The organism is Candidatus Moraniibacteriota bacterium (assembly GCA_016699795.1).
GTDB lineage: Bacteria > Patescibacteriota > Minisyncoccia > Moranbacterales.
On sequence record CP065011.1, the window covers coordinates 344815 to 460157 of the forward strand.

Consider the following 115343-nt stretch of genomic DNA (forward strand, 5'->3'; position numbering starts at 1 on the left):
AGGATGTGTATCAATAAGAATTGGTGATCCAGTTTTTTTGTGCCACGGGTGTGGCTTAATATCATTCAATCCCGCTTCTTCGATCACTTCTCGCTTCGCTGAATTTTCGAGATCCCGGTCTTCATTTTCGATATGTCCTCCAGGCTGAAGATACCTTTGTAATTTTTTGTGAAAAAGAGCTAAGACCTTTCTCTCTGGAGAAATAACCAATCCACTTGCAGTAATGTGCCCTCGAAAATTCTTTCTGCTGAATATATCTTCGTCAGACTGCATCTGTTCTAAAAGAAGAGAGAATTTCTTTTTTTCTTCAGGAAATAATGAAAGGTAATTATCAAATAAAATTTTTGCATCTTCTTTTACAATCATATTTCTTATCTTAAACAATTACTCCGAGAAACTTTTTCAACCAAGCATCAGCGATTCTTGAACGAATACTTTCTGGTCCTTCTTGGATACCATTAGGCAGATTCTCGCTTTGTAAATACGTGATAGTATCCAACATTTCTTTCTGTACAAGCAAAATAAAATCATCCACTACCGCACCATGAAGAAAATTAACGGCATTTCCTTTATTAAGAAGATAGAAATAATGCCCGTTTTTTTCATAAAGTGAAATGTATTTTGCTATCTTTTTCTCAGTGTAATTCATTTCAATCCACGAGATATCCATTTCATCATCCGAAGAAGTAACCGACGCCACAAAAGAACCGTTTTTCAACAGCTTGAACTCTTCACCTTTAAGAGCAAGTTTTCCTGTGGCACAGAAAACTATATCGGATTCTTCAATAATTTTTATCTTTTTTACAATCTTATTTCCTTTTGAATAAGCTAATACCATAATAACTGGATCAGTATCATAAATAGAGACGTCACAACCCTTATCATGTAAAGATGATAAGATTCCATTACCTATTTTTCCAAATCCGATAATGCCGACCTTTTTATTGTTTATAAGAATTCCTTGTTCTCTCAGGAGAGATTCAGTTGAAAATACAACAGCCTGTCCCACAAGATGATCTTCATTACTTTTAAGAGGACTTTGTGCCACAGAAACAACTGGACAATCAAGAGAAAGCTGGGATAAATATTTTTGATGTCCATTTTCTGTGTCTTCTATAATTCCGAGAAATCTTTTTCCTAGAATTTTCTTTATATCACTGGCTATTGTAGAAAAGTATCCGCCTATATCAAGAATAACTAATGAATTTTCAGAAGGGATTTTTTCAAGGACATTTCTAATAGCGTTTATAGATCTCAAATCATCTTTTGTTATAGAAAGAATTTTCTCTCTTGGATAAAATTCTATTATACTTTCGTTGATCGAATTTCTTTTTGGGATAATTCCTTCTAATAAAAAATATTTCTCAAGTATTTTTGCAAATGGTATACCCGTATCTAGTATGTGCATTACAGCTATAACACTTATCCTTTTTGTGTCGCAAATTGATCTTAAATAATTATCATCAAAAAAAATTTCTCTTTGAGCAATTTTTTTCTCAAGAATTATAGTATTTTCCATAAGTATTATTTTATACAATAGAACTTCTTCGTATGCCCATCACCAAATTTTATAGATATCCAAAATTAAAATATTTCTTTTAAATATTGTTCGTTATTTCTTCAACAACAATTTCTGGTTTTCTTATTTGCTTCTCCCCTATTAACTGATAAATTCTTCTTTTAGAAATAAATAAATTATTTCTTTTTAGCTTAGGATCCCTTCCGAGAGTTACCAAATTAAACGAATAAAACTTATCTTTTTCTAAATAAAACTTTCCAAAAATATCATTTTCAGTTATTACATCTGAGATACACTCAATAAAACTCTTTTTTCTCTTTTGGATTATTTTGAAAGAACCATGGATTTCAAATTGAGAAATATCTTCTTTTTCTGGATATAATCCTGTTTCTATTTCTAAGTCCATCATCCCATCAAAATCTTTATATTCTTTAACATCTAATACATCTTTTCTCATTCCATCTTTAGAATAAAATGACTTGGATTTTTTTTCTTCAAATAAATTTGTTTCATACATATTCATTCCACGTTCAAAAGGATAAGCAAATTTTTCTAAATCATTTGATGAAATAATAAATTCAATCTTGCATTCAGCATTCAAGTTTGCAAATTTTTGAAATATCTCACTTTTACTTTTATCCTCTATTTCTTTCAAAAACATTCCTGTTAAATCTGTTGTTTTTGGATTATTATTTATTGTTTGTGATCGAATAGACGCATAGATCATATATACTCGTTTACTTCCCGCACTTCTTTTTATTGTATTAAATTGTTCTTCTGTAAGACCAATCCAGCGATCATTTTCAGACGTATTTTTAATTTCTACAAATAAATTTGGGTTTCTTAGATCTCCATTTTCCTTAATATGTAAAATATCAGGCTCGTCCATTACTTGCGTATTACTTTTAATATCAAAGTCGAGAATATAAAGCTTGTTTTCATTAAATTCAGTAAAAATCTTCTCTATGCCAATTTCAGTGAGTTTTCCTAATGTAAAAGCATCTAGTATAGCTCCTAATCCCCTTGGCTCACCAGTTGTTCTTCCTGTGGTATTTTTTAAAGGGTCGATATAATAATTTGTTCCAAATTCAAAAACTCTTTTAAAATCTTCTAATATAAGTTTATAATATTTCATAATATTTATTAAAAATTACTCTAAAGCTTTTTTTATATTTTTAGCAATTCTCCTAACAACTGGTATTACCACAGAATTACCAAACTGTTTATAAAGAGCTGAATCTGCAATTTTTGGAAGTTTATAATTTTTTGGAAATCCCTGAAAGTTTGCACATTCTCTAGGTGTGAGCTTTCTTATTCCCTGATCAGTAAATATAATTGGCACATTATGACCACCCATCCCCATATTTGCTGTTAATGTTGGGCAAACTTTACTTTTATTTTCTCTCACATACTGCCTTCTCCATTGATAAATAGTATCTTTTTTTGTGACATCTTTTTTTATCCTTTCAAATAATGGCTTGTCATTATAAAAATATTTTTTATCTACTACTATCTCTAAACAATCATTAATCGTTTTTGTTAAAGTGATTTTTTTAGGAAATTTAAATTTCTCGAAAGACTTTTCTTCAAGAAATCCAACGATATAAATTCTTTCTCTATTTTGAGGAATGTTCCCATATTGCATTGCATTTAAAACTTTATCAGTTACTTTGTACCCCAATTTTTCTAATTCCTGATATATTACTTTTATTGTATTACCTTTGTCATGAGATTTTAAATTTTTTACATTTTCAAGTAAGAAGGCTTTTGGCTTTTTATCTTTTAAAATACGAATAATATCAAAAAAAACATTCCCTCTTCCCTTTTCATCTTTAAACCCTTGTCTATATCCCGCAATAGAAAATGGCTGACAAGGAAATCCTCCTGTTAGGATATCAAAATCTGGAATATTTTTTGTAGAAATTTGAGAAATATCTCTTAAAACCATTTGCTTATCTATTTCAAATAATCCTGAAAAATTTAAATCAAAGGTTATTCTACAGTTATTATCAAAATCATTTGAAAAAACACAATCAAAACCAGCGTCTTCGAATGCTATTTTTATTCCACCAATTCCTGCAAATAAATCTATAAATTTCATCTGTGTAAGAATATTTATTTACATTCTAACTCTACTTTTATAAATCAATCAAATAAAATTGAGGATTTTCTTCGGATACATCAATAACAATATTTCTATGAGCAAAATCCCTCATATCGAAAGCATTCCCTTCAGAAGAATGTTCTAACGCTCCTTGTATTTTTTTAAATTGTTCATCTACAAAACTTTCTATTTGACTAGCATCTGAAATTATCCCTTTTTCTATTAATATTTCGACAGTACGATTTACCGTATTATCAAAGCTTCCATCTTTTTGATATTGCTTTAATTTACCCAAGTCAACGCCATCTCCCACAAAAGGCATAAGTACATAACTACAAATATCCGCTTTTCGAGTAAAAGCTCCGGCACCGACAGCAACATCGGTTTGCTGATTATCAAATGAAATTTTTTGTTTTCGCCTACCCCATTCATCTTCTGGAAGATAAGGAGGCTCGATCAATGCTACATAATCGATAAAGCGTATATTTTCTGGAAAAGAAGAGTCATTCTGTGTGTACTTTTTCCATTTTTCATGTTCCTTCATAAGTTCTTTTCCATCACTTTTTTGTTCTTTGAGAATATACGATCCACTTTTTAAAACATAGACCGAGCCATCACTTCCCGTGTGTAATTTTTCCGGTTTTTCTTGCATAAAACTATGACCATCTTCAAATATAGTTTGGATTTCTTCGGAATCAAGTTTTTTTGCGTCTGAAGTTATATATAAAGTTCCTTTCTCAAACGTAAATTTTTTCCACACCCAATCATTCTCCCGTTCCTGTTCTTGTATTTTTTCTTGTGTTTGTTTTTGTGCTTGTTCAAGATCATTCATTTTTTCGGAAGAAAGCATATTTTTTATTTAATGCTACGATATCAAGTAGCTGTTTATAATTATATCTTTATCTCTAACATTCTTATATAGTATACAGTATATAATATACTGTATACTATATACTTTTTTGGAGAAAATGCTTCCTAAAAGTTAAAATATTTTTAAGCGCCACCTATCCGTACAAAATACTGTGTCGGAATTATCGCTTTAGATTTCAACACCTCATTAGCAGAAAACACGCACAAGAGAGTTTCTTCGTTTTTTTGAGAAGCTATTTTTATTTTATAGACAAAAGCATTTCCTCTATGTTTTTTGAGAAAGTCCAACTCATTTCGAGAAAGGTAAAAAAAGACATCAACCCCCTTTTTTTCTACTTATTATCTATGTTGTATTGTAAAGGTATAGCAACCTTGGTAAAGTAAGATAATAAAAGATTAAAAAAATTAGTTTTACCATGGATAAAAATTGGCATAATTCTAAGAAAAAAAACATTTGCTGTATTTTTCCAATAACAAAAGTTAAAATATAAATAATTAGGCACACCTTTATGAATAGTTTTGAACAGTTTAATACAAAAATAAATAGAGCTCGGATTGTGATTATTTTCTGTATTACATTATTTATTGTATTTCTAATAAATCAACTGCCTATAAATAAAAATCAAGAAAATATAAAAACTCCTGATCCAATTAAAGAAAAAATGGAAACTAAAGAATCTCCATCAATATCAACGATAGAAGATCTTACATTTAATACTCCAGAAGAAATAGCTACATGGATACAGAATAATCCGAATGACCCAAGAATAAACGAAGTCAAGCAAAAATTTAAATCAATGGGATATTCCATAGAAGAATTTACAAAAGATCAAGAAGCACCACAAGCAACAGATCCTTCTGATAGAGCATTGAAAGCATCTTTATTTTGGTATAATAATATACCAAAAGAGAGGCAGGATAAAATGAAACAGACATGGGGGGGCGGATCTGATGATCATTATGTTGCGGTCAAAAACTTCGCAATAGCTTTAGATACGAAAAGAGAATGGTTAATCGATGTGGAATTAATTATCGAGGAATATAAATCTAAACAGAATACTAGTTATACACAGCCATCTACTAAAAACCCAAAAACAATACCCTCTAATGAAAATTCGAATTCAGAATTGGATGATATGATTCAAGAAAGTGAAAGAAAAAAGACTGAAAAATGTCAACGGGATCTTGCTGAATATAACGCTTGTTTAACTGAATATAATGCAGAAATGGCGGAATATAATGCATGTTTAAATCAAGATAATCCTTACAAATATTGTTCAAAACCATTCGGGTCTTTTTGTGTTAAGCCCTTTTGTTTCTAATTGATATTCATAAAAGAAGTCATTATTATTCTTATTATTTTAGAGCTATTCTATTTTTTAGAGAGACTACTTTATACAAGCCAAAATATTTTCTCAAATACCTACTATTATTGTTGTCGTATAGTTTTGTGATATTGTTCTAAAACATTATTTATCGCTTGCATCATTTTACTAGAAAGACGCAAGCATCGTTTTAGCTGAATATCTACAGAATCATCCTTGCCAAAATATTTTTCAAGATATCCTTGTATCGCAGCGTCGGCATAGTAATGCCTACTTTCCAAAACTTTACTATGATTTATTGATCTATACGCATATCTTTTTTCATCAGAAAGATTATCTTGAAAAAAAAATTTTCTATACCCCTCCACCAATCTCTTGTTTGTTTGATAGTGAAAAGAGGTATTATTTCTCACATCACGAATAATTTCAACTAAATCTCGTACCCACAAAACCTCTTGAGGAATATCAGAGAAATTCTTCTTTCTGGTATTTTTTTGAAGAATAAGCAAGATATGTTTCCAAGTACTTTGTGTATCCTCATTTGTTTTTTGAATGAAGCTCTGAATATAAGACGATTCAATCATAGATATTTTTTTCGTCATATAATTACAAACTTCGTAGAGCGTGCCAATATACAACCTCAGAATATGCAAACGAATACCGCCATATTCTCCCGCATGTACTGAAATCTCTTTTTCCTCTGGCTTCTTGCAGCTTTCTACAAAAAGATCATTAAGAAGTATAATGTCTTTAAGATCATTAAACATCAAAGAGAAAGTTAAAAGAATTTCTTTTTCTTCTTGATATTGTATTCTTTCCTCCTTTTGTGGAAAAATATCTTCGGCAAAAAACTTTTGCAGTTTTTTATTTATAAACTCTTTCATTGAATTCTACTTTTTCAATATCTCATACTGTTTATAACAGTCTTCTTTTTCTTTTTCTACACTCTCAATCATTTCATCCCATATGATCTTTTGTCCTTCGTATTTTTCCATAATTTTTTTAGTATTCTCAGTATTTTTTTCTTCAATTTTTTGTAGACAAATCAACAACTTCTCTTTTTCTAAATTTTATAGATAAGTATTTATTCATAAAGAATTTTTACGAAAAAATTAAAAAACATTATTCGAATTTTATGAGTGATAAGAATGGGGATACGAATCTTATCTCTTCTTTCCCGATATAATCTCGTAAGTATAGGTAAAATCACTATTTGGATCTACTTTTTTCATATAAAATTCCTCATTAAAATCCATGAAACTATTTTCGTAAATAACATTTGTTAATTCTTCGTCATGTTCATCGAATTTATTTCCTTCGCTATCAAAAAAATCTATCTTAATGCTTAATTTTTCAATTGGATAAGAATTATTATTTTGGATCTTTCCCGTTATCGCAAACTTATTCCCATAATGAGTATTATACGCGTTATACGGATCAGAAGATTGCTCTAATTGAAAACTTAAAAGAGAGAGTTTATCGGCATCAATAGTATTTCGATCACTTTCTTCATTGAGGGTGTTTTGTATTACCTCTTCTCTTTTTCGATTTTCTGCTTGAATATCAATCGCACCTCTGCTTTTTGCACATACCTCAAGAAGAAATTCCTTTTCATTCGTTGACTTTGCGGATAAATAATCTGGGGATTTTTGAAGGGCATCTAGACATTCTTTATAAGCATTTCTTTCCATATGGGGTTGTATAATTAGAACATGCATTAAAATTGCAACGACAATAATTATGCCAATAAGCAAGAGTGTCTTGAATGTAGTAGTCTTCATATTCCTTTAATTTTAGGTAATTAGTGTAAAACATAATCAAAATAGATATAAATGAACAACTTGAAAAGATTTTCGTTTCTATGGTTACATTGGAAGTCCGCTCATCTCTTGCATTATAGCACCACTTATTTTTCACTTGTAATTCTCAATCCTTCCTCCAACTCCTCCACCTTTACTCTCTTTTGCTCCAATGCTTTTTTAAAAGCGATATTTTCAACATTCATTTCCATTTAAAATTCAAATTATTTTTTAATTATCACCTTTTTATTTTATAAAAAATAGAGGTTTATTTCTCTCAAATATTTTGTGTAAAAAATTCTTGCAAACTTTCAATAGAAATTCGTTTTTGTTCCATACTGTCACGATCACGGACAGTAACGGTATCGTCATTGAGAGTGTCAAAATCTATAGTTACACAATACGGTGTTCCAATTTCATCTTGTCGACGATATCGTTTTCCCACATTGCCATTATCATCAAATTCACATATCCACCTATCTCGAAGAAGATCGAAAACTCCACGAGCTTTATCCACTAATTCCATCTTATTTTTCAAAAGAGGGAAAATAGCAATTTTTACAGGAGCAAGTTTTTTGGGAAGACGAAGAACTGTTCGAACATCTCCTCCTTCCATCTCTTCTTCTGTATACGCATCGGTCAAAACTGCCAAAAACATTCGGTCCAATCCCACAGATGTTTCAACAATCCAAGGTAAATATTTTTCATTCGTATACGGATCACGATAACTCAAATCTTTTCCAGAAAATTTACTGTGTTGAGTAAGATCATAGTCACTCCTATTATGAATACCTTCAAGTTCTTTAAAACCAAAGGGAAAATTGTATTCAATATCCCACGCTGCTTTAGCGTAAAATACAAGATTTTCATGTTCATGCCATTTTAGATTCTTTTCTTGTATGCCAAGATCAAGATAAAACTGCCACCTCTTTTCTCGCCACTCTTCATAAACTTCCGATGCTTCCTCTGGACGTACAAAATATTGCATCTCCATTTGTTCGAACTCACGTTTTCTAAAAATAAATTGGCGAGCCGTAATTTCATTACGAAAGGCTTTACCTATTTGTGCTATACCAAAAGGTACTTTCATCCGCGTACTATCCAAAACATTTTTGAAATTTACATAGATTCCCTGGCAGGTTTCTCCTCTAAGATAGGTTGGCTGTTTCGCCCAATCTCCGGTAAAATTTCCTAGATTAGATTGGACCAAAAGATTAAATTTTTTCGCATCAGAAAAGTCCTTTCCCCCACATTTCGGACATACTATTTTCTCTTTAACACTTTCAAAAAGTTTTTGTATTTCTTCTTCGCTCATTTTTTCATCAGCAAAGACTCTTGCGTCTTCCAATGCATGATCCACACGTATTCTCGTATGACATGTCTTACATTCGCTCAAAGGATCGCTAAAACCATTCACATGACCAGAGGCTTCCCAAACTTTAGGATGCATAAAAATAGCGCTATCAAGCCCTACAATGTTTTCATGAGTTTGTACCATTGCCTTCCACCACGCATCACGAATATTTCGTGCAAGCTCAACACCATACGGACCAAAATCATAAACAGCAGCAAATCCTCCATAAATTTCACTCGAAGGAAAAACAAAACCACGACGCTTAGCAAAAGAAACAATTTTATCCATAGTATCCATAAAATATTGTGCTACAAATATATTTCCAATGTACGACAAATACCCAAAAAGAGCAAAAAAATGCTTTTTATTGAAAAACGTTTGAAGGAATTATTCTTTAATTTCCATCATTCTCATAATACATCTCGGGAGGAGAAATTTCATATGCAGCTTCTTCTGAAGAGTTTTTTTCATTTTTCTTTATTTGTAAGGATGCCACCAAAATAAAAAGGAGAAGCGCTAAACTCAAAAGAAGAACAATAAGTACTTTTTGTGTTTGGGTTTCTTTTTTCATATTTTTTTCTACGTACTATCTTTTAAAATATTCTTTTATTTTTCTACTATCTCCCCAGAAATTTCACTCTTTTTCAAAGATGAAAATAAGGAGCTCTCTATCATCATTTAACGTTTATTGTAACGTTAGCAGTTGATTGCAAATTATTACCATAAGAAGCTGTAATTTTAGCAGCTCCCGCACGAAGACCTGTCACAGTAACTACTTCTGAATAATTTGAAACTTTAACATTAGAAGATGCTGATTCCCAAACAACACGTTGGGAAACGCCATCATCAGAGTAGGGTGTCTTACATGATATCTGATTGAGTTCTTCACGAGAATTTCTTTTATATATTCGAGCTTGCAGTTGAGTCTTTCCACCGACTTTTATCGATACTGAGGTTGGACAAATGAGTAATTTTTCGTAATTTGCTGTAGAAGGGGAAGAATTGTTATTTGAAGGATTAGTATTTTGACGTAATGTTATTCTTCTCATATAAAGATCATCTGCGTCATATTTGCTCGCCTGTTTTCTTGGCCAGATAACGAAAAAGGTATTTCCCACTTTAAAACTATCTTTATTTGAAGGAACGCTTTCATTTACAATAGTAGAATAAAATGTCCATTCACCATTTTTTTGACGATTATCCACTGTAGCTAAAGATGACCAATGTATTCCGTCTGATGATTGCATTAGTTTTACCAAACCATTCACAGACCCTTGAGTCATAAGATATTTTCCATTACTTGCGGAAACTGTAGCATCCGTGTGACTATCACTAAGATCTCCCAATGGACTACCCGCGCCAGTAAGTCCATTTTCAACCCAAGCTCCGTTATTATATTTTTTCCAACTCGTAACTTTTCCCTGCGTAGCATTATTAAGAACATCTTGTATATTCGCACGAGCAACAGCAACGTATTTAGTATTACTTGTATTATCCCAAAAATACGTATAGAAATATTCACCAGCAAGAAGAACAGGTGTTCCACCAAGATTACCATTAGCATCACCTGTATCAATTTTTGCTTTTATAATTTCCCCTATAAACTTCCATGATTCTCCTTTATCGGTAGAGGTCATGAGTCCTATAGAGTATTGCTCAGTTTTTGCTTGATAATTATTACATTCTTTAAATTTTTCAACATGTACAAAACCCAACCAAAAATTCTCTGATTTTTGGTAAATATTTTCTATCCAGATACCTGCACAAGCATACTGTTTAAAGAAATTTCCCATGTCAATATAATCTCTATTATTTTTTTGCCATACAAGTCTTTTAAAAGGTTCGCTTCCATAGAGATTTCCTTTAAATTTCGTTGTTTGACCTGAAGTTGCAACGAAAAAATCCATTTCGGATGCACTCCCCCCAATAGTTGCCATGCTCGAATCCATAGTAACCGGCATTTGAGCATCGTTATAAAGTAATGTTATAGGACTCATAGAAACACCTGTCGTGTAATTATACGTAGTGGGTGAATAAAGTAATTCTTTCTCTTGTCCACTATTTGAATTTTTTGCTGTTATTTTCAAAGAGTGCTCCCCTGATTGATAAGCTTCGGGTATAGTCCATCTAAATCCATAATTCCCTCCAAGATCAGCTCGATACCGATTAGCAGTTTGTTCCCCTCTTTTTACACCATCAATATAAAACATTACTTGTAGACTTTTTGAAGGAGCTTCGTTATCTCGCGACCATCCTTCTACAATATTATTATCTAGATCAATAGAATCAGCAGCTCCTTCTGGAAGTTTTGAATTTTTAAGGATTTTCAATTCTTTCCATGCAGCCCAATCATATGAAACTGATGCTCCAGCATCAGCTCCCATAAAAATCGTTATTGTTTTCCCAGCAAAAGGAGAAAGATCAATTTCTACTGTTTCAAGAGATCCTGTATATATTTTCGTTTTTGAAAAAAGATTTATCCATTGTCCATTTTCTTGAAAAGATGCGAAAAAATGAATACCATCAGAAGTTCTCATTTTTTCAACTTCACCTTGTGTATATCCAAAAACTGCTCGTAAGACAGGTTTTTCAACCGCACTCGGAATAGTGATATTACTAAAGGCTCCGTGTGTAAAACCATTACTTATCCATTTGGGATGTGTAAATAAAACAGTTGCTGTTGTTCCATCTTCTAATCGTTGTCCAGGAATAAGCAAACGCGCTCCCTCTGGATCAGAAGCGATAGAAGGCCATGAAACTCCTCCCGCATTATTATGCCAATAAGCAGAAGGTGCTAAAGAAAGAAAATCATATGCAATTGATTGAGTCGCAGGAGCTGACCCAGCATTACTAAAAGAAAGATCCATGGAAAGAGAAGAAAGAAAAGAAAGTAATGGGAGGTTTTTTCTTTGCAAAAAAAGAAGACTTCCAAAAAAAACGATACTTACTAAAAAAAGAATAAGGATGCTTTTATTATTTTTATTTTTTTTCATATCAAGAGAATGATAGTAAATTAATAACTATTATCTTAGAAAACGTATACAAAAGTATTATATCATGTTTTATAAGAATTACCCCCTTAGCATATTTTCTTTCCATTAATAGATAATTTCTTACTCACAGATAAAGATTCTTTATTCTCAAATAATTCACTGTCTCTCTCTACTATATCTTTTCTCAAATATACATCCTTAGCTTTAGAAAAAAACTTCAAAAAGAAAAATGCTATATTTAAAAAAGATACTTTTTTAAAAAGTATCTTTTTTAGAAACCTCTTAATAGAGTAATTTTTTTCTAAAAAATATCATCTACTTCTTCATATACAGATTTCAAAACAGACACGGCATCTTTTACCCCTGTCTTATACGTATCATTCGCTTTTTTTATTGCACCAAGATATGCATTTCGAGCAGTCTCTCTTTGACTTTTCGTTTCAGACCCAAATTGCTTAAGCATTTCTGAAAGGGCTTCTCTTGCTCCAGAAAGATCAGTTTTAAGCTGTGTTCGGATTTCTGAAAATTCCTGCCCGCCTTCACAAGATTTAGTGGCGGTTTCTATTGCTGTTCGAATAGACTCCTCATACGTAGCATAAAAAGTATTAACTTGCTCTTTATACGAATCAGTCACAAGAGCGTCCCATGAAGCTCTATAGTTTTTTCTTGCAGTTGCAACTTCTGTTTGTCGATTTAAAGCGAGAGTTTCCATAGTTTTTTGAAATTTCTCAACAGCGTCTTTTTGTTCTTGAGTTTTTGCCTCACTCAAAAGTTTTTCATATATTCTTTGTCTATTTTTCAAAGCCTCCTGCACTTTCTGCTCATAAGTAGAATCCGTTTGATTTCTCATTTGCATGGTAACTTGCTCACGATTTTGTATTCTTTTCAAAAAAGCTCCTTGCTTTACATCTATATTTTTAAGAAAATTCATTTTTTCTTTTGCGAACGTTTCACATGTTTTTATCTGTCTTTGTTCTTTTATTTCTTCCCTCTTTTCTTCACGGTTATTAATTTTCTCTTGCATTTTCTCATTTCTCTCTTCTGCTTGTATAGTCTTTTTCTCAACATTTTTTGCTCCCATACCCTCACCCGTACCGTTAGAATTCTCTCCTTGAGCTAAAACAGACGCTGAAAAAACCATTCCTCCAAAAAGGAATAAAAAGAAAGAATAAAAAATAGCTTGTTTATTTTTCATATATTTATTCATTCAATAATGTATTAATTTCTTCTTCCATCTGAATAGCTTCTTTTTCCAAACCAAAAGCTTCTTCTGAAGAGATCTCTTCTTCCAAAGATTTATTAAGAGCCTCGTCAGATGCTAATGTTTCTTCAATAACAGCAGCCTCTAAAGGAAAAGATTTTTTTGAATTTTCATCATAAAGATTTTCTTTATTATTATTCTTATTTTGTCCCATTGTCTGAGGATTATTCAGTCCTTTAGACATTCCTCCATTCATAAAAACAAAAGAAATAAGAACAATTGCGACCAAAGCTAAACTCATAAGGGCCACAGTGAGAATCTTTATCTTTTTTTCTTCTTGAGCCATACTACGTACTTTTTAATTATTTTTATCTTACCCTCTTATAATAACACATTTTTCCAAAAAAAAATTCATTTACATATTTTTATATTGTTTAGCAAGGTTCTGAATTCCCGGAGCATAATTAGTATAACCATAGCATGTCCAACCGAGATATCGCATAGAAGCGTACACCTCCCACTTTACGTTCACACTTTTTTTATTACAAGGATTCTTTATACTCACTTCACCACTTTTTGTCGCTCCATCATTAGCAAGTTTTAATGCCATTGCTACAGTACCATCCAAAAGACTCCATGGGTCTGGAGGGTTATGCCCCGTATTTGAAGCGATTTTTGCTTTATAGCCTGCCCATGTATCTGGCATAAATTGAGCTACTCCCATAGCACCCCCCGAACCAGGATAACTTTTTGAAGCGCATGAAACGGGTCGTTTTTTATAATCTGCATTTAATTCTTCACAGATTTCTTTGAAATATTTTTTTCTCGTTTCATTCATACTAGCATTACTATACGTACAACGTCCTGCCAAAGGATTTCCTCCTGATTCCATCGACATAACACCGAAAAGAAAACCTTCACGAACACCTGTAGCTTTTGCAGCAAACTTGATAGCATCTTTTATTTGTCCTGTATCATAAGCCTTTCCAAGAATCTGATTGAGGCTTGATTGCAATTTGGCCATTTCTTTTTTAAGATCTTCGATCGTTGCTTCTGTTTGAGCTATCTTTTTTTCATGAGTTACTTTCTCAGAAGTAAGGTCTTGCGCTTCATCTTGCTTTTCATCTAGTACTTCTTCTTTTTCTTGCTTGATAACTTCTAATACTTTTTTTTCCTCTGCGATTTGAGTTTTTGTTATTTCAATATCCTTCATCATTTCACTCATACGCGCCTGAAGCATTACGTGAGCATCTTCAATTTGAGTAGCCTGAGCAAACATACCGTCTTGAGAAAGAACACTTGCCAAAGAAGTTTGTGATGTTCGATATAAATTTTGAATGATTCCAGAAAGTATGGCGCGTTGAAGAATAAGTCTTTTTTTCAATGATTCTATTTCTTCCACTTTTCTCTCCAAAACAGTTTTTGTTTTTTTTAATTCCCCCTGAACTTCTTTAATTTCTCCCACTGTAGAATTAAGTTCTTTTATTATGGTTCCGTGACTTTTTTCAAGTGTTTCTTTTTTTTCTAATTGTTCTTTAATTTCTTCTTTTACTTCTTTAATATCTTTCTCAACGTCCTCAGGATCTTTCGCAAAAGTATATTCCGCAAAAGAAAAAAAGGATAAAGCTATTCCCAAAAAGAATACTTTTTTTATCACCTCTTTATAATTCTTCTTCTCGTAGTTTTGCATACTTTTAGTATACAACATAATTAATTTGAATGCCTAATATTCATTTCTTTTTTTCTTATTCATCTCTATAAAAAGAATAAAAGATAACAAAAAAGAATAAAAGATAACACCATTATTGTAGAATAAAAAACGTCTTTCCCCTGAGGAGAAAAACGTTTTTTACTCTACTGAAGTCTTTTCAAAGAAATAATTTCTTCTTTCTATTCTACAATCTCTTCTTTCTTTCCCTTCTCCGCAACTTCTACTTTGGTAACATCCACATCGGAAGAAAGATTTTCTTCTTCTTCTGTTCTTGGTCTTGAGACAGAAGCTACTATTGAATCTGGTGCTGTAAGAATTTCAACACCCTCTGGTACGGAAAGTTCACCTACATGAATAAAATCATCAAACGTTTTTAATTTAGAAATATCTACCGTAATGGAAGAAGGTAGGTTCGAAGGTAATGCTTTTATATCAATTCCATTCAATCCTGTAACAAAAATTCCGCCCTCTTCTTTTACAGCGCTTGATTCACCAATAAATTCAAATTCTACCCAAGTCTCTACAGCTTCGTTCATTGAAACAGCATAAAAATCTATATGCATCATTTCTCCACTCAAAGGATGATATTCAATATCACGAACAAGAACATCAAAACCTTTTTTGTCAGAAGTCTGAATATGAAAAATTGTTGATTCCCCTGCTTGAGAAAATATTTTTCCAAAAATTTTCTTATCAACTGCGATAGACACTGACGTTATTTTTTTTCCATAAATAACAGCAGGAACAAATCCTTCTTCTCTAATTTTTTTAGGAGTTTTTCCTTCTCGAAACTCTCCAGCTACAGCAATTGTCTTCATAATAATTTTTATACAAACAAATCTTTTACACCCACTTGGGAATTTTTAAAAGCACTATATAAAGAAAGAATTTCATCACCAGAAATTGCTGACTTTTGTGAGAGAAAACTCTTCGCTTCTTTGCGAGTAAGATCGGTAAGCATTCCCATACCAACCATTCCTGATGCATTTACCCGAATAGAAACTAAAAGTGCTGTTTCACAATGATGACAAAAAAAATGAAGGATGCTCCCTCCTTGATTCTGCGCAATTGTCTCCATCCCATCCGACTGATCATACTCATTCGAACAGACAGGACATTGTGTCGGATATCCTTGAATAAGAGAAAAATTCATATTACCCTCTCATTTATAACGAGATGAAGATTATCACAACATTTGACTATCGTCAAGAATTTTTCGTTCTTTCGAGCTTGCGATAAATCTTTTATGATAAGCAATATTAGCCACCAACCCCAAAGCGAATGCTGTGGCCAAAAGAGAGCTTCCTCCATAACTCAAAAGAGGCAATGGGATACCTGTAACTGGAACAAGCCCAATATTCATACCTATATTGATCATGATTTGTATAAAAAACATACAAAAAACACCCGACGCAATAAGAAAACCAAAACTATCTCCTGCTGTCATTGCAATCAATGCAATACGATAGAGAAGAATACTATAAAGCAAAAGAATAAAAAATGCCCCAAACACACCAAAACTTTCCACTATGGAAGCGAAAATAAAATCGGTGTGTGATTCTGGAAGAAAGGCTAATTGTGATTGAGAGCCACTTCCTACACCTTTTCCAAAAAGACCCCCCGAACCAACTGCAATTATAGATTGCATAACATTATAACCACTTCCAAGAGCATCTTCTTCGGGACGAATAGTTGTAAAAATTCTGTCTTTTTGATAATCCTCAAGAAAAAACCACGAACTAAATGCTCCAAAAAAAGCAATAGCTATCATAGCAAAAACATATTTAACTTTCATATCAGATACAAAAAGCATTCCTGCCCAAATAAAAAGAAGAACGATTGCCGATCCCAAATCAGGTTGTAAAAGAACGAGTCCTACAAGAGCAAATACTAAAACACACGAAACAATAATCCTTCCTATATCCCCAAAAGTTGCTCGCTTTGCAACGAAAAAACTTGCCAAGAAAAGAACGAGAACAACTTTTACCATTTCCACAGGCTGTAAACGAAAAAAGCCTAAATCAATCCATCCAGAAGTTCCTCGAATACCTTCAAAAAAAAGTACAACCACAAGAAAAGCGATGCCCAAAAAATAAAGCGCTGTACTTATTTTCTTTAAAGCTCGATATGAAATGTGAAACATGAGAAAAAAAACAGAAATAGAAATTCCTGAAAAAACAAGTTGTTTTAAGAAGAATTGCGATCCATCATTGTTTTTCCCCGCATCAAAACCATATAAAGTAACTAATCCTAAAAGAAGAAGAAGGAAAGAAGAAGAAATTAATACAAGGATATCTGAAATTCCTCGTTTCAATATACCCATATATCCTATTAAGAAATTTTTATCTTTTTATTTTTTCTCATAGTCTTGAAATTTTCCACTAGGAAAAAATATCTTAATGAAATTTTGATTTTCAAACATATTTGTTATAGCAAGTATATCAATTGAGGCAACTTTTTCCTTGATAACATTCATCCAATAAACGGGGAAATCTCTTTTTTCACCAGCTTTCACCGTTTGCATATCTGTCCTATTAACTCCGATAATTTTTCCAGCATCATCACGAAGTACTACAAATATTTCTATTGTTTCAAAATCATAAGGACTCTCATTCCAAACAAGACCCTTAGCCACAGCATAATTAGCTCCTGAGGAAGAAATTTCAAAAGATTTATTTGTTACATTAAGTTTGGGAGATTCGTATTCAGAAAATTCTTCCCAAGCAATAGTATCAATAATCAATTCAACACTTGACGGCTCCTTTATTGATTCAACTTCGAGAAGGATAAGGTATCTTTCTTGAGCAGGAAGGATATAAGTTGTATCTGAAACAGAACGAATAATATTTTTTTGCTCATCCAAAAGATTAAAAGTATAAGAAAATGAACCTGAACCAAAAAGATTATTCGTATTTTTTATACGAGCAACAAGATCAAATTTTCCAAGTGAAACAGGAACAGCTGCTGTTTCTAAAATTTCAACATCTCTCGCTTCTACCACAGGACTACATAAAGGACAAACACCTCCACAATCAACGTAAAGTTCATTTTGATTTAATTTTTTATCTGTACATGAGGGCTCGGGTATAAAGAAAAAATCTGCGAAAGCACCTGCTAAAAATAGGAATATAAGCACAAAAATACTTGCATAAAAGAAACGTTTTTTTTCTCGAGTAAACATAAAAATAGATACTATTTATTTATATATTTTCATAATAGCACAAAAACGTCCTTTTGGGACGTTTTTGTTAATCTGGATATAACCTGCAGTGTTCTCGGCACCGACCTACTCTCCCCCCAAGGGGGTACCATCGGCGCTGGAGCACTTAACTGCTGTGTTCGGGATGGGAACAGGTGTACCCGCTCCGCTCAAGGCACCGAGAACACTGCAGATTATATTTCGAAAAATTGACAAAGGAACTTCACTTCACTAACCGATACCCTTTTGTTGGAGTCAAAAAACTCAAACAAAAGGAAAAAAAATGAGATTTTAAAGATTATTACATTTATTAGTACTCCTCGACTGAACCCCTTGCAGGGCGTACATCTGGAGCCTATCAACCTGATCATCTTTCAGGAAATGTTTTCGGCGCGAACGCCGAAACTTGCCTCATCTTAAGGTGGGCTTCCCGCTTAGATGCTTTCAGCGGTTATCCCGTCCGAACGTAGCTACTCGACAGTGCCGCTGGCGCGACAGCCGATACACCAGAGGTTCGTTCTTTCCGGTCCTCTCGTACTAGGAAAGACTCCCTTCAAGCAAGGACGCCTACGGCAGATAGAAACCAACCTGTCTCACGACGGTTTGAACCCAGCTCGCGTACCACTTTAATTGGCGAACAGCCAAACCCTTGGGACCTTCTCCAGCCCCAGGATGTGATGAGCCGACATCGAGGTGCCAAACCGCGCCGTCGATATGAACTCTTGGGCGCGATAAGCCTGTTATCCCCGGGGTAACTTTTATCCGATGATCTTCCACACTCCTACATGTGATGGTCGGTTCACTAACTTCCACTTTCGTGACTGAGCGACTTGTAAGTCTTTCAGTAAAGCTGGCTTCTGCGTTTGCACTACCAGAGCGATTTCCATCCGCTCCTAGCCAACCTTTGTAAACGCCTCCGTTACTTTTTGGGAGGCGACCGCCCCAGTCAAACTACCCACCAGGCACTGTCCCCGGACCGGTAGTTATACTCAAAAAAGAGTGAAGACTGGAAGAAAAGATAAAAGAAAAAATCTTTTATCTTAATAATTCAAAAAAAATATTTTCCATGCTTAATGTTGGAAAAATTACCTATTTCGTTTTGCTTACTCTCAGCCTTCGGATCCGTTTAAGTATATCTAACGGCCCAGGGTGAGAATAAAAATTTCAGCAGAGTGGTATTCCATTGGCGACTCCACTTCAACCAAAGTCAAAGTTTCAAAGTCTCCCACCTATGCTCGGCAACTAAAATTTCTATTCAATACCAAGTTGTAGTAAAGCTCCACGGGGTCTTTTCGTCTTGCCGTAGGAAGGGGGCATCTTTACCCCCGCTGCGATTTCACCGAGCTTCTCGTTGAGACAGTTCCCAACTCGTTACACCTTTCATGCGGGTCGGAATTTACCCGACAAGGAATTTCGCTACCTTAGAACGATTATAGTTATCGCTGACGTTCACTGGCGCTTCGGGGATTGGCGTGAACCGCTCCCGTTAACGTTCCAGCACTGGTCAGGTGTCAGCCCCTATACATCAGCTTTCGCTTTAGCAGGGACCTGTGTTTTTGGTAAACAGTCGATTGGGATCTTTCGCTGCGCCCCACCCTTTGCAAGCAAAGAGCGGGGAAGGCATATCCCTAAGTTACGCCTAGCTGTTTTGCCGAGTTCCTTAACGAGAAATCACTCATTCGCCTTGGGCTACTCGCCCTGTCCACCTGTGTCGGTTTTCGGTACGGACAATATATTACGAACCTTAGAAGTTTTTCCCGGTACCGCGCTCCCTTTTCTTCTCTCTTGCAAGCAAGAGATTCGGATGATACCTCGAATTATTGTGTGGCGGATTTACCTACCACACATTCTCGATACCCCCACGCAAATCCAATAATGCGCAAAAGGTACAGCAATACGTCACTCCATCGAATAATATATTGGTGCCGGAATATTAACCGGCTGTCCATCGACTACGCCTTTCGGCCTCGCCTTAGGATCGACTTACCCCGGGATGATTATCATAGCCCGGGAAACCTTGGACTTTCGGCGTCTTGGAATCTCACCAAGATTGCGGTTACTCATGCCAGCATTCTCACTTCCTTGCGCTCCACCGCGGGTCACCCCTACGACTTCAGTGCACAAGGAACGCTCTCCTACCAATCGTTTACGTCTTATTTTACACAAAACAAAAAACATATTCATTTATAAAAAAATGAATACTTACGTCTTATTTAAAATAAGACGTAAACGATTTCGTATCTTCGGTGCCATGCTTAAGCCCCGTTACATTTTCGGCGCGAAATCTCTAAGCTAGTGAGCTATTACGCACTCTTTAAAGGATGGCTGCTTCTAAGCCAACCTCCTAGGTGTCTGAGAAATTTCACTTCCTTTACCACTGAGCATGGACTTGGGGACCTTAGATTACGATCTGGGCTGTTCCCCTTTTGAGATCCGAGCTTAGCCCCGGATTTCTGACTGCTTCGATACCACTACGAGCATTCGGAGTTTGATTGAAATTCCTACGGCGAACCGCGAAATCTCATTCAGTAGCTCTACCTCTCGTAGCTAATTAACGAAACGCTAGCCCTCAAGCTATTTCGGAGAGAACCAGCTATTGCCGAGTTCGATTGGAATTTCTCCCCTACGCACAAGTCATCCCCGCGTGTTGCACAGCGCGTGGGTTCGGGCCTCCTCTCAGTATTACCCGAGATTCACCCTGCTCATGCGTAGCTCACCCGGCTTCGGGTCTTGTCCTTGCGACAAATCGGCCTATTAAGCCTCGCTTTCACTGCGCCTCCAGAGCATCGCCCCTTAAGCTGCCGCAAAGATCAAACTCGCTGGCCCGTTCTGCAAAAAGTACGCAGTCATCCCGCAAAAGCGGGACTCCTACTCTTTGTTGGCGTACGGTTTCAGGTCTATTTCACCTCCCTTTCGGGATACTTTTCACCTTTCCCTCACGGTACTAGTTCACTATCGGTCTGAAGTAATATTTAGTCTTGGAAGTTTAGTGCTCCCTGATTCAAACGGAGTTTCACCGGCTCCGCCCTACTTGAGAATGACCTCAAGAAAAAAGATTTTTTTTCGTATACGGGACTTTCACCCTCTTTGATCGCTCTTTCCAAAGACGTTCTACTAAAAAATCGTTTTTCACCCCGATTAAACGAGTTAAGTCACCTCGCAACCCCTGATACCAACACTACCAACAAATATTTTACACTTATTTGCAGTGTTGGTATCAGGTTTAGACTCTTCCGCTTTCGCTCGCCACTACTTACGGAATCACAATTGTTTTCTATTCCTTCGGGTACTAAGATGTTTCAATTCCCCGAGTTTGCCACATCATCCTATGTATTCAGATGACGGTTTGCCATTAAGGCAAGGGTTACCCCATTCGGAAATCCACGGATCAAAGCTTATTTGACAGCTCCCCGAGGCTTATCGCAGTCTTTCACGTCCTTCATCGCTTACTTCAGCCAAGGCATCCTCCGTACGCCCTCGCAATCTTTAATATAATTCTCATTTTCTCACTTCCCATACAATATACAATCGAAATCATATACGTTTGGGAAGGTCGGTTAGCAAAGAGAAATCTCCTTGCTAACTTCGCAGTTATTTTTTTCCTACTTTATTCATATAGTGCAGTCACCCCTGATCCTTCGCAATCAGACACAATGCAAAATATGTACCCAAATTGTCAACTTGCTCTTTCTTTTGCGAAAGCATTCTTTTTCCAAAGTTTTAGCGACTAAAAACTTTCAAAATGGAATGTTTTCGCAAAAACTTAATTTTAAGAAAATTCAACAACCAAGCACGAGCCGGTTTTTGATTTTTTATCTTTTCTTTCCTCTTAAACCTCACCAGAAAGAAAGAAAATTATTTTTTAAACTAACACAAGAGCGATTGTATCATCTTGTAAGAGATTGTCAATAGTACGGCAAAGTTATTCAATTAATCCGAAAAATTAAAAAATAAAAATTATAGAATCAAAAACATAATTAAAAATAAAAATATCAAAAAATGGCTCTAATAAGAAATATTCCTATTAAAAAATAAAGTTTAAAATATTTCTCATTCCAAAGTATTTTTTACTTTTTTAGAATGAAAAATATGGAGATTTAAAGAAATAATACACATACAAACAACATACACTCTTCTGTCCTAACAAAACGAAAATAAAATGAGCACGCGTATACTATTTTTAAGTAGTTCCTTTAAAAATAAAAAGTTAAATTCTAAAATAGCCTTTAGCATTTCAATTCGGCACAATTGCCTTGTTCAAATATGAAGCTATATTTCATTTCCATTTCATTTAAAATCAAAAGATCTACTTAGCTAATTTACAAATGAAAAGATTTCTTTTTTAAAAGAATTATAAAGAATCCTGCGAGTTTTTTGTATAAATTTTTGAAAAATACAAATCAACATCTTGAATCCACTTTTTCACACTATACGGATCGTGAGCGGCGCACGAAGAACCACATTTCCAAATAATAAGATCTTCAGGTGTTTCTCTTTTTTGATTATATACAAACCAGGAAATTCTTTTTCCTACGATATCAATAGCTTCTTTTGGACTATCAAAACATGTATGTCCCCCAGTACCCATTCGTTCTCGAACGGATCGATATCCCCAATAATTAAAGCAATCTTCACCCTCAAGGACAGGGACTCGTTTTCCCCAATTACTTTCTTTCTTTGCAATCGCAATAAGGTATGCGGCGATAATATCATCTTGTTCAAAAATATAAGGAAGCATTTGTTCTATGGGATACCCCTTTACCATATCTCGGATTTCTTTTTGAAAAGCCTTTTTCTTCGCTGTTTGTTCAGATTCTTCACGTTTTCGAAGTTCTTCCTTTACACGATCATCTTCTTTTATTTCCATTAGATAATCTGCTTCACTTTTTTGAATGAATTCAATAGCCTCCCCTAAAACAATTCCCTCTTCTTCAGAAATTCCTTCAGAATAAGCACTTTCATCAGCTAATTTAATTTCTTTTTGAGCAGATACAGATTGACCAAATGATCTGTAAATCATACTCATAGAAAGCATACCAAAAAGTACCGCTCCTACTAGAGAAAAATTCCAAGCACGAATAGGAGAAATAGAAATTTCCAATCCTTCTCGAACATCAACTAATTTTCTTCGCCATTGAAACCACGAACCTTCCAATGCCCAACGAATTTTTTGTGTATCGTGAAGAATATTTCTATAAGGAATCTTTTCTTGACGATGCATTACTCCATCAAATAATTTTCTTCGTTCTATTCTACGATAATTTTGATGAAACAAAACCTCTTCGTGAGAAGTTATATACCGATAGGAGTCCTCGGTAAAAAAACGGTTGGAACGAACACCTCGAGAAAGAAAAAATATTTCATCTCGTTCCGGTTTTTGATTTCTTTTTTTGGTTTGATAGATATCGATACGCGACATTCTCAATTATTATTGAAAATACATTTCACAGTATAACACACTCTATTCATTTTTCATAAAGGAAGAACTTTCAAAATACTTTTTTGCTTCTGCTCCGATAAAACATTTGTCTTCGGCAAAAACAAAAGGCACACCAACATTCTCCTTTTCGAGATTACAAAGATCTGCTTTTTTCATCATTTCTTTATTATTAGTGGTGTTTTTCCAAACTTCCTTTTTTGCTAATTTTTCTCCATACACAACACCCTCTTTATCAAGAAATTTTTGAAGTTCTTCGCAATGAGGGCATCCATCACCATAATAATAAACTACCGGCGCATTAGGATTACCCAAATCTCCATTTTTTATATCTACATTTGTTGGAGCCGAGGTCTCTTGCAAAAAAAATCCCCAAACTACAAAACCCGCTACGAGAAAAACACCTACACTCATAACTATTTTTTGCCATATTTCCATATATTCCGATCATTATCATTTACAAAAAAAGTATACCACAAATTTTCAAAAATAAAAAACCTATAGTTATTTATTATCTATAAAGAATTACGCCCAAAATATTAAAAAAGAAATAAACATTTTGTCTCAAAAAATTATTTTAGAATTTATAACTTTTATTTTTTTATAATTTTAATTATCCCAAGAAGACTCAGAAAAAATAGAATTAAGCTTAATAATTGCCCCATGGTAAGCCAATGAAAAAATATAAATCCTATTTGAATATCTGGTTGGCGAAAAAATTCAACAAAAAATCTCATACACCCATATCCAACAAGAAAAAGGAGTGATAAAACACCAGGAGGAAATTTTTTATTTCTCAGAAAAAAGAAGAATAAAAAAAATAAAAAAAATCCCTCAAAAAACATTTCGTAAAGTTGAGAAGGGTGTCTAAATATTCCATCACCAAAATTAACACTCCAAAAAATATTTGATTCTCGACCAAGAAGTTCTCCATTCAAAAAATTTCCCAATCTTCCAAACGCTATCGCAATCGGAACCGCTGGAACGATAGAATCAAGACTCTTCCATACATCGAGTTTCTGTTTTTTACAGTACACCCAAAAGAAGAAAGCGCTTCCTAAGATAGCTCCGTAAAAACTCATACCAAAAATTCCTCTGTATATTCCATTGTGATCAAAAAGAGCTATTATTTCAAAAGGATTTTCCCAATAAAAAACTGGATTGTAAAAAAGAATATAACCCAATCTCCCTCCCAATATCCCCCCCAAAAAACCCACAAGAAGAATATCTAAAAGTATTGTCTGTGAAAAAAGAGTGATTTCTCCTCTTTTGATACGCCATGAAATAAGTCCCCACACACACAAAAAGCCAAAGATATACATCAATGAATACCATCGAACAATGAAAAATCCCAAAGAAAAAGCTACCGGATCAAGAGAGAAAGTCATTGTGAATTTCCGTTATATTCTTTGAGTTGAAAAGAAAACTCTCGTTCGTATATTCGGATAAGTGCCAAAAATAAAGAAACAACGATAGGTCCTATAATAAAACCAAAAATACCGAAGAGAATTATACCTCCAAGTGTTGCAAAAAAAACCAAAAGTGGATGCATTTGACTATCTCGTCCAACAAGTCTTGGACGAAGAATATTATCAATAGTAGAGATAATTCCCGCTCCACAAGAAAGAATAATAACTCCCTCTAAAATATTACCAGAAAGTAACATAGAAACTCCCACAGGAATCCACACAAGCCCACTACCCACAGCAGGAATGAGTGCAGATACCATCATTACAACACCCCATGTAACAGGAGAAGGAACTCCAGTCAAAGAAAAAAGTATAGCACCCAATATTCCTTGAATGAAACCTATAATTATTGTTCCTTTCAGAGTTGCCTTACTTATTGAAACAAATTGTTTTACTAACTCTTTCTCTTGATCCTCTCGTAATGGACTTAAATTCATAATAACTCGAACCATTTTTTTTCCATCAATAAAGAAATAAAAGAGAGAGAAAAACATAACAAAGAGAGAGAAAAAGAAATGAGAAAGACCGGAATATGTTTTTTGTAGAACACTCACAAAAAGAGCACCTCCTTGTTTAACAATTGATGTGATATTTTGCTGATCAATAATAGGAAGATTGTTTGATATCGATTGAAAATATTCAACACCTCCACTGAGAAGCTCAGGATTTTCAGAAAAATAATTCATCATCGAATATGCTTCTTTTGTGACGAGTGTCACAATCAAAACAAAAGGAATTACAATAATAAGAAAGACAGCAAGACAAGATACTAATGATCCCCAAATTCTTCCAAGATGCGCTTTTTTCCAAAACCATTCATATACTCTAAAAAAGATAGAAGCCAAAACTCCCGCAATAATAATAGGGATCATAAAAGGAAGAAAAATAAACATAACGCCTATCCCCGTCAGCCCCAAAAGCCACATGAAATAAATAACATTAAAATTGGAGATTTTCATATAATTTTATATTTTCATCAAAATATTTTTATACCGAGTCGGGCTGCCGAGAATTGAACTCGGGTCACACGCACCCCATGCGTGCATACTACCGTTATACTACAGCCCGATTTTTTTTCATCTTACGGTAAAAATCAAAAAACGTCCAGAGTAAGATCAAAAAAATATCTTCTTCCCCATTCTCTTTTATAGAAAAATTAAAGTGACTTCATTTGAGATTTTTCTCTCTATACGTTAGTATGATAAATCAATACTTTTGGGAAACAATCTTATGGAAATCAAAGAGAATATTTTACGAAAAAAAATAGCTCGACAAATTTATAAAGTACTTGATCCAGAACTCTTTATTTCCATAGTTGATCTTGGTCTTATTTATGGTATTCAAATAAAAGGAAAAGAAGTTCTTCTTACTATGACACTCACTACAATTGGCTGTCCTCTTTTTGAATCCATTGAAAAAGAAATTCGTTCGAAGATACTCTCTTTGCAAGAAGTACAAAGTGTTTCTATACAAATAGTTTTTGATCCTCCCTGGTCTGTACAAATGGCCTCGCCAAAAGCTTTGGCCGAACTTGGCTTATAAAAAACGATAAAACCCGCTCGTTGGCGGGTTTTATCAAATTTTTCATTAAAAAACAGAAAGAGGAAAACTACTTCTTCTTTGCAACCACCTTTTTTGGAGCTGCTTTTTTCACAACGGATTTCTTTGCAACTGCCTTTTTTGGAGCTGCTTTTTTTGGAGCTGCCTTTTTTACAACAGCTTTCTTTGCAACTGCCTTTTTTGGAGCTGCCTTTTTTACAACTTTTTTAACAGCTGACTTTTTCGCTACTGTCTTTTTTACAACAGCTTTCTTTGCAACTGCCTTTTTTGGAGCTGCTTTTTTTACAACTTTTTTAACAGCTGACTTTTTCGCTACTGCTTTTTTATTTGTTGTTTTTTTTATTGTTACCACAAAATTCACCTCCTTTCTTTCTTTATTTTTTTTCTTTTTTCCATTGCAAATTTTTTGCAAATTTCTCATTATATCGCCATTGTAACATAACAAAAAAGCGATGCAATACCTTTCTATTATTTTTCATTTTTTATAAAAAAAATATATTTATTTCAAGCCATTTTTTATAAAAATATACTCCATCACCCATCAAGGAAAACACACTCAGATTCTTCTACAAATTATTATTCGAAAGAAATATATTGATTCAATAAAATATTATTTTCTTTTACAAATCCAGCGGGAACTTCCAGGACATATCGAATATCTACTTTGGGATAAAATTGTTGAGGATACGATGCGGAAGATGCGTTTTCAGTTATATCAACAATACGATAATTTTTATCTATCCATAAAAAATCTAAAGAAAATTTCATATCTTTCATCCACATAGAGGGTCGTTTCTCTGTCTCAAAGATAAAAAGCATTCCTTGATTCTTTTCTAAAAAGTCTCTTCCCGACAATCCTTTTCGCTTCTCTTCCAAAGTTTTTACGATATCAACCTTAATCCTCGTTTGATGCACTCTTATAAAAGTAAATTTTCCATTCCATAGAAAAAAATCATTTTTTTCAGAGAAAAATAAAAAAATAACTAAAAAAAGAAAAATAAAAAATACTATTTTTTTCACAAAAATTTCCTAAAAATTATATTTAAAAATCTTAAAAAATAATTTTTCTTATCCCATTTTTTTGGGGCATATGGAGTTAAGAATACATTGCTCACATTTTGGATTTCTTGGTATGCAAACATCCCTTCCTAACATAATAAGATATTCATTCACATTAAGATACTCTTTTTTTGGAAATATTTTTTCCAAATCTCGAGAAATTATATCTCGATTTTTACTTTTACTCCATCCCAAACGAGGAGCAACCCTTGCCACGTGAGTATCTACAGCGACACCAAAAAATTTTCTAAACGCTTTTGCCCCTATAATGCAAGCACTTTTTTTAGAAATTCCTGGAATCCGTATAAGCTCTTTGTAAAGTCGAGGAATCTCTCCAGAATAATCTTTCTCTAAAAGAATTCCCATTTCTTTAACGTATCGTGATTTACTTTTGTAATATCCAGTAGAATATATAATCTTTTCTAAATCAGAAATATTTGCTTTAGCATAAGCTTCTGCTGTTTTATATTTTAAAAATAATTCTGGAGTAACGCGATTAACCCGCATATCAGTACACTGAGCACTTAATATCGTTGCGACAGCCAACTCTAAAGGAGTAGACCAAGATGCAAAGGGCCCTGTTTCCTTATAATAATCTTTAAGTTTTTGAAGTATTTGAATTGGATTTTTTTTCATACCTATTTTTTTCATTATACAAGAAAAACGACTTTCAAGAAGCCGTCTTTCTTATTTGCTATTTTTTCTACGTTTTATTACTTGGTATTTTTTCCAATAATTTGTTCCGCCACATTCTTAGGAACTTCAGCATAATGAGAAAATTCCATTGAATAACTTGCTCTTCCCTGTGTCATAGATCGGAGTTGTGTAGCATAACCAAACATAGATGCTAAAGGAATATCTGATTCTATTTCTTTTATAAGAGATCGTCCTTCACCTCTGTCATTAATCTCTTTAATAATTCCTCTACGGGAGTTCATATCGCCAACAACATCTCCCATAAATTGTTCAGGGGATATAGCAACAACACGCATAACCGGTTCCAAAAGAACAGGACTTGCTTGTCGCGTTGCTTCTTTGAATGCTAAAGACCCAGCGATCTTAAAAGCTGCCTCTGATGAATCCACATCATGAAAGGATCCATCATAAAGTGCGACAGAAATATCTACCATTGGATATCCAGCAACAACACCTGTTTCCATCGCTTCCTTTGCTCCCTTCTCAACTGCAGGAATATATTCTTGAGGAATGATACCTCCTTTTATTTCATCAACAAATTCAAAACCTTGTCCAGGTTCTCTCGGAGTAACTCGAAGTCTACAATGTCCGTATTGACCACGACCTCCTGATTGACGAATGTATTTTCCTTCTGCTTTTGCTTCTTTTCGTATAGTTTCTCGATAGGCTACTTGAGGTTGTCCAACATTCGCTTCTACTTTAAATTCTCTTCTTAAACGATCCACAATAATATCCAAATGAAGCTCCCCCATCCCAGAAATAATAGTTTGCAATGTTTCTTCGTCAGTATGAACACGAAAGGTAGGATCTTCTTCCGCTAACTTTTTCAAAGCAAATCCCATTTTCTCCTGATCAGCTTTAGTTTTTGGTTCAATAGCAATATCTATAACTGGCTCAGGAAAAACCATAGATTCAAGAAGTATAGCTTGCGAAGGATCACATAAAGTATCTCCTGTTGTTGTATTCTTAAGCCCTACAATAGCTCCAATTTCTCCCGATCCCATTTCAGAAACTTCTTCCCTCGTATTAGCATGCATTCGAAGAATTCTTCCTATACGTTCTTTTTCTCCTTTGGTGGAATTTAAAACATAGGATCCTGCTTGAATAGTTCCTGAATAAACACGAAAAAAGGTAATTTGACCAACGAAAGGATCCGTAGCTACTTTGAAAGCTAAAACAGCGAGCTTGTCACTATCGTCAGGATGTTTTTCAATTTCAGATCCTGTTTTTACTTCAGTAGCACGAACAGCAGGAACATCATTAGGTGAAGGTAGATAATCTAATACTGCATCAAGAACAAGTTGGACACCTTTATTTCGAAGGGCTGTTCCTGTAAACACAGGTATAAGATCAACTTTAACAACAGCTTTTCGTATAGCAGCCTTAAGTTCTTCAACGGAGATTTCCTCTCCTCCTAAATATTTTTCTACAAGAACATCGTCAGTTTCAGAAACTTTTTCTACAAGTTTTTCTCTCCATAATTTTGCTTTTTCAAGAAGTTCTGCGGGTATTTCTTTTTCAACAACTTTCTCTCCCATGTCCCCTTCAAATTCGTAAGCCTTCATAGTAAGAAGATCTACAACACCTCGAAAATCACCTCTTTCTCCAATAGGAATTTGAGCAGCAAAGGCTTTTGATGTTAAACGGTCCCAAATAGACTCAAGAGCACGTTCAAAATCAGCACCTTCTTTGTCGATTTTATTGATAAAACAGATTCTTGGAACGTTGTATTTATCAGCTTGTCTCCAAACAGTTTCTGACTGAGGCTCAACACCCTCTTTTCCATCAAAAACAACAACGCCTCCATCCAAAACACGAAGAGATCTTTCTACTTCAACAGTAAAATCAACATGACCTGGCGTATCTATAATATTAATTTGATAGTCTTTCCAAAAACAAGTAGTTGCGGCACTTGTAATAGTTATTCCTCGTTCACGTTCTTGTTCCATCCAGTCCATAGTAGCCTCCCCCTCATGAACTTCTCCTATTTTGTGCGTTATCCCAGTATAAAATAAAATTCGCTCCGTCGTAGTAGTCTTACCTGCATCAATATGAGCAATAATTCCGATATTACGAAGTCTTTCAATGGGATGTTTTCGTGACATATATTCAAATTAAATAATACTTTTGTTGTTTGTAGAAAAAGGAAAAAAGATTTCCTTCAAGAAATAAGAATGATTCCAAACTAAGCAAAATGAGCGAAAGCTTTATTAGCTTCAGCCATTCGATGCACTTCATCGCGCTTTTTCATAGCAGCTCCAGTTTTTTCTGAAGCATCAATGAATTCATCTGCTAATTTTTCAGACATAGCCTTTCCTTTTCTTTTTCTGCATGCAGAAATAATCCAACGAATAGCTAAAGTCTGGCGACGATCTCCCGTTACTGGAACAGGAACTTGATAGTTTGCGCCTCCAACACGACGAGATTTTAATTCCAACAAAGGTGCAATATTTTTTATTGCTTGTTCAAAAACATTCAAACCGCCCTTTTTTGTTCGGTCATGAATAATATCAAAAGCCTTATACATAACCCTTTCTGCTGTCGATCGTTTTCCATCATTTAAAAGACAGCCAATAAACCTTCCCACAAGGATATTTTCATACTGTGGGTCTTCTTTCCATTGTTTTATATAAATACGTTTTCTTCGTGCCATATAGAGTATACTTTCTTCAATCAACTATTTTCCTTAGGTTTTTTAGCCCCATATTTACTTCGACCGCGCTTCCTGTTTGCAACACCCGTTGAATCAAGAACTCCTCGAACGATATGATATCGTACTCCAGGAAGATCTTTTACTCTTCCTCCACGAATCATAACAATGGAGTGTTCTTGTAATTGATGTCCTATACCAGGAATATACGCTGTTACTTCCATACCATTAGTAAGTCTCACACGCGCAATCTTTCGAAGAGCTGAGTTTGGCTTTTTAGGTGTCGTTGTACTTACTTTCACGCACATGCCTCGTTTAAAAGGTCCTTGAGAAGGTTTTGGTCTATTCTCTAAAGAATTAAACACAAAAGCCATAGCAGGAGTTTTAGATTTTCTTGCTACATTTTTTCTCGGTTTTCGAACAAGTTGGTTCATGGTTGACATAGTGCAATAGGACGCGTTCATCTCTTTATATTTCTAAAATACTTGAGAGACGCCTCTTTTCTTTAAAATAATTTCGGTAAAAAAACAGCTCATCAGCCAGAGCTCCTCAAGAATACGAAAAACTCCCCAACTTGTCAAATAATCCACCCTTATCAATTTCATCACGACATTTACAAAATAAAAAAATAAAATTCTTTTTGATTGCAAAACTTTCTTAATTCCTCAAAATAAGCTTATATAAAAGCTTATTTAATATATAAATTCGAAATATTAATGAAGATGTTTTTTTCATTCTTTTCTCCAAAAAATATAGAAAAAAGCTTTTTTAAAAAAGTTTATTCAAGGTGTCCCTAAAAAATATTTACCCCTATACCAAAATGTATTAAGTTCTGCGAAAGAAAGAAACTTTCTAAAAATACCTTCATTCTTTATCAAAAAGTTATTTTTCTTAAAAACTCTTTTTTTAATTATTATTCGAGCCTTCCTTCGTCAGAAAAATCAGGAAGCACCTCTTCAGTTAAAGATTCTTCCACTTTTACCGAATCTTCTGCTTTTACAGGGTCTTCTGGATTAAGACTTTCCGCAGAAGGTAAGGTGGGTTCCGTTACGTCTGTGGAAATTTCTTCCGAATTCAAATTTTCATCCCCCTCTTTTTCATCTACTAAATCTTGGGTACTCATTTGCGTCCCTGTTAATTGACTTTTTTCTTTTTCAATAAAATTTTTCAGATCCACTTCTTCGGATTTACTATATTTCAAAGCAAGATCAAAATATTTCAAAGCATCTTCTAGAGAAGCTTCTTTTTTATAGATATTTGCCAGAGCAAGATAAGAATGGACCTCCTCTGGTTTTTTTTCTATTACTTTTTTATACATTTCAATAGCAAGTGTTGTATCGTTAGATTGTCCCCGCGTATAATATAATCTTCCCAAAACATACATGAAAGTCGGCTCTTCAGGAATAAATTCTAAAGCTCGTACAATACTCTGAATAGCACCCTCTATTTCTCCTAACCCCTCTTGCGTAAGAGCAAGAAGATACCACGCTTGAGGAAATTCTTCTTTTTTTCCAAGAGATATCTCCATCTCTTTTTTTGCATTTGCAAAATATTTTTCTTTTTCCTGCGAGCCCTCTTTTGTCATAGCCTTTCTAATAAAAAGCTCTCCTCGTTTCATATGCAAACGAGGATTTTGAGGTTCAAGCTTGATAGCTTCATCATAAGATTCTCCACAAATATCTATAAAATCATCTACATACAAACTTAATTCTTCATAAATTTGTCCCGACATTTCCCATGCGACAACATCCTTCGGCGTCATATTTTTTGAACGAACTGCGTATTCAGATGCTAAGTTCATATTCTTTTCGATCATTTTAAGATAATTTTCATCGGTCGATTCTATTTTTTGAGATTTAACCTCCTTTACATATTGATTAGCCAAAAGAATATAATAACGAGATTCAAAAGGATTCAATTCAATAGAACGTTTCAGAAAAGAAATCGCATCCTCTTGAGAAGAATTTAACACTGCCTTCTTTGCAAAAAAATCAGCAAAAAAACCTTTCGCCAAAAAAATATACCCATATATAAAGAAACTGAACACAACAAGAAAAGCAAATGCGGCGCTTAAAATATATTCAGGACGTGGTCTCGTGCTTATAATTCGAACAGTGGATTGCATATCCGATTGGCTTTTTCGAAGAGAAAGTGTAAATGCCATAACAACAAACCATAAAGCAAAAACAGGAAATGCAACAGGAAAAAAAATAATTGTTAAAGTTAAAAATAAAAGAGAAATAACTGAACCAATCCAAAAAAATAAATATTTGCCACCTCTTTTATATCCTGCAAGAAACCCAGAACCAATAGTATAAAGAATGAGAAATGAAAAAGCTAAAAAACCAGAAATTCCCGAAGTGACAGGGACTTCAAAAATCATACCTTCTGCCTGAGAAGGTCTTTCAAGGACAAGAGAGGTCTGATTCAAATCAAGATGTCTATACAAAGAAAATGCGGAACTATATAAAGATGGGCCTACTCCAAAAAAAGGATTTTCTAAAAAGGAACTATATGCTATTTGAAAAGAATTTTGAAAAGATATCATTACTCCATCCGTTGATTCTGTCATTGGAAAAATAACTTTTCCAGAGAAATAACCTAAAACACAAAAAAGAAAGATTACCGAAGGAAACCATGCTGATTTAAATTTAATTCCAATTATAACGGCAACGGTCAATAAAAACCAACCACTTATCATAAAAAGGATCCACCAGAAAGACATGTTTGAAAAATATCGTATAGAAAAAAACATAGTTAGAAAAGAAAGAATACTCAAAAGAAAAAATTGTATACTCAAAAAAATCTTTTTCTCTGTAACTTGCAATAATCGTTCCTGAAAAGCCCCCCAAAGCAAAGGGAGTGTACCCAAAAGAATAATTATTATAGAAGGAAAATGATGAAACATTTCCTCTTTTTTTGTTAATGATACAATTTGAAAAAAAGAAGGAATTATTTCCCATAAAACAAGAAATGCTATTAAAGAAAAAACACCAAGTACAAGAGAATTCTTTATCCAAGAAACCTTAGAGATTCTAACAAGATGTAGTGTTATATAATAAAGTAAAATATAAGCAAAAAAAGAAAGAGTTCCTCTACCAGGATCTCCAAAAACTCCCCACATACTATGCCATACATCATCACTCAAAAAAGAAGAGATACCGAAAACAAGAAGAACCAACAGCATAGGGGCATCTGCAGTTGTTCTTGGTATTTCAATCTTTCCCACGATAAAACTTCGAGTAAGCCAGAAAATGAGAGCGCTTAAAATACCCAAAAGGAAAAGCGTATACTGCTCAAAAATACTTCCTTGTAAAGTCAATCCTATTGACCCAGAAAAAAGTCCCCCTATCGCAACAAAGAAAAAAAATGCTGTCAATACATCAGAACAAATAAGAGCAAATTTTTTCGAAAATATATAATGCGCAAGATTCATTCGCTTTCTTTAATTTCCTTTATAATTTTATTTTCTGAAATTTTTTCAATAATGAGAAAGAATTCCTCTACATTAAGAGAGGATCTCCCTACGAGAAGTCCCTCGAGATTAGTATTTTCAAATAATTCACTAACATTTTCCGAATGGACAGACCCTCCGTAGAGAATATGTGTATCCGAAGAAAATTCTTCAAAACATTCTTTAACTGTTTCTTGAATGCTTTCTATCGCAAAAGAGAGCTCTTTTGCATTTGGAAGATTGTCAGTTCCTACTGCCCAAATAGGTTCATAAGCAATAACTATTCTATGAGCATCCTCTTTTTTTATGTATTTTAAGGCATTTTTTGTCTGTTCTTTAAGAACTTTTTCTGTAAATCCCTGTTCTTTTTGATCAAAAGTCTCTCCAACACAAATAACAGCAGTAATACCATATTCTACTGCTCGAAGACATTTTCTCGAAATTTCCAAATCAGTTTCCTTATGATTTTTTCGCCTCTCGCTATGTCCTATGATAACAAAAGAAACTCCTAGAGACTTCAGCATAGAAACGGAAACGTCTCCCGTAAAAGATCCTGCTACTTCCAAAGAAATATCTTGTGCTCCCAACAAAATATCATTCTCAATAATTTTATTCGCTTTTTCTAAAAAGGGAAACGGTGGAGCTATGCCGATATGAATATTTTTATCTTTATTTTTTGAAAAGTTCAAAAAATTCTGAATATACACTTCAAATTCAGATAAGCTCCCCGGATTCATTTTTAAATTTCCTATTATACTAATCATATTTTCTTTATTTTTCATCTCTTATTCTAACAAAAATACTCATTTATGAAAAGAAAAGCCCTAAAATAAATTTAAGAGCTTTTCCCTTTTCATTTCTTACTTGCGTAGTTAAGGCATTTGCCAACCACATTTGGGACATACAAGTTTTACCTGATACCATCTACTATCATTCACATCAGTAATACGAACTTTCATTACCATACGCTCACCACAATCCACACCCATACATTCATAATGACTATTGATACGGAGTTGTTGAGCCATTCTTTGTGCATCAAGTGCATATGGATCAAATTGAATAACATATTCACCACCCTCAGAAAAAAGATTTGTTATCAATGTTACCACTTCTCGAGGTGTTGTTGTATCCCGAACAACAAAATCTTTTGCCCCGAGTTGCTCTGCACGCTTTCTATCTTCTTCACGTCCAAGATGAGAAGAAATAACAACAGGGATAGAAACCGTTGCTGTATTTTTATTCAATGTTTCCATGAAAGAAAAACCATCCATTCGGGGCATGACAATACCAGTAAAAATAACGTCAGGAATTTTTTCTATAGCAATCTGTATTCCTTCAACACCATCTCTCGCCTCATAAACTTCATAATCAGCATTACGAAAAACATTTGCATAAAGTTCTCGAGTAAAATCATCGTCATCAACGATAAGAATAGATCGTCTAGTTTCTTGAGACATACTTTTTCTATATTTTATTCTTTTAATTAAGACGTTTCTAAGTATAGCACAAAAAATACATACCTACAAAAAATTTCAAAGTCCCATTTCTCGAAGATTTTCAAAAAGTTTTTTTTGTTCCCTAGAAAGACGCTTTGGAATTTCAACATGCACACGAACCAATTGATGGCCTTTACGTCGATTGTTTAATTCAGGAAATCCCTTTTCTTTTATGCGAAAAATTTCTCCTGATTTTGTGCCTGAAGGAATTCTCATCGTAACAGTACCATAAAGAGTCTCTGCCTGTATCGAATCTCCCAGAACTGCTTGAGAAAGAAAAATATATTCCTCTGTAAGAACATCGAGTCCTTTTCTTGTAAATTTCTTATCTGGTCGCACGTGTACTGTTACATAAAGACTTCCCGCTGGAGATCCGTACTCACCAGCATCACCCTTTCCAGAAAGAGAAAGTGTCTGTCCATCATCAATTCCTGCAGGAATAGTTATAGTAAGTTCCTCTCGACGTCGAACTCGTCCATCTCCTCCACAAATTCGACATTTTTTTTCATACATTTTTCCTTTTCCCTGACAATCATGACAAAGAACAACTTGTTGCATTGTTCCAAGAATAGTTCTTACATGCGTGCGAATCTTTCCAGCTCCAGCACATGTTTTACAAGATATTTGTTTAGATCCTTTTTCTCCCCCGGTTCCAAGACAATCCTCACATAAAGCCCTTCGCTCAAGAGAAACTTTCTTTATAGTATTTTGTATAGTTTCCTTCATCTCCATCTCAACGTCAATTTGAATATCCTTTCCCTGTGCAGATGTTGAGCTTGATTCTCTTCCAAAGAAATCTCCAAAAATATCTTCAAAACCTCCAAAACCTCTATCGGAAGATTGTGTTCTTTGAAAATTACCAAAATCAAAATTACCAAAATCAAAACCCTCGAATCCCCCAAAACCAGAACCATTATTCGAACCTGCGTTTCCATTATTAAATGTCTGGCCAAAACGATTATATTGTTCACGTTTTTTGGGATCAGAAAGCACTTGATATGCCGAACTAATTTTTTTAAACATCTCAACATCTCCCGTTTCTTTGTCAGGGTGATATTTATGAGCAAGTTTTCGAAATGCTTTCTTTATTTCTTCTTGAGAAGCATTTTTTGAAACTCCGAGAATGTCATAATAGTTTTGTGAATCCATAAGGGTAGACTTTTTTCTTTCTTAAAAAATATCATAAGAGAAAAAAATTAGCAATCCCAAGTCTTGAGTGCTAAAAAACCGACATAAGATTTTATAAAGTTTTTCTCTCTTTATAATCTTATGCCGGTCTATAATCAATATCTACCTACTGATTCCCCTTATTAAGAAGAAAGGGCTTGATCAATTTTTTTTTCTTTTCGATGAAAAGAAAGTCCACCTAAGAAGAATATATTTTCTTCAAGAGAGGGACGGAATAAACAATGCTCTTGGCAGAACTCATCTTTCCCGATAGAAGAGAGACAGGTATCTTCTATTATTATGGGTTGATGCCCCTGCACTCGACGAGGGCAATGCGATTCACCATTATACCTCAAATGATGTTGCATGTCCTGATGATGTTCATGTACTATCTTCATCTCTTTTTTTCTCCTCTTTTTTTCTAAGTTGAACCCGATTAGATCCTAAATTAGGTATCGGGTCATATCCGCCCGGATGAAATGGGTGGCATCGAAATAAACGACGGAGACTCATCCGAACTCCTCGCAATACACCGAAACGATCTATCGATCCATAAGCATATTGAGAGCAACTTGGATAAAATCTACAAATTTTTATTTTTAAAATTTTTCCCAACACTCCATGATCTAAAGACAGAGTCTTTTGATACAACACAATTGAAAGAAGTAATAAACGCTTAATCATAAATGGATTAAAAATATACATTATTTTAAATATTTTGTCAATGTAAAATTTTCGTGCTATTATTTCTCATATACTTTTCTTTTTATCTTATTTACTACCTCTATCTCTATGTTTCAAGAAATTCACACAAAAAATGTCAATTGGATTCATTTCAACAAACCAAATGAGAAAGATATTGAATATTTACAAGAAAATTTCAATATAAACCCTCTTGCTGTAGAAGACTTCCTTCTTCCTACCATACGAGCAAAATCAATTCTTTATGAAAATTGTTTTTTCCTCACTATCCTTCTCCCTCTCTATGATACAAAAATAAAAACTACTTATTCTGGGGAGCTTAATTTTATTATCACAAAAGATCATCTTGTTACTGGCGTAGGACAAGGAGGGGAAATCCAACAACTCGATGATTTTTTTTCTCTTCTTGAAAGAAATATTGGAAAACGAAGACTTTATATGAGTGAATCTCCCGCACATCTTCTTTGTGCACTCTTAGAAACGCTTCTTGAATCTTGTTTTCCAAGACTCGATAACATTACAAAGAAAATAGACACTATAGAACACCATGTTTTTCAAGGAAATGAAAAGGCTATGGTGAAAGAAATCTCTTATGTGAAAAGAGATATTCTCAATTTTCGACGAACACTTATGCCCCAAAGATCTGTTCTGGAATCACTAGCTTCTCAAAAAACTCATCTTATTCCTGAAATTCTTTCTTCCAGACTTCGTGAACTTTCTGACACAAGTTTACGTCTTTGGAATGCCTTAGAAAATGATAAAGAAACTGTTGAATCTCTCGAAAAAACAAATGAATCTCTTCTTTCCTTCAAACTCAATGAAAAAATGCGCATTATAACACTTTTTTCAACCATACTCCTCCCTATGACATTTTATGCCAACATACTTGGAATGAATGTTTCTAAAATACCGTTTGATACCAAACCTTCAGCTTTTTTTCTTCATCTTATTATTATGGCATTAATCTCTATTTTCACGTATCTTTTCTTCAGATGGAGAAAATGGGTTTAATCCCCAAAAAAGATCACGAAAAATTCACCCGTATTCTAAAGAACACTTATGTTAGTTTTATACAACACTTTAACGAAAGAAAAAGAGTGCTTTATTCCTTTACAAAAAAAGGAGGTTTCTTTATATACCTGCGGCCCCACAGTATATGGAAAAATTCATATAGGAAATATTCGTTCTTATCTTATGGCAGACACACTTCGTCGTGTTTTGCTTTTGGAGGGATATAAAGTACGTCATATAAAAAACATAACTGATGTCGGACATTTAACCGCTGACAACATTGCTCAAGGTGATTCTGGTGAAGATAAAATTGAAAAAAAAGCAAAAGAAGAGCAAACAACACCAGAAAAAATAACCCGAGTATACGAAGATTATTTTCATAAAACAGAGCAAAAAATGAATATTCTTGATGCTGATCTTTTTCCAAAAGCAACAGAACATATACCCCAAATGATTTCCCTCATACAAAAACTTCTTGATTCAAACCATGCCTATATAAGTAATCAAAATATTTTTCTTGATGTTACTTCTTTCCCTGAATATGGGAAACTTTCAGGAAATTCTCTAGAAAAACTAAAAACAGGCGCACGACTTGCAAAACATCCTGATAAAAAAAATCCTTGGGATTTTGCTCTCTGGCTTAAAGCCGATGAGAATCATCTTATGCAATGGGACTCTCCTTGGGGAAAAGGTTATCCTGGTTGGCATATTGAATGTAGCGCCATGAGTATGACTTATTTGGGAGAAAGTTTTGATATCCACACCGGAGGAGAAGATAATATATTCCCCCATCATGAGGCTGAAAAAGCTCAATCAGAATGTGCCACAGGAAAACCCTTTGTAAAATATTGGGTTCATCTTCGACATCTTCTTATTCAAAATCAAAAAATGTCAAAATCAAAAGGAACACTACTTACTTTAGAAGATGTTGAGTCAAAGGGATTTTCTGCTACCGATCTCAGACTTGCATTTCTTTCCTCTCATTACCGATCCCCTATGAATTTTACATGGGAATCGCTTGAGCAATCTCAAAAAAATAAAGAAAAAATACAATCTTTTCTTTTGGAACTTTCTCGCATTCAAGAAAAAGAAGAAAAACAAAACAATTACTTTGATATAACTCCGTACATTTCTGATTTCAAGAAAGCCCTAGAAGATGATCTCAACACTCCTCAAGCGCTTTCTATTATCTATGAAATGATGCATGCGGTTTATATTGCTATTCACAATAATAGTTTCTCGTCAACAAATGCCCAAGAAATTCTTTCTTTCTGGGAAACAGCTAATTCTGTTTTAGGATTAAACCTCAAAAAAGAAAAAGAATATACCTTACCTGAAAATATAGAAAAAATTCTTCAAGAAAGACAAATAGCACGAGAAAACAAAAATTATATTCTTGCAGATACTCTTCGAAAAAAAATAGAATCTTTTGGTTATGAAATTCAAGATACTCAAGAAACACAAACCATTCAAAAAAAATAAATACAATAATCTAAAAATATGAAGTTTCTAAAAAATTTTCATAGAAATTCAAAAAAGACATATAAAAACACAATAATACTTTCCCTTCTTATTTTAACAGCTTTTTTTATTCGAATTCTTTGGATAAATACCATCCCTGGAGGAATATATCCAGATGAAGCTATGAATGGAACAGATGCTCTCACCACATGGGAACAAAAAGATTTTAAGCTTTTCTACGAAAATAATAATGGTCGAGAAGGTCTATTTATAAATCTCATTGCTCTTTCTTCGCAAGTCTTAGGAAATACTATAATCGGACTAAAAATATGGTCCATTCTTTTTGGAACCTTAACTGTCCTTGGTATTTATCTTTTAGGAAAAGAACTTTTTTCTAGTAATCGACTTGGTCTTTATGCAGCTTTTCTCTGCACTTTCTCTTTTTGGGCTATTAACTTTTCTCGTATAAGTTTTCGAGCAATCTCCCTCCCGCTCATACTTACCTTTTCATTTTATTTCCTTTTCAAAGGGCTGCGAACAAAAGTCTTTCTTCCTTTTATGATTTCTGGTTTTATTTTTGGACTTGGCTTTCATACCTATATAGCTTTTCGCATAGCTCCTGCAATACTCATTGTCATTTTTATCTTTCTTCTTCTCTCTAAAAAAGATGCTTTGCGTACCTATTGGAAACATGGCCTTGTCTTTCTTTTCTTTATGTTATTAGCTGTTTCTCCCATGCTTTATGATTTTATCGAAAATCCTCAACATTTCAGCTCTCGTTCTAGTAGTATTTCCATATTCTCTTCAGAAATCAATCATGGAGATTTTTGGGGAACTCTCAAAGAAACTTTTACACTCAGTATCATCAAATATTTTACATGGGGAGATCAAAATTGGAGACATAATATACCACCATTTCCTATCTTAGATATATTCACATCCATAGCTTTTGGCGTAGGTCTTATTACCCTCATTTGGAAATTTTTATATACCTTAAGAAAAAGAATTATTTTCAAAGAAAGAGATCGCGAACTCCTTGTAACCTCTTTTCTTTTAGGTTGGTTCTTTCTTATGCTTGCCCCTGAATTTCTTACCAATGAAAGCCTTCCTCATGCATTAAGATCCATTGGAACACAGCCAGCAGTTTTCATTCTTGCATCCTTACCCTTTCTCTGGATTTCGCGAATTCCTTCAAAAAAATATTTTTCTCCTTTTATAGCAAGTATTGTTATTCTCATTTTCATTTCTTTGATAAATCTTTTCCTTTATTTTGTATTTTGGGGGACTTCTCAAGAAAGTAAAAGTGCTTTCAATTCGGTCTTTACTCAGCAAGCTTATTACATTCAATCTCTTGAAGATACTCTTCCTATTTATGTATTTGCCAATGGTCCCGGACAAACTGTTTCCGACGGACTTCCAGTAAGTGCTCAAGTTATACGATATCTTACTTTTGACCAAAAAAATGTTACTTTTCTCACAACCCTTGAAGAACCTCCCACAATCCCTTCCATTTTTATTCCTATGAATTATAATGATTCCATTCTTACTTTACTAAAAGAACGTTTTCACGGTAAAATCACAACGAAAAAAATTGTTCCAGAAGATCAAGTGTCTTCCTTTACTGTTATTTTTCTTGAACCCTAAAAAATATCACATCCTATGTCATCGAAAGCACCATTTTTTATTGCTATCTTTTCATTGATATTTCTTTTTGTTGCATCACTTTCCGTATCTTGGAAAGAGTCCACAACTATGGATGAGCAGGCTCATATTCCAGCATCTTATTCGTATGTGAAATATCTTGATATGCGCCTCAATCCAGAGCATCCCCCTCTTATAAAAATTTTTGCTGGTATTCCCCTTCTTTTTCTTGATGTTACCTTTCCTCTACATTCCGCCGACTGGGAAACTGGTCTTAATGCTCAATGGACTATTGGCAAAGCTTTTCTTCATGGAAATAATGCTCATCTTATAACTTTCCTTTCCAGAATTCCTATACTTCTCATTGCAATTTTATTAGGAATATTTCTTTTTTTCTGGACAAAAAAACTTTTTGGCCTTTGGGCAGGTGCTGGCGTTGTCGTTCTTTATTCTTTCAATCCTACTATTTTAGCGCATTCTCATTATGTAACTACAGACATCGCCATAGCAACCGCAATTTTCATCTCTTTTTATTTTTTCATTCAATTTCTTCGTAAACCAAATGCAAAAAATATTTTCTTCTTTGGAATCATTTTTGGAATAACTCAGCTTGTAAAATTTTCGGCTTTTATTCTTTATCCTTTCTTCACCTTTATCACTATCCTTTATGTAATCTCTCTTTGTAATACTTCCAAAACAATTCTTCTTTTCTTTCAAGATTTGAAAAAAAATATCATCTATTATGGAACAAGAATCTTCATAGTATTTTTAATTTCTCTTCTTCCTATAGGACTTATCTATGGAATATTTACCTGGAATATGCCCATAGAAAAAATTGTAGATCTTACCCACACGCAACTTCCCGACAATGGAATTCCTGGATTTTTCAAAATAATTATTTTCTTTCTCGCAGATATCCCCCTTCTTTCAATTTTTTGTGAATACCTCCTCGGACTTGCGATGGTCTTCGTTCGCGTTACTGGGGGGAATACTCATTATTTTTTGGGAATTGTTTCCAATAGTGCCAATCCGGCATACTTTCCCGTTGTCTATTTATTAAAAGAAACTCTTCCTATTCTAGGACTTCTTCTTTTTGGTACCTTTTCACAACTTTTCATCGCAATAAAAAATAGATCTTCTTTTTCTCTTCATTCTTTTCTTTCTTATTTTCGATCAAATATCGAAGTGATCTCTATGGGATTATTTGTTTCCTTTTATTCATATCTCAGTATAACGGGGAATCTTACTATTGGATTACGTCATCTTTTTCCCATACTTCCCTTTCTCTATATATTCGCCATAGCAACCCTCCTTTTTATACAAAAAACCTTTTTTGTTCAAAAACGAAAATCGAAATATTTTTTGATTTTTCTTACTCTTTTGTTTTCATGGGTTGTTCTTATACCCATCATTCATTATCCGAGCTATCTTTCTTATTACAATGAGCTTATTGGCGGACCAAAAAATGGATATCTCTATGTAACAGATTCTAATTATGATTGGGGACAAGATCTTCGTAATCTTAAAATTTGGATCGATACCTATAATATTTGTTCTCAGATGAGCTGTGTTCAAAGTTCCTCTATGAATACTTGTCCCTCCAAATGTAAAGCTCTTACATCCTCCTTCCCAACACCCAAAAAGGAGATTGAACATCTCTATGTTGATTATTTTGGAGGATCTGATCCTAATTATTGGCTTAAAGAAAAAGCTATTCCTTGGCATGCTAACAACGCTCCCAAGCCAGGATGGTATGCCATCTCAACAATGTTTCTTATCGAAAGTATGTACAAAATCAATCCCTCGGGAACCTTTGATTATAAATGGCTAAAAGACATCACTCCCGTAGGAAGAGCCGGTGATTCAATCTTTATCTATTACATAGAAGAAAAAGATCTCAAAAAATAAATCTCTTAATAAAAAAGTTTATTGTTCTTTTTTTTCGGATTGATCTTCCTTTTTATCAGATTCTAAAAGTTCATTTTTTTCGTCTTCTTTTGTGGCATAATAAATTTTTTTAGGAACTCTTATATCTACCCAACGAATAGAATTCTGTTTTTCTTGAGGAAGTACTCGGACAAGAAAGGTTCTTATCATAGTCACCGCTTCTTCTAAAGAAGTATCGGTTCGCATTTTGATATCCCATCCATCTTGCGTCCGGAGCGTCACTTCATCAGCAAATGGTGAAGGTATGCGTATAATTTCAGCTATTTCCATATAGAGATTTTCTCGGAATATTTTCGGTAATTCTGCGATAAAGCGAATGGTTTCTTGTTTTAAAACAATTTCCCCATCACTGGGAACATGTCCATTCATATTCACAATGAAAACTTTTTGAGTTTCTTTGTGTATTTCTTCAGCAAAATTCGTTTTCATTAAAACTTTTCCGAAATCATCAACGATAAAACATTCCGTATCGGTAAAAAGTAAATCTCCTATACTATCAAATTCATCAACATCTGATTTTTTATCTTCCTTATTTTCTTCACAAGGTTCTTCATCTTCATCACAAACCATTTCCTTTTCTTTATTTTTATCATTTTCTTTGCTTAACTCTTCATTCTTTATTTCTTGTTCATTAGTATTTTCTTTATTTTTTATTTTAAATTCCTCAAAATCTTGACTCAGTGGACACCAAACAACAAGAGAGTTTCTTTTTTCAATATGAATCGAAAGTGTATGAGGAAATTTCTTTTCTACATAAACAAATTGCAAAGGAGAAAAGTGTTCGGAAAAAATCTTTTCTATTTTATCCGTATCCGTAACAAAAAAAGTATTCCCTGGCACTATGCCATATATTCGATGATCAAAAAGAGTTTGTAGTATCTTTAGAACTTCAATTCGAGTCGTTTCCTCCTGAGTTTTTACCGTAATGTCTCGAATTACAAATTGTCCTGAAAAAAAGAATACATAAAAAATAAAGAAAATATAGAGAAAAAAAGAGAAAAAAAATAACATTCTAAAAATACTCTTTACATCCCTTTTCTTTTTACGAAGAATAGTTTTCGGACGTGGACCTCGAAAACTTAGAAGTTTATTCTTCTTTATAACCGAATTTTTTACAAGGATATCTTTTTTTTTAAAAAGTTTCATGTCATTATAAAGAAAGAAAAAGCGCGCTCACTATTCGTTTATCATTAACATTCGTTTGGCGTAACACGCCATAAGAATCCTCTATTTTTTCAATTATATCATAACAATGCTTGGGCAAGACATTGCTCGATCGGCTCTTCTTACGCTCAAACTCAATCCAATCTTCCAATAATTCTCTTAAACGTTCCGGTTTTGCAGAAACTTTTTCAGCAAAGGCTAATTTCTCAAAAACTGTTCTTCTTGAGAAACTTTCGAAAAATCGAAATAATATTTCTCTTTGCTTAAAAAAATGAGGATCTTCCATAAGAGATTTCAATCTTCCTGGTCTCCCAGCTGCCAATAAAATCATCTTTTGAAAATCTTGCTGTGGAATTTTTTCATGCTCAAAAGTCATCATTTCTTCATCACTTGCTAAAAAAAATGGAACAACTTCACAACGAGAAATTATTGTAGGTAAAAGCCTGCCTAAAGTATGTGTCAAAAGAAAAAAAATGACACCATCCTTTGGCTCTTCTAAAATTTTAAGTAATGCATTCTGAGAAGAAAGATTCATAGCATGTGCGTCTTCGATAATGCATATTTTTTTTCGTCTAGAATCTCCCATAGACAAAAGTCGTCGAGCTTTTCTAATCGCATCAATTTTAATTTCAGAATCAACCTTCGCTTCTTCTGCATCTCTAAGGGGAGTTATTCGAACGATGGAACTTTCTATTTCAAATCCATCGGTTTCATCTTTTTTCCACGAAGAAGTATTGGTGATAATTTTTTGCGAAAATCTTTGGGCAAATATTTTTTTTCCTATATGCCGAGGCCCTGAAAATATATATGCGTGAGAAAATGTAGCCTTCTCCAAAATCATTTCAATTTTTTTTTGTATAGGCACATTTCCCACAAAAGGAAAATTTTCTTCTGTCATACTATTTTTCTTCTTGAGAAACAATTTGTAAAATCTTTTTTTCGAAAGACTGCTTAGAAAATCTCTGAGCTTTTTTTTGAATATTCGCACGTGAAAAAGTATTTTCTTTTTCAAGAAATCTCCTTATTCCATCAGCCAATCCGTCTACACTCTGATCATCACAAAGGATGCCACAAGTATCATCTAAAAGAATCTCTGAGGCACTTGCTCCCGAAATAGCAATAATAGGAATCCCGTAAAGCATTGCCTCTACTGGAGCTATTCCAAAGTCATCTAGAGAAGGAAAAATAAAAGCTCGAGCTTTTTTATACCAAACTATCATTTCTTCTTTCGGAAGCCATCCTAAAAACTGAGTATATTTTTTTCCCATTTTTTCAAGACGTTTCCGCTCTGGACCATCCCCGATAACTATCAGAGGCAATCCCAATTTTTCACAAACAGAAACAGCCAAATCAACTCTTTTCGATGCATTAAGACGAGAAACAATAAGAAAATATTCACCACCTTCTTGAGAAAGAAAATAATCTTTTTTCTCTCCCGAAAACACTCCTGGATAAATAACTTCACTTTCTCTTCTATAATATTTCTCTATACGTTTTTTTGTATAAAAAGAATTAGAAAGAAGGATATCCGGCCTATCGGAGGCTTGTACATCCCAAAGGCGAAGATAGGAAAGGAATAATCGCCGAAAAAGAGAAGGTCTCTTACGACGATCTCGCCAATATTGTTTATCATAGTCCCATACAAATCTCATAGGAGAATGTAAATAAGCAATATGCTTAGTATGCGTTCTTGTTACCAAACCCTTACTCCAAGCTCCGGAAGAAGAAATAACGATATCAAAATCACGAAGATCCATCGATTCTACAGCTGAAGGAAAAAAGGGGGCAAGAAATCGATATCTCTTTTTTATACATCTCGGGAATCTTCCCAAAAAACTTTGACGAATATCTCTATCAAAAAGATTACTTCCAAATGATTCATCGATTTTTTCCAAACCACGAAGATCCACAAGAAGTGTATATATAGGAGCATCTGGAAACAATCTTGCTAAATCAACAAGAACTTTCTCCGCTCCTCCTGGATAAAGAAGAAAGTCGTGTACAAGAGCAATTCTCTTTTTTTCTATCATAATTCTCTTTATTAAATTCGGTAACATTCTTTCTTTATTATAGATGATACCTCTTGAGCGCTTTTTTCCCAAGAAAATCTCCTCACATTTTCTTTTCCCAAAAGAATTCGTTCTTGAGTTTCTTTCGAATTATCAAGAACTTCCCCTATTTTCTCAGAGATATCATTACTATTCAAGAAATCAACAAAAAATGACTGCTCTCCAGCAATTTCCCGAAAAACAGGAAGATCTGAGACAACAAGAGGAATTCCCATTTTTTGAGCCTCCATAATAGGCAATCCAAAACCCTCAGATAAAGAAACAAAAATAAGTATATCAGCATTTTTAAGAAGCCATATCTTTTCTTGTTCATTTACATATCCCAACTCCAAAATATCCTTAGAAAAAGAACTTTTTCTTAATGTCTTTTTAATGTCTTTATATCCATAACCTGGACTCCCCGCCAAAATAAGTTTTTGTTTTATTTTTTTTCTTTTCTTTATGATTGAAAATGCTTCGATAATTCGAATAATATTCTTTCGATATTCTAATCGTCCTAAATATAAAAAAAATGTATCAACTTCTTTTAATTTTTTACTTATATCTTTTCCTGAAACAGAAACGTCCTTCTCTTGGAAAAATCCTGGACCTTCATAAACAACAGTTATTTTATTTGGATCAATATGATAGAAAGAAATAATGTCTTTTTTTGTAGCTTCTGAAACAGCGATGATTCGTGATGCTCTCTCACACGATCTTCGAACAAAAAATCTCATAAAAGTACGAGCATACCAAGAATATCCTTTTGGAATTCTTTCATATTCTAAACCATGAATGGTTACTACCGTTTTTTTTGGAGAGATCCATGGAATTGTGTGTGAGGGAACAAAAAGAACCTCTACAGGAGAAAACAACATTTCCCATGACAATCCTATTTGTGTCCAAAAAAATCTCCATCGAATTTCTTTAATATGCCACGTTTTTGGAATTTTCTTCCAAGGAATTTTTGCATCTTTTCGCACATAAAGAGTAACCTGTTCTTCTTTCAAAAAAACAAAAAAATTTTCCAACAAAGCGCTCGTATATTTTTCAATCCCCGTTGGACAAGAAGAAAAGGCTCGTGAAATATCAATTCCTATTCGCTTTCTTTTCATAAAGAAAATACTCTATTATCTCGTCATCGAAAGCGTTCTCTTATAAACATCTAAATGTTCTAGAACCTTCCCTGTTCCCTTCACCACACAATACTGTGGGTCGTCTGCTACATAGCAAGGAACATTAATTGTTTTTGTTATAAGAGTTTCTAAATTCTTAAGTTTTGCACTTCCTCCAGAAAGAATAATACCTTTATCCATAACATCAGCTGCGAGTTCGGGTGGAGTTTCTTGAAGGACTTTTTTTATAGCATGAATAACTTCCCGAAGCTCATCCTGAAGCGCTTCTGTAACCTCATTAGATCCTAAACGAATAGTTCTTGGTAATCCCCCCATCAAATCTCGCCCTCGAACTTCCATAAATTCCTCTTTTTCTTGTGCCATTGCTGAGCCAATAGTAATTTTTATTTCTTCAGCCGTACGTTCTCCCACAGCAAGTCCATGCTCTCGTTTTATAAAATCCGATATAGCTTGATCAAAACGATTTCCTCCCACTCGAGCACTATTTACAGCTACGACACCCCCCAAAGAAATAACTGCAATTTCAGAGGTCCCTCCCCCAATATTAATAATCATACTTCCTTGAGCTTCATGAATAGGAATCCCAGCTCCAATAGCTGCAAGAATTGGTTCTTTTACAACATAAGCATGCTTAGCTCCAGCCTTTACAGCCGCATCAATAACCGCGCGACGTTCCGTGGAAGTAATTCCTGCAGGAATCGACAAAACAACATCTGGTCGAAATAATCGATACCGGCCACTTACCTTATTAATAAAATAACGAAGCATAGCTTCTGTCATTCTATAATCAGCAATAACTCCATCCCGAAGAGGTCGTGATGCTACGATAGTATCAGGTGTGCGTCCGAGCATATCCTTTGCTTCATTACCTACCGCTAAAACACGCTTTTCTAACAAAGAAACAGCAACAACAGAAGGTTCATTTGCGACAACGCCTTTACCTGGAACATAAACGAGTGTGTGTGCTGTTCCTAGATCAATACCTATTCTTCGTATAAACATAGTAGTGCTTTACTCCTTGGTTTCAATCATTGATTCATGACTCCCATTGACGTTCTATATTCGCTCCGATACCTCGAAGTCTTTCTTCTATTTGTTCATATCCGCGATCTACTTGATAGGCATCTCGAACAATTGTTTTACCCTTAGCAATAAGAGCTGCAATAATAAGAGCTGCTCCTGCACGGAGATCGAATGAATTAATTGAGGTTCCTAATAATTGCGTTGGTCCTGTAAATACTGCCTGATGAGGATTTAAAATATGTGCGTTTGCACCCATCTTTTGTAATTCTCCTACATAGTTAAATCGTCCCTCAAAAAGAGTGTCATGAATCATAGTTGTTCCCTCAGCCTGCGTGGCCAAAACTCCGAATGGTGCTTGCACATCCGTAGGTACTCCTGGGTAAATACGTGCATCAATCTTTGCTACAGATTTTAATTTTCTAGCAGGAATAACCCGTATAGAATTTTTTCTAATCTCAAAACTAACTCCGAATTCTCTCATCTTTTCAAGAACCAAATCAAGATGTTCTTCTCGTGCATTCGTTACTACAATATCACTTTTAGTTGCCGCACCAAGGATAAGAAAAGTAGCTGCCTCATTTGCATCAGCAATAATTGTATGTTGAGCACCTTTTAAAGTCTTTTGTCCTTCGATTTCAAGTGTGTGTGTTCCTAATCCTTTTATTTTCGCACCCATTTTTTGCAAAAATCGCCCAAGATCTTCCACATGTGGCTCAGCCGCAGCAATTTTTATGCGTGTTTTTCCCTCTATACTCGCTGCCAACATCATTATGTTTTCTGTTGCTGTAGGGGAAAATTCTCGAAGCGTTATATTTTCAGCATGCTTTTTGGATGCATCTATAAAATAAATATTATCTTTTTGCCGAACATCCACACCCATCTTCAAGAGAGCATCAAAATGCGTTCCTACTGGACGAATCCCAATTTTACATCCCCCAGGGTGATATAATTTAAATGCATCAAAACGGACCGACAAAGAGCCTAAAAGTAAAATAGAAAGACGAATTTTTTTGACCAAGGAAATATCAATTTTTTCTGGGTACAATTTTTTACAACACACGGAAAGCGTATGCCTATCAATCCAAACCACGCGAGCCCCCATACTTTTCAAGATTTCCGATAACGCCACAACATCTTCAATGTGAGGAACGTTCTTCAAAATACATTCTTCTTTCGTAAGAATTGTAGCTGCTAGTATAGGTGCGGTAGCATTTTTTGACCCCCGAACATCAATTGTTCCTGTGAGTTTTTTACCCCCCTCAATAACGAATTGCTGACGAATATCAGCTATTTCCAATTTCTTTTTCATATTCAAAGTATAATCGAAAAAGCTACTAAAAAGCAAGATTACCCACAAAAAAGTTATACCTATTTTTTTTAAAAATAAGAATCTTTTTTAGTTTTTATTTTTTTATTTTAAAAGTATTAGAAAAACTGTATTCTTTCAAATTTAAAAATCATCTCCCTCTATTACTCAAAAAATAAAAAAGGATCTTTCTTTTTTTCATTTTAATTACGTCAGAAAGTTAAACTAATGCTTTAAATATTCCTAATTTTTTTTGTCTTAAAATAAAAAATGAATGTTCTAAGGAAGATCCCCCTACTAAGAAAAGAGGGAAGAATACAAAACTTACTATAAAAATTAACAAAAAATTTTCATACTGAATTTGATGAAAAAAGCTATATTTCTGTTCATTTTGAATATTTTTTTCTTCTATAAGAAATGTATTCTCTGCATCAGAAATTTCTTTTCCAGTTTCATGTATATTTTGTTCTTCTTTTTTATAAGAAGCTGAAACACCGGAAACAACTTCATTTCGACGAGTTCCAAATAATTGTACTGTAATAATCGTATTTACACCTTCAAACAATCCTTCTCGAACAGCTATTCCTGTATCATGATACTGTTCATTTAAAATATTTTTTTTATGAAGAGGACTCTCCATCCATGCTTTGTGCTGCGAATCAGCATTTTTAAAATGTATCGCAAGGTTTTCCCCCGCATAACGATATTCGTATCCAGCACGTTCAATCCAATACCAAGGATCTTCTCCTGTGGGAGTATCATGTGAAAAATATTGCCTTTCAAACATATCCGTCGCCTTCATTTCGGCGGCTTTATTTAATTCTTCATCAAAGGAAAGAACTTGGGTATTATAAAAAATTCTACTTTCATTTACCGATTTCAATACATCTTCTGCTGTTATCAATATATTCTCATCTGCTTTTGCATCAAAAACAAATATCCCAAAGCTTATAAAGAAAGCTAGAGCGATATCTAGACACACAATAGAAAATATATTTGATTTCATATTTTTTAAAAAATAAAAAACGGGTTTTTCACCCGTTTTTCTTTCACTTGGAACAAGTATATCACAAAAATATCAAAATATCAATAACCCAAAAGCATAAGCATTTCAATCTCTCTCATAACATGAGATGCTGTAGCGCGATACATACCAACGCCTCCCAAAGAAATATCTCGATCGAAAATTTCTTGAAGTTGATCTGGAGTAATGGTATTTCCTATTCTCTCTCGTAATGCTTTAAGCATAATATTCGAAGTTTCTTCTGTAAATTGAAGTGTGAATCTTCCTGTAAGGTATTGTAAAAGGAATAGTGCATTTTCTTCTGTAGCCCCTTCTCTTATCTTCTTTGAAACATTCATCATCCTTCTCATTCTTTCAGAAATAGAAATGGCTCGACGTTTATCCCATCCTGCACCTCCCGCGTCACAATCCCTATCGAGAGATTCTCGGAGAGTCTCTGTATTTTTCGCTCCCATGAGAAATTCTTGAATACTACTTTCTGCTAAAGAAAATTGCTCTTCGGAAATTTCTCGTAATACATAATTCAACCATTGATTTGCTTTGTAAGGATTAAGAAGGTTAGCTGCATATTCTCTCGGCATATTCTTAAAGGTTCGAAGAAGTAATCGAAGTTCATTCGAAATTTCTTCTTCTTCTGGACGAACTTCTTGACTTTCAACTTTTTTCTGGTGTCGTTTTCCTTTTTGCACCTTTTCATCAATAATTTTTCCATCTCTCATAGAAAAAATTCTGTCCGCTTGTTCTAAGTGTGAAGGATCATGAGTTACCAAAACAACAGCTTTCTTATCAATTTCTTTAAGGTCTTGGAGTATCTCCATAACATTCTCTGCCGAGCGACTATCCAAGTTACCAACTGGCTCATCAGCAAGAATTAACACTGGATCATTAATGAGCGAACGTGCGATGGCAACTCGCTGCTTCTGTCCACCTGAAAGCTGATTAGGATATTTTTCCGCTTGTTCAGCAATTCCAAAACGTTCCAAAAGCTGCATACCTATTTTTCGACGATCTGCACGTTTCTCCCCTCGAAATACTCTCGGCAAACACACATTATCCAAAACATGAAGTGAGGGAATAAGATAAAATGACTGAAAAATCATCCCTACTGTCATCTGACGAAATATCGCCTGCTCTTTAAAACCTGCTTCAGAAATAATTGAATCATATACCATTACATCTCCAGAAGTTGGTTTTTGAAGAGCTGACATGGCATAAAGAAGTGTAGATTTTCCACATCCTGAAGGTCCAAATATAATAGTAAATTCTTCGGGATACACATTAGCACTTACACCTTTAAGAGAATGAAACTCATTAGGCTTTCCCTGGTTATAAATAACACTAAGATCTCGAACTTTAACAATAGGTTCCATAACAAAAAATGATTTTCTTTTTACTTATATCGCAATGCATCTAATGGATCAATTTTAGAAGCACGTCTAGCGGGAATAAACCCTGTAAAAAATCCAACTCCCGCACCAATTAATATAATAAGGGCCACAAACCATCCAGGACTATAAAAAAGATCTACTGATTGTCCTCCAAATCGACTCGCTATCAAATTAAATAACCCATTAAGAGCTACACCCCCGACCTGCCCCAAGAAAACTCCTCCGAGGCCTCCAAGAAATCCCATAATTGTTGATTCTAGGACAAAAAGAAGGGAAACATCAAAATTAAAAGCTCCGATTGATTTCATAATTCCAATCTCTTCCGTTCGTTCCAAAAGAGCGATAGTCATAGTGTTAAACATTCCAATAGCACTAACTACCAAAGCAATAATACCAAAAGAGAGTAATATTACCTGAATAATGCTAAATATTTTATTTGCTTGATCTACCGTGTCAGAAAGCGAAGAAACAATAAATCCTTTTTCCAAAACAGAATCACGAACGGAAGCCATTTTGTCAGTTGCCTTACATTTTACTTTAAGAGCAGAATATCGAGGAATCTCTTTAACATTAAGGGAATTAAGATGTACATAAGCAATATTCTCTTCTCCCTGCACGATTCCACTAATAAAATATTTCGTAGAAGATTCTACTTGTTTGAGAGTGTCCTCTTCTTCATCTTCATTTTCTTTTCCTGTCAAGAAGAAAGAAAGGTCTATTTCTTTTCCAATAATTTTATCATCTCCAAAAACCGCAGCAAGAGAAGATGTAACAACAACACCAGACATATTTTCATCAGAAAAAAATTCTCCAGAATTAATACGAAGCCCACCAAGACTAAAGAATGAAGGCTTTGTTGCTATAATAGGAATATCTAGACCAACTCCATCAAAAATACCTTGAGATGCTAATTCTGCAGCGGGACTCACCTGACTCACATTTTCATTTTTCTCTAATTCTTCAATTATTGAAGCATTCAAAGGAATAACACTTTTTTTTGCTTCTATAACATCCAGGGTCAAAACAGAATCCTCCGTAGTAATTCGATCCAAAAGAGCACTTTGAAGACCATATCCTATGGAAACGAGAAAAAGAACAGCACCAATACCAACACTCATACCAAGTATGGTAAGGAATGTTCGCATAGCCCTCGCCTTGAACATTCTAACGGAAAGAAGCACTGCATCATCAACTCTCATATTTTTGTTTCTTAATACTAAAACAATAATAGCACAAAAAAATATTTTTAAAAATACCCAAAAAAACATCTCTTAAAAGCCACTTTTCTTATGTACATATAATATATCTTTTTTTCTTTTTAGATTCTTTTTTTTAAATTCTTTTACCACAAACAACCAGGTCTCCCCTCCTACCCTCCCGTCCAAGCAAAGATTTCTTTGAAGTTCTTTATGATGAGTTCTACAACAGATTCTTTTGTTTGTGGTGTAAGGGTGATGTAGTCTTTGGTTATGGTTTCATTCCCACTCAGATCTTTTACTATGACTTTGTAAGAGTAGAGAGTTCCTGGTTTCCAAGAGGTGAGTACAATGATGTGATTCTTTGTTGGGGAAGAACTTACATTCACTGTTTTTTCTTCTCCTGCTCTTCCTTCTTTGTAGATGAGGGAGGAAGAAGCATCTTCATCTGTTTGCCAGTTAATAATCATTTGTACTTTTCCGTTTTGTGAAAGAGCGGAGTCGGTAGAGACTCTTTCTACTGTAGGAGAAGTTTCATCTTTTTGCATAGTGAATTCTATCTCATCAGAGAGAGTTTCATTTCCCATATCATCTCTGACTCGTACAGTAAGAACGTAGTTTTCTCCAGGAGTGAGTTCTTTGAGGGTGAGGGAGTGAGTTTGGAGGAGGGAGGGATTTCCTTCACTCTTTTGATCTTCTTCTTTGTTTTTGTTTTTGTAGGTTACAAGAGAGTCGGTAAGAGTATCAGTAAGGAAGTTTACTTTTGCTTCTCTGTCTGAAAGAACTTCTATCTTGATTTCTTTGATTTGTGGTGGAGACTTTGGTTCAAAGGTAGAGTCGGAAGAAGAGAAGAGATTTTTTGATTCATCTTCTCCTTTTACTCGGAAGTGGTAGGTAGAGTTTTCTAAAAGATTGTTTATGATAATTTCATGATCTTTTTTGAGTTCTTCACTTTTTCTTGTTTGTCCATAGTTTTCTGTGTTTCCATATTCAACAATAGAGGTAGTGGGAGTGGAAGTTTTCCATGTGATAGTTGTTTCCCCTATTTGTTTGGAAGAAGCTTTAATGGAAGAGATGGAAGAAGGAGATTGCGTTTGGAAGGTTTGTTGGGAGGAGGTGCCTATGTTTCCGGCGGTGTCGAGAGAGAGGGCGGAGTAGTAGTATTTGGTAGATGGGATGAGGCCTCGGAGAGTTACGGAGTGGGAGGTGGTGTAGTTTTGGAGGGAGGAGTTGACTAAAGGATCGGACATTGCGTTTTCCATTTCTTTTGTATTCCCAAATCGAATAGTACTATTCCCCACTTCATCCGTCTCCCAACTCACCACAGCACTCTCTCCTGTAATGTCTTTGACTTTGACTCCTGAGATAGAGGGAGGAGTAGATTCTGCTTGTTCACTTCCACTGTCTACTTGTTTGAGTTTTGTTGTGAAGCTTTTTTCTTCACTCTCTATGAGGGTTCCAAGATTATCTTCACAAAGAAGTTTGTAGAAGTAGGTTGTGTTAAAGATGAGTCCTCCAAGATGCAGGGAATGGAGTGTGTCATAGATTCCTGTCGCTTCTGTTTGAGGAACTTCTTGGTAGTTTCTTGATTGGGTTCCATATTCAAGGATGCAGTTTGCTGCTTGATCCGTCTGGAAGGTTATGACTGCTTTTTGATCAGTGAGTACTTTAGGAGGATCACTGATAGTATGAATCTTTGAAAGAGGTGCATGATTGTATTCTGGATCTAAGGTTGTTTTCATTGTTTGTATATCACTCTGTGATTCGTTTTGATTGATATCTTTAACACTCACTTGATATTCATACTCTGTATCAGGAGTAAGAGTATCGAGTACCCTGTAGTGAGATCTATCGTATGTTGTTCCTTGTTCTGTTTGTGTGAAGGTAAGGCTTCCTTTTTTTCTGTACTGAAGGAGGAAGGATGCTTCTTCATCTGTGTTTGCTGTAATAACTGCTTTGTCATTTGAGATAAGAGATGTTTGAAGATTCGTTATGGTAGGAGGTGTTTCGTCGAGTGTTGTAGAGAATTGAAAATAGTTTCCTCCATTATTGTCATTGGCAATGTTTCCTTGTGAGTCGGTGGAGGTAACGTAGAAATAGTAGGTGGTTCCTTGAGTAAGAGCATCTAAGGTTACTTGATGATTTTTTGTAAGAACACTTGATCCGGAGAGAGTGATAGGATCGATAAGAGATCCATTCTTGTTTTCACTGTAATGGAGTACAGAGTCTGCAGGGACATTCGTATTCCAGAATATGGTTGCTTGTGTGTTAGAAGCACTTGATACCGCTACACCACTGATAGAAGGTCCAGGATTCGTTGTGACTTCATATCCATTGCCATTATTGTCATTGACTCCGGTATTGCCTTGAGGATCAGTAGAGGCAACTCTAAAGAAGTAGGGAGTGTTTGGTGTGAGGTTGGTAAGAGTGACTCTATGAAGTCCTGATTGTGCTTGGGTGTCAGCATAGGTAGAGACTCCTGTTTGTTTGGTATAGGTGTTGGGAGTGGTTGCATATTCTACACGAGAGTCAGAGAGTTCATCTGTTTCCCATGTGATAGTTACGGTTGTGGTGTCTTTAGATTCTACGGTTACGTTGGCAATAGAAGGAGAACTATCATCAACTCCACCACCACCCTCTCCTGCATCTTGGATGCCATTTGCTTTGGCAGTTACTTCTTGAGAAAAGAAAGAAATATTTCCGAGTGTATCTTTGGTTCGTACTTTATACGTATAGAGAGTATTAGGATCAACACCTCCTCCTGAATCAGTAAGAAAGTTTTCTTGAGGAACTGTTCGTATATCATGAGGGTCAGTACCATAAGAACCCCCTTCTTCTTTTCTGAAGAGTTCATAACGAGAGAATTCTTGAGAAGAGATTTCTGATGGTTTGAAACTAAGAAAGACTCGATATTCAGGAGGAGTAAGATAAAGATTAGAAGTATCTTGTGTCATGATATGAGAAGGAGTCTCTATACTCTCAGTAGCAATGATTTGTGTTTCATTTCCGTATTGATCTTTGAATTGTGCGTAGACGGTATCAGGATCACTTTGGAGTTTGATAGTTTTGTTAAGAGTATGGGGTTCCCAATCAGTATCAGAGAGATCAGGAAAAAGAGAAACTTTCATGAATCGTTGAGAGTCTTCAGATACAGAAAGAGTAAGGAGTGATGTGGTGTTGGTATCAAGAAGATCTTGAGTGGATGCGTCTATAGAAAGAGAAGGGTTCTCTGGAATCTTTGTATCCAATGTAAAGGTATTGGATTCTGCATTTGCTGTATTATTTGCTCCTTCATTGTCCCCTATAGTGACACGAATCTTGGCTGATCCAGAAAGATAGAGATTTGAGTGAGAAAGTGAAGGAGTCCAGGTAGCTGTGTGTGTTGTGTACGAATCTTGATTCACTGCTTTGTTTTGTACATCTTCGGGAGCTAGAGTATTAGAAGCAATGCTTTCCCATGAATCTCCATCCCAATAGGAAAAGCTCGGAGTAATAAATCCTGGAGTATTGGTTCCTGTAGTTGTATCAGGATCTTTGACTTCGTAGGTGATATCTACTGTTTTATCTGTATTGGGAGTAGCAGTTACATTTTGAATCATAGGAGAAGCGTTTACCAGATAGGTAAGCGTTACTTGAGAAAGTGTTGGAGTGGCTCCGGTGTTTTCATTAGAAAGCCAGGTAGCATACTGTAACCATTGATCATTGTTTCCTTCTAGATGTATGGGATTGGTAGATTCTCCTTGTGGTGTTGTTTCGTAAAAACTCGAAGCAAAGTCATTGCTATTTGTTGTGAGGGCGCAATCTGTAGGTCCACACCATTTGGAACCATTGTTCCAATCAGGAGATCCTGTTAGATCTGGTGCGGTTCGGAGTTGGAAACGTATATTTGTTTGAGGAGGAATGGTTTCATTCCATTCTATTTTGGAGAGGAGGTTGGTAGGATCAAAAGAGTTAAAAGGAGAAGAAGTGAGGAGAAATGTTCCTAATGGACGCAAGATATAGGAGAGAGTGACATCGGAGATGCTTGGGATATTATCTGCATCATACGAAGAAAAGGTAACGGTATATTGAAGATAGCGATTGCCTGTAAATTGGGATATATCTCCCCCATTGGAAATGGGAATCCACGAAGACCATGTTCCGTCAGGTGTCGGAGTATTTCCTGCACGGAGCTGAACTGAAAGAAAAGTTTCATTGGGAAGATTCTCTGTCCAAGAGATGGTTCGGAAATCTCCGATTTGGGAGATGTCTTTGACTATACTTTCACGTGTTCCGCTCCAAAGAACACGATCATACTCCATTCCTACAGAATTAAGTCGTAAACTCGACATTTCTTGGACTGTAGTAGCAAAAATTGCTTTGTATTGGATCCACATATCATCATTTCCACTCTGAAACAAAGTATCTATTGCTTGCCCTCCAGAACTATCAGAAAAAACACTCATTTGATCACATGATGACCCTCCATCATTTGGACCACACCACGCAGTCCAATTTGATCCGTTAAAAGATGTTCGTACCCGAAAATGCACTTGGGATGTTGAAGAATTACCTGATTGTGTCCATGAAATTTTTTCCAATGTATTTCCATAATTTTCACTTCGAAAAGGAGAAGAAATGAGCTCCCCTGTATAGCCTATAAGAGAAATATCAGAAATACTCGGGATAAAATTCCCATCTGAAGTAGCAAGGGTAATGCGATACTGCCAATAACGAAACCCTTGAAACGATTCTCCAAGAGGAGCCTCTTTCGTTACCGCAGTCCACATACCATCGGAAAGATCTGAGATATTCCCTGCACGAAGTTCTACGGATATCGATGTTCCTGCGGGAAGTGTTTCCGTCCATGTAAGCGCTTCAGCACCTACTTGAAAAGCAAAGTCTTTAATTGCCGATGTATATGTTCCACTTATTGGATCAGCTGCTCTTACTTCACCCGAAAACATACCAAAAAAAACGAAGGAAAACACCATCGCATACATCCAAAAGAAGATTCCTTGTTTCTTTTGTTTTGTTCTATTCATACAAGAGAAAGTATACCATACAAAAAATATTTCTTCCAATTTTTTTATCTCCTCGAAGAATAAAAATAAGTAACCGCCTATCCCTTCTCTCCGTCTCTACAAGGATTCCATTTGGATGTAATCCGTAACATTCCTTCAGAAACAGTATAGTATCGATCTAAATTTTTTTTCATCAAAAGATCTATCATTTTTTTTCTCAAATAATAGCTTCGACACCAGCCCATACATCCTAAATAAGAATTTACTCGAGAAAGTATTTGGTATCGCTCTCTTGTGTTCAATAAAGTTCTTTTTTTAAAAGAATTTCTCATTCTCCCTATACTTATAAAAAAATTCCTCTTTATTCTTGGACCAATATACGTACGATACGGTTTTATACGCACGCCAAGAAAAGAAACCCCATTAAAAAGTGGTTGTAAATATATTTTTTTTGGATGAATACTTAAAGCCAAAGAATGGCACAAATATTCAGAAATTTTTGGAAGAATTTCAAGAAGAAAATCTTTCTTCTTGTCCATAAAAATCATATCGTCCACATATCGTCCATACCATTTCACACCAAGAGTTTCTCGAACAAAATGATCAAACCCACTCATATATATATTTCCAAAAAGTTGGGAAGTAAGATTCCCAATAGGAAATCCACTCCCTTCTTTGGCAAAAAACAAACTTTTTTTGCGAGGCAATCCAATCCAATCTTTTCTTTGTCCTTTTATAAAACAATTATCTGTTGGATCGTTAAAAATAACTTTTTGAAGAAGATACAAAATTAAATCAAGATTATCTTCTTTTTTCTTCTTACGAAAAAAAGCTGTGCATATCATATTCCATAGGATAGTACGATCCATTGACATAAAATATCCCTCGATATCCAATTTCAAAATCCAACATTCTTTCTGATAATTATCAGAACACGAGCGAAGAAAGTAATTCACACGATCAATTCCACGAGAAGTTCCTTTCTTTTTCCGACAGCTATACGTATCAGCAATAAATTGTTTATCAAAAACAGGGTTTATATATTGGAAAAGAAGATGATGAACGACACGATCTCGAAAGTCAGCAGCAAATATCTCCCTCTTTACCGGTTTATGTACAATAAAACAAATACTCGGGCGGATTTCATACCGACGTTCGACAATGTCTTGATACAATTCCATGATATTTTTTTCGTATTCGATTTCAAAAGACACGGCATTCATAGTCCCTCTTTTATTTTTTCGAGCAACATAATAGGCAGAGAAAAGATCAAAAAGAAGTTTTTCCATAAAAAAACGAAAAAAGTACCCGAAGGTACTCCTTTTCGAAATCAATACTTAAGGCACCGAACCGTTAACCCGTTAGCGCGGTTGTTGGAATTGGCGGGATTCACACTCCCAGAGTTGAAGTTGAGGTTCAACGCATTTGTACCACTTACACTACTCGACCAATAGTTCCCGTTACTCCCCTGATTGTTGAAACTGCCATTGGAGTTGTTCCGGTTGCCCGCGACGAAAGAATACCCACTCCACTTCTTGTGCATTGTCGTAACATCACACAAAACTTCCAAAAAAAATGGAAGAAATTCCTTATAAAGAAACCTCTTTATAAGAGGGGTATTGAATTGATTAAGGGCACTCCCGCTTTCACACGTAGCAAAAGACGGCTCTCGCCCACATACAAAGAGCATATCGTTAGGTACAGCTAGCCTCCCATCCGGTAAGTTGTTTGGAAACCAATTCTATGGATTCTTGCAAAACAACAAATTTTTTGAGGCCTATTTGACGAAGATCTTTTAGTATTCGCAATAAAACGCGAATATTTTCAACGCGTTCTCGAGCTAAACTAATATTCTTTTTTCTTTCTAATCGATCTTTATTGGCACGATAAATACACATCATCATCGTAATCGTTTCGTTTTTTATATGCTCACCCAGAGTAAAACGATAATCCCGAGAAAAATTATTCACAACAAGAAAAAGTTCCAGAAGTAAATCATAGCTCGCTTTATATACCGGAAGATTATCGTACGTTGCCATATATTTTTTGAAAAAAATGAATGAAAAATATTTTCTGAAGGAAAAGGGGAAAAACTCAAATTCCGCCTCCGGCGGAACCCCGCCCAAAATGCAGGGGAGTCAAAGCAGAAATCAATTCTTAAGGCACCGAACCGGTAACCCGTTAGCGCGGTCGTAGGAATTGGCGGGATTCACACTCCCAGAGTTGAAGTAGAGGTTCAACGCAAGCGTACCACTTACACTACTCGACCAATAGAACCCGTAACTCCCCTGATTGCCGAAACCGCCACTGGAGCGGTGCCGGTAGCCCGCGACGGATAATTTTAAAGTACTCGCGTACGCGGTAGCGCTATCAGTAATTCCTTCTGCCGAAACAAGAACACTCCATTCTGGTTGAGTAGGAAGGCGGAAACCTGGAGGGCATGGATTATTTGTACCATCGACTCCTTGCCAGAGAGTATTGTTTTGTGGACTTCTCCAATCATAAGGAGAACTGGGAGCAAGAATAAATTGTCCATGTCCAGGAGTATCCAAAGAAGAAAGCGTTCCTGTTGTGGTACTAGTTGTAAGTTGATGTCCATCAGTTCCTCTTCCCCACTGATAATAATGTCCGTAAGATTGCGAATCATTGAATGCTGTAGCTACGCGTGTTGCACCGAGATTTCTGTCGAGCCATACTTTTCCGTCTTTGGCGGTAATAGGACTATAAATTATTCCTTGAAATCCGCAAGGAACTCCGGAAGAAACACTACTACACGAATAAAGACATGTTGTTGAACATACAGATGGTGTAAAACATTCAGTATTGGTCGAACACGTTGCTCCGGGAGGCTTAAGGAGTTTTATATCCGCATTCGTTCCTGTTCCGAAGGTAAATACTTTATTTTTCGTTCCTGCATTAAAATCCACATCGCTTGTTTGTATCCAGCTATTCTGCGTCCCCGTAATCGTTACACCACTTGCATCTGCTTGGATATTTGCATCTTTGGAAGCATACTCCGTCCAGTTTTCTTGATTGTTAGTATGTGTGGCAGTATTTGCTGTTACTCCTCCTATCCAACTACTTTGAATCCATCCATACGTTGCTCCTTTTATATTTTTTGAAAAGAAAAAAGAGACTCCTCCTAAGATAAGAATGGTTAAGAGGAAAGTAGAAGTGAGTTTTCTTTTTTTGGAGAGGAAAGAAAAAAAAGAAGAAAGAGAGATTTCTTTTTTTTCTTTTATAGAATAAGTATTGTTTTTTTCTTTTCGTATTCCATCAAGAGTTCTTTGTAGTTTGGGGGGAGTATTTTTTTTCGTAAACATCATACTATTTTATTGTATAATAAATGTTCTTTTTTTTGTTTGTGAAATAATCTTTTTTCTTTTTTTAGTATAGGATGTTTTGTGTTTTTTGTGAAATGGGAGTTTTATTCACACTTTTTTCTGTCTTTTCTCCCTGAGGAAAAGGGATTACCGAGTCTTTCTCTCTTTCTTCTCTCCCTTTGCCAAAAGGGAGTACCCGAGTCTTCGAGGGGGAGGGATTTGTATTGATTTCACAAAAGAATTTCATACAAAGAAAATCCCCCTCAATCCCCCTTTTTCTAAGGGGGAGGAATTAGCTCTGGATTGCCACTTCACTCGAAGACTTCTCCTCGCAATGACTCTTTTTCCGTCTCCGCGAGATTTCGAGTCTTCGAGAAATCGTGGCGGTCCATGCGGATCGGACTGATTTGCCACGACTGAGCACGGCTTCGCAAAGACGGAAAGAAGTCCGGGCTAGATTGTCCCTGTGGAATAAAATCCAATTCCAAAGAGCAGTTTAGAGATTTCTAATCATTATTTCTTAAAAGAGTATTCTTCCAACGTTTTGAGTGTCATTTGTACTGTAGGATTAATCGTAGACACAAATATTGAAGAAGGAAATTGTTTCCTTAAAGGAGTGAGAACCTCATCAGCCCAAGAGGGTGTCAAAACTTTCACACCAGAAAAATCAATTTCTACTTTTTCATTCTTTTTAATTTCAGGAAGAGTATAGGCAGCCAAAACTAAATAAGCTTCTTTCCCCGCAGGACGAGAAACGAGCATTTCACCAAATTTTTTAAGCTCTATTTTCATACATTTTATTCATAGATAAAAGCAAGACATCCACAAATTTTTTCCTTATTTTCTAGTATACGCATTTCCCCTTTACAAAGATAAAGGTGTGCATTTCCAGAAAAAAAATCTAAAAAAATATCCATTTCTTCTACTACATTTTTTACAAATTTGAGACCATTTCCTCTGTTTTCAGGAGCCCGTCCAGATATTTTTTTTGTAAAAGCTACTTCAAGGGCATCTCGATCAAGAAGTAATGTAGCGTCCACTTTGTGAAGTGTTTCTAAGACACCTCTTCCTCTATCAGAAAGAAAAAGAGAGACTTTTCCTTCCGTATCTTTTTCATATCCAAATAAAACTCCTGGAACATCCTTCCAATTCCCAGCATTATGATCAAAAGAATTATTTCCAATTTCTCCGGCCAGCGCAGAAAAAAGATAAGCCCTTTCTTCGGGAACGCCCAAGCGGATAAGTTCTCCTGACATTCTCTCTAATCTTGCCTGAAAAACGTCTCGTGTTTCGCAATGCCAATCCGGAGAAATATCCTTCGGAATACATTCAGATCGAGAAAATTCATCTATACTTTTTTGGAGAGAAAATTTCATTTTTTTATCTTAGCAAAGAAGAAAAAAAATAACAACCATACTTTATTTTTTAATTAAAAAATCCAAAAAAGCATGTCTTTAATTTTTAATTTTTTACCATTCCTAAAACACGCACCCTTACGGTATTTAAAGATAATCTGCAAATCCAAAAGGATATTTTTTCCTTCCGTTTTCGCGAGGAGTCCGCGACGTGGCGGTCCATCTGAATTTCTGGATTACTTCGCTATGCTCACAAAGACGGAAAAAAATCCCCCTCAATCCCCCTTTTTCTAAGGGGGAGGAATCCGAACAACGAAAAGGAAATCTGGAGAGTTTTCCGCCAAAGGCGGATCGAGTCTCCATTCCTCGAAGAATCGTCGGTCGAAAAAACAGGAAGAAATAAAACTCATTCGCAAAAAAAGAAAGATTTAACCCCGATACAAACAACTTTTTTCGTACACTTCCACAAGTGATTTTGCACATAAAGAACTTTTGTAATGTTCTTCGGCATATAAATGACCGGCTTTTCCAAAAGATTTTGCTTTTTCTTCATTATCTAAAAGATGTTCTACAGCATCAGAAAATTCACTACTTTCTTTGGCATCAGAAGCGAGAAATCCTGTTACCTGATCAATAATCCTTTCTTGTGCACCACCAGAAGAAACAGCTACCACAGGAAGCCCTGCGTACATCGCTTCTTCCACAACAACAGCGCGGAAGTCTTCTTTGGAAACATACACAAAAACATCAGCGCAAGCATAATAATGTTTCATATCATATTTTGGTACTTCTTCAGCAAAAAATACTCGATTTCCTAAACCTCTCGCCACAACTTCTGTTCGAAAAAAATCTACAAGATTTCCTCCACCAACACAAAGAAGGTATACATTTTCTCTTCTTTTGATCAAAGATGTGAGTGATTGAAAAAGAAACTGTGAATTCTTCTCTTGCGTCACACGAGAAACTGACAAAAGTACTTTGGCATCACTTGGTATATCCCATTTTTTTCGAACAGCTGATCCATTGGGATCTAAAAAAAATTCAGGAACTACTCCCGTAGGAAGCACTACTATTTTCTGATTTAATGATGTTGCCTTTCGAAGCATTTCTCCGATAATTTCTGTTGGAACTATTGTCGTATTGGGTAATTCTTTTACAAGGCGTGATTTTTCTACAGAGATCGTATCTGAAACTGTTTGAATCCAAGGAACTCCCCTTTTCTTTGCCCATTCTCTCGCAATTTTTCCAAGACCATCATACTGTTGCGTATGCACGATATCTACATTCAAAGAATCAAGATCTTGTATAATCTGATGCGAATTCCACACAAGCCTCTTTCCAAAAATTTCTGTCACTCGATATCGGAAAACTCCCTCTTCCCGACCAAGACTCTTTCCCCGATGCGAAGCAAGTACGAAAACTACATGACCTTGTTTCATGAGTTCAAATCGCAAACTTTCTAAACCTCCAGATGATCCACGAGGATTTGGATAGTATTTATTCGTAACGAAAGCAATTTTCATACTCGTGTGTTTTATTTTTTGATTTTTTTCAAAATATTTCTCTACTGAGCCAACTCAACATTTCTAAAATCGCTATAACAAGAAGGTCTTATTCCCTCCCAAGTAAGCTTTGGCTTAGTAAGTTTTATCGTAAGGAGATCCCCTTCAGAACTTGCCAAAAGCTTTTCTAGCGTTTCGCCCGTTATTTGATTTTCTACAGCACCACCATCTCCATAATTCTGTGAAAATATGCCTTTCTGTTGTTCTAAATAACAACCAATACCTAAAGACGTATTCTTTTCTAAAAATCGTTCTACAGCATCCTCCTTTGCCTTTTTTGGAACAAAAGCAATGTATTCCAATTCACCCTGACACATTCCTTGCGGTTCGCAAGGAACTTTCTTTCGTTCAATATAACCCGTAACTTCAAAACTTCCTACGAAACCATTTTCGATTTCCTTCAGAGGTTCCTTATTTTCTTTTTCAATTCTTTCTGTTTCTTGTTTCATCTTCTCTATATCCTTTCTCATCTTTTCTTGCTCTTCAGGCGAGAGTCCTTCAGGAATAAGTATTTCCTCTTCTGTTTTCTGAGGTTCTTCTTGTGCTGTTTTTTCCTTTTCTGAAGAGAAAAAATTCTCTTTTACTTCACGAAAAAGAAAATAGCTAAAATATACACCAGAAGCCAAAAGACAAATTATTATAATAGAAAGAAAAACTATTTTTCTTCTCATACACATAGAATTCTTTAAAGATCTTCACGAATAAGTCGGATATCACTTCCTGCTGTAATTCCTGTGGAAGATTCATAACTTGCCCATCCTGTTTGACTTCCTGGATGCTGTGCCGTATCGGTCGATTGTTGTGACCATGAGCTTTGTAACCAAGAAAAAGTTGCTGCCTTTATAGTTTCAGCGTAATAGAAAAATGTCAAAGTAAAAGCTGAAACAGCTATAAGGAAAAAACTTCCCAAAAGCAATTTTTTATTCCTCTCGAAGAATGGGACGGTAGATATTTTTGAAAGAAGCACAGTTGGAGAAATAAATGCATTTCGCTTCCCAACGACACTATCCAAAGAGGGTCGTATAACTCTTTCTTCTTTTTGTTTTCTAAAAAAATTCATAAAAATAAAAATTTTATGGTATTTACTCTTGATCCAAGTATACCAGAAAAAATAAAACATACAAAATATTTTTCAATAGGGTCATTACTACGCTTCTTTCGTCAGAAAATTTTTATCAATCTTCGTAAAGGGAAACATAAAGATTTGATACTAAACCTTTTCTTCTCTACTTCTAAAGAAAAATCCTATGAGAGCAAACGAGAAGAAAATACCAAAATGAGATGTCCATATCCAATGATCCAGAAAAAGAAAAGGAAGTATCGTGCAAAAAATTCCCAAAGAAAAAAGCAATCGTCTTTTTATACCTTCTCGAAACAAAAACCCTATCAGCATAAGAAAGAATAAAAAACCTACTATTCCCAATTCAGAAAAAACAAGAAGAAAGACATTATGCACTGGCTGAAATTGAGCAATGTAAGAATCTTTATGGAATACATGCTCTTTCGTCCACATTGTAAAATTTCCAGCTCCCACACCCCAAATATTTTTTTGAATAAGTTCTTTGGATTGCAAAAAAAGTTCTTGTCTTTCTACAAAAGATTTTTCTTGAGCTAAAGTTTCTACAGGAAAACGATTAAAAAATAATTCTCGAACGGGAAAGAAAAAAATACCAAGTGAACACACTACAATAAAAGAAATGAACATCCATCGAAAAAGAAATTTCTTATATTCTTTCCAGAAAATAATACCCCCCATAACAAATAGCCATCCAAAAAAGAAACCTATCCATGTCGTTCGAGAAAATGAAAAAATAAGTCCCCAGAGAGAAAATGGAAGAAAAAACCACAATATATTGTATTTTTTTTCTTTTCCTAACACAAGACACATAGAGGCTAACGATATGATCGCCATAATTCCCCCGAATATATTGGGGTGAGAAAATCCTCCATAACTTCTAAGCCATCGGCCAGATTCATCTTTCAACACAGAAACGCCTGGCTTCCAAGATTCATATTCCGATAAACCCAAAAAAGTTATTTCCGGAGAATGTTGCGTTGTCCATTGAATAAGTCCAAGGAAAATATGAATACTCAAAGCTACTAAAAAGGTTTTATATGTTTTTGAAAAAGAAAGATCTCCATATCGAACACTTATAAAAAGCCCGAGAGAAAGAAAGAGTTTCCACGTAAAGAACAAGGCTATCGAAAAATCAAGAGCCCAAAAGCAGGAGAAAAGAGAAAAAATCACCATTCCCAAAAGACTCACTACCACGCCATCTTTCAAAAAAATACCATACTTTTGTCTTGGTATCTGCAAAAAGAAAAATGTCAAAAATCCCAAAAGAAAAAAATCACTGGCATAAAAAAGAATACTGGCATATTCCCATTTTTCACCCTCAATATATACATCTCGGAGTATCCAAACCGTCTGGAATGGTAAAGTAAAAACAAAAGCGTACCAAAAAAAATTTCTTATTTTTCCTTTCATAAAAAGATTAAAGTATCGAAATCCCTTATAAAGAAAGGCTCAAGCTAACAGGGCAATGATCAGAACCGTACACATCCCCAAGAATAGCTACTTCTTTTATATGATCCCTGAGCGACTCATTAACAAAAAAATAATCCAATCGCCACCCAACATTCCTTTCTCGAGCTCTCGTTTTGAGGTCCCACCACGAATACGCGATCTCTTTAGTATGAAGGAATCGAAAGGTATCACAAAATCCTGCCAAAGTAAGTTTATCCATCCAATCCCTTTCTATTCGTAAAAAACCGGTATTTTTTTCATTTTCTTTGGGTCTAGCAAGGTCTATTTCATTATGAGCAGTATTCACATCGCCACAAAAAATAACATTTTTTCCTTCTTTTGTAAGTTTTTTTATATATTCAAGAAATTCTTCATAAAAGGCTAATTTGTAACGAAGTCTTTCAGCTCCCCCTCCTCCATTGGGAAAATAAACTGAAAACAGTATAAATTTTTCAAATTCCATTTCCATAACACGACCTTCTGTCGAAAGAAGAGGAAATTCTTGAAAAAAAGTTCTCACTGCACGGGGCTCTTCTTTGGTGTATATTGCCACACCGCTATATCCTTTCTTCTCTTTGGCACAATGAAAATAAGAAAAATACCCATCAGGATTTCTCAACTCTCCTGTAAGTTGTTCAGGATCTGAGATTTTTGTTTCTTGAAGCGCTACCATATCATATCCCCCCTTCTCTAACCATTGTAAGAATCCTTTTTTTCCCGCAGCACGAAGACCATTCACATTCCAAGAAATCAAAGAAATATTTTTCTTTTTCATAAAACAAAAAATTAAAAGTTTTAGATTCTCTGAGGCTCATTCCGGACTATCATTTTCATCTCACATCAAAAAAATAAGTAAGTAGGATTTCTTCTTTACCATAAATTTTTAAAGATACCTCTCTCAAAATCTATTCTAACAAAATTCTTCAATCAAAACCACTCTTTTTCGTATTTCGTATTACATCCTTTGCTTTTTATTATCATTTTGTATAAACGTCTATTCTATCTCTATGATAATTACGACTAGCCTTCCTCGTTCTTTCTAAAATAAATCTCCGTATAAAGTCTAGAAAATTTTGGCTTTCTCTAAAAAGTGCTGAAATAAAATTTTGAAAATTTCGCATATCTTTTTATAGAATACCTTTTTATAGAATATCTTTTTATTTATTCTATGTATTTCCCATAAAAAAGAAGACTTCCATTAAGTTATAGAAGTCATCTTTCTTACTATTGTTTGTCTTTTTAATATATTCTCTTGCTTTAAAATAAATAAATTATACTTCAAAGCAATCTTTCTTATGAAGACTGTTTTCTTTTAGCTTTCACTCGATTAGTCTCGCTTAAGTATTGCTTACGAAGCCTTACTGATTTTGGCGTCACTTCGAGATATTCATCATCAGACATAACTTCCAATCCACGTTCTATGGAAAGCTCAAATGGTGGTACGAGAGTAATAGCATCATCATTTCCACTAGAACGCATATTCGTAAGATGTTTTCCCTTTATAGGATTTACTGTCATATCATCCCCTTTGGAAGTATTTCCTATAACTTGTCCTTCGTACACATCCGTGCTTGCTCCTATATAAAGAATTCCTCGACCTTGCAGATTAAATAATGCGTATCCAAGAGCTTTTCCTGTTTCTCCAGAAATCATAGAGCCCGTTTCCCGCTTCGAAATTGGACCTGCATATTCCCGAAAACCAATAACTCGTGAACATAAAATACCTTCTCCTTTGGTATCTACAATAAATTGCCCTCGATAACCCAAAAGTCCTCTTGTGGGAATTTCAAAAATAAGACGAACTTGATCACCATGTGGTTGCATATTTACCATTGTTCCTTTTCGCTTTCCCAATCTTTCAATAACTGCTCCAGAATATATACTTGGTACATCTATGGTCACCTCTTCGAATGGTTCTAGTTTTTTTCCTTCTTCTTCCTTGATAATAACATGGGGTTGAGAGACTTGTATTTCATAATTCTCTCTCCTCATATTCTCGAGAAGTATCGCAATATGAAGCTCTCCTCTTCCATAGACCATAGCGTATTCTGCAGAAGAAAAATCTATTCTCAAGCCAACATTTACTTCTAGTTCTTTTTTGAGGCGTTCTCGAATTTGTTGATTTGTAACGAATTTTCCTTCTTTTCCAGAAAAAGGAGAATCATTTACAAGAAACCGGAGGGAGATAGTTGGCTCATCTACAGTAATAGCTGGTAATGCCTCTTGAGTAGTAGATTCACAAAGAGTTTCTCCTATATCAATAGAAGAAAATCCCGCTACCATAACAATATCACCAGCAATAGCCTGGTCGGATTCTTGGCGTCGTGTTCCATTGAAAGTAAACAATTTTGTAATTCGTCCTGTTTCACTTTTTCCATCAAGTCTCTTGAGTGTGAGTGATTGTCCTGCTCGAATAATCCCCTCGTAAACTCTTCCTATAGCAAGACGGCCAAGAAAGTCATCGTATCCAAGATTAAACGGTTGAAACAAAAGAGGTTTTTCGGATTCACTTTTTGCTGGAGAAACACGAAGAAGGATCATATCCAAAAGCGGAGAAAGATCTTTAGAATCATCATCGAGATGTTCTTTGGCAATTCCTTCACGGCCAATCGCATATATCGTTGTAAAATCTAATTGTTCATCCGTTGCGCCAAGATCTAAGAAAAGTTCGAAAACTTGCTCATATACAATGTCTGGTTGAGCAGCTGGTTTATCAATTTTATTTATCACAACAAGTGGTTTAAGACCTAATTCAAGAGATTTTTTCAAAACAAATCGAGTTTGAGGCATAGGTCCTTCTTGAGCGTCTACTACCAAAACAACGGAGTCGATAGATCGAAGTACTCGCTCAACCTCACTTCCAAAATCAGCATGTCCTGGTGTGTCTACAATATTGATTTTTGTATCTCGATAAAAAACAGTTGTGTTTTTCGCATAAATAGTAATTCCTCGCTCTTGTTCAAGTGCATTGGAATCCATAGACTCATCATCTCCTACCGCCCCTGTCTGACGCATAATAGCGTCTGTAAGGGTTGTTTTTCCATGATCGACGTGAGCGATAATGGCAATGTTTCGTATTTCCATAAAAATTCTATATAAAAACTATAATTCTAAACAAAAAAACGTCGCCTCTTGCGACGCCTTTTCAAAATACACCCATTTTGCCCTATTCGTCAATTATAACAAACAGGGTGGGAAGGGATATTTTTCTTTACTGTGTTATTTTTCATTATCCGTACGAGAAAGTACGACATTCACACGGTCACATTCTTTTCCAGCTTTGTGAGTACTCCACTTTGTATTTACATCATAATAAGAAGGGTATTCTTTATTCTCACTACTAGATTCAAGACTAAATTGAGCACAAAGCTCAAATTCTCCTTCACGAACAGTCCCTACGGTTCTTGCCTCCGTTATAATACGATATTCGTAAGGAATATTCTTCTCAGGATCAAATTGATTGCCCTCTTCTATACAATAATACGTAGATTTTTGGATTTCTTCTATACTTTTCGGAAGTCTTTGATATTGTGAAGCAAAATTCTCTACACAAGAAGCGATTTGAGATAAATGCTGAGATCGTTGTGTATCAAATGCTCGTGTCCTCGCCATTTGAGGAGAGCCTGAAATCAAAAAGCCAAAGAGGATTCCTAGAAAAATACCGAAGGAAGAACTCCAAGCAAAAGCTTGAAAAACTCTTTTTGAAATAGGTTTTTTGTACTGAATTTCTCTTCTTTCAAAAAAATACCATCCAAAAACAGTCCCCGAAATCAGCAAAATAACACAAGCCTTTAAGAAAAACCTCACACTCATTTCTCCTTGAAGAAAGGTATAAAGAAGGGCTATGAGATCACCTACAAGTATTATTAAACAAATAAACAAAACTCCGTATGTTATCCATTTTATAGCCATTATTTCTCTTTTCACTTCTTGCTGTCGAAATTTTCGAAAGCGAAAAAAAATAGTAAAAAAGAAAAGAGGAAAGGTTATAATAAGTGCTGAAATAGCATAATGAATAGCCTGAGTCGCTACTGAAGAACCATATCCATAAAAAGCTGCTGGATCTGGAAAATATTTATCAATTACTTCGTAGTAAAGAATGCCCACTCCAGTAATGACAATACCGAGGAGAACAAAAGAAAATAAATTCAAAACAACTTCTAAAGCAACTCCAATTTTTTTCCGTCCCGAAAGTCGCTCCAAAGGGAGGGGAACTCCGAGATCCTTCAAAGCATCTGCATAAAGAGCGTCTATTTCATCATCAGTCCAACCAACCGCTAAAAGTTTTTCTTTAATGTGTGATTTTCCTTGACCTTCCTCGATACTTTTTTTTATGAACTCAAGTATAGATAAAGTTTCCATATAATTTTTGTAAACAACGCTATTAATTCTTACAATTTACACTGATAGTATAACACAGTTCGATTACACATTGCGGATACACAAAAAACATGGCTTAAACAAAATTTTTTTGACTTAGTCACCATAGCATCTGACATTTAAATTATTTGGATTATTGCGTGATAAGTTTCAGTAAATCAAATTCACCACTTCTCGGAATCAATCCTAGCCTGTAACTGTTAATCAGAAATAAATTTATCAACACAAAGAAGCCCACGATCAAGAACATCACCATATGATACTTTTTAAATTTTTCCCCCAGGAACACTATTGGCATAATCAAGAATGGCAATATTTCCAAAAATCTTCTAGCGCCAAAGGCATCTCCACCACCAAGATCACTAAGCGAGCCATTAATTATCCATGTAAAAATAAATGCTAAAATTACAACAATTGCCACCCTTCTTGATTTTAGCCATAGGTAATACATTCCAAAAAACACCAATAAAAGAAAAGGTGACCAAGAGAACAGTCCCCTATTACTAGAAAATAAAACATACAAACCATGAAATTCTGGGCGAACAAAATTATGTCCTTGCGGAATTAACAAATATTTTCCATAAACATTTTCCCAAACCAACATCTGACAAACAACAAACAGTATTAATGGCAATATGAAAATCAAAAAATGTTTAATACTATTGGAAATTTCTTCCTTTTTTATTATAAAGGCTGGCACAAACAATGGAGCAACTGCCAAGACTATCAGAATATTTTGCCAACGCGTAGCACACAACAAAAATATAACCAGCATGAAGAACCAAGGATTCACATCCTTTAAGTAGAAAAATTTTAAAGATAAATAAAACAACATACTAGATAAGAATAATGATGGAATATGGGACATTGAAGGTGCCAACAGTTGATAATAAAGAAATGGCGTTGATAACCAGACACCAAGAAGTACAAGAACAGTATATTCGTTATCTGTTTTTTCTTTATCATGTAAAACCAATAAGCATGATTTAAAAATAAAAAACAGAGCAAGAGTTCCGAACAACCATGTTCCAAAATTAATCATAAAAACATAGAAGAAGGAGTACCCATTTCGTGAAAAATCAAAAATAACAGTCAATAGATCACCCACCAAAAAAAATGGCGCCCAGAGAATCGCAGTACCATATGCATATGGATTTGGAGTTTTTCCATTTGAAGTTAAGATATTTTCTTTGACAAATTTTTCACTATAAAAATCTTGCTGTGCGAAATATTCCAATTCATTGTGAAAATCCAAATCATGATCAAAAACAGCCGACCGAAGCCAGCTATAATAAAAAACACCGTCACCTTGAATCTTTATTGGCTGATTACTATTCAAAAAAATAAATACTAAAAAACTAATCATCACAGCAAGAATGAAGATATTCATCATTTGAGAATAAATAAAAGCTACAAGGTTATTATCTTTCATATTTCAATATTAACACACTATTTAATTATAATTTTGAGTGGATAGGGAGAATTTATCGCATCACTCGTTCGCCGTCATTCATTTACTCCTTACTCGCGGCAACGCCAAATGTTCATCCGCATTTATTGGCATTTGCTGTAAAAAATCTCTACTGAGCTTTTTCTAGCTCACTGCCACCGAGTTCAATTCTCCCTACCACAAAACAAAAAACTCCCCTAATGAATGGGGAGCTTTTTGAAATTTTGAGCTGGCTTGTCCATGCGGTTAGGACCGAATTCATGGAAGGAGTCTCCTGTAAATCCCCTGTTTAGACCATTAGTTTGAGGATGATGTTGAGACATGGAGTACAGATGCTATTGAAAATTGCCTCGGCAGTCTCTTCGTCGTTAACCGGATACAACAAGCCATCTATTTCGAACTGGTTCTCGTGGAAATTTGAATGCATATACATGTTTCGATACTCTCGAACCCTATGCAATGTTTCCGCTTCACTCTCAGCAATCAAACTGTCCTTTTTGGCCTTATTGATTATAACATTCAAGGTGTCTTCGTCTTTTGAATCTGTAGCCCACCGCAAAACTTGTTCCAGAAGCATAAATAACGAAGCAATTGCCGGATACCATTTTTCTTCTTTGGCACAGCAATACATCTGAGAGACAATCCAGCCTATGGCGCGATCTTTATTTGCTATATTGTTGATGATGTCATTCATTTTAGAAAAGATGCCGCCTTTTTAATTGGGCTTATAAATAAAATATTTCTCCGCTATCTTGTTCCACTTTTTATCATTAAGGACATTCCTGTACGGGTTTTTGATGATTATCGGGTGGTAACCAGTCCGAGCCATTCCATTTCTGTCTACCAAGTAGATAAAGTATTCTCCATTCTTCACTTTAGCAACATCAATTTCATTTCTTGTCCAAAAAAAAGTAGGTTCCCCTATATAGCTTTTAACTTCTATAAATCTATCCGGAGTACTTGAAACTACCGATTCAAATGAAACTATGTCATATCCGGCAGAAACATCATAATCGGATATTTTTTCAATTTCTGGACTTTTCTGTTCGCCCAATCTCAACCTCTCGAACCCTAACACAAAATTTTCCGCCAACTCACCGTTAATCCTGTTTTCTTCAAGCTGTCGATATAAATCTTCTGCCGTCAACTTTCTTCTTTTTAGGCTTGGTAGCACAGACGAATCGAAAATATCCCTATATTCACCATTAACAACCAACTTACTGGCATTGATGTCTAAACTAGGAATCAAAAAATTGAAATCAATGAGCAATTGCTTGAATTTCGAATATTTCAAACGAAAGGCAGAATTCTTTATCTGTATATTTCTATGAACCACATCGTACGAAAAATTTTCAGGAATGAATATTTCTTTAAAAGCAGAGTCTTTTTCCAATTCGGAAAACGCTTTTTTCAATATTTTAATACGCAGATACTCTTCGCTTTTTAAATTTGCCAAAAAGGAATCGCCGATAATTATCGCCCCATTTTTTGCAATATTGATTATGTTGATTGCCTCAAGGAACGGGACACAACCGTCAAATACAGTCCGGCCATCAATCAGACGGTTACGTAAATATTCATCAATGCCAACAGTATTCCATCTTCCCTTGCGTGCATCAAATTGGTTGAATAATTCCCAAAATAATTTCGGAGTACCGAGGTTTTCATATTTACTGAGTTCTTTTAGCATAATTATCCAATAAAGCTTTGATTAAGTCCGTTTCATCCGAATCATCAATTCTGGAAAACAGAGGGATATCCTCGTCTATTATTTTTTCCATCCGTTCAACCTTAATGTGGAGTTGCCGATCAATAACCTCGTCAATCGAATCCTCGGATAATATGTAATAATAATTGGTTTCCTGGTCAGCAGGCAAGCCGACCCGATGTATCCTATCTTTGGACTGTAAGAAATTAGAGCAATTATAATCCCTTTCCATGTATACGGCGTTATGACATCCTTTATGCAAAGAGATGGATTCAGCGACGGCGAAAGGATTGGCGATAACTACCCGAAACTCAGTATTGAGTGGGTCATTAAATTTTTTGATGATATTCTCACGCTCCACCTGCCCCGTCTCCCCGATAAGAAGCTCGGAATTTATTCCTTGTTTAGATAATAAATCCTTAAATTGCTTCGCGTTTTGCACAAATATGGTCCAAACCAAAATTTTCTCGTTTTGTTTAATCTTTTCCTTCAACAAATCCAATATGCTGGAAAATTTACTCGGTGTCTCCGATTTCATATACAGACTTATTTTTGATAGTATTTCAGAATCATCCTGAAACTCATCCGGCATTTTATTTCCAGAAAAAGTCCTACCGTCAAAATCATCGCTTTCCAGGGTTTCCTTAATTGGCTTCATGAGTAAAGAGGGGTTGGTCGAGGCTTGCCGCAACCTTATCAATTTAGCCTTATTCAAGATGTCCTTTATGGTTGCCGAGTTACTTTTTTGGAATGATTTGATGTACTTCGTTTCAATGAAATCATAAATTTTCCTTTGTTCTTTTCCCATTTCTACATGGATAATCGTTTCTTTTACCGGGGGGAGTTTCAGGTCAGACTTTTTTATTCTAATGAAGTATGGCGATATGTTAGCAGTGAATTTTTTTACTCGCTCGCTGTCAGGCTCGCTATTTTTAGTCATATCAACCAGATTGCCATAATGAAATTTTAATATATCTTTGAACTTAAAGGGATATATAAACTGATACAAATTATACAGGTCTTCATATCCGTTTGGAACGGGAGTACCCGTTAAAACTACCTTCGACTTTGCTTCTTTCGCGATGTTGATGACGCTCTTGCCCCACACGCCTTCAGGATTTTTTATCCTATGCGCTTCATCTACGACCAACATAGTCTTGTGCTTCTTTAAGAAATCGACAATTTCATGCTGTAGGCCGTCAACGCCGCCATGAAATATAAGGGTTATTTCACAGGGATTGCCCGAATACAGATGCTGCTCCTTATGGCTTCTTGATATACTGCTATCCCCAGAAAGTCTTTGCACTTGGGCTTTTTTGCCAAAACACTCTTCGTACTCATTTTCCCAAGGCGCAAAAGCAGACAGGGGGCTGATTACCATAAGCTTATCTACATGCTTAGGATCTTCTTTTGGTAAGTTTTTTAAATATGCGTAGGCTCCATATACAATTGAGGTTTTGCCGGCACCGGGAACTGCAAAGTTACAAGCATTTTGTGCAAAAGCCATGTGGTACGCCGATAACAATTGCAAGGGGTATAGCTTTCTAGTTAATTCCCTTTTAACAACCGACTGAAAGTGATCAAAATCAGAAACAAGTTCCGGATTGTCTTTGAATTCATTGTTCCTTATCTTCCTAGCTTTTTGTGAAAATACATCGAAGTTCTTCTGCTCACGATGATAACTGTCTACTGATTTTTGAGTCTCATCGGACATGCTCTCCTTTATGCCGAATTTTTCAAAAAGTTCGTTTATTTCCCCCAACACATCTATTTTTCTCCCATCTTCAAAAGGTACGGACAACAAGTCTTCCTTCAATGCATAGTGCAGTCGCCTAAAAGAAAACAGAAGCCTCCTGTTGGTCAAGATGCTACTTATGTCACCGCTTATCACATACCTCAAATTTTCCTCATCCAAATGGATTTCGATATTACCCATAAATATTATCCGCCAAGTTCCTTCTTCATATCAAAAGTAGTTTTGTTTATAAGGGTTACCTTGTCGAGGAGCGATTTCTCCGGTTGCTTTCCCTTTTTATTTAAGTTTACTTTTGCAAGCAAATAAATGATGTGATCAAGCAAACTTTCAGGAGATGTCTTAATCAACATATCCGTCGTCATTTTGTTCAATTCCAGAACCTCATTCATGACTTCTGGTTCAGCAAAAGCTTTGTGTTTTTGGTCGATGGACTCAATCGCTCTCTTTGCGGAATTAATGAGCTTGGCCGGCTCATCGGCTGCTTGGCGATTACGGAGCCATTGGTAATGCGTATCTATGTTTTCATTAAGAAATTTGGCTGATTCTTTGGTAAACTTATCATCCCTTGCATCCAAATGTGCCTCAAGGTTTTCCGAATCATAATCAATTTTTTCTTCTTCGTCACTTATTGGATCCACATGTTCGAAATGGAAATCCCTGAAATCTTTCCATATCTTTTCATCACCGAAAAAGTGACTTTCTTTTCGCCCGTAAGCTATATTCCTAAATTTTTTGCCTTCGTACCTTGCACGGATGTAATCAAAAGAAATCATTTTCAGATCATCGACGTCACTGGATTTGTATCCATCAAAAGCGTCCGCACTCCCTCTTGAGACGTTTTCGAATTTTTTTATCCATTTTGTAAGATTTATGAATTGATCCTCTCTTCCGTCCAATTGGGTATATATTCCATCATATTGCAAGTATTGCAGGTAGTCATCCATTATTTTCATCACCTCCAAATATTCCTTTACAGTAGTTTCGCTTTCACCCATCCAATTGGCTATTTTGTCCACACTAACCTTCCTTTGATGGAGTCCTTTGGCTTTTAGATATTTTTCAACAGGATTATAACCCAGCTTTTCATCTTCGCCCATCTGGTACAATGTTTCGAGTTTTTCGATTTCCAAGGGGTCTTCTTCCAATGTGACGGGCAAAACCACTGCCTTAAAATAATCTTTTTTCAGCTTGTTCAAGAGCATGACTCTTCTGTTCCCATCTATAACTATTCCATCCCGTGTGATGATTCCAACTTTTTCTTGACCATATTTCTCTATACTTTCTTCAGTTTTCTTATTCCGGTCAGGCTTTGACTCCCAAAGTAATTTTTCGATACGGCGTCTGCCGTCTTCGCTTTCCACATCAATCTCATGCTTCTGGCTTTCAAGAGATTTTGTTCTGCTCAATATTCGCCCGTTATATTTATTGTAAACCAGGTATGCCAAGGGGATTTTAAACACTGGCATCAATTCCAGTTTCTCCTTCCAAGGGATTTCCTGCTTACTGAACGGTTCCAGTTTTGATACTTCACCTATCTTTTTAATGCGGTTTTCTTTTTCCATATGCTTAATATTAATAAACCAATTTTAATAAACCATACATAGCCATGATTTGGGCGAGAGGAACGGTTTCTTTTGGAAAAAAACCGTTGGTCTCAATGTACTTGAAATAGTTATCATATAAATTGATTGAGTCTGCCATCCCCTTGACTATCAATACTGGATTATTCTTATTGCTGAGGAATAAGTCATCCTCGTATGCCTTTTGCAAATCCTTTTTTGTGGCGATGTTTTTTATAGATTTTTTGTACTCATTGGAACAAGACAGATTTTCGTCAAGAATTTTTTCTATAATTGGCAAGCTCTTTTCATCCAATATCTTTACCTTATGGTCATCTCCTGTACCGAAAAATACGCCCACATGCCACGATTTGGCGATGCTTTCATCTTTTCTGTCAGGATGATAGTTCATAAGATCAACTGTCATGTTTCCTAACTTCAATGGATGTCTACGGAAAAGAGCGTTTTTATTTCTTTTGCGCGGATTGTCAAACTTGTTTTCTGTAAATGTATTCAGATTGTTCACCTTCTTGTAATTTTCAGAAAGTTCCGAAAAATCGATTTTATCGTGACTGATCTCTCCCAATCCCATTTTTTTCCTGATAGTTTTGGCTAATGAATTCCCCATATGGGGGCAAACGGCGTTTCCTACTTGTTTCCACTTGATACCCTCGGAACCTACAAATTGGTACACATAAGGAAATCCCATAAGACAAGCGATTTCCCTTATAGTAGGCGCCCTGTATTCCCCGTCGCCCTTCCTGTTGTATTCCGACTTATAAATTAGAGCTTCCCGTGAACTTGCAGACTTTGTAGCTAGTATGGTCCTGCTAGGCCTGTCTTCGTTCTCAGGGAATGACATCTTTCCCATAAAAGGATGATTCGTCTTTAAATATTCAGCTTTTTCCCATTCAAGTTTGTAAATGCCAGAATCATAAAAGTGATCGGATATCTTTTCTGCCTCCAAAGTTATGCTAGGATAATTAGGATCCGTCCATTTGTTTTTTTTGTTTTTATCATTAGGCTTTGGTATGTTTTTCTTTATTTCTTGTAATTTGATATTGATCTTTTTCGCGCTTTCAGGTCTTAAGAATTCGTTTGTCTTAACCCATTCGCCTGCCACAAACCTTTCCCTGCCTTGCGGAGCGCCAAAGTCCTTTGAGTTGAAAAATCCCCCATTCGTAGTCACCGCTATATCATCAGGTTTTTTACCGATTGTCAACGACCATTTACCAAGGTTCAGATCTTTGAAACTGTATTTGATTTTCACGTGTGTTCGAGATTGTGGAACATTTTCCATATACCACGCCTTTAGCGTAGAGTCAGCCTCGTGTTTTTTCACGGCCACAACCCTCAAATATGCTTCAATCAACCTTATACCATGGGTTTTGTCAGCCTTGCCGGCCTTATTCGACATAGAAAACGAAACACAGGACGGACTGCCAATCAATACTTCTGCCGGAGGCAACTTGTTGATTTCAGAAACATCCCCGGAAGATTTACCCCAAAAATCCAGGACGTTTTTTGTGGTATCTTTTAGGCCGTGATTTAGGTTATGCGTATCGATAGCAGGCTGCCAATTATCAACTCCCATTATCACATCAAATCCTTGCTGTCTGAATCCTTCGGAGAATCCGCCAGCACCGCAAAAGAAATCAATTACTCTAATCTTTTTGTTTTTCATAATGCAAGATGTATGATTAAATTTATCCAAAATTAACTGCGACCTATTCCAATACCAGTCTAACAGTTATTTCATTTTGGATCAACTTTTAAACAACAGCATCGTTTTTTGTCTTTATTTCTTCCTTCATTCTATCGGCAAAGGACCATAAAGTAAAGGAAAACTGATGTTATAGGGGTCTTTTTGCTTAATAAACCCAACCCATCACAGAAATTGATTAAAAATCAAATAAATCAAAGTAGAACGAGTTCACAGGATTGGTTAAAAACCAAAAAAACCTTTGAGCAGGTAGCATTTTTTGCTTTACTTAAAACCTTCTTTGAACGGCAAGGTGCCGTAGAAGTGGTCGTTTAATCAATATTTATCAAATAACTCATACCAGAGATCTGAAAATGCCCTCTTTTCTGAGTTCATTGCTCATCCCTCGGACCCCGATTTCATCCTGAGAGCATACTTTGTCATATCAGCCATATGCTTTTATGGCTTTTGCTTTTCCGTGCGACTCTGGATGTCTGGTGATTCGAGAAGCAAAAAACTGCATAATTTATCCGATGACGAATGGGCTTAGGATTTTTATGTGCTCCGATTGCAGATATCGGTAACTGTATCCGTTTTTCATTTTCCAAGATTTGCTATTTTTTATTGACCTGATAAATTTTTTCAGAATTTTGTCATGGTTGTATAGATACCACCCATCGTTCTTCTTGTCGTGAAAACAAATGAATATCTTTTTTCCCAGGTATTTCTTTTCAAAAGTTAGCCGTCCCTTAAGCTGAACCTTGAGATATTTTTCCCCGTCAAAGCTAATAGCAATAAAATCTGCACCCATCCAGTCGTCAGAAAGTTTAACGGTCGTATATCCATATTCGGCGAAGATGGCCGAGGCTTTTTGAAAGTTATATATTTCTTTCTGCCTAGCATTGAGATCGCTATATTTTATTTTTTCCTTCAACATAAAAGCGACCTAAATCGATTAGATCGCCGAGAAGTTTCCGCTTGAGTGGACGACCCGGCGGAACTCACAGTCAAGAGAACACCAAGTGCCTCTATTGTGTGCACCGAATCGCCCGCTAAAAGGCGCAATAGAGACAAGCATGGCTTGTTTTCTTGATGTTTATTTGACTGTGAGTTCTATTATAAAATACACCCAAACAAAGCGTAATGCAACTTGCGAATTGTCCTGTTTATGAGAGAATGGGTGCATGGAAAATCAATCGGTAAAAATCGTATTCAATGAATTTCAAACTGATCTGCTGATAGGTTTTTTTAGCGACCTTGAAAAACTCAGATTTAAGAATCAGAACAATAGAACGGTTAGCATAAACCCAAATAAACACGACGGCAGCTGGGTTTTTGACATGGATCCTTACGTACCCGCCATCAATGAGGCTTTCTCTCAAAATTTAGGAAAAATAAAGTATTTTGACCGACTAATTGAAGGGTTCAGCTCTTCCAATCTTTATCCGATTGTTAAAAGCAAAGACTCAATAACCGATTGCATAGAAAAACTTTCCCAAAAATACGGGCTGACAAAAATACCCCTAATCTACACCACCGTTTTATTTCCATCCAAAGACAACCTTCCCGCCTTGGTCTGGGCTGAATTGTCTAGCATTGGATGTTTTGAAGAAAAATATTTTGGACATATCGATTTTATAAACGCCGTCTTGGAATTAAAAAAAGAAAAAAATATTGAAATAAAAGGTTTTGAAATAATGAATTTAGACGGGGCGGGTTTCACATTTAAAATTATCTTGGCGCTAAAAAAAGAATTGGGAACCCACTCAGAAAATAAATTGTCTGACGCATATGAAATTTCGATCAAAGACAGGGAGATTTGGATTAATAACACATACCTTATCGGCAAACCTCACGGAGCTGGCAGCAACATGGAATTTTTCAGTTTTTTATTTGAACACCCAAATAAGTTTTTTAGAAAAAGTGAACTACCAGATGGAATTAAAAATGAAATAAAATCAAAAAAATTCTCAAAAATATTAAACAGTTTGGGTTTTAAAGGTGAAATATTAAAGGCATTCTTTCCGAAGAGAAGCACTAAGACGGGGTTATTGTTCAATAAAGTAATTTCCGATAAGGATATTGAAGAAAGAGGCATTAAAAAAGAAATATTTTTGAGGGAATTGGAGTTAGCTAACATAAGGAATAATCCAAAATAGTTCCATTTAGTTCCATATTCCATAAAAATTTTCGGAAAGAGTCATACTGCAAGTATGATTTTTTTATTTTCAAAAAAATATTCCGACCAAGAACTTCTTGAAATTTTCCCTGAAGCCAAAACGATAATACCCGAAAAGATTTCAGAATGGCAGGAGGAGTATGACAAATTGGCAAATGAGATTAAGGGATTTTTGACCGCCGTCTATGAGCGTTGCCCCGAAAAGGATGTGTGGTTCTGGGAAATAGTCGCGGAAAAACTGATGATTCCCGACCTGCTGAAAATAGAGAATCACATCTTACGCCTAAAAAGGCAACAGATAATTGCAAAGGGCAAAAGCAACAGACGCCAAGAAAATTACGAAAAGTTCCAAGAGAAAATTATACTTGCTCGATCCTATCCAATCTACGAACTGGCGCGTGACAAACTCGATCTCAAACCGTCTGGGAAAAACTTTGTGGCGTTGTGTCCCTTCCACAATGAAAAAACTCCCAGCTGCTATTTCTACACAGAGACCAATACCTTTGTATGTTTCGGATGCGGAGAAAAGAGCGACATTATAAAATTTACAATGCATTTTTACGGAGTCGGATTCCGAGACGCCGTAGAGATGCTTCAAGCAAGATGAGTGGTAAAGCAAATAACAAATTAAACGAGATAAAAAACAATATGGAGAAAGAAAAAAATGTGTCGCACGACGCCAAGAAACAACAGTCTAGGGAGAATGAACGATTCGCAAAATTGATCCCAGAGGTACCGACTGACATAGCACTCTGGCGAGAAGTTATCACGGAAAATTTTCCCGAATTGATACTTCCGGCCGAAGTAGGCTTAAGCATAATCGCCCAACTGCTGATAGGCGATATCAAAAATCCGTTTGCCCTCGTCTATGTGGATGTTCCATCTTCTGGAAAAACCGTCGTTTTGAATTTCTTTTCCACCGCCAAAGAACTGGCATTTACGACTGACAATTTCACCCCGGCGTCGTTTGTATCTCAAGCCGCAAAAAAGAAAAAGGAGGAACTGGCCGAAATCGACATGTTGCCACAGATCAGGTACAAGACATTGATTATCCGGGATCTTGCCCCCGTATTTAGCAAGAAAGACGAAAATGTCCAAGAAATGCTCGGGATATTAATCAGAGTTCTGGACGGAGAAGGTCTGGAAACAAGCGGTGGCATACACGGCAAGCGCGGATATACCGGAGACTACCTGTTTATGTTGCTTTCTGCCTCTACCCCAATCCGCCCTAGGATATGGAAAGCTATGGGGAACCTGGGGTCGCGTTTGTTTTTCGTCAATATCGGAGGCGCCGAGAAAAGCGAAACCGCCCTAGCAAACCAGTTAAAGAAGCCTTGCCGGGAAAAAGAAATTTTATGCCGGGAAGTTACTGAAAACTTTGCAAAAACTTTGTGGAGCAAATATCCCGACGGAGTCCTTTGGGATATGGAAAAAGACGAGCAGAGCTTGTTGGAAATCATTGCTCGTCTTGCCAAAATACTGGCACGCCTCAGAAGTTCTATCAATGTTTGGAAAGACAGCAACGAATCCAAAAAGTATGACCACACTCAACCGATTACAGAAATGCCAGACAGGCTGAATCAGCTCCTTTACAATTTGGCTAGAGGTCATGCCATTGTTTGTGGCCGAGAAAATATCACCAAGGAAGATCTTAGCATCGTAATGCGAGTTGCGCTTGATTCTGCTCCACCCAACCGAGCAAGAGTGTTTAAGAATCTCATAAAATCATCGGGTGTGCTTGCAACAAACCAAGTCATGGATATTCTCAAATGTTCCCGTCCAACAGCGCTGAAAGAAATGGAGCAACTTGTTATCCTGGGAATTGTCGAACCGTCTGAAGATTTGGCTGAAGCAAGCAGTTTGCATTTCACAGGCAGACCGGAAAGCGAGATCGCGCTCAAAGAAGAATTCAAATGGTTTCTGACCAATGAATGCCATTTATTGATACATAGGAGCTAAAAGGGTTTATAAACCAAATTTACCCCTATGTTATAAACCGATAATTACTATGATTACCGAATCAGACGCTAAAAAATTTCAGGAACTATACGAAAAAGAAACCGGAAAGAAAATCTCTCTCAAGGAGGCTTTTGAACTGGCAGAAAATTTGGTGGACATGGTTCGGCTTATCTACAAGCCCATTAAAAAGAAGGACCGCAAAGATTGTTAGAATTTTCAATGTCGCTATACAATCTGCATAGACAGTAACGTGCACAAATTGAAACCATTATGGAGGCCAAAATAAAGTATCTAATGTATCTTCGCAAAAGCACCGATAGCGAAGATCGCCAGATACAATCAATCGAAGATCAACGCAAGGAACTGGAACGCATCGCCAGACATCTTAAACTTGAAATTAAGGGAGTTTACCATGAAAACAAATCCGCCAAGAAGCCTGGGCGGGAGGAATTTAACAAGATGCTTAAAGAGATAAGACGAGGCAAGGCCGGCGGAATTCTTTGTTGGAAAATTAACCGCCTAACCAGAAATCCGATAGACAGCGGCGAAATCCAATACATGCTGCAGCTTGGACTGATACAGTCGATCCAAACGCCGGGCAGAGAATACAAAACGACTGACAATGTATTGATGATGTCGGTCGAGACGGGAATGGCCAACCAGTACATCATTGACCTGGGCAGGGATGTTAAGCGCGGCATGGCTTCCAAAGCCGAGAAAGGTTGGCGGCCAGGACTCGTGCCGATTGGATACAAGAACGACAAGGCGGGAGAACAAGGAAGCAAAGTCATCCACGTCGATGAAGAACGCTTCCCGATTGTCCGCCAGATGTGGGATCTTATGTTGACTGGCGATTATTCGGTTTCCAAGATTGTTGACATTGCCAACAACGAGTGGGGTTTGAGAAAACCCACGCGCAATATAGACATGAAGCTCCACGAAAGCCACGGGTACAAAATTTTCACGAACCATTTTTATTACGGGGAATATGAGTGGGTCGGCAAGACATATCAAGGCAAGCACACGCCAATGATAACGCGAGCTGAATTTGATTATGTCCAGAAGCTCCTGGGGATCAAATGCAAATCACAGACACGCCACAAAAACCTTCCTTACCGTGGCACAATCCGCTGTGGCGAGTGCGGATGCTCTATCACGACCGAGCAGAAAATAAAAAGAATCAAATCCAAGAATATCATCAAGACTTTTGTTTACCACCACTGCACCAAAAAGAAATTGGACACCGATTGCCGACAGAAACCCGTATCTTTCGAAGAAATCAACAGACAAGTCATGGAAGAGCTGGACAAAATAACCTTGCCCGAGAGTTTTCTGGCTTTTGCTTTGAAGATTTTGAACCGGGACAATGAACTTGAGGTCGACAATCGCAACATCATGGTTAAAAACCAGCAGAAAGCCCTGAAAGACTGCCAGAACAAGATTGATAACCTGCTGAAAATCTATATTTCACTCAACAACTCCGACAAGGATCTGATAAGCGACGAGGAATTCAAGGGCCAGAAGTCGTCCTTGCTTAAAGAGAAGGCCGGGATCGAACAGAATTTGAACAATCTACGCCAACGAGCAGACGAATGGTTAGAACTGACCGAAAAAACTTTCACATTCGCTGTCTACGCAAAACATAATTTCGCTGAGGGAGATTACGAAACCAAGACCAGGATATTGCGTGCCTTAGGTTCGGACTGCGTCTTGAAAGACAGAAAGGTCCATATTACCTTGCGCAAACAATATCAGATCATCAAAGAAGGCACGGAAATGATAAAGGCTCAAAACCCAGGGTTAGAACTGAATGATTTTGCTTTATCTGAAACAAAAACAGCCCAATATGGGGCCGTTTCTGATGTCTTGAGCGGGTGAGCGGAATCGAACCGCCGTCCTTAGCTTGGAAGGCTAATATAATAAACCATTATACGACACCCGCGGAGGTACTTTTTAAGGAAACATCTCCAGTGTATCAAATCGACAAAAAAAATCAACTCCGTGCTGATCCAAAATTATCAAAAAACATACGGTCCTTAGAAATTCCCATGTTTTCAAGATTATTTTTCATAACTTGTATAAAATTTGCACCCGCAGCAATGAAGTATTGTGTTTCTGGTGTATCTTCTATAAATCCCCTAAGAAAATTTTCATCAATATATTCTCTTCTTCCATTCCAAAGAGAAGTCGAGTGCTCCATGTCTGTCATAGTATTGATTACTTTAATATGAGAATACTGTTGAGAGAGTGATTCTATCCATTGAAATTCAGGAGTTGCTTCAGGTGTGCGATTGGAATTTATAAGTAAGCAAGGAATAATTTCTTCTTTCTTGATAATATGTCGGAGTATACTTCTCATTGGAGAATATCCCACACCAGCACAAATAAAAACAAGATTTTGTACATTTTCCCCCATATTTGAAAGGGAACAATTTCCCATAGGATCAGAAATTTCCAAAGAATCCCCCAGGGACATTTTGTGAATATTCTTTTTGAAACCACTTTCACTTTGGCGCATCAAAAAACTTAATTCCTCTTCATAAGGCGCACTCGCAAAAGAAAAAGTTCTTACATTTCCTCGTGCGTCTGGATATATATCCAATTCTTTGTTAAAACGCAAAACCGCATATTGTCCAGCCTCAAATGAATATTTCTCAGGTCGAGAAAAAGTGTAAATAAAAGTGTTTTCAGCAATTTCTTCTTTTTTTTGAAAATTAATACTTTGCATAATAAATTATTTTTTATTCCAAATATTTCATAGGATTAACATGAGCGCCTGTTGGAATTTTTTCTCCATTTACCGTAGAAATCTCAAATTGTGAAGCACTGTAAACTCCGAAATGTAAATGAGGCCCGGTAGAATAGCCCGTACTTCCAACAGAACCAATCTGATCATTTTCTTTTAAGGAAGCCCCTTTTCCCACTCTCTTTTTACTTAAATGCCCATATATAGTAACTAATTTTTTACCATCAATTTCATGTTCAATAGCTATCCATTTTCCATAAGCAAAATTACCACTATCTCCATCAGCAATCACTTTTCCATCAGCCACTGAGTATACAGGAGTTCCTGTGGATGCTCCAAAATCTACACCATTATGAAATGTATACCATCTTGTAAAGGTTGTTTTTCCATAAGATTGAGTAATTCTGGGTGATTTCACAGGATAAGACAAAAGACCTTTCTTAGCAAACGGCATAGAAGAAAGATCAAGACCATTAATTTTTGCCGCTTCTATAGCAGCTATTTCTTGTTCAATTTCTTTAATTTTTTCTTCCACATTATTAAGTCTCCACGCATATTTTCCCTTTTCTTGTTTCGTTTCTTGGAGAATTTTTTCTTTTTCTTGTGTTGCTCCCTCAAGATAGACACCTTGTTTTTCCAAACGAGTTACTACATTTTCCAAATCTATTTTTTTAGAATCTAATTCTTTTTTTTCTTCTTCCAAAGTCACTTTTGTCACTTTAATTTCTTCTAATATTTTTATCACTCTTTCTTGAAGTTGAGATGTTCGATCTTGAGAAGAAAATATAGATTCTCCCGAAGCATTCGCCAAAAGAGCTCCTGAAAATCCAGATTTTTTCTTATCATAGTAATCTCGCATGAGACTAGAAAGCGCAATTTTCTGAACAGTAATTAGCAATTCTTTTCTTTGTATATCTTGAATGAGTGATTCCGCTTCACGTCCCAATCTATTTGCCGCTTCTTCATTTTCTTGAATATTTTTTTCCACGGTGTCCACTTGATTTTGAAGAGATTTTACTTGAGAAGAAACGATCTGTTCTTGTTTAATTTTCAAATTAAGTATTTTTGAATATGATTCTTTTTTTTCATTCAATCCTTTCAGTTCTTCATTGGCATCATCTAATTTTTCAGTAATGGTTTCTTCTGCCTGAACAAAAGAAATCATTCCCCCTTGAAAACATGCTAAAAATAAAACAAAAATAAATGTTTTATTAAAGAATTTTTGTGTATATTTTTTTCTCATATGTTTATTCTCCAATAATAACAACGATCGCATGAGAAATCTCATCTCCTTTAGCTCCTTTTTGAACAGTTACTTCTCCATATCCGCCCAAAGATTTAATTGTTCGAGACACCTCATCAGCAACTGTTTTTTCTTCTTTGTAGTAGACTGTCACACCCTTATACGCATACGAAGAAGCATTTGATGCTACTATTTTTTCAAATCCATTCTTTTTCAGACTTTCAGCAAGTTTACCAGCAACACCCTTCGCACCACCTCCATTAAGAACAGCTATATCAATTTTTTTTGTTACTAATTCTTCAGAAGCTTCCCCTTCTTTTTCTTCTTCTTTTGCCTCTTCTTTTTCTGTTTCTGTGGCAAGTTTATCATTCATTTCCTTCATCAAAAGAGAATTATCAAGTTTTTCTTTTGCGATCTGATCTATAGAAACACCATTTTCTTTAAAAATCTCTTTTCGATTATCGATAAACCAGGACGAGCCATAGCCGACAATAACAATAAGGAAAATGAGTGAAATTATGGTGAAAAAAGATTGTATCATACGGTAATAGTATAACACAAAAAAAGAAAAATAAAAAATATTATATTTTCTCGCATTAAAATCAAAATAGACACTCTAGAAAAAATAAGGTAACCTAAAAATATAATTCTATTTTTAAATATATGGAAAAAACATTACAAAAGAAAGGAGAAAAAATTCTTATCATCACACTTTTTATTCTTTCTTTAGTCCAATTTGCAGAATCAGGAACGAATAGTATTCATCATATACTCGCTAAATTTCTTCGTGTTTCTATTGAAAATTTTACATTTCTTGATCCCATTATAAGTAGCATTTCAGCCCTGGGAAGTGCTTTTGTTCTCTTTGGATCAATACTTTGGTGGAAAAGTCGACCTTCCTCAAAAATAACACTTCTCACTGGTTTTACATTTCTTATCTTTAAAAATATTTTTGATATTTTTAATCAGGTACTCCTCGTGCGAGAAAAATATTCTCTCATAACAGAAAAACATCTTTCCACACTTACTAACGATATCATGGCGAATCTTATCCAAATAATGCTTTGGGTAATTCTTTTTATTTATTTTATGAGAAAAAATCCAAGTATCCAAAAACAAACAAAAGAAATTGAAAAAAAAGAAACCCCTTCTACCACAGAATGAGTTGCTTTCGAATCTTTTTATGATCAGGGAATGTAAGAGAAACGAGTTCCCAAAACTTTTCTGAATGGTTCATTTCTTTAATGTGGCACAATTCATGAACTATAATGTAATGCGCTAAATTAAGAGGAAGAAAAAGAATTTTATAATGGAAACTTAAAGTTCCTGAACTTGAACAACTACCCCAACGCGAGCGCTGATTCCGTATAGATATTTTCTCGTAAGAAAATCCATAATAAGCATTACATTCCTTAATTTCTCTTATAACAAAAGCGTGCGCCTTCTTTTTTAAAGAAAGATATTCTTCCTGATCATAATAACTTGATACAATTTTTTTATTTTTTTCACTCTGGCGAAGTTTTTCTTTCACCCAATGAGAATGTTTCAAAAGAAATTGTTCCGCACTTGGTCGTCCAAAACCAAAGGGAACAGTGACAACACAATGATTGTCACTGTAAAAAATTATACGGAAACTTTTTGCTCGACGATCTTTTCGGAGAACATACCGAAAATCTATTTCTCCCAATCGAATACAAAAAAACCGAGAATTCATACGGTTAAGATAACTCTATATATCACTTCTTAAAATCTATTTTCATTCTCGTGTCAAAATCTACATTCTTTATAATTTCTCACAACAAGATTGTATTTTTTACTTTGAAGAAAATGTAGCTGTATTCTTAAACTCAAACTCTATGGTCGGAGCACCCGGAATCGAACCGGGACTACGTGTACCCAAAACACGCGTACTACCACTATACTATGCTCCGATAAAGAAAGTATACCACAGTATATCCTCTCTTTTCAAACAACACAATCCCGAAATGTTTCGGGATTGTGTAGCTATCCTTTTTTATTTTGAAAGAAAAAGAGCTCGCCTCATAAAACCTTGACCTAAACTCGTCCAAAACTTATGAGGCGAGCTCTTATATAAAACTCTATTTCACTGCTTCTTTCAATGCTTTTCCAGAGGTAAATTTAGGAACTTTCATTGCTGGAATAGTGATTTTTGCCTTTGTTTGAGGGTTAATTCCTACTCGTGAAGCTCTTTGTGAAACACGAAATGTTCCGAAACCGGTAATGGTGACTTTATTTCCCAAACGAATTTGTTGAGTAATTTCATCAACTAAAGCATCGATAACTGCTTCAACATTCTTCTTCGAGAGATCGGTCGTTACGGATACTGCACTTACGAGTCCGTCTTTGGTAACGCTTGTCATATAATCCACCTCCTTTCTTTTTGTTACTGGTTTTTCCAAGCCTTTTTAGCTCGGGTAGCCCTATTGTATACCATTCTTCAAACCTGACAAGAGTCTTTCTAAAAAATCTCAGGAATTTTCTCAAAAATACTTGTTCTATTGCTTTAAATAGCAATAAATTACTAACGTGCTATTTCAACAGCGCGAGTTTCACGCATAACATTGACTCGTATTTCTCCAGGATATTGAAGTTCACTTTGTATTCTATCTGCAATATCCTTTGCCAAAAGAGCCATTTTTGGATCATCAATTTTTTCAGGATTTACAAATACACGGACTTCTCTTCCTGCTTGTATAGCATATGTTTTTTCAACACCTTCAAAGCTATTCACTAAGCCCTCTAACTCTTCAAGTCTCTTGATGTAGTTTTCTACTGTATCACGTCTAGCCCCAGGACGGCTCGCAGAAATAGCATCTGCAGCAGTAACGATAAATGCTTCTGGAGTTGCATAGGGATATTCCTCATGATGAGATCTCATAGCGTGAATAACTTCTTTTCCCATATTGAATTTCTCCAATATTTTTATTCCAATGTTTACATGAGTTCCTTCCACCTTATGATCAAGTGCTTTTCCTATGTCATGAAAAAGACCCGCTTTCTTCGCTACATTAACATCGTAACCAAGTTCAGCAGCAAGAGCTCCTGCAATAAATGCGACCTCTAAAGAATGCAGGAGGACATTTTGTTTGAAACTTGTTCTATATCGTAATGTTCCTAAAATATGAATAAGTTTAGGATGAATCCCCGCAATTCCAAGTTCATACACAGCAGATTCTCCCGCTTCCTTAATATTTCTATTAATTTCTTTTTCTGCAAAAGAAACAGCTTCTTCAATTTTGGAAGGATTAATTCGCCCATCTTCCATAAGATGTTCGAGAGCAATTTTTGCTATCGCTCGACGAATCGGATCAAAAGAAGAAACAACTACCGTATCTGGGGAATCATCTATAATTACCTCCACTCCTGTAAGCTTTTCGATAACTCGAATATTACGACCTTCTTTTCCAATTATCTTTCCCTTCACATCTTCAGATGGTATGGAAACCGTTGAAGTCATAAATTCCGAAGCATGCGAACGAGCATATCGCTGAATCACTTGGATCATGATATTATTTGCTTTTTGCTCTAATTCTTCAACATTTTCTTTTTCCAATTTCACCACCTGTTGAGCAAGTCGCTCTTTAGATTCTTCTTGGGCTCGAGAAAATATTTCATCTTTTGCTTCTTCTAAAGTCATCCCTGAAATTTCTTCCATTTTTTGATCCTCCGCTCTTCTCATCTCATCTATTTGCTCACGAATTTTTTTTATTTCTTGAGCTTTTTCACGAAGCCTCTCTCCATTTTGTTCAATTTCTTCAGAACGATGTTCCAGAGATTCTTCTCTCTTTTCTAAACGCCTTTGTAGATGATTGATTTGTTCTTCTTGATTTTTTACCTTTTCTTCTACTTTATCAAGAATTTCAATGGCTTTATTCTTCGCCTTTACAATTTCTTCTTTTGCTTTTTTCTCGGCCTCTACCATAATACCCACAGCCTTGCTTTCTGCTGTATTCACTTGACCCCTGGCTATAGTTTGTCTTGTATAATAGCCAGAAATAGCACCTACTATAAGAGAAAGAACTACTACCACAAGTAGCGTTAAACTTATCGTCATATCACTAAAATATAACGAACCGCCATCAATGATAAAACATACTCACGTAAAAACGACCGATACTATTTAATCGGTCCGATATTTTTCATTCAATGATGCTAAATGAAAGAATTTCATACTAAATAAAAACGTTTTCTGCAATAATCAGTGTTGCGCGATTCGAAATGTATTAAAATTACGCCTTATCAGTATAGTCCTTTCATTAAGTCTTTGTCAAAATATTTCTTTCCTGGTATAGTTACTCAATAACGAACCCAAATAGAAACTATGGAACCATATAAGCCGGTTGTTCTTATTGTTTTAGATGGATGGGGAGAAAGCCCTACCTTTCGAGGAAATCCTATAAGAAAAGCAAAGATCCTTACTATACAAAAACTTAATTCTTTTTATCCGCTGGCACTTCTCCAGGCATCGGGAAGTTCTGTTGGCCTTCCTTGGGGAGAGCCGGGAAATAGTGAGGTTGGTCACATAACCCTTGGAATGGGCCGTATTATTTATCAAAGCATGCCTCGAATTACCCTTGCCATACAAGATGGAACTTTTTATACAAACCCAGAATTTCTCAAAGGAATTACTTTTTCAAAAGAGAATAATGGAGCAATTCACATTATGGGCCTCGTTGGACAAGGATCAGTTCATTCCTATCTTGAACATCTTTATGCTCTCATGGAATTAGTTAAACGTGAGAAATGCTCAAAAGTCTTCTTTCACCTTTTTACAGACGGAAGAGATTCTCCACCAACATCCGGGGTAGAAACAATAAGAACTATAGCTCTCCGCGCAAAAGAAATGGGTGTGGGAAATATAGTCTCTCTTTGTGGAAGAAACTGGGCTATGGATAGAAATAATAATTGGGATCGGATTGAAAAAGCATACCGAATGCTTGTCTATGGAGAGGGTACTTCTATACAAGACCCTATTCAATATATGCAGGATTCGTATAAGAAAAAAATTACAGACGAATTCATAGAACCTGCGTTCCTTTCCGATGCATCAGGCAAGCCTATGGGTCGTATCCAAGATGGAGACGCTGTTTTCTTTTTTAATTTTAGAGAAGATCGTGCGCGTCAATTAACCAAAGCATTTGCACTTCCAGGCTTTAATAAAATAAAAAAGGATAAAGATCTTGATATAGAATTTGTTACTCTCATTGAATATGAAAAAGATCTCCCTGTATCTGTCGCCTTTAAACCAGAAATAGCTGCTCATTCTTTAGGAGAAATACTTAGTAATGCAGGAAAACGTCAGCTTCGCATAAGTGAAACGGAAAAATATGCTCATGTTACCTATTTCTTTAATGGTGGTTTAGAAGCACCCTTTCCCAAAGAAGAACGCCTCCTCATTCCCTCTCCTATAGTTTCTAGTTTTGATAAGATACCTGAAATGAGTTCAGAAAAAATTACGGACACCGTCATTGAACGTGTCACCACTGGGACGTATGATTTTATTTTAATAAACTACGCTAATCCTGATATGGTTGCTCATACAGGAAACGAAGAAGCAACTATTCAAGCTATTGAATTTGTTGATTATTGTCTCGAACGCCTCATCCCCGTCATTTTAAAAGCAAATGGTTGTATTCTTCTCACCTCGGATCATGGAAATGCTGAAGAGCTTAAAAATCTTCGAACGGGAGAAATCGACACAGAACACAGTATTAACCCTATACCTCTCTGGTATATAACATCTACCAATCATAGACAGAAAACGCCTGAGGCTATCATACGACAACAAAGTGAGGTTATTGGACTTCTTAGTGATGTTGCTCCCACAATACTTGACATCTTTGGTTTGCCCAAACCTGAAGAAATGTTTGGAAGTAGCCTTCTTCCCCTTTTGAAAAATGAATAAGGGGCGGAAAATTTCAATCATGTAAATATTTCGTTTGTTTTGTTTCATTTCTCTGTGGTCAATTCATTTTAATAAATGAAGATACAATTTTAAATTCTACCTTCATTTCTAAAACACACAAAGAAGCTCCAAGAGAATAGTTTCATTTCCATTATTTTTCTCTTATAAAAACACCTCATTAAAAAAAGACTTCGAGTGAAGTCTTTTTTTAATATTACTCTATATTATTACTTTTAGAACAAACTCATTTGTCCAAAAAGGGTAAAAACAAGAAGAGGAACCATTGCGAGTAAAACTGCTAATGAAGCATTTTCATATTCTTCAGTTACTCCTTCGTCGGTCATTTTAGGACCTATTTCACATTGAGCACCAGAACATTCTTCTGCTTCTTGGTTCATGGATACTTCCATTACCTCGTCTATTTCATTTTTCATATATTTGTGTTTTTGATATTTTTTTTATTTTATTTTTTCTAGAACTTTTTTTTAAAACCTTTTTATAAACAAAGAAAAACGGGATCGACCTCACCCGTTTTCTTACGTCTGAAACAATTATAGCACGTTTTACCCCTCAGGTCAACTTATCTATTAAGACACAATTACTTTATCGATAATACCGTATTTCTTCGCCTCTTCAGAAGTCATAAAATAATCACGTTCCGTATCCTGCGAAACTTTTGCGAGCTTTTGTCCGGTATGTTTTGCCAAAATTTTATCCAATCGATCTCTTGTTCTCAAAATATGTCTTGCGTGAATTTCTACATCAGTCGCTTGACCTTGTGCACCTCCCATAACCTGGTGAATCATAACTTCCGCATTAGGAAGTGCCATTCTCTTTCCTTTAGTCCCTGCTGACAAAAGTATTGCAGCACCCGAAGCAGCTAATCCTACACAGATAGTTTGAACATCAGCACTTACATACTGCATAGTGTCATAAATCGCTAAAGCACTTGTTACGGAACCCCCGGGAGAATTTATATACATCTTTATATCTTCTTTGGGACTTTGTGATTCTAAGAAAAGTAATTGAGCGATAATAGCATTAGCCATTGTATCCTCAATAGGCGTTCCTACAAAAATAATCCTATCCTTTAAAAGACGCGAATAAATATCGTAAGCTCTTTCCCCATACGTTGTTTTTTCAATAACCGTTGGAATGAGATAATTTTCCATACAATATTTATTTCTTTTCTAGAATTTCCCAAACCTTATTATTCATAAGCTCTCCTCGACTCAGAGCATAAAGACGATTCATGTCAATTTTTTTCTCAATATCTTTAACCCCTCCGTACTGCGCAAGTGTTGAATTCATATGTGTTTGTATCTCTTGAGAAGAAGGTTCTATTTTTTCTTCTTGAGCAATCTCAGAAAAAACAAGATTTCCCATAACACGTTTTTTTGCACTTTCTTTAAACATTTCTGAGATATCTTCTCGAGTCTTTTTTACCTGCTGTAAATATTGTTCGAAAGATATTCCTGAAGAAGTTACTCTGTATTCAAAGTCGTGAAGCATTGCATGAAGCTCTTCTTCAAGAAGAATTTCAGGAAGTTCCATTTCCACATTTTCTAAAAGAATATCCATAATATGAGAACGTTTCTCCTGCTCTTCTCTCTCATATTTTTCTTGAGTCATTCCCTTAGAAATGCTTAATTTCAAATCAGAAAGATCTTTAAATTTTCCTATTGAAATTGCAAAGGCGTCATTAATTTCAGGGAGTTCTCTTTGTTCAACGACATTGAGCTTTACTTCGAATGTCGCATTTTTCCCAGCGAGATGTTTTGCGTGATACGTTTCTGGGAAAGCGAGTTCGAAAGTTTTTTCTTCTCCAGATTTCATTCCTATAATTTTTTCTTCAAATCCTGGAATAAAAACTCCCGAGCCCAAAATAATAGCATGATCTTTTGACGTTCCTCCTTCAATAGGAACTTTGTCCACCAAAACCTGAAAATCAAGTTTCACATTATCACCTTCTTGAGCTTCCCGTTCAACAACGCTATGAAGAGCTCGACTTTGAGCCAATCGATTAATTTCTTTTGTTACTTCCGGGGAATCGATATCTATCTTCTCACTTGATTTCTCTTTAGAAACAAAATCCTTCACCTTTTCTTTCCATATATCATTCATTTTCACTTCTGGCATAACATCAGTAACAATACGATATTCCAAATCATTCCCTAGAGAAATAGCTTGTATATCTCCTCGAGGCCTTCCTATAACTTGTAATTTATTTTCACGAATTACAGATTCCCAATGTTTTTTCATAGCCATTTCTCCTGCTTCATACAGTATGGCATCTTGTCCAACATTTTGTTCGATTACTTCCCGAGGAGCCTTACCTGGTCGAAAGCCCTCAATTTTCATTGATTGCGCAAATTTCTTTACAGCACTTTCGATATATTTTTCCCACTGAGAAAAAGGGATTTTAGAAATCACCTCTATTTTCGATTTTGGAAGATTCTTAATTTCAGTCATGATTCCTTTTTAAAATTATAAATAATTCAATCTTCTCATTCTCTTAAGATTGCTTTGGAAACTTCTTTGCGTACAATTTCATTCCTTCACAAATAACTTCCATAGCCTCTTTTTTTCCCTCTACTTTTTTTATCTCAACTTTTTTCCCCTCTTCAATTGATTTGTAGGTTTCGAAAAAATGTGTAAATTCTTTTATAGTATGAGGGTTGATATGAGAAAGGTTTTGCATTTTGTCAAAACGAGGATCCTCAAGAGGAACGGCTACTATTTTTTCATCACGTTCACCACAGTCAATCATACGGAAAACAGCAACAGGTCTTACTTCAACAAGAACACCAGGGTGTAATGGGTATGTAGAAAGAACAACAACATCAAGAGGATCGTTATCATGCCAATATGTTTGTGGTATAAAACCATAATCAAAAGGAAAATCCTGCGAAGTTTTCATGGGTCTGTCTAATTTTATCAATCCTGTTTCTTTATCAATCTCATATTTATTTTTATTTCCACGAGGATTTTCAATAATAACATTAAATGACTTGGGAACATTCTTTCCTATTGAAACTTCATGCCAAAGGTTCATACACGTAATACTTAGTTTTTATACAAATACATTTTTAAATAATTTTCCCAAAGAAACAAGTGTTTATCTTATTTCTTTTCTTTTTTCTCTTTCTTCTCTTTTTTTTCTTCTATCTTTTCTTCTATCTTTTCTTTAGGTTCTTCTTGACTATTCGGTTCTTCATCAAGGATGACTTCTTTTTCTGAAACAACATCAATTTGTCTTCCAACAAGTTTGGATGCCAAACGAACATTCTGACCTTGTCTACCAATAGCCAAAGAAAGTTGATCTTCGGGAACAACTACTTTTGCAAAATGCTCTTCTTCATTCAACTCTACACGGATAACTTTTGCAGGACTAATAGCTGCTCGAATAAACTTTTCTACGTCGCTATTCCATTCGATAATATCAATTTTTTCGCCTCCAAGTTCATCAATAACAGCCTGAACTCGAGTTCCTTTTTGCCCAACACAAGAGCCAATAGGATCAATTCCGCTTTCAGCTGCAAATACAGCCATCTTTGTACGAATTCCCGCTTCTCTTGCTATAGCTTTTATTTCCACTGTTCCTGTAAATATTTCTGGAACTTCAAGAGAAAATAATTTTCTTACAAGCTCACTCGCTGATCGAGAAAGAATAATTCCTGGTCCTCGAGGATCAAGATCTACTCGAGAAACGTATACCTTCATTCTTTGTCCAATTCTATATCGATCATTTGGGGATTGTTCTGCTGCAAAAAGAACTCCTGTTGATCGTCCTACCGTCACATAAACAACGCGACCCTCTATTCGTTCAACTGTTCCTCCAATAACTTCACCTTCTCTTTCTTTAAATTCAGAAAACATAGCCTCTCGTTCAGCCTCTCGAATTTTTTGTAAAATTACTTGCTTTGCTGTTTGAGCGGCCACTCTACCAAAAGTATCAAATGATGGCAATTCTTCTTCTACAATATCGCCAACCGATATGTTATTTTTTATTTTGAAAGCATCCTCAAGAAGAATATCCCGTTCAGGATTAAATCGAGATAATTTTCCATCTTCGGAAAAAGTATTGCGTTCAATAATTCCGCGCTCTTCTTCCATTTCGAAATGCTTTTTCTTTCGAGAAGCATTTTCTTTTGCATCTTCTGTGGATTCTTCTTCCACCTGAATAAAATCTCTTGTTGTTTCATCTACTACTTCTTTTATAAGGAAAAAACGAGCTGTTCCCATTTCATCATCAAACTGGGCTCGTATATGCTGTCCACGCTTTCCATAATCTTTTTTGTAAGCAGCAGAAAGTGCGGCTTCTACTGTTTCGATAACACGCTCTCGCGTAATACCTTTTTCTTCAGCTATTTGTCCAAGAGCAATAGAAAATTCTTTAAGTTGAATTCCTCCTTGTTCTTCAGGTTGTACATTTTTTTTCATACAAATTATTATAACTTATTCTTATTCCTTGTTTATTCTAAACTTTTCTTCTTTTACCTTCTCATAATACCATGAGAATTTCAATCTTACGAAAAAAGTCCGCCAACACAGGCGAACTTTGCTTCCTTAAGAAAATAGAATATACCATATACTCTAAGTGCTTGTCAAACTTGACTTTTTTATTAAAATGTGCTATTTTAGAGGGTCATCTTTTCTGGTGGCAAAGAAAATTTTTCCTGACCTTTTCAGGTTAGGATTTGTACTTTAAAAAATTTGGAGTTGCAAGAAAATGAAGAACTTCGTCATTAGAAACCTCAATGCCTTGGTTTTTAGCCTTGGATTGAGCGTGTTCTTTCTTCTCGGTTTTGGAATGGAAAGTATCTTCCCTTGGGGAATCCTCTTGGGAAGCGCTACTTGGACGCTGTTTTATGCGTCTATTGGCATTAAACTCGTTCCCCAAGGTACATGCTGGGCCATTGAAAGGCTCGGCCAGTATGTGGGGGTACGGAAAGCAGGACCTCAGGTTCTCTGCTTTCCAGGGTTTCTCGATAAACCCAGGGAGATCCCCTTAACCTATCAGCACGAGGATCTCTACGTCAATTCAGATGGAAGTGTGAACAAAAACGCTTCTATTGATTTCGAGGACCTCAGTGCTCCTATAACGGCACAGGCCTGGTGGCAGATCGACGCTGAAAACAACGGGGGTTTAGAGGAAGCTATACGAAAGTTTCTCTACTCCGTAGGAGACGCTCGAAAATTCATAGGGGATGTTGTGGATGCATCATTACGTCATGATCTCTCCGAGATGAAGTTCGAAGAAGCGAGGAAAACAAAGGCTACTCGCATGGATACTCTGGCAAAGAAGGATACAGTCCTTGAAGCCCTAGCCCAGATAGGGGTAAAGCTTCGAGATCCCAAGGGGATTTTGATAACGGATATCATTCTCCCTCCGGAGCTTGAAGAGCTTCAATCTCTCGCGTTCAAAGGTGAGAGAGAGGCTAAAGAGTCTGCTAACAAGAGTATTGGCTATGCTCTTGCCATAAAGGAGATTATCCGGGCTGCCAAAGAAAATGATGGCCGAGTTCTCTCCTGGGAGGAAGCGCAAGACATCTACTTTCGAAACAAAGGTTTAGAAGCCTTTGCTTCTTCGGGAGCTCATTCCACCTTTATCGGTGGCAGTGTCGCCGATATGATTCAATCGCTGATTAAGCGATAAGGAGGAGGAAGAAATGTTCGAACTTCTTATTGGAGGGATTTTTCTCTCCATGCTGATTTACGTTGGGTATAAGGTCTTCTTGGCTATTCCAAGAAAAGCGAGACCAACGACAGTAACAACCTCAACACCAGCAACAACTTCCCTTTTTGCGAGTTTGAAAAAATTTGCAACGGGGTATGGGATGAGGAGATTTATTCTCTTTATCGTTGTCGGATCCCTTCTCTGGAATGAAACGAGAGAATCATTCTGGATGCAAGTAGTTCCTGACACGGTGAAAAAGCATGTCATTGGAGAAGTTCTCATCTCTTACAAAATGAAAGATCTCAGAAAGGGAGAGACTCTAGATTGTCTCCCTCAAGGGATCTGGAAGTTTGTAAGAGTCCAGACACAAACCCCTCACTATCAGTACACCAAAGGAGATGGTTATTACACGGGGTTTTACGACAAAGAAGATCGCTCCTCGGTAGATCAAAAGACTGTTTCCAGACTTATCATCAAGGATGAAAAAAGATTTGGAAATCTATTGGTATCTTCGGATGTCAGTAGAAACAGACCCACCGGAGATGTAGTAGTAGTCAAAGGCGAGTGTCAAAAACTCACCGTTGAAACTAATCTCCCACAGGAGTTCAAAGGCTACTCCCTTCTCGAGCTCGGGGGAAAAGGAAATCCCATCAAGCTCGCGTTTGAAAGGGAATGAATATTACAGGGTGATGCAAAATTTGCGTCACCCTTTTTTATACGAAAAACTACTACTCTCAATAAGAAATAATAGGGATCATTAACCAATTCCCCCTTTCTATTCCATAAGTAATCCTATTTGACGCACAATGAGCAATGAAGCAAGTGCGATAGTAAGTCCCACAAGAGCATAAATAAATATTTTTTTACCCGTTTCAATTCTTTTTTCACTTCCACCAGAAACAAGATACATAATACCTCCCACAACCATCATAATAAGAGAAATAACTCCCACGATAGCAAGGAGAAAATTCAAAACATTAAGAGCGATATCTATGAGTGGGGTGGCACTTTCTACCGGAGTTTTAACAACATTTGGTCCAGCTTCAAGAATCAGATAAATTTCTTTAAGAAACGTTGGTGCTACTATTCCTATAGCAAGTCCTATCATCGAAGCGAGAACTGCGCCCTTAGCAATTTTTATCGATCCTTCATTTCCCCCACTTGTGGTATAAATAACACCGCCAATAACCAAAAAGACAACAGAGAGAAGTACGATAATTCCCTGAAGATATTCAAGAATAGAACCAAGAACGCCTTGTACCGTGTCATAATTAAGTGGATTTTGCCAATAAATTCCAGATGCCCCAGATGATGCAAATGACTCCATGGGTACACAAAAAAAGAAAAAAAGAAAAATACTTATCCCCAAAAAACGATACTGTATTTTTTTCATATTTTTCATTAAAAACTATTTTTAATTAACCAAAAAACATAGCTATTTGACGCACAACTATAAGAGAAATGAGTGCTACTACAAGTCCAATACCTGAGAATATAACTATTTTTTTACCCGCCTCAATTCTTGCTTCACTTCCCCCTGAGAAAAGATACATGATACCTCCCACAACCATCATAATAATAGAAAGGGTTCCTATGAGAGTAAGAAGAAGATTTAATGTATTCATGAGTATTGTATAAATAGATGTTGCTTCACTCACTTCCGTAGGAATTTCTGTATTTCCACCAACAATCGTATAAATTTCATTTAAAAACGTTGGCGCCGCTATCCCTAGAGCAAGTCCTATCATAGAAGCCAGAATTGCTCCCTTGGCAAGCGTTAGCATCTTTTCATTCCCCGAACTCGTTATATAAAGAACTGCTCCGATTATAATAAACACCAATGATAAAACAACAATGACTCCCTGAAAGAAATTGAGCATCGCAGTAATAACTTGCTGTAATGTATTATATTTAAAAGGATTTAAAAATTGGTAGTACGCCGAAGTCCCCCCTCCAGCACTTCCTCCTGGAGGAGGCGTGCTAACTTTACAGCAAATTTTACCTGAATCACATGGTATGCTCAGTAATTTAGTTCCCGTACACTCCGCATCCGAAACACAAGATCCCCCAGCAGCTTGACATTTATCTTGTGTCGTGTTTTGTGTGCAACACTTAGGTGTTGTGGGTGTTGTTGGACATTCACCAGCAGAAGTCCAACCCGCTGAACAAGTTGCAAAACAAACACCATTTCCACTAGAACAGCTTTGGGCGCTCGGGATACAACATTGCGGAGTAGCTCCCTTACAAGGAGAAGTAGAATCAGTGAAAGATTTCTCGTTTGCTCCACAACTCGCTTTGCACGAACCTTGTCCCTGTGCACACTTAACTTCAGGAGTTGAGTCTTTGCAACAGACAGTATTGGGATCTCCATCACAATTCCCCTGACCAGGATCTTTTCCGGCAGGACAAATTCCCGCACCAGGAATACATTGTGCTGGGGCTTGACAAGTTGATATCTTTTCAGTACAAGGTTTTACAATATTTGGATAAAAACTTTGTCTATTTTGACATTCTCCTATAGTAGAAAAACATTGCTCAATTTGAGATCCTGAAACATTAGCTATAAAACAATACTGAGCAGCCAAAGAATCTTGAGCTGAGAAAAAAAATATTCCGAAGGCAAGAAATAAAACAAGGAAAAATCGCATACATTTTATACATCTTATTTATTCTACATTCACTAAAATAACGAATTTCCATTCAACCACGCATCTACGGCATAAATGATAATAAGTCCAGATAATGCAGTAATAACACCCACTATTGACCAAATCATATATCGTTTAGCACTGTCGATTTGATTCTCATCCCCTCCTGAAGTGAGGTACATAATACCTGAAACCACAAAAGCAATAATAGCAATAATTCCGAAAATACTCAAAATCCATTTAAGAAAAGTATCCAAAACCGACCAAATAGGATTAGCGGGATCAGCTCCCTCAGAAAGTCCTGTCTCCGTAGGAACGCAAACACCTGAAAGCACATCAAAACCATCAGGGCATTCAGTTACAGCCTGTGACGTTTGAGAAAAAATAAAAAATAAACTAAAAAAAAGAATCAGAGCGAATGAAGAAAAAAAAGTGTATTTCATATATTTTTTATTTTATTCTTTTTTATGTAAAAATTAAAAAAGAGCATTTCCATCAAGCCAATTACTTACCGCTGTAAGAATAATAACTCCTGAAAGTGCTATTACCACACCTATGATAGATCCTATCATATAGCGTTTAGCTGACTCTGTTTGTTTTTCATCCCCTCCTGAAGTGAGATACATAATACCGGAAATCACAAAGGCAATAATGGCAATCATTCCCAAAATATACAAAAGCCAAAGCATAAGATTTTGAATAGTCTCCGCAATAGTTTTACTAGAAAGTCCGTAACCCGTATAATTCCCCTTATTCCATCCAGAAGTAAGTGCAAGAGCGTGAGAAGAAACAAATGTTATTCCCAAAAGAATTATTCCCGGGAGAAAGGTCATTAACGATTTTTTTTGATTCTTTTCCATATTTTTATTTTTTCAATAAAACTTATACATGTAGAATACCACAGATTTCCTTCTACACAAAACGACGCTTTTTCGCGTCGTTTTATCCTTTTCTCTTAAAGAGTGTAAGTTTTTATTCAATATATCTTTTGAGCTTAATTCTCTGCTAAAACAAAAATCTTTCTGTATTATTTGGAAAAAATTAAAAATCATTACTTCCAGCAAGCCAACTATTTACAGCTGTAAGAATAATGAGACCTAGCAGGGCTACTACTACTCCTATTATAGCATACACCATAGCATTCTTTGCTGTAGAGGCTCTATCATCACTTCCACCAGAAGTAAGATAGATCAAACCGGAGATCACAAAAGCAATAATAGCAATCATTCCCAAAATATAAAGAAGCCATTGCATAAGCCTTTGGATAACTGACCAGATTGTAGATTGTGATAATCCTGAACCATAACCTCCGGTACTAAGTTGAGCACTTACCGCTGCAGGAACAGTAAGAACGCACAAACTCAAAACATAGAAAGCTTTTTTTATAGTATTGATCATTTTTCTTCACCTCCTTTCATTGTATTTTCGTTCATTTTTTTATTTCTTTTATCTTTGTACTGAAAGTATATCATTTTTTTCTACTCAAGCAAAATACTGAGGGTGTAGAAAATAATCATAATCATAAGAATTCCTAATAAACCCACGAGAGCAAAAAAAGTTGATCTTTTGGCCCGTTCTATATTTTTCGCATCTCCTCTTGAAAAAAGATATAAAACTCCAGAAAAAACAAAAGTAAGAAGGAAGATAGTGCCTGAGATCATGAAAAGGCCCTTCTAAATAATGTAAAGTATTTTTCTCCAAATAAAAACAGTGCTCGAGTGCACTGTTTTTATTTGAGTTCTCAATAAAATTAGAATTCATTAGAATTCAATAGCCATGCATTAGCTGCATTAAGAATAATGAGACCTAGCAGGGCTACTACTACTCCTATTATAGCATATACCATGGCATTCTTTGCTGTAGAGGCTCTATCTTCGTTCCCACCAGAAGTAAGATAGATCAAACCGGAAATCACAAAAGCGATTACCGCAACAAATCCAAGAATATAAAGAAGCCATTGCATAAGTCTTTGGATAGTCTCCCAAATTGTAGATGTTGATAACTCAGAGTCGGTCTTATATTGAGCCATATCTAATTGAGCACTTACCGCTGCAGGAACAGTAAGAACGCACAAACTCAAAACATAGAAAGCTTTTTTTATAGTATTGATCATTTTTCTTCACCTCCTTTCATTGTATTTTCGTTCATTTTTTTATTTCTTTTATCTTTGTACTGAAAGTATATCATTTTTTTCTACTCAAGCAAAATACTGAGGGTGTAGAAAATAATCATAATCATAAGAATTCCTAATAAACCCACGAGAGCAAAAAAAGTTGATCTTTTGGCCCGTTCTATATTTTTCGCATCTCCTCTTGAAAAAAGATATAAAACTCCAGAAAAAACAAAAGTAAGAAGGAAGATAGTGCCTGAGATCGTGAGAAGAAAAAAGAATATCTTACGAAGAACTTCTGCTACCTTGGGAGCATCATCAATAACTCCAGCTTGGGCTATTTCAAAAATCATAGATATATTACTTTTATCGACGAGAAAGTGTTCGAATACGTTCCTCTAAAAGACGAACAGCTTCAAAAATAGTTGTTTTCGCCGAATGAACATCATCAATTATTTGAGCCATTGTTGTTTCTATAGCGTCAGCATCATATTGTCTCCATGATCTTGCGATGAGATTTCCTGTTACGAAAGGCCCGAGAATGGGATCAGTTTTCTGTTCTTCAATAAGATCTCTTCTTGCTGCGGGAGATTTTGTTTTTTCTACATACACCTTAGCAGGATTTATTCCTATAGAAATTTCTTTTTGATTCCCTGATATAATATTTGTGAATAATTGAGGTCCTCCTTTGTGTACTGTGAGATAACGAAGGTATTGCCAAGATTCAAAAATTCTTACGTCATCTTTATAAGCAGGATCAATTTCTCCTTGCGCTTTTTTATTTTTTGCTACAACGAATACCCAATAATTGGGATAATTAATTTCTGAAGCAGATCCCGCAAATTGAGGAAGGGGTGCTACAGCAAAGTTTAAGCGAGGATTCTTTCGTTTTATCGTTTCGTACTGCCAAGAATAATTTAGCATCATTGCCAAATCACCTTCTTGAAAAGCGTCTATGGAATAATCTTCCCGAAGATTCCAGCTATAGTAGGGAGAATTGATATCAGCAAATTGCTCATAAAACTGCAAAGCCTCTTGGCCTTTTGATCCTAGTATAGAAGAGGGGGCAGTCTTTTCTCTTGTTGTAAATTCTAGATTTGTTCCGAACTGAAGAAATAACATATTCAAAATATCTGTAGCTCTATTAATATTTTTTGCCGTTCCTAAGGAAGTACCACTTCTTGTAATAGATCCTAGATTATCTTTTCTCGTTAACTGATTCGTAAGGGCAAGAAATTGATCCCATGTTTTTGGAGGATTCGTTATTCCTTCTATGTTAAAAATATCTTTGTTATAGTAAAGAGCTAAAGAATCAACGGAAAGGGGTAATCCGTAAATTTTATCATCCAAAATAACATCATTAGCAACGACATCTACAAACTCTCTTTGGACAGTATCTCTGTTTAAAATTGCTCCAGAAGGAACGGGTGCTATTTTATCTTGAAATTCAGGAATCCATGTATTTCGAATAAGAAAAACATCAGGACCCTCTCCCGAAGCTAGTGCGGAAAGAAGATCTCTTTTGTACTCATCCACAAGAACCTTTTTGTGTGTAATAGAAGATATAAACGGACTAGCAGTTTCATAAGCATCATTAATTTCAGCATATGCATAACTATCTTCTGTTGGTCCCCAAACTTCTAATTCAAGCTGATATCCTTCAGGACCCGAAACGGTAACATAAATAAGAAAAAGAATAGCTATTATCAAAAGAACCAAACCAACAGCTGCTGCAATATATGCAGGAAATTTTGATTTCATCATATCGCTTTTTCTTTTTTAATAAAAAGGAACCCGTAATGATAATCTCCTACAGAGACAACACGTTCATCCCCAAGGCCAACTTCGTAAGCAAGTTTTAAAAGATCTTCTTTACGTAATCGTTTTTCAAGAGGTGGTCCTAAAACATTAGAAGGATCTGAATCCCATTCAGCTAGAAAAACCATTCCTCCAAGAGCAAGAACCCTCACAATTTCTTCCAAAATAACTTTCTTATCTTGGTTCATAAAAAGAATGTCTTTAGCAATGACAAGATCAATACTCGCATCATCAAGTGTTGATCCTCCTAATTTTTCTAAATTTACTCTTCTTGTTTCGATACTATTTAAAGATTCCATCATCGCACGACTCTCTACAGACTCTAATGCTTGAGTCAAGATATCTAATGCATATACTTTTCCAGAAGGTGCTACGCGTCGTGCTGCCTCAATAGTAAAATGTCCAGCTCCTGTACCAAAATCAGCAACATGCATCCCTAAGCGAATAGGTATCTGATCAAAAATTTTATTTGGTTCAAGAAATGATTTTGTTTTTATAGTTTCATTTGGCGAAGTGTTCGGATCCATAATTTTAATTTTTATTCTCTTTTAGTAAGAAAGACATTAAGTATTATATCCTATATTCATCATCTTTACAAAAAAATATTTCCGAGACAAAAAAAGATGAAAAATAGAGAAAATAAAGTGCTTGCAAAAAGAAAAAAAATCATCTACAAAAAGAAGAGAATGTTTTTATTTTTCAAAAAACTTTATAAAAAATAAAATGTTCTGAAATATTTTATTTATATTTTTAGAAAATATTCAAGGAGAGATGCTAGAGTGGTCGAATAGGACAGTCTCGAAAACTGTTGTATCGGAAACGGTACCGTGGGTTCGAATCCCACTCTCTCCGCCAAAATTGGAAATCGGAATCAGAAGCCGAAATGGGGTCGGCGCGAAGCGCCGACGCAAACGCATTCCCGCCAAAAATTCCCGAATTCAAAAGGTTTTTCCACGCTCCGCGTGGCTCAAAAAAGACGGTTCGATCCTTAATTTGAAAGTTCGAACCGACTTTTTTAAACAAATGAAGAAATTCTTCATTTGTTTTCTCGTTAGCCAATTCCACCATATAAATATTGGCTTTTAGAAGATTTTCGGTAAGTTCGAACCGATTATTGGATTTTTTCTCAAAAGCCGATAATTTCTCTTTTAAAAGTTGTTTTTGATTCACTAACTTATTTTTAGAATCACGATATTCTTCCAAAGACAGAACATTTTCTAAATATAAGTTCATCAACTTTTCAACTTTTGAATCCAAAAGAGAAATTTCATCTTTTGTTTTTTGAGAAAAAATCTCACTCGATTGATTTTCTGATTGTCGGTTTTTCTCATTTTCGACAATCATCCAATTTGCCCAATCGAGTGGCAAAGAAACTTTTTTGATACTTTCTGCAATTTGAGAAGTGATGAGTTCTTCGCGAACATATTTTTGCAAGCAAGGATTTTTCCGTTTGGTACATCGCAAATAATTATGACCTTTTTGGGTTTCAGTGGTAATGAAACAACCACATTCTCCACAACGGAAAAATCCTCTATACAAAAATGGTTTCAGTCCTTTGGAGTGAGGTTTAGATTTCCTCATCATCACTTCTTGAACGGAATCAAAAAGTTTCTTTGTGATAATCGGTTCGTGCTTACCCTCAAAAATCTCTCCGTTATACCTCATTAAACCCGTATAGATAGGATTTTTGAGGATTTGCTGATAGTTCGACACCGCAAGTTCCTTTCCGCTTTTTCGCTTCAATCCAAGTCCGTTAAATTTGTCGCGGAGTTGTCGCAAAGTGAAAGACCCAGACGAATATGCCTCAAATGTCTTTTTAATCAGTTTAGCAATTTCAATATCGGGAATGATTCCAGCACCTTTCACATTTACATATCCGAGCGGAGACATTTGAGGCCATATTCCGTCTTTCACTTTGTTGCGATGACCTCGTTTGATATTTTCTGACAAGTTATCTACATAATACTTGGATTGCGAAAAAGCGATTGAGAGCATGAACTTGCCTTGCGGTGTCGGATCACACCAGAAAGTTGGAAATTTTAGCTCGGCAATTTTGCCCGTATCGAGCAAGTAAATAACTTTTCCACCATCAACACTATTTCTCGCTAATCTGTCGGGATGCCACGCCAAAATTCCATTTGCTTCACCTTGCTCGATACGGAGAAGCATTTCATTAAATACTGGCCGACCCGGAGATTTTGCAGTTTGTTTTTCTACAAAAATATCAACGACATCAATATCCTCTTTTATCGCCAATAGTTTGAGTTCGGCCAGTTGATCCGAAATGCTTCTCACTTGCCGATCTTCGGTGTCGATTGATTTGCGAGTATAGATAAAAAACTTTCTGGTGTGATTATTCATAAAATTGTATTGGCAAACGAGGAGCCACGCGGAGCGTGGCGAATCCTTGCAGAATCAGGATTTTGTGGGGGGAATGCAGAACAGACGGCGCTTCGCGCCGACCATATTTTTGGTTCTGAAACCCTTTTCGAAAAATTGCGGTATTCATTGTACAAAATTCGAACCTTTTTTGAAACCAATCCCGATGAGGAATGAATCGCCCCGCCACCGCCTCGCAGAGCCTCGGCAACCCCGAAAGAAAAAACACTCCTTGCATTTCTGATTTGGCGGGGGTGAATTTTCTTTTGAAAAAGGAAAGGGTGTTTTTCTTTCGGGGTTCTGCCCTCCAAGTATTCGGGCAGTGTGGCGGGACGAAATGCGGACTCGGTTTTGCCAAAACTATTTTCTGGGGGAAAGGATTTGGCAAAACCTCGACTGAATTTCCCGCCCGCAGGAGGGGTCTGGGGAGGAATGCGGGCGGGTTTCGGACTGGGGGTTTTTGGAAATTCGGCGGCTACAAAATCAGAAAATTCAGATTGAATAAATCTATAATTTTTGCTATCATTGTTTTGTGAGCAAAGAAAGAATCTTCTCATAAGATAATACTATCAAAGTTTGGATACTATGGCAACTATATCAGAAAACATAAAACGAATACGAACAAAACAAGGATTGACGCAAGACGACTTGGCGAAGAAAGCGGACATCAAATACTCTACCCTTACAAAAATTGAGGGTGGTGTTGTTACAAAACCAAGTGTTCAAACAATCCAAAAAATCGCCAAGTCGTTGGGCGTTCCTATGGAGGAAATTTTGAAATAATATGGATAATCAAGAAGAACAAAATAATATAGAAGTGCAACCTGATTTGTATCTTGAATCACCAAAGGCTTTTCATCTTGAAATGCCTCCTTACCACAATTTTGATTTGTCCACTAAAGCTATTTCAAGAGCCATATATGAAATTTTAAGTAACAGATCAACTATTGATGCTTATTGTATTTGGTGCGGAAAAGAAGGCGTGTTTAGGGCATACAACTATCTATCTGATAATGTTTCTGTTCCTCCCTGGACAAAAAGAAATAATGGATTGATAGAAATAGAGTATCGTTGCACTCGTAACGAATCCCATGCTTACCACACTTATTATTTTAAGGCGGGTGATTTTTTTACAAAAGTTGGACAGTTTCCATCTGTTGCTGATTTTCAAATACCTCAAGTTGAGTCGTATCGAAAAATTCTTGACGAAGAACAATATAAGGAATTTACACGCGGGATCGGTCTATCCGCTCATGGCGTAGGTATCGGTTCATTCGTGTATCTTCGCCGTGTTTTTGAAAATCTTATTGAAGAAGCTCATAATAAAGCAAAGGCGGAAGACGAATCGTTCTCGGACGAAGCATATATACGAGCAAGAATGGATGACAAAATTGAAATGGTAAAAGAATATTTACCAGAATTCCTTGTCGAAAATCGCTCATTATATGCAATTTTGAGTAAAGGTATTCATGCCCTAGGCGAAGATGAGTGTTTGCAATATTTCGAAACAGTGAAAATCGGAATTGAGCAAATTCTTGACGAAAAAATTATTGCTAAAGAAAAAGCAGAAAAAGCCGCTTCTGCTCGTGCCGCAATTCAGAAAACACATGGCAAAATAAATGGAGTATAAAACTTATGGAAATAAACAGACCAAAATCTAAACAACCGATTCCCGATAACGCCAAAAAGGTTTTTGCTGGAGTGCTTTTTGATGTCTATCAATGGGAGCAAGAACTTTTTGACGGAACAAAAACTCTTTTTGAAAAACTGAAACGCCCTGATACCGTTGTCGTTTTTCCAGTTTTAGATGACGGGAAAATTATACTTACAGAACAAGAACAACCCGGCAAAGAACCTTTTATCGGGGCGACTGGCGGGAGAGTTGATAAGGGCGAAGATATTTTGGAAGCGGCGAAACGCGAACTTCTTGAAGAAAGTGGTTACGAAGCATCAGAGTTTGTCCTTTGGGACGCCCAACACCCGACATCAAAAATTGATTGGGTTGTTTATACTTTTATCGCCAAAGGGCTTAAAAAAGTTTCTGAAATGAATCTCGATGCTGGCGAAAAAATCACTCTAAAGTTAGTTGATCTCGATGAGTTTATTGAAATTGCATTAAATAAAAATTTTGTTGAAAAGGAAATAATTCCAAAACTTTACGAGGCGAAACTTTACCCAGAAAAGAATGAAGAACTTAAAAAGTTATTTAACCCAAAATTTTAATTTATGAAAACAATTTTAGTTGATGCCGTAGATGCGTTTGTTGTAGAAACCGAAAATGGTTTCGAGATTTTTGAGCCAGTGCAAAAAATGCTCAACGAGTTTCCAAACACCAAAATAATTCTTACTGGTGCGAATGATGAACAGTTTAAGAAATTTGGTCTGGATAAAATGCCATATGAAGTTTTTACACTAAAACACGACCCTGAAAAAACCAACTCCGAGTATTACAAAAAAATGCTTGAGCATTTTAACTTTAAGCCGGAAGATGTTGTTTATTTTGAGCACAACCCTGAAGCAGTAAAAAGTGCTCAATCAGTCGGTATCAAAACTCATTTTTGGGACAACGAGAAAAGACCATTGAGAGAGTTGAGTATTTTCTTGGAAAACAGCATTTAATATATGAAACCAATCCTCGTAACTTGTTATGTAAATCCCGACCTCGACGGCGTTGCTGGCGCAATCGCCTACGGCGAATTTTTACAGAAAACTGGCAAAAATACTGTCGTAGGGATTATTGGCGAACCACACGACGAAGCGAAGTATATTTTAGATTGCTTTGGCTTTGAATATCCGCCAATGATAGAAAACGCGGATAATTTCGATGAAGTGATACTCGTGGATGCAAGCGACCTCAATGGACTTGAGGGAAAAATATCTGCCGAAAAAGTCATCGAAATTATCGACCACAGAAAAGTCCATGAGGCGGATAAATTTCCCAATGCCAAAGCGCAAATTGAGCTTGTTGGTGCGGCCGCTACTCTTGTCGCAGAAAAATTTATGCAAAACAAAGTTGATATATCGAAAGAATCAGCAACACTTGTTTACGGAGCAATAATTTCCAATACCCTCAATTTCAAGGGAAGCGTTACCACTGACCGCGACAAAGTAGCAGCCGAATGGCTCAATAAGGTTGCGAAATTGCCCGAAGATTTTTGGAAAGATTTGTTTATCGTAAAATCAGATTTATCAGGCAATAAACTTACAGAAAGAATAGAGGGCGATTTCGCATGGTTTGTTATGGGCGACAAAAAAGTTGGTATCGCCCAAGTTGAAATGATTGGTGCTAAAAAACTTGTAGACAAAAGAAGTAGCGAGATTGTTCAAGTGTTAGATAAAATCAAAAAAGAGATGGGCCTAGATTTTATCTTCCAAAATACAATCGAGCTTGAAGATACAAAAAACTTTTTTGTCGCTCAAGATTCCGAAACACAAAAACTTTTGGAAAAAGTTTTGAAAGTTCAATTTGCTGGCGTAGTCGCGGAGCGACCAAATCTGATTATGCGCAAGCAAATTGTTCCTTTGTTGAAGGATGAGTTAGAATTGAAATAGCCGCCGAATTTCCAAAAACCCCCAGTCCGAAACCCGCCCGCATTCCTCCCCAGACCCCTCCTGCGGGCGGGAAATTCAGTCGAGGTTTTGCCAAATCCTTTCCCCCAGAAAATAGTTTTGGCAAAACCGAGTCCGCATTTCGTCCCGCCACACTGCCCGAATACTTGGAGGGCAGAACCCCGAAAGAAAAACACCCTTTCCTTTTTCAAAAGAAAATTCACCCCCGCCAAATCAGAAATGCAAGGAGTGTTTTTTCTTTCGGGGTTGCCGAGGCTCTGCGAGGCGGTGGCGGGGCGATTCATTCCTCATCGGGATTGGTTTCAAAAAAGGTTCGAATTTTGTACAATGAATACCGCTATAGAGTTTTTTCCAATATGGGATTAATTTCCCGTATTGGAGAAAATATTGTGAAAAATCAAAGGGATTCGAACGGGTAGGAGCGAGTCCTCGAGTATCGATGGATGCGAATAAATGAGCATTCAGCGCTACCCAGGACAACGAACTCCCATTTTGGGAGTGAGGCGAAAATCCCACTCTGGGCAGTGAACGAAGTGAATGAGGAAGAGAAAGAAAGCAAAGAGTTTTGCTTTCTTTGGAATGAGAAGGGACTTGCGAAGCGACAAAAGTCACCGAAAGTCCCCGGCCCGAAGGGGAATCTCTCTCTTACTTAAAAAAAACTCTCATGCCCTAATTCATGAGAGTTTTTTATTTCCTATACTTTCGAAGTAGAATTATCTACATCGATTCGCATGACATATATTTTTCTATAGAACCATCTGCAGCAAGAAGTGTTCCTATCATAAATCTTCGATATCCATTTGCACATTCTGCCACACCATTGTAATCGGGGCACGAAATTGGGAACTGTAAAGTCTCTCCTCTTGGCCCCGTGCATGAACGAATAGATCCGTTCGAATTTTGAACCACAACAGCATACCCATAAAGTCCGCCCTTACGAGGACTCGTAAAAGATCCTGATATTGACTCGCATGAATAATATCTAGACGTAAAACTTTCTGTTATTGAACCTGTTCCAATGCGACGAAAACCACTCTCACAAATAGGTATATTATCCCCTCCACAAGTCATTGGAGAAGATGCTCCGCAACCAACAGCATTGCCTTGTTGCATAGTAACTATACCAACGCCATATAATTTTCCTTTTTCTTTTATCGCTGGATATGAGTTTGTATTTGCTTTGCACGTATACACCGTGTACGCTCCCCCGGCATCGGGCACACTTCCGATTTTTGACAAATAGAAACCTCTTTCACAGACTGGCTGCTCCAAATTATTGCATGAAATGGGATCGATCGTTTCTCCATCCCAAATATCACCTGCAGGCTTAGGTCCTTTACAATAGTCATTTCTTACCATTACAGCACCGAAAAGTGATTCGGAATCATAGGGTCCTCTGTAAGAAGGTTGATCTTTTAAGATTTGAGCTATCTGAGCATTTGAAGAAGATTTATCTGAACCTTTATCTACCAACTTCACATACGTTCTTTTTCCATACGGATAGGAATTATTACCACTCTTCCATGTCCACGTTAGTAAATCTTTTTGTCTAATATCTTCATCAAGATATAATTGTCGCACTGCATAAAATTCACTTTGGTTATACGTGACTTGAAAAGAGTTCATTGAGAGACTGCCCTTATCTTGATAGATATCATTTCTCATATCAACGACAGTTGAAAGTGCCCACACATCTTTTCCGTATTGAGCTGCAAGTTTTCTCACAACTTTATTAACAAGGCGGTGTTGTTCATGACCATATTCACCCCAATTATTATGCGTCACAATGCGCTTTGTGGTACTCGCACTCATAATTGGTTTTAATTTAGCTTCAAGAACACTAGCGGAAACAAGTGATTGTCGAGAGATTGGATTTGTTTTGTATTGAGCTATGTACGTTGAAACATCCGTTCTTCCATAAATCGTTTCCCATTTCTGGCTATAGTTATAAGGGGTTTTATTTACAATATTTTCAAAAGGAGGTGTTGCTGGATATGCAGAAAGTACAAATTTTTGAGCTACCTTAAAAAATGGAAACATCCAGAGTAAATCATCATCTTGATGGGCAAAAATAAGCACAGTGCCTCCATCTGAAAATTCTGCTGGCAAAGTAGGATCTCCTCCTCTCGAACCCTTAAACGTAGCTGTTACATTACGAGATTGTGTGAGAGATACAGAACACGTTTTACTTGTTCCTCTACAATCCCCTGTCCATCCTTCAAAAGTATTTCCACTTTGAGGTGAAGCTGTGAGTGTAACCTTTGTATTTTGAGGTAATGTTTTTGAACATGTTGTACCACAATTAATTCCAGAAGGATTTGATACTATTGTTCCTGCTCCAGTACCAGCTTTTGCTACAGTAAGAGTTTGTTGTCCTTGTTGTGTAGAACAGTTAATTTTCTTTGGTGAACCACTAATGACATTGTTTGGTCCTCCAGAAATATCAATAGCATGAATGTATATATTCTTTTCACCTTGATTACGGAATGAGGAAGGAAGTTTACAGTCAAAGCCATGAGTTCCACTAATACCATAACCTTTGTTTATATCAGGTCTGGAAACTTTTGTTTGACATCCTGCTATAAATTTTCCTCCTTTACCATAAGGAGCTCCTTCATAAAAATGAACCCAGATAGATGTTCTGGAG

The 115343-nt window shown here is 35.9% G+C and carries 106 protein-coding genes, 4 tRNA genes, 2 rRNA genes and 1 pseudogene (2 of these 113 only partly in view); 22 read left to right on the forward strand and 91 right to left on the reverse strand.

Features of this window, described 5'->3' with window-relative positions:
• The 5 genes from IPN70_01710 to IPN70_01730 all read right to left on the reverse strand — a co-directional run.
• Positions 1-366, reverse strand: partial view of an NUDIX domain-containing protein gene (locus tag IPN70_01710; GenBank protein QQS61628.1) — the 5' portion only. 201 nt of this gene lie to the left of the window's left edge; 366 of the gene's 567 nt are visible here — the first part of the coding sequence; the start codon lies at positions 364-366; the stop codon falls past the left edge of the window.
• Between the two features lie 10 nt (positions 367-376).
• The gene (locus tag IPN70_01715; protein ID QQS61629.1) at positions 377-1519 is read right to left on the reverse strand and encodes an adenosylhomocysteinase; all 1143 of its coding nucleotides are present in this window, start codon (positions 1517-1519) and stop codon (positions 377-379) included.
• A 79-nt stretch (positions 1520-1598) separates the two neighbouring features.
• Positions 1599-2654: a hypothetical protein gene (locus tag IPN70_01720; protein QQS61630.1), complete on the reverse strand. Its 1056-nt coding sequence runs from the start codon at positions 2652-2654 to the stop codon at positions 1599-1601.
• 15 nt (positions 2655-2669) lie between these two features.
• The gene (locus IPN70_01725) at positions 2670-3620 is read right to left on the reverse strand and encodes a DNA cytosine methyltransferase (GenBank protein QQS61631.1); all 951 of its coding nucleotides are present in this window, start codon (positions 3618-3620) and stop codon (positions 2670-2672) included.
• 37 nt (positions 3621-3657) lie between these two features.
• Entirely contained in the window at positions 3658-4473 is an 816-nt protein-coding gene (locus IPN70_01730) for a hypothetical protein (protein QQS61632.1), read from the reverse strand.
• 577 nt (positions 4474-5050) lie between these two features.
• On the opposite strand from IPN70_01730, the gene IPN70_01735 reads away from it, so the two are divergent.
• Positions 5051-5815, forward strand: coding sequence for a hypothetical protein (locus tag IPN70_01735; GenBank protein QQS61633.1), 765 nt, complete (start codon positions 5051-5053; stop codon positions 5813-5815).
• Positions 5816-5922: 107 nt separating this feature from the next.
• Here IPN70_01735 and IPN70_01740 read toward each other — a convergent pair whose 3' ends face one another.
• The 19 genes from IPN70_01740 to IPN70_01830 all read right to left on the reverse strand — a co-directional run bounded on the left by IPN70_01740 (position 5923) and on the right by IPN70_01830 (position 26049).
• Entirely contained in the window at positions 5923-6702 is a 780-nt protein-coding gene (locus IPN70_01740; GenBank protein QQS61634.1) for a hypothetical protein, read from the reverse strand.
• A 279-nt stretch (positions 6703-6981) separates the two neighbouring features.
• Positions 6982-7599 carry a hypothetical protein gene (locus IPN70_01745; protein QQS61635.1) on the reverse strand — a complete coding sequence of 206 codons (618 nt, stop codon included), beginning with the start codon at positions 7597-7599 and terminating at the stop codon, positions 6982-6984.
• A 295-nt stretch (positions 7600-7894) separates the two neighbouring features.
• Positions 7895-9268, reverse strand: coding sequence for a glycine--tRNA ligase (locus tag IPN70_01750; protein QQS61842.1), 1374 nt, complete (start codon positions 9266-9268; stop codon positions 7895-7897).
• Between the two features lie 97 nt (positions 9269-9365).
• Positions 9366-9542 carry a hypothetical protein gene (locus IPN70_01755; protein QQS61636.1) on the reverse strand — a complete coding sequence of 59 codons (177 nt, stop codon included), beginning with the start codon at positions 9540-9542 and terminating at the stop codon, positions 9366-9368.
• Between the two features lie 103 nt (positions 9543-9645).
• Positions 9646-11964, reverse strand: a complete 2319-nt coding sequence (locus IPN70_01760; protein ID QQS61637.1) for a hypothetical protein — start codon at positions 11962-11964, stop codon at positions 9646-9648.
• 301 nt (positions 11965-12265) lie between these two features.
• Positions 12266-13159 (reverse strand): hypothetical protein, encoded by an 894-nt coding sequence (locus IPN70_01765; GenBank protein ID QQS61638.1) that lies wholly within the window; start codon positions 13157-13159, stop codon positions 12266-12268.
• A 4-nt stretch (positions 13160-13163) separates the two neighbouring features.
• Complete coding sequence (locus IPN70_01770; protein ID QQS61639.1) at positions 13164-13511, reverse strand: hypothetical protein; 348 nt, start codon at positions 13509-13511, stop codon at positions 13164-13166.
• 69 nt (positions 13512-13580) lie between these two features.
• Positions 13581-14855: a hypothetical protein gene (locus IPN70_01775; GenBank protein QQS61640.1), complete on the reverse strand. Its 1275-nt coding sequence runs from the start codon at positions 14853-14855 to the stop codon at positions 13581-13583.
• A 200-nt stretch (positions 14856-15055) separates the two neighbouring features.
• Entirely contained in the window at positions 15056-15694 is a 639-nt protein-coding gene (locus IPN70_01780; GenBank protein ID QQS61641.1) for a 50S ribosomal protein L25, read from the reverse strand.
• An 8-nt stretch (positions 15695-15702) separates the two neighbouring features.
• The gene (locus tag IPN70_01785; protein QQS61642.1) at positions 15703-16029 is read right to left on the reverse strand and encodes a hypothetical protein; all 327 of its coding nucleotides are present in this window, start codon (positions 16027-16029) and stop codon (positions 15703-15705) included.
• 33 nt (positions 16030-16062) lie between these two features.
• The gene (rodA, locus tag IPN70_01790) at positions 16063-17199 is read right to left on the reverse strand and encodes a rod shape-determining protein RodA (GenBank protein QQS61643.1); all 1137 of its coding nucleotides are present in this window, start codon (positions 17197-17199) and stop codon (positions 16063-16065) included.
• 27 nt (positions 17200-17226) lie between these two features.
• Positions 17227-18057, reverse strand: coding sequence for a hypothetical protein (locus tag IPN70_01795; GenBank protein QQS61644.1), 831 nt, complete (start codon positions 18055-18057; stop codon positions 17227-17229).
• Between the two features lie 92 nt (positions 18058-18149).
• Positions 18150-18258: ribosomal RNA gene (gene rrf / locus IPN70_01800) — 5S ribosomal RNA — on the reverse strand.
• A 106-nt stretch (positions 18259-18364) separates the two neighbouring features.
• Positions 18365-21565: ribosomal RNA gene (locus IPN70_01805) — 23S ribosomal RNA — on the reverse strand.
• A gap of 861 nt (positions 21566-22426) precedes the next feature.
• Positions 22427-23494 (reverse strand): hypothetical protein, encoded by a 1068-nt coding sequence (locus IPN70_01810; GenBank protein QQS61645.1) that lies wholly within the window; start codon positions 23492-23494, stop codon positions 22427-22429.
• A gap of 42 nt (positions 23495-23536) precedes the next feature.
• Positions 23537-23950, reverse strand: a complete 414-nt coding sequence (locus IPN70_01815) for a hypothetical protein (GenBank protein QQS61646.1) — start codon at positions 23948-23950, stop codon at positions 23537-23539.
• 155 nt (positions 23951-24105) lie between these two features.
• Complete coding sequence (gene lgt, locus IPN70_01820; protein ID QQS61647.1) at positions 24106-24900, reverse strand: prolipoprotein diacylglyceryl transferase; 795 nt, start codon at positions 24898-24900, stop codon at positions 24106-24108.
• Positions 24897-25874: an AI-2E family transporter gene (locus IPN70_01825; protein ID QQS61648.1), complete on the reverse strand. Its 978-nt coding sequence runs from the start codon at positions 25872-25874 to the stop codon at positions 24897-24899. The genes lgt and IPN70_01825 overlap by 4 nt, the downstream gene beginning before the upstream one ends.
• A 104-nt stretch (positions 25875-25978) precedes the next feature.
• A tRNA-Pro gene (locus IPN70_01830) sits at positions 25979-26049 on the reverse strand.
• Positions 26050-26211: 162 nt separating this feature from the next.
• Between IPN70_01830 and IPN70_01835 the strand changes: the two genes are divergently transcribed.
• On the forward strand, positions 26212-26523 hold the full coding sequence (locus IPN70_01835) for a metal-sulfur cluster assembly factor (GenBank protein QQS61649.1): 312 nt from the start codon (positions 26212-26214) through the stop codon (positions 26521-26523).
• Positions 26524-26590: 67 nt separating this feature from the next.
• Here IPN70_01835 and IPN70_01840 read toward each other — a convergent pair whose 3' ends face one another.
• The 12 genes from IPN70_01840 to yidD form a co-directional block, all read right to left on the reverse strand.
• Positions 26591-26893, reverse strand: a complete 303-nt coding sequence (locus tag IPN70_01840) for a hypothetical protein (protein ID QQS61650.1) — start codon at positions 26891-26893, stop codon at positions 26591-26593.
• Positions 26894-27117: 224 nt separating this feature from the next.
• A complete protein-coding gene (locus IPN70_01845; protein ID QQS61651.1) occupies positions 27118-27561 on the reverse strand; it encodes a DUF192 domain-containing protein in 444 nt (147 codons plus the stop codon).
• Positions 27562-27609: 48 nt separating this feature from the next.
• Positions 27610-28236, reverse strand: coding sequence for an endonuclease III (locus IPN70_01850; GenBank protein QQS61652.1), 627 nt, complete (start codon positions 28234-28236; stop codon positions 27610-27612).
• A gap of 77 nt (positions 28237-28313) precedes the next feature.
• Positions 28314-30401: an elongation factor G gene (gene fusA, locus IPN70_01855; protein ID QQS61653.1), complete on the reverse strand. Its 2088-nt coding sequence runs from the start codon at positions 30399-30401 to the stop codon at positions 28314-28316.
• A gap of 80 nt (positions 30402-30481) precedes the next feature.
• Positions 30482-30949 carry a 30S ribosomal protein S7 gene (rpsG, locus tag IPN70_01860; GenBank protein QQS61654.1) on the reverse strand — a complete coding sequence of 156 codons (468 nt, stop codon included), beginning with the start codon at positions 30947-30949 and terminating at the stop codon, positions 30482-30484.
• Between the two features lie 20 nt (positions 30950-30969).
• Positions 30970-31389 carry a 30S ribosomal protein S12 gene (rpsL, locus tag IPN70_01865; GenBank protein ID QQS61655.1) on the reverse strand — a complete coding sequence of 140 codons (420 nt, stop codon included), beginning with the start codon at positions 31387-31389 and terminating at the stop codon, positions 30970-30972.
• Between the two features lie 470 nt (positions 31390-31859).
• Positions 31860-34382, reverse strand: coding sequence for a tetratricopeptide repeat protein (locus tag IPN70_01870; protein ID QQS61656.1), 2523 nt, complete (start codon positions 34380-34382; stop codon positions 31860-31862).
• The gene (locus IPN70_01875) at positions 34379-35164 is read right to left on the reverse strand and encodes a triose-phosphate isomerase (GenBank protein ID QQS61657.1); all 786 of its coding nucleotides are present in this window, start codon (positions 35162-35164) and stop codon (positions 34379-34381) included. Before IPN70_01875 ends, IPN70_01870 begins: the two co-directional genes overlap by 4 nt.
• 108 nt (positions 35165-35272) lie before the next feature.
• A complete protein-coding gene (locus tag IPN70_01880) occupies positions 35273-35860 on the reverse strand; it encodes a response regulator (protein QQS61658.1) in 588 nt (195 codons plus the stop codon).
• A gap of 75 nt (positions 35861-35935) precedes the next feature.
• A complete protein-coding gene (dnaJ, locus tag IPN70_01885; protein QQS61659.1) occupies positions 35936-37048 on the reverse strand; it encodes a molecular chaperone DnaJ in 1113 nt (370 codons plus the stop codon).
• 161 nt (positions 37049-37209) lie between these two features.
• Positions 37210-37464 (reverse strand): hypothetical protein, encoded by a 255-nt coding sequence (locus tag IPN70_01890; GenBank protein QQS61660.1) that lies wholly within the window; start codon positions 37462-37464, stop codon positions 37210-37212.
• Complete coding sequence (gene yidD, locus IPN70_01895; protein QQS61661.1) at positions 37448-37750, reverse strand: membrane protein insertion efficiency factor YidD; 303 nt, start codon at positions 37748-37750, stop codon at positions 37448-37450. Before yidD ends, IPN70_01890 begins: the two co-directional genes overlap by 17 nt.
• Positions 37751-37858: 108 nt before the next feature.
• On the opposite strand from yidD, the gene IPN70_01900 reads away from it, so the two are divergent.
• Genes IPN70_01900 through IPN70_01915 form a run of 4 tightly spaced genes read left to right on the forward strand, consistent with a single transcriptional unit; the run spans position 37859 to position 43789 of the window.
• Positions 37859-38779: a magnesium transporter CorA family protein gene (locus IPN70_01900; protein ID QQS61662.1), complete on the forward strand. Its 921-nt coding sequence runs from the start codon at positions 37859-37861 to the stop codon at positions 38777-38779.
• A gap of 48 nt (positions 38780-38827) precedes the next feature.
• Positions 38828-40261 (forward strand): cysteine--tRNA ligase, encoded by a 1434-nt coding sequence (locus IPN70_01905; protein ID QQS61663.1) that lies wholly within the window; start codon positions 38828-38830, stop codon positions 40259-40261.
• Positions 40262-40279: 18 nt separating this feature from the next.
• A complete protein-coding gene (locus IPN70_01910) occupies positions 40280-41884 on the forward strand; it encodes a glycosyltransferase family 39 protein (protein ID QQS61664.1) in 1605 nt (534 codons plus the stop codon).
• A 15-nt stretch (positions 41885-41899) separates the two neighbouring features.
• Positions 41900-43789 carry a glycosyltransferase family 39 protein gene (locus IPN70_01915; protein ID QQS61665.1) on the forward strand — a complete coding sequence of 630 codons (1890 nt, stop codon included), beginning with the start codon at positions 41900-41902 and terminating at the stop codon, positions 43787-43789.
• An 18-nt stretch (positions 43790-43807) separates the two neighbouring features.
• On the opposite strand, the gene IPN70_01920 is transcribed toward IPN70_01915, so the two are convergent.
• From IPN70_01920 to IPN70_02055, 28 genes are all read right to left on the reverse strand, one after another.
• Positions 43808-44974, reverse strand: coding sequence for a hypothetical protein (locus IPN70_01920; GenBank protein QQS61666.1), 1167 nt, complete (start codon positions 44972-44974; stop codon positions 43808-43810).
• 4 nt (positions 44975-44978) lie between these two features.
• Positions 44979-45890, reverse strand: coding sequence for a hypothetical protein (locus tag IPN70_01925; protein ID QQS61667.1), 912 nt, complete (start codon positions 45888-45890; stop codon positions 44979-44981).
• A 1-nt stretch (position 45891) separates the two neighbouring features.
• Positions 45892-47022, reverse strand: coding sequence for a glycosyltransferase (locus IPN70_01930; GenBank protein QQS61668.1), 1131 nt, complete (start codon positions 47020-47022; stop codon positions 45892-45894).
• A gap of 11 nt (positions 47023-47033) precedes the next feature.
• Complete coding sequence (locus IPN70_01935) at positions 47034-48155, reverse strand: glycosyltransferase family 4 protein (protein ID QQS61669.1); 1122 nt, start codon at positions 48153-48155, stop codon at positions 47034-47036.
• A gap of 15 nt (positions 48156-48170) precedes the next feature.
• Positions 48171-49178, reverse strand: coding sequence for a rod shape-determining protein (locus tag IPN70_01940; GenBank protein QQS61670.1), 1008 nt, complete (start codon positions 49176-49178; stop codon positions 48171-48173).
• Between the two features lie 34 nt (positions 49179-49212).
• Positions 49213-50508: a UDP-N-acetylglucosamine 1-carboxyvinyltransferase gene (gene murA / locus IPN70_01945; GenBank protein QQS61671.1), complete on the reverse strand. Its 1296-nt coding sequence runs from the start codon at positions 50506-50508 to the stop codon at positions 49213-49215.
• 217 nt (positions 50509-50725) lie between these two features.
• Positions 50726-51511 carry a hypothetical protein gene (locus IPN70_01950; protein ID QQS61672.1) on the reverse strand — a complete coding sequence of 262 codons (786 nt, stop codon included), beginning with the start codon at positions 51509-51511 and terminating at the stop codon, positions 50726-50728.
• Between the two features lie 80 nt (positions 51512-51591).
• Positions 51592-52899 (reverse strand): ABC transporter ATP-binding protein, encoded by a 1308-nt coding sequence (locus IPN70_01955; protein QQS61673.1) that lies wholly within the window; start codon positions 52897-52899, stop codon positions 51592-51594.
• A gap of 20 nt (positions 52900-52919) precedes the next feature.
• Complete coding sequence (locus tag IPN70_01960; protein ID QQS61674.1) at positions 52920-54116, reverse strand: ABC transporter permease; 1197 nt, start codon at positions 54114-54116, stop codon at positions 52920-52922.
• A 170-nt stretch (positions 54117-54286) separates the two neighbouring features.
• A complete protein-coding gene (locus IPN70_01965; GenBank protein ID QQS61675.1) occupies positions 54287-59137 on the reverse strand; it encodes a fibronectin type III domain-containing protein in 4851 nt (1616 codons plus the stop codon).
• A 77-nt stretch (positions 59138-59214) separates the two neighbouring features.
• Positions 59215-60405 (reverse strand): hypothetical protein, encoded by a 1191-nt coding sequence (locus IPN70_01970; protein ID QQS61676.1) that lies wholly within the window; start codon positions 60403-60405, stop codon positions 59215-59217.
• Between the two features lie 405 nt (positions 60406-60810).
• On the reverse strand, positions 60811-61155 hold the full coding sequence (locus tag IPN70_01975; protein ID QQS61677.1) for a four helix bundle protein: 345 nt from the start codon (positions 61153-61155) through the stop codon (positions 60811-60813).
• 111 nt (positions 61156-61266) lie between these two features.
• Positions 61267-62442, reverse strand: coding sequence for a hypothetical protein (locus IPN70_01980; protein QQS61678.1), 1176 nt, complete (start codon positions 62440-62442; stop codon positions 61267-61269).
• Between the two features lie 510 nt (positions 62443-62952).
• A complete protein-coding gene (locus IPN70_01985; protein ID QQS61679.1) occupies positions 62953-63231 on the reverse strand; it encodes an STAS-like domain-containing protein in 279 nt (92 codons plus the stop codon).
• A gap of 5 nt (positions 63232-63236) precedes the next feature.
• Complete coding sequence (locus IPN70_01990; protein QQS61680.1) at positions 63237-63815, reverse strand: hypothetical protein; 579 nt, start codon at positions 63813-63815, stop codon at positions 63237-63239.
• A gap of 407 nt (positions 63816-64222) precedes the next feature.
• Entirely contained in the window at positions 64223-65317 is a 1095-nt protein-coding gene (locus IPN70_01995; GenBank protein ID QQS61681.1) for a glycosyltransferase, read from the reverse strand.
• Between the two features lie 41 nt (positions 65318-65358).
• On the reverse strand, positions 65359-66027 hold the full coding sequence (locus IPN70_02000; protein ID QQS61682.1) for a hypothetical protein: 669 nt from the start codon (positions 66025-66027) through the stop codon (positions 65359-65361).
• A gap of 14 nt (positions 66028-66041) precedes the next feature.
• Positions 66042-66416, reverse strand: a complete 375-nt coding sequence (locus IPN70_02005) for a hypothetical protein (protein ID QQS61683.1) — start codon at positions 66414-66416, stop codon at positions 66042-66044.
• A 150-nt stretch (positions 66417-66566) separates the two neighbouring features.
• Positions 66567-67844: an O-antigen ligase family protein gene (locus tag IPN70_02010; GenBank protein ID QQS61684.1), complete on the reverse strand. Its 1278-nt coding sequence runs from the start codon at positions 67842-67844 to the stop codon at positions 66567-66569.
• Positions 67845-67869: 25 nt separating this feature from the next.
• Positions 67870-68643 carry an exodeoxyribonuclease III gene (gene xth, locus IPN70_02015; GenBank protein ID QQS61843.1) on the reverse strand — a complete coding sequence of 258 codons (774 nt, stop codon included), beginning with the start codon at positions 68641-68643 and terminating at the stop codon, positions 67870-67872.
• A gap of 533 nt (positions 68644-69176) precedes the next feature.
• Positions 69177-70967 (reverse strand): translational GTPase TypA, encoded by a 1791-nt coding sequence (gene typA, locus IPN70_02020; protein QQS61685.1) that lies wholly within the window; start codon positions 70965-70967, stop codon positions 69177-69179.
• A 135-nt stretch (positions 70968-71102) separates the two neighbouring features.
• The gene (locus IPN70_02025; protein QQS61686.1) at positions 71103-72245 is read right to left on the reverse strand and encodes a hypothetical protein; all 1143 of its coding nucleotides are present in this window, start codon (positions 72243-72245) and stop codon (positions 71103-71105) included.
• A gap of 151 nt (positions 72246-72396) precedes the next feature.
• A complete protein-coding gene (locus tag IPN70_02030; protein QQS61687.1) occupies positions 72397-73695 on the reverse strand; it encodes a hypothetical protein in 1299 nt (432 codons plus the stop codon).
• Between the two features lie 307 nt (positions 73696-74002).
• On the reverse strand, positions 74003-74407 hold the full coding sequence (locus tag IPN70_02035; protein ID QQS61688.1) for a hypothetical protein: 405 nt from the start codon (positions 74405-74407) through the stop codon (positions 74003-74005).
• Between the two features lie 21 nt (positions 74408-74428).
• Complete coding sequence (locus IPN70_02040; GenBank protein ID QQS61689.1) at positions 74429-75403, reverse strand: DUF3883 domain-containing protein; 975 nt, start codon at positions 75401-75403, stop codon at positions 74429-74431.
• Positions 75384-77357, reverse strand: coding sequence for a DEAD/DEAH box helicase (locus IPN70_02045; GenBank protein ID QQS61690.1), 1974 nt, complete (start codon positions 77355-77357; stop codon positions 75384-75386). The genes IPN70_02040 and IPN70_02045 overlap by 20 nt, the downstream gene beginning before the upstream one ends.
• A gap of 5 nt (positions 77358-77362) precedes the next feature.
• Entirely contained in the window at positions 77363-78739 is a 1377-nt protein-coding gene (locus IPN70_02050) for a hypothetical protein (GenBank protein QQS61691.1), read from the reverse strand.
• A gap of 10 nt (positions 78740-78749) precedes the next feature.
• A complete protein-coding gene (locus IPN70_02055; GenBank protein QQS61692.1) occupies positions 78750-80420 on the reverse strand; it encodes a DNA cytosine methyltransferase in 1671 nt (556 codons plus the stop codon).
• Positions 80421-80603: 183 nt separating this feature from the next.
• Here IPN70_02055 and IPN70_02060 point away from each other — a divergent pair, with 183 nt between their 5' ends.
• On the forward strand, positions 80604-80774 hold the full coding sequence (locus IPN70_02060) for a hypothetical protein (GenBank protein ID QQS61693.1): 171 nt from the start codon (positions 80604-80606) through the stop codon (positions 80772-80774).
• Positions 80775-80964: 190 nt separating this feature from the next.
• Here the strand turns inward: IPN70_02060 and IPN70_02065 are convergent, their stop codons facing one another.
• Positions 80965-81375, reverse strand: a complete 411-nt coding sequence (locus IPN70_02065) for a hypothetical protein (protein ID QQS61694.1) — start codon at positions 81373-81375, stop codon at positions 80965-80967.
• A gap of 247 nt (positions 81376-81622) precedes the next feature.
• Here IPN70_02065 and IPN70_02070 point away from each other — a divergent pair, with 247 nt between their 5' ends.
• The 5 genes from IPN70_02070 to IPN70_02090 are packed head-to-tail and all read left to right on the forward strand — an operon-like array spanning position 81623 to position 86454.
• The gene (locus IPN70_02070; protein QQS61695.1) at positions 81623-82597 is read left to right on the forward strand and encodes a hypothetical protein; all 975 of its coding nucleotides are present in this window, start codon (positions 81623-81625) and stop codon (positions 82595-82597) included.
• A gap of 54 nt (positions 82598-82651) precedes the next feature.
• Complete coding sequence (locus tag IPN70_02075) at positions 82652-83224, forward strand: tryptophan 7-halogenase (protein QQS61696.1); 573 nt, start codon at positions 82652-82654, stop codon at positions 83222-83224.
• Positions 83221-84576, forward strand: coding sequence for a hypothetical protein (locus tag IPN70_02080; protein ID QQS61697.1), 1356 nt, complete (start codon positions 83221-83223; stop codon positions 84574-84576). Before IPN70_02075 ends, IPN70_02080 begins: the two co-directional genes overlap by 4 nt.
• 49 nt (positions 84577-84625) lie before the next feature.
• Complete coding sequence (locus tag IPN70_02085; GenBank protein ID QQS61698.1) at positions 84626-84787, forward strand: hypothetical protein; 162 nt, start codon at positions 84626-84628, stop codon at positions 84785-84787.
• 59 nt (positions 84788-84846) lie between these two features.
• Positions 84847-86454: a recombinase family protein gene (locus IPN70_02090; GenBank protein ID QQS61699.1), complete on the forward strand. Its 1608-nt coding sequence runs from the start codon at positions 84847-84849 to the stop codon at positions 86452-86454.
• Here the strand turns inward: IPN70_02090 and IPN70_02095 are convergent.
• From IPN70_02095 to IPN70_02110, 4 genes are all read right to left on the reverse strand, one after another.
• Positions 86446-86518: transfer RNA gene (locus IPN70_02095), tRNA-Gly, on the reverse strand. The two genes, IPN70_02090 and IPN70_02095, sit on opposite strands and share 9 nt — an antisense overlap.
• A gap of 51 nt (positions 86519-86569) precedes the next feature.
• A complete protein-coding gene (locus tag IPN70_02100) occupies positions 86570-87304 on the reverse strand; it encodes an FAD-dependent oxidoreductase (GenBank protein ID QQS61700.1) in 735 nt (244 codons plus the stop codon).
• A gap of 13 nt (positions 87305-87317) precedes the next feature.
• Positions 87318-88565 (reverse strand): peptidoglycan DD-metalloendopeptidase family protein, encoded by a 1248-nt coding sequence (locus tag IPN70_02105; GenBank protein QQS61701.1) that lies wholly within the window; start codon positions 88563-88565, stop codon positions 87318-87320.
• A gap of 4 nt (positions 88566-88569) precedes the next feature.
• The gene (locus tag IPN70_02110) at positions 88570-89106 is read right to left on the reverse strand and encodes a LytR C-terminal domain-containing protein (protein ID QQS61702.1); all 537 of its coding nucleotides are present in this window, start codon (positions 89104-89106) and stop codon (positions 88570-88572) included.
• A gap of 122 nt (positions 89107-89228) precedes the next feature.
• Between IPN70_02110 and IPN70_02115 the strand changes: the two genes are divergently transcribed.
• Positions 89229-89729, forward strand: coding sequence for a hypothetical protein (locus tag IPN70_02115; GenBank protein ID QQS61703.1), 501 nt, complete (start codon positions 89229-89231; stop codon positions 89727-89729).
• Here IPN70_02115 and IPN70_02120 read toward each other — a convergent pair.
• The 4 genes from IPN70_02120 to rny form a co-directional block, all read right to left on the reverse strand.
• Positions 89716-90279 (reverse strand): M48 family metallopeptidase, encoded by a 564-nt coding sequence (locus IPN70_02120; protein QQS61704.1) that lies wholly within the window; start codon positions 90277-90279, stop codon positions 89716-89718. The two genes, IPN70_02115 and IPN70_02120, sit on opposite strands and share 14 nt — an antisense overlap.
• A gap of 143 nt (positions 90280-90422) precedes the next feature.
• Positions 90423-90496 (reverse strand) — tRNA-Pro (locus IPN70_02125).
• A 168-nt stretch (positions 90497-90664) separates the two neighbouring features.
• Positions 90665-90946, reverse strand: a complete 282-nt coding sequence (locus IPN70_02130; protein ID QQS61705.1) for an HU family DNA-binding protein — start codon at positions 90944-90946, stop codon at positions 90665-90667.
• Positions 90947-91107: 161 nt separating this feature from the next.
• A complete protein-coding gene (gene rny, locus IPN70_02135) occupies positions 91108-92640 on the reverse strand; it encodes a ribonuclease Y (GenBank protein ID QQS61706.1) in 1533 nt (510 codons plus the stop codon).
• 267 nt (positions 92641-92907) lie between these two features.
• Between rny and IPN70_02140 the strand changes: the two genes are divergently transcribed.
• Complete coding sequence (locus tag IPN70_02140) at positions 92908-94491, forward strand: 2,3-bisphosphoglycerate-independent phosphoglycerate mutase (GenBank protein ID QQS61707.1); 1584 nt, start codon at positions 92908-92910, stop codon at positions 94489-94491.
• 233 nt (positions 94492-94724) lie between these two features.
• On the opposite strand, the gene IPN70_02145 is transcribed toward IPN70_02140, so the two are convergent.
• From IPN70_02145 to nusA, 5 genes are all read right to left on the reverse strand, one after another.
• Entirely contained in the window at positions 94725-94889 is a 165-nt protein-coding gene (locus tag IPN70_02145) for a hypothetical protein (GenBank protein ID QQS61708.1), read from the reverse strand.
• Positions 94890-95078: 189 nt separating this feature from the next.
• Positions 95079-95663 carry an ATP-dependent Clp protease proteolytic subunit gene (locus IPN70_02150; GenBank protein ID QQS61709.1) on the reverse strand — a complete coding sequence of 195 codons (585 nt, stop codon included), beginning with the start codon at positions 95661-95663 and terminating at the stop codon, positions 95079-95081.
• Positions 95664-95670: 7 nt separating this feature from the next.
• Positions 95671-96963: a trigger factor gene (tig, locus tag IPN70_02155; protein QQS61710.1), complete on the reverse strand. Its 1293-nt coding sequence runs from the start codon at positions 96961-96963 to the stop codon at positions 95671-95673.
• A 43-nt stretch (positions 96964-97006) separates the two neighbouring features.
• On the reverse strand, positions 97007-97546 hold the full coding sequence (locus IPN70_02160) for an inorganic diphosphatase (GenBank protein ID QQS61711.1): 540 nt from the start codon (positions 97544-97546) through the stop codon (positions 97007-97009).
• A gap of 68 nt (positions 97547-97614) precedes the next feature.
• On the reverse strand, positions 97615-98934 hold the full coding sequence (gene nusA / locus IPN70_02165; GenBank protein QQS61712.1) for a transcription termination/antitermination protein NusA: 1320 nt from the start codon (positions 98932-98934) through the stop codon (positions 97615-97617).
• 289 nt (positions 98935-99223) lie between these two features.
• Here nusA and IPN70_02170 point away from each other — a divergent pair, with 289 nt between their 5' ends.
• The gene (locus tag IPN70_02170) at positions 99224-100150 is read left to right on the forward strand and encodes an SPFH domain-containing protein (protein QQS61713.1); all 927 of its coding nucleotides are present in this window, start codon (positions 99224-99226) and stop codon (positions 100148-100150) included.
• Positions 100151-100163: 13 nt separating this feature from the next.
• On the forward strand, positions 100164-100847 hold the full coding sequence (locus IPN70_02175; protein ID QQS61714.1) for a hypothetical protein: 684 nt from the start codon (positions 100164-100166) through the stop codon (positions 100845-100847).
• 99 nt (positions 100848-100946) lie between these two features.
• On the opposite strand, the gene IPN70_02180 is transcribed toward IPN70_02175, so the two are convergent.
• The 10 genes from IPN70_02180 to IPN70_02225 all read right to left on the reverse strand — a co-directional run bounded on the left by IPN70_02180 (position 100947) and on the right by IPN70_02225 (position 107274).
• Positions 100947-101564, reverse strand: coding sequence for a hypothetical protein (locus IPN70_02180; protein ID QQS61715.1), 618 nt, complete (start codon positions 101562-101564; stop codon positions 100947-100949).
• 25 nt (positions 101565-101589) lie between these two features.
• The gene (locus IPN70_02185; protein QQS61716.1) at positions 101590-102819 is read right to left on the reverse strand and encodes a hypothetical protein; all 1230 of its coding nucleotides are present in this window, start codon (positions 102817-102819) and stop codon (positions 101590-101592) included.
• 32 nt (positions 102820-102851) lie between these two features.
• Positions 102852-103262 (reverse strand): hypothetical protein, encoded by a 411-nt coding sequence (locus tag IPN70_02190; protein QQS61717.1) that lies wholly within the window; start codon positions 103260-103262, stop codon positions 102852-102854.
• 33 nt (positions 103263-103295) lie between these two features.
• Positions 103296-103679, reverse strand: a complete 384-nt coding sequence (locus IPN70_02195) for a TrbC/VirB2 family protein (GenBank protein QQS61718.1) — start codon at positions 103677-103679, stop codon at positions 103296-103298.
• A gap of 181 nt (positions 103680-103860) precedes the next feature.
• The gene (locus IPN70_02200; GenBank protein ID QQS61719.1) at positions 103861-104217 is read right to left on the reverse strand and encodes a hypothetical protein; all 357 of its coding nucleotides are present in this window, start codon (positions 104215-104217) and stop codon (positions 103861-103863) included.
• An 80-nt stretch (positions 104218-104297) separates the two neighbouring features.
• Positions 104298-104480: a hypothetical protein gene (locus IPN70_02205; protein ID QQS61720.1), complete on the reverse strand. Its 183-nt coding sequence runs from the start codon at positions 104478-104480 to the stop codon at positions 104298-104300.
• 89 nt (positions 104481-104569) lie between these two features.
• A complete protein-coding gene (locus IPN70_02210; protein ID QQS61721.1) occupies positions 104570-104932 on the reverse strand; it encodes a hypothetical protein in 363 nt (120 codons plus the stop codon).
• An 80-nt stretch (positions 104933-105012) separates the two neighbouring features.
• Positions 105013-105282 (reverse strand): hypothetical protein, encoded by a 270-nt coding sequence (locus IPN70_02215; GenBank protein QQS61722.1) that lies wholly within the window; start codon positions 105280-105282, stop codon positions 105013-105015.
• A gap of 13 nt (positions 105283-105295) precedes the next feature.
• Positions 105296-106693, reverse strand: a complete 1398-nt coding sequence (locus IPN70_02220) for an extracellular solute-binding protein (protein QQS61723.1) — start codon at positions 106691-106693, stop codon at positions 105296-105298.
• On the reverse strand, positions 106690-107274 hold the full coding sequence (locus tag IPN70_02225) for a methyltransferase domain-containing protein (GenBank protein ID QQS61724.1): 585 nt from the start codon (positions 107272-107274) through the stop codon (positions 106690-106692). Before IPN70_02225 ends, IPN70_02220 begins: the two co-directional genes overlap by 4 nt.
• Before the next feature lie 238 nt (positions 107275-107512).
• On the opposite strand from IPN70_02225, the gene IPN70_02230 reads away from it, so the two are divergent.
• Positions 107513-107602: transfer RNA gene (locus IPN70_02230), tRNA-Ser, on the forward strand.
• A 1047-nt stretch (positions 107603-108649) separates the two neighbouring features.
• On the opposite strand, the pseudogene IPN70_02235 reads toward IPN70_02230, so the two are convergent.
• Together IPN70_02235 and IPN70_02240 are read right to left on the reverse strand one after the other, a co-directional pair.
• Positions 108650-109108, reverse strand: a pseudogene (locus tag IPN70_02235) (recombinase family protein).
• Positions 109105-109683, reverse strand: coding sequence for a hypothetical protein (locus IPN70_02240; protein ID QQS61725.1), 579 nt, complete (start codon positions 109681-109683; stop codon positions 109105-109107). Before IPN70_02240 ends, IPN70_02235 begins: the two are co-directional and overlap by 4 nt.
• Positions 109684-109711: 28 nt before the next feature.
• Between IPN70_02240 and IPN70_02245 the strand changes: the two genes are divergently transcribed.
• The 5 genes from IPN70_02245 to IPN70_02265 are packed head-to-tail and all read left to right on the forward strand — an operon-like array spanning position 109712 to position 112678.
• Positions 109712-109909, forward strand: a complete 198-nt coding sequence (locus IPN70_02245; protein QQS61726.1) for a helix-turn-helix transcriptional regulator — start codon at positions 109712-109714, stop codon at positions 109907-109909.
• A 1-nt stretch (position 109910) separates the two neighbouring features.
• Complete coding sequence (locus IPN70_02250; protein QQS61727.1) at positions 109911-110756, forward strand: short-chain dehydrogenase; 846 nt, start codon at positions 109911-109913, stop codon at positions 110754-110756.
• A 5-nt stretch (positions 110757-110761) separates the two neighbouring features.
• On the forward strand, positions 110762-111349 hold the full coding sequence (locus IPN70_02255) for an NUDIX hydrolase (protein QQS61728.1): 588 nt from the start codon (positions 110762-110764) through the stop codon (positions 111347-111349).
• Between the two features lie 3 nt (positions 111350-111352).
• Entirely contained in the window at positions 111353-111745 is a 393-nt protein-coding gene (locus IPN70_02260) for an HAD hydrolase-like protein (protein ID QQS61729.1), read from the forward strand.
• Positions 111746-111748: 3 nt separating this feature from the next.
• Positions 111749-112678, forward strand: coding sequence for a DHH family phosphoesterase (locus IPN70_02265; GenBank protein ID QQS61730.1), 930 nt, complete (start codon positions 111749-111751; stop codon positions 112676-112678).
• Positions 112679-113413: 735 nt separating this feature from the next.
• Here the strand turns inward: IPN70_02265 and IPN70_02270 are convergent.
• Positions 113414-115343, reverse strand: the 3' portion of a protein-coding gene (locus IPN70_02270; protein QQS61731.1) for a hypothetical protein. 263 nt of this gene lie beyond the right edge of the window; only the last 1930 of its 2193 coding nucleotides appear in the window; the start codon falls outside the window, past its right edge; the stop codon is at positions 113414-113416.

Coding starts and splice junctions, on each gene's coding strand:
- IPN70_01715 (QQS61629.1), bottom strand. CDS start 1,519: ATGGAAAATACTATAATTCTTGAGAAAAAAATTGCTCAAAGAGAAATT.
- IPN70_01720 (QQS61630.1), bottom strand. CDS start 2,654: ATGAAATATTATAAACTTATATTAGAAGATTTTAAAAGAGTTTTTGAA.
- IPN70_01725 (QQS61631.1), bottom strand. CDS start 3,620: ATGAAATTTATAGATTTATTTGCAGGAATTGGTGGAATAAAAATAGCA.
- IPN70_01730 (QQS61632.1), bottom strand. CDS start 4,473: ATGCTTTCTTCCGAAAAAATGAATGATCTTGAACAAGCACAAAAACAA.
- IPN70_01740 (QQS61634.1), bottom strand. CDS start 6,702: ATGAAAGAGTTTATAAATAAAAAACTGCAAAAGTTTTTTGCCGAAGAT.
- IPN70_01745 (QQS61635.1), bottom strand. CDS start 7,599: ATGAAGACTACTACATTCAAGACACTCTTGCTTATTGGCATAATTATT.
- IPN70_01750 (QQS61842.1), bottom strand. CDS start 9,268: ATGGATACTATGGATAAAATTGTTTCTTTTGCTAAGCGTCGTGGTTTT.
- IPN70_01755 (QQS61636.1), bottom strand. CDS start 9,542: ATGAAAAAAGAAACCCAAACACAAAAAGTACTTATTGTTCTTCTTTTG.
- IPN70_01760 (QQS61637.1), bottom strand. CDS start 11,964: ATGAAAAAAAATAAAAATAATAAAAGCATCCTTATTCTTTTTTTAGTA.
- IPN70_01765 (QQS61638.1), bottom strand. CDS start 13,159: ATGAAAAATAAACAAGCTATTTTTTATTCTTTCTTTTTATTCCTTTTT.
- IPN70_01770 (QQS61639.1), bottom strand. CDS start 13,511: ATGGCTCAAGAAGAAAAAAAGATAAAGATTCTCACTGTGGCCCTTATG.
- IPN70_01775 (QQS61640.1), bottom strand. CDS start 14,855: ATGCAAAACTACGAGAAGAAGAATTATAAAGAGGTGATAAAAAAAGTA.
- IPN70_01780 (QQS61641.1), bottom strand. CDS start 15,694: ATGAAGACAATTGCTGTAGCTGGAGAGTTTCGAGAAGGAAAAACTCCT.
- IPN70_01785 (QQS61642.1), bottom strand. CDS start 16,029: ATGAATTTTTCTCTTATTCAAGGATATCCGACACAATGTCCTGTCTGT.
- rodA (QQS61643.1), bottom strand. CDS start 17,199: ATGGGTATATTGAAACGAGGAATTTCAGATATCCTTGTATTAATTTCT.
- IPN70_01795 (QQS61644.1), bottom strand. CDS start 18,057: ATGTTTACTCGAGAAAAAAAACGTTTCTTTTATGCAAGTATTTTTGTG.
- IPN70_01810 (QQS61645.1), bottom strand. CDS start 23,494: ATGTCGCGTATCGATATCTATCAAACCAAAAAAAGAAATCAAAAACCG.
- IPN70_01815 (QQS61646.1), bottom strand. CDS start 23,950: ATGGAAATATGGCAAAAAATAGTTATGAGTGTAGGTGTTTTTCTCGTA.
- lgt (QQS61647.1), bottom strand. CDS start 24,900: ATGACTTTCTCTCTTGATCCGGTAGCTTTTTCTTTGGGATTTTTCATT.
- IPN70_01825 (QQS61648.1), bottom strand. CDS start 25,874: ATGTTTATTTTTCTTCCTTTTATGATCCCTATTATTATTGCGGGAGTT.
- IPN70_01835 (QQS61649.1), top strand. CDS start 26,212: ATGGAAATCAAAGAGAATATTTTACGAAAAAAAATAGCTCGACAAATT.
- IPN70_01850 (QQS61652.1), bottom strand. CDS start 28,236: ATGAAAAAAAATCCAATTCAAATACTTCAAAAACTTAAAGATTATTAT.
- fusA (QQS61653.1), bottom strand. CDS start 30,401: ATGTCACGAAAACATCCCATTGAAAGACTTCGTAATATCGGAATTATT.
- rpsG (QQS61654.1), bottom strand. CDS start 30,949: ATGGCACGAAGAAAACGTATTTATATAAAACAATGGAAAGAAGACCCA.
- rpsL (QQS61655.1), bottom strand. CDS start 31,389: ATGTCAACCATGAACCAACTTGTTCGAAAACCGAGAAAAAATGTAGCA.
- IPN70_01870 (QQS61656.1), bottom strand. CDS start 34,382: ATGAATCTTGCGCATTATATATTTTCGAAAAAATTTGCTCTTATTTGT.
- IPN70_01875 (QQS61657.1), bottom strand. CDS start 35,164: ATGATTAGTATAATAGGAAATTTAAAAATGAATCCGGGGAGCTTATCT.
- IPN70_01880 (QQS61658.1), bottom strand. CDS start 35,860: ATGTCTCAAGAAACTAGACGATCTATTCTTATCGTTGATGACGATGAT.
- dnaJ (QQS61659.1), bottom strand. CDS start 37,048: ATGGATTCACAAAACTATTATGACATTCTCGGAGTTTCAAAAAATGCT.
- IPN70_01890 (QQS61660.1), bottom strand. CDS start 37,464: ATGAAGATAGTACATGAACATCATCAGGACATGCAACATCATTTGAGG.
- yidD (QQS61661.1), bottom strand. CDS start 37,750: ATGATTAAGCGTTTATTACTTCTTTCAATTGTGTTGTATCAAAAGACT.
- IPN70_01900 (QQS61662.1), top strand. CDS start 37,859: ATGTTTCAAGAAATTCACACAAAAAATGTCAATTGGATTCATTTCAAC.
- IPN70_01905 (QQS61663.1), top strand. CDS start 38,828: ATGTTAGTTTTATACAACACTTTAACGAAAGAAAAAGAGTGCTTTATT.
- IPN70_01910 (QQS61664.1), top strand. CDS start 40,280: ATGAAGTTTCTAAAAAATTTTCATAGAAATTCAAAAAAGACATATAAA.
- IPN70_01915 (QQS61665.1), top strand. CDS start 41,900: ATGTCATCGAAAGCACCATTTTTTATTGCTATCTTTTCATTGATATTT.
- IPN70_01920 (QQS61666.1), bottom strand. CDS start 44,974: ATGAAACTTTTTAAAAAAAAAGATATCCTTGTAAAAAATTCGGTTATA.
- IPN70_01925 (QQS61667.1), bottom strand. CDS start 45,890: ATGACAGAAGAAAATTTTCCTTTTGTGGGAAATGTGCCTATACAAAAA.
- IPN70_01930 (QQS61668.1), bottom strand. CDS start 47,022: ATGATAGAAAAAAAGAGAATTGCTCTTGTACACGACTTTCTTCTTTAT.
- IPN70_01935 (QQS61669.1), bottom strand. CDS start 48,155: ATGAAAAGAAAGCGAATAGGAATTGATATTTCACGAGCCTTTTCTTCT.
- IPN70_01940 (QQS61670.1), bottom strand. CDS start 49,178: ATGTTTATACGAAGAATAGGTATTGATCTAGGAACAGCACACACACTC.
- murA (QQS61671.1), bottom strand. CDS start 50,508: ATGAAAAAGAAATTGGAAATAGCTGATATTCGTCAGCAATTCGTTATT.
- IPN70_01950 (QQS61672.1), bottom strand. CDS start 51,511: ATGAAATCAAATATATTTTCTATTGTGTGTCTAGATATCGCTCTAGCT.
- IPN70_01955 (QQS61673.1), bottom strand. CDS start 52,899: ATGGAACCTATTGTTAAAGTTCGAGATCTTAGTGTTATTTATAACCAG.
- IPN70_01960 (QQS61674.1), bottom strand. CDS start 54,116: ATGAGAGTTGATGATGCAGTGCTTCTTTCCGTTAGAATGTTCAAGGCG.
- IPN70_01965 (QQS61675.1), bottom strand. CDS start 59,137: ATGAATAGAACAAAACAAAAGAAACAAGGAATCTTCTTTTGGATGTAT.
- IPN70_01970 (QQS61676.1), bottom strand. CDS start 60,405: ATGGAAAAACTTCTTTTTGATCTTTTCTCTGCCTATTATGTTGCTCGA.
- IPN70_01975 (QQS61677.1), bottom strand. CDS start 61,155: ATGGCAACGTACGATAATCTTCCGGTATATAAAGCGAGCTATGATTTA.
- IPN70_01980 (QQS61678.1), bottom strand. CDS start 62,442: ATGATGTTTACGAAAAAAAATACTCCCCCCAAACTACAAAGAACTCTT.
- IPN70_01985 (QQS61679.1), bottom strand. CDS start 63,231: ATGAAAATAGAGCTTAAAAAATTTGGTGAAATGCTCGTTTCTCGTCCT.
- IPN70_01990 (QQS61680.1), bottom strand. CDS start 63,815: ATGAAATTTTCTCTCCAAAAAAGTATAGATGAATTTTCTCGATCTGAA.
- IPN70_01995 (QQS61681.1), bottom strand. CDS start 65,317: ATGAAAATTGCTTTCGTTACGAATAAATACTATCCAAATCCTCGTGGA.
- IPN70_02000 (QQS61682.1), bottom strand. CDS start 66,027: ATGAGAAGAAAAATAGTTTTTCTTTCTATTATAATAATTTGTCTTTTG.
- IPN70_02005 (QQS61683.1), bottom strand. CDS start 66,416: ATGAATTTTTTTAGAAAACAAAAAGAAGAAAGAGTTATACGACCCTCT.
- IPN70_02010 (QQS61684.1), bottom strand. CDS start 67,844: ATGAAAGGAAAAATAAGAAATTTTTTTTGGTACGCTTTTGTTTTTACT.
- typA (QQS61685.1), bottom strand. CDS start 70,967: ATGGAAATACGAAACATTGCCATTATCGCTCACGTCGATCATGGAAAA.
- IPN70_02025 (QQS61686.1), bottom strand. CDS start 72,245: ATGGAAACTTTATCTATACTTGAGTTCATAAAAAAAAGTATCGAGGAA.
- IPN70_02030 (QQS61687.1), bottom strand. CDS start 73,695: ATGAAAGATAATAACCTTGTAGCTTTTATTTATTCTCAAATGATGAAT.
- IPN70_02035 (QQS61688.1), bottom strand. CDS start 74,407: ATGAATGACATCATCAACAATATAGCAAATAAAGATCGCGCCATAGGC.
- IPN70_02040 (QQS61689.1), bottom strand. CDS start 75,403: ATGCTAAAAGAACTCAGTAAATATGAAAACCTCGGTACTCCGAAATTA.
- IPN70_02045 (QQS61690.1), bottom strand. CDS start 77,357: ATGGGTAATATCGAAATCCATTTGGATGAGGAAAATTTGAGGTATGTG.
- IPN70_02050 (QQS61691.1), bottom strand. CDS start 78,739: ATGGAAAAAGAAAACCGCATTAAAAAGATAGGTGAAGTATCAAAACTG.
- IPN70_02055 (QQS61692.1), bottom strand. CDS start 80,420: ATGAAAAACAAAAAGATTAGAGTAATTGATTTCTTTTGCGGTGCTGGC.
- IPN70_02065 (QQS61694.1), bottom strand. CDS start 81,375: ATGTTGAAGGAAAAAATAAAATATAGCGATCTCAATGCTAGGCAGAAA.
- IPN70_02070 (QQS61695.1), top strand. CDS start 81,623: ATGGAAAATCAATCGGTAAAAATCGTATTCAATGAATTTCAAACTGAT.
- IPN70_02075 (QQS61696.1), top strand. CDS start 82,652: ATGATTTTTTTATTTTCAAAAAAATATTCCGACCAAGAACTTCTTGAA.
- IPN70_02080 (QQS61697.1), top strand. CDS start 83,221: ATGAGTGGTAAAGCAAATAACAAATTAAACGAGATAAAAAACAATATG.
- IPN70_02085 (QQS61698.1), top strand. CDS start 84,626: ATGATTACCGAATCAGACGCTAAAAAATTTCAGGAACTATACGAAAAA.
- IPN70_02090 (QQS61699.1), top strand. CDS start 84,847: ATGGAGGCCAAAATAAAGTATCTAATGTATCTTCGCAAAAGCACCGAT.
- IPN70_02100 (QQS61700.1), bottom strand. CDS start 87,304: ATGCAAAGTATTAATTTTCAAAAAAAAGAAGAAATTGCTGAAAACACT.
- IPN70_02105 (QQS61701.1), bottom strand. CDS start 88,565: ATGAGAAAAAAATATACACAAAAATTCTTTAATAAAACATTTATTTTT.
- IPN70_02110 (QQS61702.1), bottom strand. CDS start 89,106: ATGATACAATCTTTTTTCACCATAATTTCACTCATTTTCCTTATTGTT.
- IPN70_02115 (QQS61703.1), top strand. CDS start 89,229: ATGGAAAAAACATTACAAAAGAAAGGAGAAAAAATTCTTATCATCACA.
- IPN70_02120 (QQS61704.1), bottom strand. CDS start 90,279: ATGAATTCTCGGTTTTTTTGTATTCGATTGGGAGAAATAGATTTTCGG.
- IPN70_02130 (QQS61705.1), bottom strand. CDS start 90,946: ATGACAAGCGTTACCAAAGACGGACTCGTAAGTGCAGTATCCGTAACG.
- rny (QQS61706.1), bottom strand. CDS start 92,640: ATGACGATAAGTTTAACGCTACTTGTGGTAGTAGTTCTTTCTCTTATA.
- IPN70_02140 (QQS61707.1), top strand. CDS start 92,908: ATGGAACCATATAAGCCGGTTGTTCTTATTGTTTTAGATGGATGGGGA.
- IPN70_02145 (QQS61708.1), bottom strand. CDS start 94,889: ATGAACCAAGAAGCAGAAGAATGTTCTGGTGCTCAATGTGAAATAGGT.
- IPN70_02150 (QQS61709.1), bottom strand. CDS start 95,663: ATGGAAAATTATCTCATTCCAACGGTTATTGAAAAAACAACGTATGGG.
- tig (QQS61710.1), bottom strand. CDS start 96,963: ATGACTGAAATTAAGAATCTTCCAAAATCGAAAATAGAGGTGATTTCT.
- IPN70_02160 (QQS61711.1), bottom strand. CDS start 97,546: ATGAACCTTTGGCATGAAGTTTCAATAGGAAAGAATGTTCCCAAGTCA.
- nusA (QQS61712.1), bottom strand. CDS start 98,934: ATGAAAAAAAATGTACAACCTGAAGAACAAGGAGGAATTCAACTTAAA.
- IPN70_02170 (QQS61713.1), top strand. CDS start 99,224: ATGAAGAACTTCGTCATTAGAAACCTCAATGCCTTGGTTTTTAGCCTT.
- IPN70_02175 (QQS61714.1), top strand. CDS start 100,164: ATGTTCGAACTTCTTATTGGAGGGATTTTTCTCTCCATGCTGATTTAC.
- IPN70_02180 (QQS61715.1), bottom strand. CDS start 101,564: ATGAAAAAAATACAGTATCGTTTTTTGGGGATAAGTATTTTTCTTTTT.
- IPN70_02185 (QQS61716.1), bottom strand. CDS start 102,819: ATGCGATTTTTCCTTGTTTTATTTCTTGCCTTCGGAATATTTTTTTTC.
- IPN70_02190 (QQS61717.1), bottom strand. CDS start 103,262: ATGAAATACACTTTTTTTTCTTCATTCGCTCTGATTCTTTTTTTTAGT.
- IPN70_02195 (QQS61718.1), bottom strand. CDS start 103,679: ATGGAAAAGAATCAAAAAAAATCGTTAATGACCTTTCTCCCGGGAATA.
- IPN70_02200 (QQS61719.1), bottom strand. CDS start 104,217: ATGATCAATACTATAAAAAAAGCTTTCTATGTTTTGAGTTTGTGCGTT.
- IPN70_02205 (QQS61720.1), bottom strand. CDS start 104,480: ATGATCTCAGGCACTATCTTCCTTCTTACTTTTGTTTTTTCTGGAGTT.
- IPN70_02210 (QQS61721.1), bottom strand. CDS start 104,932: ATGATCAATACTATAAAAAAAGCTTTCTATGTTTTGAGTTTGTGCGTT.
- IPN70_02215 (QQS61722.1), bottom strand. CDS start 105,282: ATGATTTTTGAAATAGCCCAAGCTGGAGTTATTGATGATGCTCCCAAG.
- IPN70_02220 (QQS61723.1), bottom strand. CDS start 106,693: ATGATGAAATCAAAATTTCCTGCATATATTGCAGCAGCTGTTGGTTTG.
- IPN70_02225 (QQS61724.1), bottom strand. CDS start 107,274: ATGGATCCGAACACTTCGCCAAATGAAACTATAAAAACAAAATCATTT.
- IPN70_02240 (QQS61725.1), bottom strand. CDS start 109,683: ATGAGAAGATTCTTTCTTTGCTCACAAAACAATGATAGCAAAAATTAT.
- IPN70_02245 (QQS61726.1), top strand. CDS start 109,712: ATGGCAACTATATCAGAAAACATAAAACGAATACGAACAAAACAAGGA.
- IPN70_02250 (QQS61727.1), top strand. CDS start 109,911: ATGGATAATCAAGAAGAACAAAATAATATAGAAGTGCAACCTGATTTG.
- IPN70_02255 (QQS61728.1), top strand. CDS start 110,762: ATGGAAATAAACAGACCAAAATCTAAACAACCGATTCCCGATAACGCC.
- IPN70_02260 (QQS61729.1), top strand. CDS start 111,353: ATGAAAACAATTTTAGTTGATGCCGTAGATGCGTTTGTTGTAGAAACC.
- IPN70_02265 (QQS61730.1), top strand. CDS start 111,749: ATGAAACCAATCCTCGTAACTTGTTATGTAAATCCCGACCTCGACGGC.